Origin of the sequence: Agrobacterium sp. 719_389, from assembly GCF_900188475.1 — a bacterium.
GTDB lineage: Bacteria > Pseudomonadota > Alphaproteobacteria > Rhizobiales > Rhizobiaceae > Agrobacterium > Agrobacterium radiobacter.
Genome location: NZ_FYEM01000004.1, coordinates 115,343 through 230,685 on the forward strand (window position 1 = coordinate 115,343; position 115,343 = coordinate 230,685).

The window sequence follows — 115,343 nt, forward strand, 5'->3', positions numbered from 1 at the left end:
CCGAGAGGCCGCGCACCGTATCCGCCTTGCCGCCCATGGCGACGATGAGACGCGACATTTCAGCAAGCCCGCGCGAAATCAGCGCCGCCCGGGCGGAATCGCCAAGGCCTGCGCCTTCGACAATGCCGGCGGCAATGGCAAGAACGTTCTTCAGCGCCCCGCCAAGCTGCACGCCGATGCGATCGGTGGAGGCATAAAGCCGGAAGGTTCTGCCGGAAATCGTGGTCGCCAGCCGTTCGGCGACGGCAGCATCTTCCGCCGCAATCGCCATGGCCGTCGGCAAGCCGCGAGCAATATCGGCCGCGAAGCCCGGACCGGACAGAACCGCAATCGGATGATGCGGCAGTTCCGCTTCCAGAAGTTCCGTCAGCAAACGGCCGGAACTACGGTCGATGCCCTTGGCGCAGGTGACAATGATAGAGTCATTAGCCAGATAAGGACCATAGTGGCGGGCCGCATCGGCATGGGCCTGAGACGGCATGGCAAAGAGCACAATGCTGGCACCGACAAGCACATCGGGCTCGGCAGAAAATTCAAGTGCATCCAGCAGGTCGACACCCGGCAGGGCCGCCTCGTGCACGCGATCGCTCCTGAGGTCAGCCATCAGGGACGGATCGCGGCCGAGCAGGGTCACATCATGCCGGTTTTCCAGCGCGATGACGACGGCAAGCGCGGTTCCGAAGGCGCCGGCGCCGATGACGACGATTTTTTCCCGCTGCATCAGGCCTTGGCTCCCCTCTTACCGAAACCGATCAATGTCTCCGCGCTGCCATCCAGCGGCCAGCGCGAGCGCGGCGGAATTTCCAGCGGATCGGATGCTCGGCCGTCCGCCATTCGCTCCAGTCCGGCCCAGGCGATCATCGCAGCATTGTCAGTGCAGAGCCGGTGCGGCGGCGCGACAAAGCGAAAGCCATTGATATCGCAAAGCGACTGCAGGGTCTGGCGGATTTCCTTGTTGGCGGCGACACCACCGGCAACTACCAGCGCAGGCTGGGTCTCCAGCTGCGGAAACTCCTGCCGGAAACGCGCAAGGCCACGGCCGATGCGATCCTTGAGAGTGCGCGACACCGCATTCTGGAAGGAGGCGCAAATATCGGCAATATCCTGCTTCGAAAGCGGCGCGATGGCGGTCGCCGCCTGCCGCACCGCTGTCTTCAGGCCGGAAAAGGAAAAATCGAGCCGTGCTTCGCCGACCATCGGGCGCGGCAGCGGAAAGCGGTTGGGATCCCCCTTCGCCGCCGCCTTCTCGACCGCAGGACCGCCGGGATAGGGCAGGCCCAGAAGTTTCGCGGTCTTGTCAAAGGCTTCACCCAGCGCGTCATCGATGGTGGTGCCCCAGCGCTCATATTCGCCAACGCCACGCACCAGCACCAGCTGTGTATGGCCGCCGGAAACCAGCAGCATCAGATAGGGAAAAGACAAACCGTCGGTGAGGCGCGCCGTCAGCGCGTGGCCCTCCAGATGGTTGATGGCGTAAAGCGGCTTGCCGGCCGCCTTGGCGATGGCCTTGCCCGTCATCAGCCCCACCAGCAGACCACCGATCAGGCCGGGACCGGAGGTGGCGGCGATGGCGTCGACATCGGCAAGGGTCACGCCTGCCTGCTCCAGCGCTTCCTCCACCAGCGTATCAAGCGCCTCGACATGGGCGCGCGCGGCAATTTCCGGCACCACGCCGCCATAGGCGCTGTGTTCCTCCAGCTGCGACAAAACGACATCGGACACGATCTCGCCGCGCCCGTCCGCATGCCGAACCACAATGGATGCAGCGGTTTCGTCACAGCTTGTCTCTATGCCGAGGATACGAAGAAAGGGGGTCATCAAATCTGTTCGTTCATTGCGATCATGCGCTGAGTTGGTCTAAGACAACTCCGGTAACAATGGATAGACGCGGATGCAAACAAAACCTTTCCGAATCGGCACGCGCGGCAGCCCGCTGGCGCTCGCGCAGGCTTACGAGACGCGCAACCGGCTGATGGCGGCGCATGGTCTGCCGGAAGACATGTTCGAAATCGTCGTGCTATCCACCAAGGGCGACCGGATAACTGATCGCGCTTTGTCGGAAATCGGCGGTAAGGGCCTGTTTACCGAGGAGCTGGAAAGCCAGCTTCTGTCCGGCGAACTCGATATGGCCGTGCATTCCTCCAAGGACATGCCGACCCTTTTACCCGAAGGCCTCTATCTGTCCGCCTTCCTGCCGCGGGAAGACGTGCGTGATGCCTTCATCGGCCGCACCGCGCCGAAGCTGCTGGAGCTGCCGCAGGGCGCCGTGGTCGGCTCCGCATCCCTGCGCCGCCAGGCGCTGATCCGCCGCCTGCGACCGGATTTGAGCGTCATCATCTTTCGCGGTCAGGTCGATACGCGTCTGCGCAAGCTCGAAGAAGGCCAGGCGGATGCGACGCTGCTTGCCTTTGCCGGCCTGAAGCGGCTCGGCAAGGACAATGTTCCGACGGAGATTCTCGACCCGAAGGAGTTCCCCCCTGCTCCGGCGCAGGGCGCAATCGGTGTGGAGAGCCGCATCGGTGACACCCGCATGGACGAGCTGCTTGCCCCCATAAACGACAGGCCCACTTACGATGCGGTGACCTGCGAGCGCGCCTTCCTGGCCGCACTCGACGGCTCCTGTCGCACGCCGATTGCCGGTTACGCCACCTGCGAGGGCGAGGAACTCTATTTTTCCGGCTTGATCCTCACCCCGGATGGCCAGACGAGCCACAACATAGAAATGTCAGGCAACCGCAAAGATGCGGCAAAGCTTGGCCGACAGGCCGGCGAAGAGGTGCGCGCCAAGGCGGGCAGCAATTTCTTCGAAGGCTGGAACTGAGCCAATGCGGATCGTCGTCACCCGGCCGCAACGTTCGGGCGAAAGGACGGCCGCAAAGCTCAAGGCGCTCGGCCACGAGCCGGTGCTTCTGCCGCTGTTTCATCCAGCCCATCATGGCGAGCGCGCCATCTCGGCGCTGTCCGGCCCGCTGGCGGCGATTGCGGTGACCAGTGCCGAGGCATTGCGGGCACTGGAAACATCAAGGGACCGGCTGGCCCCGCATCTGTCAAAACCGCTTTTCGCCGTCGGCGCAACAACGGCGGAAGCGGCGAAAAAAGCCGGCTTCACGCAAATATTCATCGCCTCCGGAGACGCCCTGGGTCTGATTGCTCTCGTAACGCAGCGCCGCGCACTTCTTTCCGAAGGACAGCCCCTGCTCTATCTCGCCGGCAGGCCCCGTGGATCCGTCTTCGAGGAGGGCCTTGCCATCGCAGGCATTCCCTTCAGGGTGATCGACTGTTACGAGATGCTGCCCTCGGATATCTCCGAAAGCATGCTCCAGACGGCGCTTGTCGAAAACGCTGCCGATGTGGTCCTGCTCTATTCCTCGGAAGCGGCGCGGGCCTTTTTCAGCCATGCATCAACGGACAGATACGCGGCAGCGCTGGCTGGGACACAATTCATCTGCATCAGCCAAAAGGTGCTTTCTCTGGTTCCGGAAATCTTTCGAGCAGACGCCATCGCCGCCAGAGAACCGAGCGAGGCAGCGATGTTCGAACTTCTGCACCCTAACTCTGGAACCTAATTCGAGCTCGCCTCTTTCCTTTGCCGCCGTCACTGACTAGGTTTAGATTACTGCAGGCAGAAATGAGGTTGTCATGGTATCGGGAAAGCCGCCACGCCACTCCAAGTCCAAAGCCGAACCGGTCACCATCGACCTGGACGCCAAAGACGTGAAAGCAATTTCCGCCGACGTGGACGCTGCCAAGACGGACGAAAAACCCGGTGACAAAACCCCTGCTGCCGCCGCAGCGCCGGGTGTTTCGGAAACAAAGCCTGAAGCAGCCGCAACGGGCAACCCCGCCCCCGTCTGGGACCAGCCTAAGAAAACCCCCATAGAGCCAGAACCAAATGTCGGCAAAACGGAATCCGTAGCTACGGCTCCGAAGGCTGAGAGCCCAGAAGACAAGCAGAAAGGCCCAGTCTCGCCGTCCCCTGTTCCGCCCAAGGCCGATGAAACACCAATGATGGGCGCCTCCGGAACGAGCGCCACCGCGGCTGCCGCAGCTGCGGCAAAGCCGGCCTTTGGCTCCTCGACGTCCTCCAGCGCATCTGGCGGGGCCACCGCTGCAAAACCATCGGCCACGACCGCATCTTCAGGGCCATCCAGGCCATCCACACCACAGCAGGCGGAACGCAAACAGGCGGCGACCTCCGGCCTGATCGCGGCGGGTATCGTCGGCGGCCTTGTGGCGCTCGCCGCCGCCGGCAGCATGCAATATGCCGGTATCCTGCCCTCCGTTAATGCAGGCAGGGCCGGAGGCGAGGAGATCGCCGCGCTGAAAACCGACCTAGGCAATCTTCGGCAGCAGCTTGCCAATGCTCCAGCGGCGGACACCTCGGCACTGGAACAGCGCATCGCAACCCTCGAAGGCGCAAAGGGTGAAGCCCCGCAGGTGGATGGGCTTTCTGAAAAAATCACCGCACTGGAATCTGCCGTGCAGGCGGAGCGATCCGCACAGGCCACGGCGACCGCCGAACTGACACGCCGTCTTGCGGATGCGGAAGCCAAGATCAACGAGCCACGCGACGATATCGAAGTCGCCCGCGCCATTGCCTCGGCCGCCCTGAAGGCCGCGATCGATCGCGGCGGGCCGTTCCTCACCGAACTCGATACGCTCTCCAGGGTCACATCAGACGATCCGGCGATCGCATCGCTGCAATCCTTCGCCGCCACCGGCGTACCATCGCGTTCGGAACTGATGCAGAAATTCCCTGATATCGCCAATGCGATGCTGTCAGCCATCAACCAGCCTGACCCCAATCAAGGTATCATGGAGCGCTTGACCGAAAGCGCCTTTTCGCTGGTGAAGGTGCGCCCGGTCGGCAACATCGAGGGCGAGACCCCCGAGGCCATGATCGCGCGCATGGAAAACAAGCTACGCAACGGCGATCTGCAGGGCGCAGCACTGGAGTGGAACGGCCTTCCCGATGCCGCCAGGACGGTATCTGCCGATTATAAAAAATCTCTGGATGCGCGCATTGAGGTCGAAAATCTGGTGGGCGGCACGTTGAACCGCGCCATCACCAGCACAGGCAGGCAGGGGTGAGCGCATGACCAGAATTCTGACTTTCGCCGTTATCGTTCTGGCTCTCGGTTTCGGTTTCTCCTGGCTGGCCGACAGGCCGGGCGTGCTTTCCATCGTCTGGCAGGGCCAGTTGATCGAAATGAGCCTGATGGTCGCTGCATCCATCATTGCAGCGCTGGTTGCCGCCGTCATGCTGGTCTGGTGGGTCGTCAACGCCATCTGGACCTCGCCCAATGCCGCCCGCCGGTATTTCCGCGCCCGCAAGCGCGACCGGGGTTATCAGGCGCTGTCAACCGGCCTCATCGCTGCCGGCGCTGGCAACGCCATCCTCGCCCGCAAGATGACGGCCCGCACGCAGGGGCTGCTCAGCGCCGACCAGGAACCGCTGATCCATCTGCTCGATGCGCAGGCCGATCTCATCGAAGGCAAATATGATGAGGCGCGCCGCAAGTTCGAGGCGATGACCCGTGACCCTGAAACCCGAGAACTCGGCCTTCGCGGCCTCTATATCGAGGCACGCCGGCAGGGCGCCTATGAAGCCGCCCAGCAATATGCCGAGGACGCGGCGGAAAAAGCCCCTTATCTGCCATGGGCGGCACAGGCGACACTGGAAAACCGCTGCCGCAATGGACAATGGGACGATGCCATTCGGCTGCTCGACCAGCAGAAGGCGGCCAGCGTCATCGAACGCGGTGAGGCGGAGCGGCTGAAAGCCGTGCTTCTCACCGCCAAGGCCGGCGAGAAGCTGGAAAGCGACCCGGTCGGCGCGCGCGAGGATGCCAAGCACGCTCTCAAGCTTGCAAAAGGCCTCGTTCCGGCAGCACTGATTGCAGCGAAGTCCTATCTGCGCGAAGACAATCTGCGCAAGGCCGCCACGGTTCTGGAACCCGTCTGGAAGAACGATCCGCATCCGCAGATCGCCGAGCTTTATGTCCGCGCCCGCAGCGGCGATACCGCCATCGACCGGCTGAAACGGGCGGAGCGGCTTGAGAGCCTGAAGCCCAACAACATTGAATCCCTGTTTGCCGTGGCGCAGGCAGCGCTCGACGCCAAGGAGTTCGCCAAGGCACGGGCCAAGGCCGAAGCCGCCGCCCGCATTGAGCCGCGCGAAAGCATCTTCCTGCTGATGGCCGACATCGAAGAAGCGGAAACCGGCGATCAGGGCCGTGTGCGCTACTGGATGGCGCAGGCGCTGCGTGCGCCGCGTGACCCGGCATGGGTGGCGGATGGTATCGTTTCGGAAAAATGGCTTCCGGTCTCCCCTGTCACCGGCCGTCTCGACGCCTTCGAATGGAAAGCGCCCTTCGGCCAGCTCGAAGGCCCTGTTGAAGATCTGGCGATCGAAAATGCGATTGCCGCGGCACCCGCAAGAGCCGAACCGGTTGCGAAGACGATCGTCGTCGAAGCCGCGCCCGAGACCCGTGCGGAGCCAAAACCCGCCCCTGCCGCGCCAATCGAGGTGAATCCGACTGTTTCAGCCCCGAAGGAGAAAAAGCCGGTCACAATCGAAGCGCCGGTGGAAACCGAAGTGGCGGATGACAAGGCGGAAGCCGTGCCCTTTTTTGGCGGCGCCCCGGATGATCCGGGCGTCAAGAAACCAGGCGCGGAAGCCGAACCCAAGACCCGGCTCAAACTCTTCTGACCAGCAGGCTATCGATGTTCCAGCAAATACAGTCGTTTATTCAGAACCTCGTCGGCCCGCAGGCGGGTGATTTCAGCCCTGATGATCTGAGGGTGGCGGTAGCCGCCCTCTGTTTCCAGGTGATGGAAGCGGATGGCACCGTCTCGAAAAGCGAGCGTGATCGCCTGCGCCAGATTCTTCACGAATACTACCATCTCGACGGTGGCAAGCTTGATGCCCTTCTTGCTGCCGGCCAGGAGGCCGGCAAGGAAGCCGTCGATTATTACCGCTTCACCGCCGACATCCGCCGCCACCTTGATGAGGATCAGCGCGTGGAGCTTATTGGCATATTATGGGATATTGTTTACGCTGACGGCGAACGAAGCGAAATGGAAGACCATGTGATCTGGCGAGTCGCCGATCTGCTCGGTGTTTCCGTGCGCGACAGGGTTCTGCAACGTCAGCAGGCCGCCACGAGGTCCGGGCCCGCTGAAGAAAGCGAAAACGAAGACGATGCTGTTTGACCCTTCCAGGCAACAGGAACAACAACCTTCGCTGCTCATCGTCCTGCATCAGGAACGTTCCACGCCCGGCCGCGTCGGCCAGATCCTGGTGGAAAAGGGTTATCGCCTCGATATAAGGCGGCCCGCGCTCGGCGACGACCTGCCGCAAACGCTGGAAAAACATGCGGGCGCCATCATCTTCGGCGGCCCGATGAGCGCCAATGATCCACATGATTATGTTAAAGCCGAAATCGACTGGCTGAAGGTGCCGCTGAAGGAAAACAAGCCCTTTCTCGGCATCTGTCTCGGCGCACAGATGCTGTCCAAACATCTGGGCGGCAAGGTCGAGGCGGACAGGGACGGCAAGGTGGAAATCGGCTGGTATCCGCTTCACGCCACCGAACACGGGCGGCTTCTGATGCCGCATTGGCCCAAGATGGTCTATCATTTTCACCGCGAAGGCTTCGAGCTGCCGCGGGGAGCCGAGCTTCTGGCCTCAGGCGAGACCTATCCCAATCAGGCCTACCGCTATGGAAAAAATGCCTGGGGCCTGCAGTTTCACGCCGAACTGACCCGCGCCATGATGCACAGCTGGGTGGTGCGCGGCGCGCAGCGTTTCGGCATGCCGAATGCGCAGGTCGGCAGCCAGCACCTCGAAGGCCGCATGTTGTTCGACACGCCGCTCAGGGCATGGCTCAGCAATTTCCTCGATCTGGTTTTTGAGGGCAAGGCACAGCGCTGAGGCCCATCTCGGTTAGTGTGGCGCGTCCAGATTGTCGATCTTGCGCAGCTTGGAAAAGCCAATCGCCCAGATGACCGCCACGGCAAGCGTGCCTGCCCCGCCGATGACAACGGCTGGCACGGCACCCACGGCATGGGCCATGGTGCCGGCGCGGAATTCACCCAATTCGTTGGAGGCTCCAACGAAAACCATATTCACCGCATTCACACGCCCGCGCACCTCATCCGGTGTCCAGAGCGCGATCAGGGTCTCGCGCACATAAACCGACACCATGTCCGATGCGCCCATGACGACCAGCGCGGCGATGGACACCCATGCGGTTTGCGAAAGACCGAACACCACGGTGGAAACGCCGAAGAGACCGACGCCGATAAACATCAGAAGACCGGCACGGTGGCGGATGGGTCTGAACGCCAGAATGACCGCAACGGTGATGGCACCGATGCCGGGTGCTGCGCGCAAGAGCCCGAGGCCCCAAGGCCCGAGGGTCAGCACCTCCTTCGCGAAAATCGGCATCAGAGCGACGGCGCCGCCCAGCAGCACCGCGAAAAGATCGAGCGAGATGGCGCCAAGAACGATCTTTTCCTGCGAGATGAATTTGAAGCCGGCCAGCATGGTTTCCAAAGTGACGGCTTTTGCCGGGCCGCGCTGTTCCGGCTTGCGGATCGTCACCGCAAGCGCTGCGGACACGATGAAAAGTACGAGCGCCACGCTATAGGCGACGGAAGCGCCGAGACCATAAAGCAGGCCGCCGGCAACAGGCCCCAGAATGGACGCCATCTGCCAGGAAGAGGAATTCCAGGCGATGGCGTTCGGCAAATCCTCAACGGGCACGAGATTGGGCGCCAGCGACTGAACCGCCGGCCCCATGAAGGCCCGCTCTATGCCGAAGACAACGAGAATGGCAAAGACCGGCCAGGGAGAAAAGCTGTGTGTCAGCGTAAGAGCCAGAAGAGCCACAGCACACAGCGCCGCGACCAGAAGACATATGGCCATGATACGCCGGCGATTATGCCGGTCGGCGACCGTTCCAGTAACAAGGATCAAAAGCAGAGACGGCAGAAACTGGAAGAGACCGATCAGGCCGAGATAAAAGGCGTTGCCGGTAACCTCATACATCTGCCAGCCCACGGAGACGCTGACGATCTGAATGGCGAAGGCCGAGAAAAACCGGGCGCTGAAAAAACGGCGATAGGAACTATGCCGGAAAGCACCGAAACGGTTTTCGGCGGAAGGGAGGGACATCGGCTGAGTGCTCGCGAGACAATATGAGATGACTGCAATAGAGCGATATCACAGGAATCGCCAGCCCTCCTCTTCAGCGGGACGGCGAAAAGTGTGAGCGGTATTCGTCTGAAATCCCGCGATGACCGCAGCCGATCAGACCAAAGATCATTACGATCCGGCGCAACACTTGCCGGTTCACGCGTCAATGTCTAAATGTCTTGCAACCAAGATACGGAGATATTGATGCTTGCCCTGTTTCAGACCATCGATCTGGCCTTGAACCTCTATACGTGGGTGCTGATCGCCAGCGCCATTTTTTCCTGGCTTTACGCCTTCAACGTCATCAATTCCCGCAACCAGTTCGTGAACGCCATCGGGAGTTTCCTGGTCAATGTCACGGAACCGGCCCTGCGCCCCATCCGCCGCATTTTGCCCAATCTCGGCGGGATCGACATTTCGCCGATCATCCTGCTGCTGATCATCTTCTTCATCCGCTCCTTCATGTGGAACACGCTTTATCCGATGACCGTTTGAGCAGTCTCTGGAAAAAGCACGATGATCATGTCCGCCTGTCCGTTCGCCTCACACCGAATGGCGGGCGGGATGCGATTGACGGCGTTGAGCAGGATGCGGACGGAAACGCGCATCTGAAGGCCCGCGTCAGCGCCGTGCCGGAAGGCGGCAAGGCGAACAAGGCCCTGATTGTTTTGCTGGCGAAAAAACTCGGCCTGCCCAAATCCTCCATCACCTTCATTTCAGGCGAAACAGCGCGCAAAAAAATCCTCCGGATCGATACCGACCCGGAGGATTTCGAAAAGCTCTTTAAAAAGCTGGCGGGTTAGGCCTATCAGCCCTGCGCCTTGTAGCGCTCGATGGCTTCGACGATCAGCTTCTTGGCGACATCGACATCCTGCCAGCCGCCCATCTTCACCCACTTGCCGGGCTCCAGATCCTTGTAGTGCTCGAAGAAGTGCTCGATCTGCTTCAGCGTGATTTCCGGCAAGTCGGTGTAGTTGTGGACCTTGTCGTAACGGCGCGTCAGTTTCGGAACCGGCACGGCGAGGATCTTCTCGTCCTTGCCGCCATCATCTTCCATGATCATCACGCCGATGGGGCGCACGTTGATCACGCAGCCGGGAACCAGCGGGCGGGTGTTGCAGATGAGAACGTCGATCGGATCGCCATCGTCGGACAGGGTGTGCGGCACGAAGCCATAGTTACCCGGATAGGTCATTGGCGTGTAGAGGAAGCGATCGACGATCAGCGCACCGGCGTCCTTGTCCATCTCGTACTTGATCGGCTGGCCGCCAACCGGCACTTCAACGATAACATTTACGTCTTCCGGCGGATTCTTGCCTATGGAAATTGCATCAATACGCATTCGCTTCCCTCATTCGGCGGGTTGGATTTGGTTTTCGATACTGGGAAAGTCGCCGCATTGCAACATGGCTTTGGGCGGATAAGGCAGAATGAGCGATTTGAGGTCGTCGCGACGAAGCATCGCCGCCGCAAAATGAAAACGGCGCGAAATTCCTCTATCAGTTCCAGACGAAACCGACCTTGCGAAGCGACTTGCCGTCGAAATCTTCCACGCCTTCGGCAATATCCCGGCCGCCATGCGAGCGGAAAAACCGATTGGCGACGTCGCTATCCTCCAGGCACCAGACAACGATGCCGTTACAGCCAAGCGAGGTCAGCAATCTGCGCGCTTCCGTGAACAGCAGCGAGCCGAGGCCGATACCCTGATATTCCGGCCGCAGATAAAGTTCGTAAATCTCGCCGTCCTGCGGCAGCCCACGCGCCCGGCTTAAGCCCAGCGTCGCATATCCGGCAACCACACCGGCCACTTCCACCACCAGCATGGTTGCGGAGCCCTTGGTCGCCTTTTTCCACCAGACTTCGCCACGGCGCTCCAGCATCTGCGTCAACGGCCTGTGCGGGATAAGCCCCGCATAGGCCTGTTGCCACGACAGACGGTGCGCCTCTGAGATGGCGCGCGCATCATGCGGTTCAGCACGGCGAACATCGATGGATAACGTTTTCATAACGCGATTCTGGCCCCGGCCACGGAAACTTACCAGTCATAAAGGTTAACGCCGGCAAGCTTACCCACAGCCTATTCATGTGGACGACCAGAAAAAATTAACGCATCCTTAACCTTTGGCAAAGCGCCTTTCGACGCATGCACACATAAAAACGAATGCATAAAAAAAACCCGGCGCGAGGCCGGGTTCTTTAAAATTCGCGGCGTAGAGCCAATCAGACAGCGAGCTTTGCCTTTTCGAAACGCTTGCGGTCGTTGGCGTCCAGGAACATCTTGCGCAGGCGGATGGACTTCGGCGTCACTTCCATCAGCTCGTCTTCCTGGATCCAGGAAAGAGCGCGGTCGAGCGTCATGCGGATCGGCGGCGTCAGCTTCACGGCTTCATCCTTGCCGGCGGCGCGGATGTTGGTCAGCTGCTTGCCCTTCAGCACGTTCACTTCGAGATCGTTATCGCGCGTGTGAATGCCGATGATCATGCCCGCATAGACCTTTTCACCCGGCTCGATGATCATCGGGCCGCGATCTTCCAGGTTGAACATGGCGTAGGCGACGGCCTCGCCCGAACCGTTCGACAGCAGAACGCCGTTGACGCGACCGGCGATCTGGCCCTTGAAGGGCTGATAGTCGTGGAACAGACGGTTCATGATCGCCGTGCCGCGCGTGTCGGTCAAAAGTTCCGACTGGTAGCCGATCAGGCCGCGGGTCGGGGCATAGAACTTCAGACGAACGCGATTGCCGCCGGAAGGACGAAGCTCGGCCATTTCAGCCTTGCGCTCGGACATCTTCTGAACGACGACGCCGGAATGCTCTTCATCGACGTCGATCACGACTTCTTCGATCGGCTCCAGCAGGGTGCCGTTCTCATCCTTGTGCATGACGACGCGCGGACGCGAAACGGCAAGCTCGAAGCCTTCGCGACGCATGGTCTCGATCAGAACCGCCAGCTGCAATTCGCCACGGCCGGAAACGAAGAACGAATCCTTGCCTTCGGCCTCTTCGATCTTCAGCGCGACGTTGCCTTCGGCTTCCTTGAACAAACGGTCGCGGATGACGCGCGACGTTACCTTGTCGCCTTCGGTGCCGGCGAGCGGGCTGTCGTTGACGATGAAGGACATGGTGACGGTCGGCGGATCGATCGGCTGTGCGGTCATCGCCTCAGTGACCGAGGGGTCACAGAAGGTATCGGCGACAGTGCCCTTGGACAGACCGGCGATGGCGACGATGTCGCCCGCATGGGCTTCGTCAATCGCAGTGCGCTCGATGCCGCGGAAGGCGAGAATCTTGGAAATACGACCGGTCTCGATCGTCTTGCCATCCTGGCCAAGCACCTTCACGGCCTGGTTCGGCTTGATCGAACCGGAGGCGATGCGGCCGGTGATGATACGGCCGAGGAAGGGGTTGGCTTCAAGGATCGTGCCGATCAGACGGAACGGACCTTCTTCAACCGTGGGCTCCGGAACATGTTCGAGAACCAGATCGAGCAGCGGCGCAAGACCCTGATCCTTCGGACCTTCCGGGTTGACGTTCATCCAGCCGTCACGGCCAGAACCGTAGAGGATGGGGAAGTCGAGCTGCTCATCGGTAGCGTCGAGGTTCGCGAAGAGGTCAAAAACTTCGTTGATGACTTCTTCATGGCGGCCATCCGGACGGTCGATCTTGTTGATCGCGACGATCGGACGAAGACCAACCTTCAGCGCCTTGCTGACGACGAACTTCGTCTGCGGCATCGGGCCTTCGGAACTATCGACCAGAACGATCGCGCCATCCACCATCGACAGGATACGCTCGACTTCACCGCCGAAGTCGGCGTGGCCGGGAGTGTCGACGATGTTGATGCGAACACCCTTCCACTCCACCGAGGTCGCCTTGGCGAGAATGGTGATGCCACGTTCCTTTTCGAGGTCGTTGCTGTCCATGACGCGCTCGGCGACACGCTGGTTGTCGCGGAACGAGCCGGACTGCTTCAGAAGCTCGTCCACGAGCGTCGTTTTTCCATGGTCAACGTGCGCGATGATCGCGATGTTGCGAAGTGCCATTGTTCAAAATCTCTGAGGTTGGGCGCCACTATCGTGAGATGCGCCAATTTAGTTTGGCGCGCTCATAACCTTTTTTTTGCAAATGCGAAAGGGGGGGCCTTGTCATAAGCCCCCTGCGCTCCGGTTCTAGCTCAGAAATATGACAGTCTTTTATAACGTGCTCTTACACCAGGCCGCGCTTCAGCAGCATGGCGTCCGGGCTCGGCATCTTGCCGCGAAATGCGAGATAGGTCTCCTCCGGATCGATGGAACCGCCGACAGAATAGATATTGTCCTTCAGCCTGCGCGCCATCTCGCCATCGAAGGGATTGCCGGTTTCCTCAAACGCCGAAAACGCATCGGCATCCAGCACTTCCGACCACATGTAGGAATAATAGCCGGCGGAATAGCCATCGCCCGAGAAGACGTGCTGGAAATGCGGCGTCGCATGCCGCATGACGATGGACTTCGGCATCTTGAGGGCAGAGAGCACCTCGCCTTGTACGACCATGGGATCGCTCACGCTGTCCCGGGTGTGGAACGCCATGTCGACGATAGCCGAAGACGTGAACTCCACCGTGCTGAAACCGGCATTGAAAGTCTGAGCGGCCAGAACCTTGTCCAGCAACGCTTTCGGCATCGGCGCGCCGGTCTCGTAGTGGAGCGCGTATTTTTCCAGAATTTCCGGCACCGTCAGCCAGTGTTCGTAAAGCTGCGACGGCAATTCGACAAAATCGCGCGAGACCCCCGTCCCGGAAACGGAAGGATAGGTCACATCAGATAACATGCCATGCAGCGCGTGGCCAAATTCATGGAACAGCGTGCGCGCATCATCAAGCGAAAGCAGCGCGGGCTTACCCTCAGCCGGTTTCGCGAAATTGCAGACATTGTAGATGATCGGAATTTCACCGACCGTTCCGCTCTTCAGCGGCAGCTTGTGCTGCGACTGGAACGAACTCATCCATGCGCCGGATCGTTTGGAGGGGCGAGCGAAATAATCACCGAGGAACATGGCCTTCAGATCGCCCCTGTCGTCGCGAATCTCGAAAACCCGCACATCCGGATGATAGGCGGCAACGCCCTTCACCTCGACGGCACGAATCCCAAACAGCCGCTCCGCTACATCGAAGCAGGCCTCAATAATCTTTTCGAGCTGCAGATAGGGCTTCAATTCCGTCTCGGAGAAGCTGAATTTCCGTGCGCGCAACTTTTCTGCATAGTGCCGCCAGTCCCAGGGCAGCACCTCGTGATTTCTGCCCTCTTCGGCGATGATGGCGGCAAGTTCGGCCTCTTCCTCGCCGGCGCGGCGCACGGCCTTTTCCCAGACCTGACCCAGAAGGCCGTTCACGGCATCCGGCGTCTTCGCCATCGTGTCATCAAGCTTGTAAGCGGCAAAATTCCCGTAACCGAGAAGCTTGGCCTTCTCCTCCCGCAGTTCTAGCGTGCGGTGAACGGTCTCGCGATTGTCGGTCTCGCCACCGTTTTCACCGCGCGCCACCCAGGCCTTGAAGGCCTGCTCGCGCAGATCGCGGCGTTCGGAAAAGGTGAGGAAAGGCTCGATGATGGAACGGGAAAGGGTAACGGCAAATTTGCCGTCCTCGCCATGCTCGCGGGCCGCACCCGCCATGGCGTCGCGCAGAAAGCCGGGAATGCCGGCAAGTTCCTCTTCGGTGGAAAGCAGGAGCTTCCAGTTCTTTTCATCCGCCAGCACATTCTGCCCGAATTTGGCACCGAGACCGGCAAGCTCCTCATTGATCGCCGCCAGCCGTTCCTGCCGGTCTTTCGGCAACTTCGCGCCGGAGCGTACGAAACCCTTCCAGTGTCGCTCGAGAACACGGCTTTCTTCGCCCGTCAGCCCAAGCGTCTCGCGCTTTTCCCACAATGTGTCGATGCGCTTGAACAGCGCTTCGTTCATGCCGATCTTCGAATAGTGCCGCGACATTTTCGGCGCAATCTCCCGCTCCAGCGCCTGGATCACGCCATTGGTATTGGCGCCTGCCCTGTTCCAGAACAGCGCCGAAATGCGCGAAAGCTCATCGCCGGCGATTTCAAGCGCGGTTACGGTGTTTTCGAAACTCGGCGCCTGCGAATTGCCGGCAATTGCATCGATTTCCTGTTCATGGGAGAGAAGCGCTGCCTCGAAAGCCGGAGCGAAATCCTCATCCTTGACCGCATCAAATTTGGGCAAACCGTTGTGACCGTCCCAGGTCACGAGGGCGGGATAAAGCGTCGTCTTGGATGGCATTTCGTCTTCCTTGTGTACAATTCCGGTTTAAGCCCATATGGGCACGCCTCCACCGCCAATTCAATATGCCCGGCGGAGATGACAGGCCGCGTGAAAAAAACGGGGAAGTCCGATCTTTTTTGCTTCAGCGTAACAATCGGCGACTATATTGCGGGCCGTCCGACAACCGAACTGACGCATACTTTACTCGATTTTCGACAATATGATTTGTGTACCATTGATTATCGCCCGGAATTTAGTAAGGCTGACTTACGAAAAGGCGAGACATGGGCACGAAACGCGAAAAAGATTCATTGGCATTCTTGCTGAACAGCAGCGCACGCCTGCTGAACAGTGCGTTTGAGCGCCGAATTTCTGAAGCTGGACTGGGTCTTACCCCCGGCGAAGCCCGCGCATTGCTGACGGTTGCCGTCGTTGATGGCAGCAAGCAGTCGGATATCGCCGCCCGGCTAGGCATCGAGCCGATGACGATCTGCGCCTATCTCGACAAGCTGCAGTCCCTCGATCTCATTGAGCGCCAGCAGGACCCGCAGGACAGGCGTTCCAAGCGCATCGTACTGACGAAGAACTCCACCGAGATGCTGGAAGCCGTGCGACAGGAAATCGATGAACTCGTCCGTCACGCCACGCAGGGCCTGAACGAGGAAGAGGTCGCGCTTTTCCGCAGCTTCCTGCAGACGCTTCGCAACAATCTCCAACCGGAACAGCCCGGCCCGAGCTGCTGACCGCAATGTCACCAGAAACGATCATGTCCAGAAAGCGCACGGCCATGCTCGGTGCGCTGCTGACGGCGCTGGCGCCAATTTCCATGGCCATCTATACACCGGCCATGCCGGAGCTGACGCGGGTTTTCGCCACGACAGAGTCCGCCATAAAACTCAGCCTCTCGCTTTATTTTGCGGGTTTCGCGATCGCGCAACTGCTCGCCGGCCCAGCCTCCGACGCCTTCGGGCGGCGCAAGGCAAGCCTCGTTTTCCTGTCCATCTTTCTGGGCGGCGGATTGCTTGCCATTTTCGCACCGACAATCGAAGTGCTGCTCTTTGCCCGGCTTATCCAGGGCATCGGGGCCTCCGTCGGGATGACAGTGGCGCGCGCCGTGGTGCGCGACCAGTTCACCGGCGCCGATGCTTCCAGCATCATGAACCTCATCGGTATCATGCTGGCTGTTGGCCCCGCCATGGGCCCGACAATCGGCGGGCTTTCACTTGCGGCTTTTGGCTGGCAATCGGTATTTTTCCTCATGGCCGGCCTCGGGGCTCTGGCCATCTTCTCCGTCGTGGTTTTTCTGCGCGAGACGACGATCCCGGACAAGAGCCTGATCCGCCCACGTCGCCTTTTGTCGGCCTATCAGACCTTGCTGAGCGCGCCGCGTTTTCTTCTGGCCGCACTGGTGCTTGGCGGGTCCATCGGCGCGCTTTATGCGCAGGCCACCATGCTGACCTTCATCCTCATCAACGAGGTCGGCATGACACCCACCGCTTTCGGTGTTGGCATGCTGATGCAGACTGGTGCTTATTTCTTCGGCTCCATTGCCCTGCGTTACATCGCACCGCGGCTGGGTGACCGTCGTTCGGTCGTCCTCGGCCTCTGTTTTTCGGCGACAGGCGGCCTTCTCATTCTGCTGTCAGTGTTCCTGATACCGCCATCCTTTCTCTCGATCATGGGACCCGTGGCGGTCGCGACGGTCGGCATCGCTTTGCTGACGCCTTCAATGGTAACGGCAGCCCTTGCCCCTTTTCCGCATATTGCCGGCTCGGCATCGGCAATGATGGGCTTCATTCAGATGGGATCTGGTTTTGCGGGCGGTACTGCAGCCTCGCTTATCGGTTCACCACTCACCGGCTTCGGCATCATCATTCCGGTGATGGAGTTCACGGCCGTTGCCAGCTATATCGGCTTCCGCATCGTTTCCAGAAGAGAGACATAAAAAAACCCGCCGGCGTCACCGCCCGCGGGTTTCATTATTTCCATTCCAGCAGAATTATTTGCTGAGGTTACGCTTGGCCAGTGTGCGCAGGCGCAGCGCATTGAGCTTGATGAAGCCCGCTGCATCCTTCTGATCGTAAGCGCCGTGGTCGTCCTCGAAGGTCACCAGCGCGTCGGAATAAAGCGACTTGGCGCTCTCGCGGCCGGTTACCATGACATTGCCCTTGTAGAGCTTCAGCGTCACTTCGCCTTCCACATGTTCCTGGCTCTTGTCGATCAGGGCCTGCAGCATTTCGCGCTCCGGCGAGAACCAGAAGCCGTAATAGATCAGCTCGGCGTAACGCGGCATCAGCTCGTCCTTGAGGTGGGCCGCGCCCCGGTCGAGCGTGATGGATTCGATGGCGCGGTGTGCAGCCAGCAGGATGGTGCCGCCGGGCGTCTCATAAACGCCGCGCGACTTCATGCCGACGAAACGGTTCTCAACCAGATCGAGGCGGCCGATTCCGTTTTCACGGCCGTAATTGTTAAGCGTTGCGAGAAGCGTCGCCGGCGACATTTCAACGCCGTTGATGGAGCAGGCATCGCCCTTGCGGAAACCGACCTTGATGACGGTTGCCTTGTCAGGAGCCGCTTCCGGAGAAATGGTGCGCATATGCACATATTCAGGTGCTTCCTGCGCCGGGTCTTCCAGAACCTTGCCCTCGGAAGAGGAATGCAGGAGGTTGGCGTCGACGGAGAAAGGCGCTTCGCCCTTCTTGTCCTTGGCGACCGGGATCTGGTGCTGTTCGGCGAAGTTCAGGAGGTCGGTACGGCTCTTGAACGTCCAGTCACGCCAGGGCGCGATGATCTTGATGTCAGGGTTCAGCGCATAGGCCGAAAGCTCGAAACGAACCTGGTCGTTGCCCTTGCCGGTGGCGCCATGGGCAATGGCGTCGGCGCCGGTCTTCTTGGCAATTTCGATCAGATGCTTGGAAATCAGCGGACGGGCAATCGAAGTGCCGAGCAGATAGACGCCTTCGTAGACGGCGTTGGCGCGGAACATCGGGAACACGAAATCACGCACGAACTCTTCGCGGACGTCCTCAACGAAGATTTCCTTGATGCCCAGCATCTCGGCCTTCTTGCGCGCCGGCTCGAGCTCTTCGCCCTGGCCGAGATCGGCAGTGAAGGTCACGACTTCAGCGCCGAGTTCCGTCTGAAGCCATTTCAGGATGATCGAGGTGTCGAGGCCGCCGGAATAGGCGAGAACGACTTTCTTAACGTCTTTCGGGAGTGCCATAGTGATGTCCATCTGCATGATGACGGCATCAGGACACCGCCATTTCCTCGGGATTTCGGCACTTTTACAGTGCAACCCGAAATGTGTGAAGCGCTTTTCCGTGAGATAAGCGACAAAACAATTGATGAGCGCAGATGACGGCCAGTGATGACCGGCGCGCCGATGGGAACGAAGCAATTGTCACATGCATTTAGAAAATTCGCGCTTTATCATAAAGCGGCGCGATCAACTTGAAGACCGTGAATGAAGCCACTCAGGTTCAGGCAACGTTGCAAACCGCTGGGAACAGCAGAAACGACGCGAAGGAGAAACCTATGACGACCATCCACCCCGCATTCAAGGAAGATAATGTCGCTGTCATCACGGGTGCGGCATCCGGCATCGGACTTGCCGCCGCCCGCAAATTCGCCGGTTTCGGCATGAGCGTCGTGCTCGTCGATCTCGATGGCGAAAAGCTCGCCGCAGCCCATGCGGATATTCTGACCGTCGCCAAGGACGGTGAAGCGCAGATCGTCGCCATCCCGACCGACATCTCGAAACTCGATGAGCTGGAGGCGCTCGAACGCGCCGTTATCCAGCGTTTCGGGCGTGTCCACGTTCTCATGAACAATGCCGGCATCCAGCCAGGAAGCGCCATCTTCGGACCGCAGTCCAACTGGGAAAAGATTATCGGTGTCAATCTGATGGGCGTCGTGAACGGCAGCCGCGTCTTCGGCCAGGGCATGATCGCCCATGGCGAGCCGGCGCTCATCATCAATACCGGCTCGAAACAGGGTATCACCACGCCTCCCGGTGATCCGGCCTACAATGTCTCGAAGTCGGGCGTCAAAACCTTCACGGAAGCGCTTCAGCACGAGTTGCGCAATGTGCCAGACGGCGCGGTTTCCGCCCATCTCCTCATCCCCGGTTTCGTCTTCACCGGCCTTACGGCCCATGGCAGGACGGAAAAGCCTGAAGGCGCATGGACCGGTGAAAAGACCGTCGATTTCATGATCGAAAGCATTGGCCGAGGCGATTTCTACATTCTCTGCCCGGACGGCGAGGTGGACCGCCCGACGGATGAAAAGCGCATTCTCTGGGCGGCCTATGATATCGTCCAGAACCGCCCGCCGCTGTCGCGCTGGCACACGGAATATTCCGCCGCCTTCACCAGCTTTTTGAAAAACTGAACTTTCAGCCGCCGCGCCTGGAAGGGTGCGGCGGCTCCTCTCTCCCGCAGGCGCGTCATCGCTCAAAAACTTGGCAGAAACACGAAACCGCGTTAAGCAACGGCAATCTCCAGAATTTACGGGTGCCGTGATGGATTTCGTTCCAAGCCTGCCAACACTGATCGCCTTCACCATTGCCATTCTGCTTCTGGCGGTGACGCCGGGTCCTGATATGACGCTCTGGATCAGCCGCTCCCTGCGCGAAGGCCGGGCGGCGGGCTTCATGACGCTGGTGGGAACCAATATCGGCATCACCGTGCACACGATGCTGGTCGCCTTCGGCGTTGCCGCCCTCATCGTCGCCTCGCCAACCGCCTTCATGATCCTGAAAACAGGCGGCGCCGCCTATCTGGTCTGGCTCGCCATCCAGGCGATCCGCAAGGGCTCGGATTTCGTGATGGTGAAAAGTGGCGGCGAAAAAGCGCAGGCCTCCCTGAAATCGGCCTTGCTGAACGGCATCTGGGTTAATCTGCTCAACCCCAAGGTCATCATCTTTTTCATGACCTTCCTGCCGCAATTCGTCAGCGCCTCCGATCCGCATGTGACCGGCAAGCTGATCTTCCTCGGCATCTGGTCGATCATCGTTGCGCTGCCGATCGGCATCGCCATCGTTGTCGCCGCCGATGTTCTCTCCGCCTGGCTGCAACGCAACCGGAAGGTTCTGCGCGGGCTGGATTACACGATCGCCGGCGTCTTCTCGCTTTTCGCGGTCAAGATTTTCTTCACGCAAACGCGCTGAGGGTAAATAAAAAGGCGCCGGAAGGCGCCTTTTTTTGCAATCAGCCGATGAGTAACTCGTCATCATCAAGCTTCTGGCCGCGTATCTTGCGGAACATGTCGATCAGGTCTTCGACCTCGAGATCCTTACGGCTGTCGCCGGAGACGTCGAGCACGATTTCACCGGCATGCAGCATGATCGTGCGGGTGCCATAATCCAGCGCCTGACGCATCGAGTGGGTGACCATTAGCGTCGTCAGCTTGCGCTCCGACACCACTTTGCGGGTCAGCTCCATCACGAATTCGGCCATGCCGGGATCAAGTGCGGCGGTGTGTTCATCGAGCAGCAACACGTCCGAACCGGATAGCGTCGCCATGACAAGCGAGACGGCCTGCCTCTGGCCGCCCGACAGAAGATCCATGCGGTCCTTAAGGCGGTTTTCCAAGCCAAGATTGAGCGAGGCGATACGCTCCTTGAAAAAATCCCGCCGGCCGCGCCCGAGCGCCGGCAGAAGGCCGCGGCGTTCACCACGCGATGCCGCGAGCGCCAGATTTTCCTCGATAGTAAGCGCACCACAGCTGCCCGCCAGCGGGTCCTGAAATACGCGCGCCACCCGTCCCGCCCGGCTGGCGGTCGACTTGCGGGTAACATCGGCGCCGCCGATCACAACCTTGCCCGCCGTCGGCAGGACATCGCCGGCCAATACACCGAGCAAGGTTGATTTACCTGCGCCGTTGGAGCCAATGACGGTGACGAAGGAACCATCCTCGATGGTGAGGTCGATCTTGGACAACGCCTGCTTCTGCAGCGGCGTGCCGCGCCCGAAAACGACCTGGATATCGGAAAGGGAAATCACGATGTTGCTCCCCCACGGCGCAGTCGGGGCAAGATCAACGCGATGGCCACCAATACCGCCGTTACGAAATTGAGATCGGACGCCTTGAGACCCAGCACATCGCTCGACAAAGCGAGCTGGATGGCGAGACGATAGGCGATGGAGCCGAAGACGCAGCCGATAAGGGCAATCAGAATGCCGCGCGCACCGAACAGCGTCTCGCCGATGATGACGGCGGCAAGCCCGACAACGATGGTGCCGACACCCGAGGTCACATCGGCAAAACCGTTGGTCTGCGCAAAGAGTGCGCCGCCAAGGGCGACCAGCGCATTCGAAAGAGCCATGCCGAGATAGATCTGGTTACCGGTCTTCACACCCTGAGCCCGCGCCATCCGGGCATTTGCACCGGTGGCCCGCATGGCAAGCCCGGCATCGCTCTCAAGAAAACGCCAGACGAGAATGACCGCGATCAGCACCAGCGCGCCGACGAAGAGCGGCCGCACCAGATATTCCGACAGGCCGAGGCCGTAAAACGGTGAGATCATCGTGTCCTGATTGAGCAGCGCCACATTCGGCTTTCCCATCACCCGCAGATTGACGGAAAACAGGGCGATCATCGTCAGGATCGAGGCAAGCAGGTTGAGAATCTTGAAACGGACGTTAAGCGTTGCGGTCACGATCCCGGCGGCAGCACCGGCAACCATTGCAATCGCCGTCGCGACCCAGGCATTCAGACCGGCGATAATCAGCACGGCAGCCACAGCGGCGCCAAGCGGAAAAGAACCGTCTACGGTCAGGTCAGGAAAATCAAGCACGCGGAAAGCGAGGTAGACGCCGATCGCCACGAAAGCGAAGACCAGTCCCAGCTCCACGGCACCCCAGAAGGCGATTTGGCTCACGGTAATGTCCTTGTTATTGCCGCCATCAGGCGGATACGGGCACCGTCTCGTGCCACGTAAAACGGGCGGCGAAATGCCGCCGCCCGCAATTCAGTCTGGTTTCGGTTCAGTCGATGACCTTGGTGGCGCGCTTCGTAACGCTTTCGGGGAAGGTGACGCCGGCTTTTTCAGCGGCCTTCTTGTTGATCACCAGATCTGTGCCGACAGCAACGGTTGCCGGAATGTCGCCCGGCTTTTCACCCTTGAGGATGCGGACGACGACTGCGCCTGTCTGCTTGCCGACATCGAAATAGTTGAAGCCGAGGGCAGCAACCGCACCGCGGGCGACGGAATCCGTATCGGCGGCGTAGAGCGGGATCTTGGCTTCGGAAGCAACGCCGGCTGCCGCCTCGAAAGCGGAAACGATGGTGTTGTCGGTCGGAACATAGATCACGTCGGCCTTGCCGACCAGCGCGCGCGTTGCGCCCTGCACTTCGGCGGACTTGGTGGCGACGGATTCGACGATCTTGAGGCCGGCCTTTTCAGCTTCGGCCTTCAGCAAAGCGAGCGTTGAGGCGGAGTTGGCTTCGGCCGAGTTGTAGATGAAACCGATGGACTTGGCGTTCGGCGAGATTTCCTTGATGAGCGCCAGATGTTCGCCAACCGGCAGCATGTCGGAAAGGCCGGTCACGTTGCGGCCGGGCTTTTCCATGCTCTTGATGAGCTGCGCGCCGACCGGATCGGAAACCGCGGTGAAGACGACCGGAATGTCGCGCGTGGCGGCAACGACGGCCTGGGCGGACGGCGTGGAGATCGGCACGATGACATTGGGGGCGTCGCCCACGAACTGGCGCGCGATCTGCGCTGCGGTACCGGGGTTGCCCTGCGCGGACTCGTACAGGAACTTGAGGTTCTCGCCTTCCTTGTAACCGGCTTCGGCAAGGGCGGCCTTCACACCATCGCGGGCGGCATCAAGCGCCGGATGTTCGACGATGGCGGTGACGGCGACGGTGACGTTTTCAGCCTTGGCCGGCAGAACGATGGCGCTCGCAGCAGCGAGAGCCAGAATGAATGCGCGCATGGATATCCTCCTGTTGGTTCCCTGTTTTCGTCTTCTTAGGAACAAGACAGTCTGAAATCAATCAGAGAACCGCAGCAAATCAAGCTTTATGGCGCAATTGCGGCTGATTCAGTCATCCGCGCCGTGGTTTGCGATCATCATCGCCTCGAAAGCCAGCCTTTCGGTCTTGCGCATGCGTTCGGATTCCGACTTCAGCTGACCGCAGGCGGCAAGGATATCGCGGCCGCGCGGCGTGCGGATGGGCGAGGCATAACCCGCCTGATTGATGAAATCGGCAAACTTCTCGATCTGCGCCCATTCTGAGCACTGGTAATTCGTACCTGGCCATGGATTGAACGGAATGAGGTTGATCTTGGCCGGAACGCCCTTCAGAAGCTGCACCAGCATCTTGGCGTCTTCCAGGCTGTCGTTCACATCCTTCAGCATCACATATTCGAAGGTGATGCGGCGGGCGTTGGAGAGACCCGGATAATTGCGGCAGGCCTCGATCAGCTCCTTCAGCGGATATTTCTTGTTGATCGGCACCAGCATGTCGCGCAGGTCATCGCGCACAGCATGCAGCGAAATCGCCAGCATGACGCCGATCTCATCGCCGGTGCGGAAAATTTCCGGCACGACGCCGGAGGTGGAGAGCGTGACGCGGCGCTTGGAGAGCGACAGGCCATCGCCATCGGTCGCAATCAGGAGCGCGGTCTTCACATGCTCGAAATTATAGAGCGGCTCGCCCATGCCCATCATCACGATGTTGGACACCTTGCGTCCCTCGCTCGGCACATAGGCGCCGACCGGCGTCGAACCATCGGGAAAATCGCCAAGCCGATCACGAGCCAGCAGCAGCTGGGCGAGAATTTCCTCAGCCGTCAGGTTGCGCACCAGGCGCTGCGTACCGGTGTGACAGAAGGAACAGGTCAGCGAACAGCCGACCTGGCTCGAGATGCACAGCGTGCCGCGCCCTTCTTCGGGAATATAGACCGTCTCGATCTCGACAGGACGTCCCGCACCACGCGGCGGAAAGCGCATCAGCCATTTGCGGGTGCCGTCATTGGAGATCTGCTCCTCGACGATTTCCGGGCGGGCAATGGTGAAGGCAGCCTTCAGCTTCTCGCGAAGCTCCTTGGCGACATTGGTCATATTGTCGAAATCGGAGACGCCGCGCACATAAAGCCAGTTCCACAACTGGCTGACGCGCATCTTCACCTGCTTCTGCGGCACGCCGATCTCGGCCAGCGCCTCGCCCATTTCCTCACGCGTCAGGCCGATCAGCGACGGCTTGCCGGACATGAGATCGCTATTGGCGATCAGCGGGGTTTTGACTGCCAGGCCGGCAGGGGCTTGCATTACGGACATCACGCTATCCCATCATTCCATGCATCGCACGACCGACCTGTCGGATAGGCGGAAAATCGTCTGCATGTCGAGAAAATCAAAGGCGGAGCACTTTTCGCGCATCCGCCTGTCAATGTTGCCGCGCCTTTAGCATCAAACTGGCAAAAACGCAAATGGCCGGTCAATGACCGGCCATTTTCAGATGCGATGAAGCGCCAGGATTACTTGCAGCTCTCGATTTGCTTGAGAGCTGCCGAAATACCCGAAAGCGAATAGGAATAGGATGTCGCGGTGCCGCGGCCTGAGACTGCCTTGACGGTCATCGACTTGCCGCCCTTCATGGCAGCAACGAGAGCCGGTTCTTCAGCGGCGTTCTCAACCCAGGCAGCCTTGTCCTTGGTGAACATGACGAAGTTCTTGTTGTCGATCGTCACATTGACCTTCGAGCCCTGCTTCAGCGGATAACCCACCATGGCCTGCGGCTCGTAGGAGATGTTCTGGCCGGGGCGCTGCGACACGATGAAGAAAATATCGCCGTGATCGACGCTCGCCGGTTCCTTGGCGGTCGGAATGGAAAGAACGTAGCAGACGGTGCTGTTGCCCGATTTGTACGAATAGGCACCCCATGCATTGAACTGCTGGATGCGCGTGGGCGACTGTGCAGATGCTACGCCGACGCTGGTCAGCAAAATGGCCGCTGCGGTTGCTACACTTCTTACAAACATAGAATTTCCTGCCGGGTTATTGTCTTCCATTGGCCCGAAGCAGCGGCGAGCCCAGTTTCTGGATCGGCCACGTTCAGGTGCGGATCGTCTTTTCTCATTGTGGTCGGAAAGCGGTTACCAAACCGTCAACAACACGCATAAAATGCCGGAAACGTCTTGCGGTGTTACAGATTGGCGACTTCCCGACGCCCTGAGGAGAACGGCGTGGCACGCCCTTCCCTCGTGTGTAAGACACATAAATTCAGGCAAGAATTTGTCACCCGCCGGGCTCTGCCGGACGGACACATCACAGAGACGTTACCCGGCTTCCTGCTGTCGCTTCAGCATGGCGTCAGCCGCCTCGTAGTGCTCCATCTTGATATGAGCACGGATCATGGCAAGCGCTGCCGTGATGACGGCAATATCATCGGTAAAACCGATGACGGCCAGCACGTCAGGCACGGCATCCATCGGCATGATGAAATAGGCGAGCGCCGCCAGGATGATACCCTTTGCGCGCAGCGGCGTGTCACGGTCGATCGCGCAATAATAGGCGGCCGCCGCATCGCGTGCGAAGGGCACTTTTGACATCACACGCTTCAGCTTGGGCCAGAATTTCGCCCGCACCGCATTCTCACGCTCCTGCTGCCTGTCGGTTTCACCCGGCAGAAGAATTTCACCGATTTTCACATCATCCATGATCGACGGTCCTCCGGTCACGGCTATTATATGGGATTTAAGGTCCGCGGTTCAATTGCTTCGGCCCGCGGCCGCCTTCTGCATGCCTTCGGCCAGAAGAAAATCCCGCTCCGTCACACCCTGAGAATCATGGGTGGTGAGGCAAACCTTGACGCGCGAATAGACATTGGACCATTCGGGGTGATGATTGAGCCTTTCCGCAACAAGTGCGGATTCGGCCATGAAACCAAAAGCCTCTGCAAAACTCGAAAACTTGAAGGAACGGACGATAGCCGCCCCGTCTTCTCGCAGGGACCAGCCCTCGAGTTTCGACAGGGCCTGCCGGATGGCGTCCGGCTCGAGTCTGGGATATTTCATGAACTTGCCTCCGCTTGAGACCCTTTAACGCTTCAACGACGGGATCGACGCATATTCCATGAAACATACAGCTATTCTTTTTGTCTGCATGGGCAATATCTGCCGTTCACCACTTGCCGAAGGCGTTTTGAGAAATCTTGCCGAGGACGCGGCCATGTCCAATCATCTCAGCATCGGTTCTGCCGGCACCGGCGGCTGGCACGCGGGTGATGCGCCCGATCCCCGGTCCATCGCCATTGCGCAGCGGCACGGCATCGATATTTCCCGGCAACGGGCAAGGCAGGTCACCCGGACGGATTTCAAAACCTTCGACCTGATATTCGCCATGGACGAAAACAATCTGGCGAACCTGCTGCAATCGAGCCCGGAAGAACACCGGCACAAAATCCATCTCTTCATGGACTATGCCGTTGGCCGTCGTGAGAACGTCCCCGATCCCTATTACGGAGCCGAGGACGGGTTCCTTGGCGTCTACAACATGCTCTTGGCAGGATGCAGATCGTTGCTCGAAAAGATGGAGCTCGACCGGGCCTCGTGAAGCGGGAACGCCTCTTCAACGATATAGGGCCCGCCGCCCACCGATTCCTTCGACGACATCAGCACAAAACGGCCGACCGTGAAGGGCGAGGTGCGGAAGTTGCCGCGTCCGGAAAGATAATGAACGACATCGTCCAGCCGCGAGGAGCGCAGCCGCGCCAGCGTGACATGCGGCATGAACTTGCGCGGATCGGGCGGGAGACCGATCCTCTGGCAGATTCTTTCGACCTCCGCCTGCAGCGCATGCATTTCCGGAGAGGGAGAAACCCCGGCCCAGATGGAATGCGGTTTCTTGGAACCGAAGGACCCCATACCGGTGAGATTGAGCTGGAATTCCGGCCTTTCGATCCGGTCCAGCCTGTCCACGACCTCATCGGCGGTCCGCCCGTCGATGTCACCGATAAAACGCAGGGTTATGTGATAATTCTCCACATCGATCCACCGGGCTCCCGGCAGACCACCGCGCAACAATGAGAGGCTCATAGCCGCATTGCGCGGAATTTCGAGGGCGGTAAACAGTCTCGGCATGGCGAGCTCCCCGAATCTCTTGGCAGAACAAGCATAGCGAATCACGCAATGCAGATGGGCGCAAGTGCTTATTTTTTTTGCGCACCGATTGTCTTGATGAAGCTTTCAACAGCCGGCAAAGATTTTTCAACCATCATCGCCACACCCCTGGTATTAGGGTGCATCTTGTCATCCAGCTTCAGCGCATCATCCGTCACGACGCCATCCAGAAAGAAGGGATAAAGCGGCAGGTTGTATTTTTCGGCAAGCTTCGGAAAGATCGGATTGAAGCGCCTTGCATAGTCATCGCCCATATTCGGCGGCGCCATAATGCCGACCAGCAACACGGCTATGTTGCGCTTCTGAAAACCGGAAATGATGGCGTCGAGGTTCTTTTCGGTCTGTTCCGGGGGGATTCCGCGCAGGGCGTCATTGGCGCCAAGTTCCAGAATGACCCCATCAGTACCATCGGGAACCGACCATTCCGCCCGTGCCAGACCACCGGAGGAGGTATCGCCGGACACACCGGCATTGGCGATGGCGACATTGACGCCCTTGCTCTTTAATGCAGCCTCAAGCTGTGCAGTGTAGCTGTCGGTGGGGGGCAGCTGATAGCCAGCCATCAGGCTGTCGCCGAGGCCGACCAGTTGCAATGTCCGCTCCTGAGCCGTGACAACAGTGGCGGAAAAGGCGGTGGCGAAAATGACGATGAAGTGAAACAGGGCAGCTTTAAATCTCATCACGGCTTTCCTAACTTGGTTTCCATTGTCTGAAATACTGACCGCATCGACCGCCAGACCGTTTTCATCACTCTATATAGGAACGAGAATTGTGACGAAAAGCATCATAGAGCTGAAGAAAGCCGACCTCACGCTCGGCAATGCCGCCGCCTCCGTTCACGTTCTCAAGAACATCGATCTTTCAATTGGACAGAGCGAGGCGGTTGGTATCGTCGGCCCTTCCGGATCGGGAAAGTCGACGCTTCTGATGGTGCTTGCCGGTCTTGAGAGGCTCGATAGCGGTGAAATCATCATCGCCGATACGAAACTGCACAAGCTCGGCGAGGATGCACTCGCGGATTTCCGCGGCCGGAATATCGGCATTGTTTTCCAGTCCTTCCACCTCATCGCCAACATGACAGCGCTGGAAAATGTCGCCGTTCCACTCGAACTGGCAAACACCCCGAACCCCTTCGAGATCGCCAGACGCGAGCTCGTCGCCGTCGGCCTCGGGGAACGTCTCAACCACTATCCCGGCCAGTTATCGGGCGGCGAACAGCAGCGTGTCGCCATCGCCCGTGCACTTGCCCCTTCACCGGCCGTACTGATTGCTGACGAACCGACGGGCAATCTGGATACCGATACCGGCAGGCAGATTGCCGATCTTCTTTTTGCCAAACAGGCCGAGCGCGGCATGACGATGATCCTCGTCACCCATGATCCGTCGCTTGCCGCCCGTTGCTCACGGCAGATCAAGGTGCGCTCCGGCGAGATAGAAGGTGACAGCGCCACCTCCCAGATGGCGCGGGCGGTATCCGCATGACCGGACCCATTCTCCCGTCTTTTGCCAATATCAGAAACGCAGCGAGGCTCGCACGGCGCGAAATTCGCGGCGGCCTTCGAGGTTTTTACATTTTCCTTGCCTGTATCGCGCTTGGAACCGGCGCAATCGCCGCCGTCAATTCCGTCTCGCGGGCGGTCACCAGCGCCATTGCCACGGAAGGTCAGTCCATACTGGCAGGTGACGTACGTTTTGAACTGCGCAACAGGGAAGCAACGCAGGAAGAACGGTCCTATCTCGATGAGCTAGGCACCGTCGCGGTTTCCACCGGGCTGCGCTCCATGGCGCGCCTTGCCGACGGCTCCGAACAGACGTTGACTGAGGTGAAAGCCGTAGACGGCTCTTATCCGCTCTTTGGCGCCTTTGTCGCCGAACCCGACCGGCCGTTAAGCGAGCTTCTGGCTGGCGCCGGCGATACCTACGGCGCCATCGCCGCACCGCTTCTGCTGGAACGGCTCGGCATTAAGATCGGCGATGAAATCCTGCTCGGCAATGTGAAGCTGAAACTGACAGGCACCGTGGTCGACGAACCGGATGCGCTGTCTGACGGCTTCGGCTTTGCGCCAAGGCTGATGGTCAGTCGCGATGCCCTTTTTGCCTCCGGCCTCATTCAGACCGGAAGTCTGGTCGAACACGCCTACAAGATCAGGCTGAACGATCCTTCGACGCGGGCGACGATGAACGACGCGGCCAACAAGGCCTTTCCCGATGCCGGCTGGTCCATCCGCACCAGCGACCGGGCGGCACCTTCGCTCACCGAAAACGTCAACCGCTTCTCGCAATTCCTGACGCTGGTAGGCCTCACCGCCCTCATCGTCGGCGGTGTCGGCGTCGCCAATGCCGTCCGCGCGTTTCTGGATTCCAAACGCACCACGATCGCCTCGCTGAAATGCCTGGGCGCACCGGCCTCCGTGGTCACCATGACCTATCTCTTCCAGATCGCCTTCATTGCCGCCGTCGGCATCGTCATCGGCCTTGTGGTCGGCGCCGTCGCGCCACTCATCGCCATGCGGTTTCTGGAAGGCGTATTGCCTGTACCGGAAGAGCTCGCCTTTTACCCCGGCGCTCTCGGTCTCGCCGCCCTGTTCGGCCTCCTGACCACGTTCGCCTTCGCCATCGTTCCCCTTGGTCAGGCGCGTGAGGTTCCGGCAACCGCGCTTTTCCGCGAACAGGGCTTCGAAGAAGGAAGCTGGCCATCCTGGCCCTATCTTGCAGCAACCGGCCTGCTGCTGGCGGCGCTTGCCGCCCTCGCCATCTTTTCGGCGGAAGACCGCTTCATCGCCTCGATCTTCCTTGCGGCCATCGCTTTTGCCTTCGTGGTGCTGCGACTGGTGGCTGCGGGCGTAAAGGCCATCGCCAAGCGCAGCCCGCGCGTTCATTCGGCGGCGCTGAGGCTGGCGATCGGCAATATTCACCGGCCTGGCGCACTCACCCCCTCGGTCGTTCTTTCCCTTGGCCTCGGGCTGACGCTCCTCGTAACGCTCACGCTGATCGACGGCAATCTGCGTCGCGAACTGACGGACAGCCTGCCGGAAAAGGCACCGAATTTCTTCTTCGTGGATATTCAGGGCAGCGAAGTTCAGGGCTTCCGCGATCTTGTGAAGCGGGAAGCACCGGACGGAGCCCTGACCGAAGTACCGATGCTGCGCGGCCGCATTCTGGCGCTTAACGGCGAGGACGTGACAAAAATGGACGTGCCATCTTCCGGACGCTGGGTGCTGCGCGGTGACCGGGGCATCACCTATTCCCAGGAAATGCCTGAAAACGCGACACTGACGGAGGGAACATGGTGGGGGCCGGATTATAGCGGCGAGCCGCTGGTCTCCTTCGCAGCGAAAGAGGCGGGGGATCTGGGCCTCAAGATCGGCGACACGGTCACCGTCAACGTACTCGGACGCAGCATAACGGCCAGGATTGCCAATCTGCGCAATGTCGAATGGGAATCGCTTTCGATCAATTTCGTCATGGTGTTTTCACCAAACACCTTCCGCGGCGCACCGCATGCGTGGCTGGCAACACTTGCCGACCCTTCCGCTTCCGCCGCCGATGAAGGCCGCATATTGCGCGCTGTCACCAACGCCTATCCGACGATCACCAGTGTGCGCGTGAAGGATGCGCTCGACGTCGTCAACCGCCTTGTCGGTCAGCTTGCCACCGCCATTCGCGCCGCTGCCGCGGTCGCCCTGATAGCCTCCGTCCTCGTTCTCGCCGGCGCTCTTGCGGCCGGCAACCGCGCGCGAACCCACGATGCGGTCATCCTGAAAACGCTGGGCGGTACACGAAACCTGCTCATCCGCGCCTTCTCCTACGAATATATGATGCTCGGTCTCGCCACCGCCGTCTTCGCGCTTTTCGCCGGCGGCGTCTCCGCATGGTTCGTGATCGCCCGCATCATGAAGCTGCCCTCCAGCTTCCTGCCGGATGTGGCGATCGGAACCCTCGTCGTCGCCCTCGTCATGACTGTCGGCATCGGGCTCATCGGCACATGGCGGATTCTCGGGCAGAAGGCAGCTCCGGTTCTCAGGCAGGCGGGTGAATGATCGTCGGTTGTGTACGGCTTAACTTTAACGATTAATTCTTTGTAATGATCGCCAAAACGTGAGTGCTTTTCGCGCATATGGTGTCTTTTCGACTGGAAAAGGCCTTGTATCGAACACGTTCTGCCATCATATTCTTGGGCAGGCTTGCTGAAGCTCCGCAGCGGCGCCCGGGAGGTATCCCGACACCGTAGCAATTACGGAGCTCAAAAGAGGAAACAATGGCTGACTTCAATAACTACCAGAACCGCATGGCGCAGAACCGTGCACAGACTGGTGCGATGATCGATGAAGGTCTTCGCGCCTACATGCTCAAGGTTTACAACCTTATGGCGCTGGCTCTGGTCATCACCGGTGTTGCAGCGTTCGGCTTCGCAATGCTTGCCACGACGACTGATCCCGCAGCAGCGGTTGCAACGCTGCCGAATGGCAAGATGCTGACCTCGCTGGGCGCGCTTGTTTATGCGTCGCCGCTGCGCTGGGTCGTCATGCTGGCTCCGCTGGGACTGGTTTTCTTCCTTAGCTTCCGTATTCAGAACATGAGCGTTTCCGCCGCTCAGACGACCTTCTGGGTTTACGCTGCTCTGATGGGCGTGTCGCTGTCGTCGATCTTCCTGCGATATACTGAAGGAAGCATCGTGCAGACGTTCTTCGTGACCGCCGCCTCGTTCGGCGCGCTCTCGCTTTACGGTTATACGACGAAGAAGGATCTTTCCGGTTTCGGTTCGTTCCTGATCATGGGTCTGTTCGGCCTGATCATTGCCTCCATTGTCAATATCTTCCTTGGTTCCGGCGCCCTGCAGTTCGCGATCTCCGCGATCGGCGTGCTGATCTTCGCAGGCCTCACCGCCTACGACACCCAGAAGATCAAGGAAATGTATTTCGATGCTGACGATGTCGCCGTCGCAGGCCGCAAGGCCATCATGGGCGCACTGACGCTCTACCTCGACTTCATCAACCTCTTCACCTTCCTCCTGCAGTTCCTCGGAAATCGCAACGACTAAGGTTAAGGGTTCGATTGCCCGACATGCGAAAGGCGGCCCTTCGGTCGCCTTTTTATTTGCAAAGATTCGTCACCCTTATCCGCCAGAGACATGCAGTCCGCTTTTGCGAAAGATCATTCGATGAGTTTCAGAACCTTGTCGAAAACCTTCAGAACCTGCGGCAATTCATGACCACGTTTCAGAATCCGGCCATCCGTATTCACCACGCAATAGGCCCCCTGCTTGGCCGCCAGCTTGGGGTTTTTCTCGATCCTGAAAAGCGGCATTTCACCTGACCGCTTGAAGACGGAAAACACCGCCTTTTCTTTCAGGTGATCGATGGCGTAGTCACGCCACTCGCCCTCTCCCACCATGCGGCCATAGATGCGCAGGATCGCATCCAGCTCGCGCCGGTGAAAGGTGACAGGCAAAGGGTCCTTGTTCTTTTTATATTCCCGGAGGTCGATAACGGTGGAATTGTCACGTGAAGCGGTCTGCACCTGCTGCACATCCGGTTGATCGGTCATCCAATACCTCCGATTCCACCCAAATCATCCATGTAGTGTGAGCCTGAGGGGGCGAAATTGCAAGTCTTTGCACTATCGTGACGCACAGGACCGGCAATTCCGGGAAAGGTTTCACAGGCTTCGAACTGCAGCCGGTCCAGAAGGCGCCAGCACGGAATGGCGCCCTATCCATCCCTCTGGAGTGACTGCCGACGGCAAAAGCAGAGGTTAAAAATGGTAACCATTTAGGCAGCCATTTTCACATGGCCTGCCGTATTTCGGTCAAACCATGGCCCGAATTGGATGGAATAGTCCTATTGTCAATTGATGCCTAGGCACCAAGATGACCCGGTCCGGTGCATTGACCCTTTACCCCCAGCCCCCAATGCCCGGACCGGATCTTCCATCGCCCGACAGGCGATCAGGGGGTTTCATTTCCAAGCAGAATACTTGCACCCACGATTGCCGCAGGATCACCGCCGGCATTGGCCGTCTGCAAAAGCACAGCGCAGCCGCCCTTTTTCACCTTTGCCACCACACTCGCCGGAAGCTTCACCGTCATCGGTGAACCATCCCACATGCCGACGGTCTGCACATCATAGACGCTGTGCCAGTAGGACATTTTTTTCCCCTGGTTTTCGCCCTTCTGCACATCGACGGTCTGCTCGCGGGTGAAATAGGCCACGACGACGTCGGCCTTGCCGCTGCCGGCGCCAATATCGATTTCCACCTCGTCACCGGCAAATTTCGACGAGACCGGCACATTCAGGCCTTTGCCCTCGCGCTTGAATGCATCAAGCCTGTCATAGATACCGCGCACATCCGCTCCCTTGACGTGGTCGCGGCCGTTCAGAATGGCCTGCGGCGTATAGACCCCGTTGCGACCGAGTGCGCGCATATAGCCATATTGCCGATCGGTATTTTCCTTCGATGCCAGCGAATCCGTCCAGCCCAGATAGTTCCAGTAATCGACATGGTAGGAAAGACCGACGACATCGCCCTTCTGGATCATCTTGCGCAAAGCTTCATCCGCCGGCGGGCACGAGGCACATCCCTGCGATGTGAACAATTCGACGACGCCCTTCACGGCCTCCTGCGCCTGCGCGGAGGTGACGAGAAACGTGCCGAGAAGACATATCGACAGGGGGAATTTAAGCGGCATTACAAAAACCTTTGTCCGGAAGAGATCCAGACGAATTGATGCGATCAATCCTGCCGGGATGCAAACCGGAAAATAACGTCTATTGCCCTTCAATAGAAAGTCACGAAGGGGTGAGCGACAATCACAAAAAAAGAGAGTTGAAACGGAAAGACGCCGGGATTCCTCCCGGCGCCTTCGATTGTCAAAGCTTTACGCGGCCAGATCGCGAAGTACGGTCTGCAGAATGCCGCCATTATTCATGTAGATCACTTCATCAAGCGTATCGATGCGGCAGAGAAGCGGAACATCCTTCACTGTACCGTCGCTGTAGGTAATCTTGGCGATCTTCTTTTCACGCGGCTTGATTTCACCTTCGAGACCATCGATCTCAACGATTTCGTCACCCTTGAGATCGAGGCTCGCCCAGGTCGTGCCTTCCTCGAAGACGAAGGGCACGACGCCCATACCCACGAGGTTCGAACGGTGGATACGTTCGAAGGATTGCGCGATGACAGCCTTGACGCCGAGCAGGTTGGTGCCCTTCGCCGCCCAGTCGCGAGACGAGCCGTTACCATATTCGACACCGGCGAAGATAACGAGCGGAACGCCTTCCGCCTTGTATTTCATCGCGGCGTCATAGATCGACATCTCTTCCTTGGACGGATAGTGGATGGTGTAACCACCTTCCTTGCCGTTCGGGCCGAGCATGTGGTTGCGGATGCGGATATTGGCGAAGGTGCCACGCATCATCACTTCATGGTTGCCGCGGCGCGTACCATACTGGTTGAAGTCGGCAACGGCGACGCCATGCTCCGTCAGATAGGCGCCGGCCGGCGAAGCAGCCTTGATCGAACCGGCCGGAGAAATATGGTCGGTGGTGATCTTGTCGCCGAAGAGACCGAGGACGCGCGCACCTTTGATGTTCTTGAGGCCGGTTCCCTTTTTGCCCATGCCGACAAAATAGGGCGGGTTCTGAACATAGGTGGACTGGTCGTCCCAGGCATAGGTCTGGCCCGGGGGAACCTGAACGGCCTGCCAGTTGGCGTCACCCTTGAACACGTCGGCATATTTCGTTTCGTAGAGCTCGCGGGTGACGTATTTCAGGATGAATTCCTGGATTTCCTTGGAGGTCGGCCAGATATCCTTGAGATAGACCGGGTTGCCGTTCTGGTCGTCGCCAATCGGCTCCTTGGTCAGGTCCTTCTGGACCGTGCCGGCAAGCGCATAGGCTACAACGAGCGGCGGCGAGGCCAGGTAGTTCGCCTGTACGTCAGGCGAGATACGGCCTTCGAAGTTGCGGTTACCAGAGAGAACACCTGATGTGATCAGGCCCTTGTCGTTGATCGTCTTGGAGATCGCAGGCGGCAGCGGGCCGGAGTTGCCGATGCAGGTCGTGCAGCCGAAGCCGACGAGGTTGAAGCCGATCGCATCGAGATCCTTCTGCAGGCCGGATTTGTCGAGATATTCGGCAACGACCTGCGATCCCGGCGCCAGCGAAGTCTTCACCCACGGCTTGGACTTCAGCCCCTTGGCGACAGCGTTGCGGGCGAGAAGGCCGGCCGCGATGAGAACCGAGGGATTGGAAGTGTTGGTGCAGGAGGTGATGGCGGCAATCGCCACATCGCCGTGTCCGAGATCGAACTCCTCGCCCTCGACCGCATAGCGGCTGTGGAGCTGGCCGGGCTTCTTGTAGTCGTTCTCGAGAGCCGTTGCGAAATTCGGCGCAATGGTTTCGAGCGGCAGGCGGCCTTCCGGACGCTTCGGGCCGGCCATAGAGGGCACGACGTCACCGAGATCGAGTTCCAGCGTGTCGGTGAAGACGAGGTCGGAACCGTCGCCCGTACGCCACATGTCCTGCGCCTTGGAATAGGCTTCGACGAGAGCGATACGGTCCTTGGCACGGCCGGACATGGTCAGGTAATTGATGGTCTCACCGTCAACCGGGAAGAAGCCGCAGGTCGCGCCATATTCCGGGCCCATATTGCCGATGGTCGCACGGTCGGCCAGAGACATCGAATCAAGGCCGGGGCCGAAGAATTCGACGAACTTCGAAACCACGCCCTTCTTGCGCAGCATCTGCACAACGGTCAGAACGAGGTCGGTCGCGGTGACGCCTTCCTTCACCTTGCCGGTCAGCTTGAAGCCGATGACCTCAGGCAGAAGCATGGAAACCGGCTGGCCGAGCATGGCAGCTTCAGCCTCGATACCACCGACACCCCAGCCGAGAACACCGAGACCATTGATCATCGTTGTATGCGAATCCGTACCGACGCAGGTATCCGGATAAGCGATCGTCTCGCCATCCTCTTCCTTCGTCCAGACGGTCTGGCCAAGATATTCGAGGTTGACCTGGTGACAGATGCCGGTGCCGGGCGGAACCACGCGGAAGTTCTTGAACGCCTGCTGGCCCCACTTCAGGAAGCGGTAACGCTCGCCGTTGCGTTCATATTCCAGTTCAACGTTGCGGGCGAAGGCGCTCGGAGTGCCGAATTCATCGACGATAACAGAGTGGTCAATGACGAGATCGACGGGAACCAGCGGGTTGATCTTTTCCGGATCGCCGCCAAGAGCCTTGATACCGTCGCGCATGGCGGCAAGGTCAACCACGGCGGGAACACCGGTGAAGTCCTGCATGAGAACGCGGGCGGGGCGGTAGGCGATTTCGGTTTCGGTCAGGCCCTTGTTACCAAGCCATTCGGAAACCGCAAGGATATGTTCCTTGGTGACGGACTGGCCGTCCTCGAAACGCAGCAGGTTTTCGAGTAGAACCTTCATGGAATAGGGCAGCTTGGAAACGCCCCTCAGGCCATTGGCTTCAGCCTTGGGAAGGCTGAAATAGACGTAATCCTTACCGTCAACGGTAAGGACGGAACGACATTTGAAACTGTCGAGTGATTTGGGCATGGATAAAAACCCCGCTTACACTGATAGCCAACACGTTCGTGCGGACACCTATGCACTCATGCACATCAGGATGCGGGTACGACCATTTCCGCTGTCCGCACGTGAAAATTGCTCCTCGCAATCGTCAAGTCCGGCGCAAGATGATGTTCACGCCGGCCGCTGGCGTGTTGACACCCATATAGATAATTTCAGACAAACGTGCCAGACCATTCAACCAAGCTAATCGATTTTTTTATCGAGACGACGAAATCTGAAACGGAACCGCAGCATGGATTTGACGGCGGAAAATCTTGGCGTGCGACGCGGCGAAGATTTCATATTCATGAATATTTTCTTCAAGTTAAGCGACGGAGAGGCGCTGGTGCTGACCGGGCGCAACGGCTCGGGAAAATCCACGCTGCTGCGCACGGCGGCCGGTCTTCTGCGGCCCGAGCAGGGACGGATGAAGATAGCCGGCGAAGGAATTGAGCCGGATATGCGTCCTTCGGAGGCCTGCCATTATCTCGGCCATCGCAATGCCATGAAAACCGAACTGACCGTTTCGGAAAACCTGCGCTTCTGGAAGGATTTCCTCGGCGACTTTGCTGGCGGTACGAGCATGGCGATTGATGAGGCAGCGGAGATCGTCGGCCTTGCAGGCATTACCCACCTGCCCTTCGGTTATCTCTCCGCCGGCCAGCAGCGGCGGTTCGCCATGGCGAAGCTTTTGATTGCATGGCGACCGGTGTGGATTCTCGATGAGCCGACCGCGGCGCTTGATAAGGCTGCGGACGGGATGTTTACCGCTCTCGTGAAAAACCATCTGGGGAAAGGCGGGATCGTCCTGGCGGCGACTCATCAATCCCTTGGGTTGGAAAATGCGCGGGAATTGCAGATGACGGGGTTTGCTGGGGTGGAGGCTTGGGCATGAGGGTGATGTACGCGTGGCATACCCCCCTCTGCCCTGCCGGGCATCTCCCCCTCAAGGGGGGAGATCGATCTGCGGCCAGGTTTCGCCCATCTCGAAGTTTGCGGATGGAGCGGCGAAAGTGCCTCCTGCCGATCTCCCCCCTTGAGGGGGAGATGACCGGCAGGGCAGAGGGGGGTAACCCCGCGAACACGAGGCCCTACCAATGACCGCCCTCTTCCTCCGCGATATAAAACTCTCCATCCGCGCCGGCGGCGGCGCGCTGATCGGCGTGCTGTTCTTCATGACGGTGGTTGCCGTTATCCCCTTCGGCGTCGGCCCAGATCTCAACCTGCTTGCCCGCATCGGCCCCGCCATCGTCTGGATCGGCGCGCTGCTATCAGCCCTTCTCGGCCTCGACCGGCTGTTTCAGGCCGAACGGGATGACGGCTCCCTCGATCTGATCCTGATGCAGGAAAACCCGCTTGTCCTGACCGTCTTCGTGAAATGCCTGGCGCACTGGGTCACGACCGGCCTGCCGCTGGTGCTTGCCTCGCCGCTGCTCGGCCTGTTCATGAACATGGACGAGGTGGCGATCGGCGCCGTCATGCTGACCCTTCTCGTTGGCTCACCCGCCATCACCTTCATCGGCGCGGTGGGCGCGGCGGTTGCCGTTGCCCTGCCACGCGGTGGCCTTCTGGTCTCCATCCTCGTCCTGCCGCTCGCCATTCCCGTCCTGATCTTCGGCGTCAGCGCTTCCTATGCAGCCGTGCAGGACCCGGCGCCCTTTATGCCGCCATTCCTTATTCTTGGCGCGATCACGTTATTTTCAGCCGTGACCGGCCCTTTCTTTGCCGCTTTGGCATTGCGCAATGTTATGGATTGATGAAGCACCGATTGACAGAGATCAATTGCGGGACGGCCATTCTCGGGTTACACAAACGGCATGAACGAGCAGACCTTCACCATCACCAAATTCAGTGATCTCGCCAACCCCACGCGGTTCCTGGCGCTGGCGGCACGCATTCTGCCCTGGCTCGCTGTTCTGACAGCGCTGGTGCTGGCCATAGGCCTCTATCTGTCCTTTACGACCGAGGGCGATTATCAGCAGGGTTACACCGTGCGCATCATGTATGTGCACGTCCCCTCGGCGTGGCTGGCCATGATGTGTTATACGGTCATGGCGATCTCCGCGATCGGCACCCTCGTCTGGCGTCACCCGCTCGCGGATGTCAGCCATAAGGCCGCCGCCCCCATCGGCGCCGCCTTCACGCTCATCGCACTCATCACCGGCTCGCTCTGGGGCAAACCCATGTGGGGAACCTGGTGGGTATGGGACGCTCGGCTGACCTCCGTCTTCGTGCTTTTCCTGATGTATCTCGGGCTCATCGCACTCAATCGGGCCATGGACGACCCCTCCAGAGCCGCCCGTGTCAGCGCCGTGCTGATCCTCGTCGGTTTCGTGAATATCCCCATCATCAAATTTTCGGTCGAGTGGTGGAATACGCTTCACCAGCCGGCAAGCGTCATCCGCATGGGCGGTTCCGCCATCGATGCGGAATTTCTCTGGCCGCTTCTGACGATGGCCATCGGGTTCACGCTGCTGTTCTTCACCCTGCATATCGCCGCCATGCGTAATGAAATCTGGCGCCGGCGTGTCGCCGCGCAACGGCGGCTTGCCGCCCGCATGGCGAACCGGGAGGGCTGAGGGAATGACACACGCCTTTTATATCGGAATGTCCTATGCGGCGACGGGCCTTGTCGTTCTCTGTCTCATCGCCTGGGTCGTCGTGGACGGTCAGGCGCGCAAACGGGAACTGAAGGAACTGGAGGCCTCCGGTGTGCGCCGCAGGGTAAGAGCCGGTTCCGCAGGTGACGCGCAATGACGCAGGCCAACCACGACGACACCAAAGCCAAAACGACGGGCCGCGCACGTTATGCGCTGGCGCTTCTCCCGTTGCTGCTGTTTGGCGGTTTCGCCCTCATCGCTGGCAAGATGCTTTACGATCAGGATGTGAACGGACTTGACATCAGCGCCATTCCCTCGGCGCTTATCGGCACTAAGGCACCCGCCCTGTCGCTGCCGCCGCTGGAGGGCTCGAACCTTCCGGCGCTGACCGATACCGCCATCAAAGGCAAGCTGACGCTGGTCAACGTCTTCGCTTCCTGGTGCATTCCCTGCCGGCAGGAGCATCCGCTGCTTCAGGAATTGGCGAAGGACGACCGCATCACCGTCGTCGGCATCAATTACAAGGACAAGCAGGATAATGCGCTGCGCTTCCTCGGCGAGCTCGGTAATCCCTTTGCTGCGATAGGCGTCGATCCGAACGGCAAGGCTGCGATTGACTGGGGTGTCTATGGCATTCCCGAAAGTTATCTGGTCGGCGCGGACGGCACGATCCTCTATAAAAAGGTCGGCCCCTTCGATGCCCGCAGCGTCGAACGGGACCTGCTGCCAGCCATCGCGGCCGCTGCCGGGAAATAACCCGCTCGGTAAGGCATCACCCCTTGGTAACGACCCTCAGCGAAGGGCCTTCAGCCGGCAGACGTATGCCTTCCAGCACCACCTGATCGCGACCGCCGCGTTTTGCGGCATAGAGACTGTCATCGGCCCGCTTGATGGCGTCATGAATTGAATGATCTCCCCTCGCGACGGCCGAGACACCGAAACTCGCGGTGATCTGGCTGGTTACACCCCGGTTGCGCCAATCGAGCGACGAAAGACCTGTCCGCATGCCATTGGCCAACTGGCCGGCTGCGGCGGCTGTCTGGCCGGGCAGGAAGACAACGAATTCCTCACCGCCAAAGCGCGCCACCAGCGCATCCCCGGGCGCGTTTCGTCTGAGAAGATCGGAAAGGCCGATGAGCACGATATCACCGGCCGCATGGCCGTAGACGTCGTTGATGCGCTTGAAATGATCTATGTCGCAGGCAATGACCGCACCCTCAGGCGTATCGTTGCGAAAATCGGGAACACGCCGGTCGAAGCCGCGGCGGTTCAGCACGTCAGTCAAAGGGTCATGTTCCGCCGCATGCAGATGACGGTCGACGGTGACGGAAATCTGGCTCGCGAGCACGGAAAGCGCAAGCAGGAAGCCGAAAATGCTCGCGGCGAGCTGCATGTAGAAGGCATAATCCGACTCGAAGAATTCGCTGAGCTCTATCATTGAGCCCCCCGGCGTCATCACCAGCAGCATGCCGATGCGCACCAGCGTTTCCACCACCACAAGACAGGCAATTCCCACCATCAGCCTGTCGGCGAGCGCGACGGGGCGCTTTCGCACGAGCCAGACCGGGATCGCAAGCAAAAGGGCGCAGACGAGATCACCGATGACGAGCTCGCGCTTCAGATCCGGCGTGATGAAAACATGGAAAGAGACCAGCAACACCGCAACCACGACGATCGACAGTCGGGCCGCGGTATGAAGCGGCCGGTCAAAATGGGTAAGCAGCGCATGGCCATAGAGGAAGAAGGCGGAGAAGAACAACAGGTTCGAAAGGATCGCCTGGACTTCGAAAGGCAGGCCACCGAGCACCAGAGGCGTCGCAAAACCAAAGGCCGCCGAAAGATATCCGATACCCCAATAGCGGGCAGAAGCGTGACCGATCCTCTGCAGGAACAGGAACACCACGCCGAATGTCAGCATGATGAAGGGGAGAAGATAGGCGAAATTATCTTGCAACGGGTTCTGCCAGGAAGAGACGGGTCTTTGAACCCGGACGATACCGCAATGCCCTTAAAAAAGCCTGCATGTCTCGCGTGGTTTCAGTCCATCCCGGCCAAAATCCTGGCGGCTGCGTTCACATTTGCGGGAGCGCGTTCTGCCATTCCTTGATTGCCTCCAGGGGCCAGACCAGCATGACGACGTTCAGCGTCAGATTATCGCGGATCAGCCAGCCGGTGAAGATTTCGAAGAAGATGGCGATCACAACCGTCAGCCACACCGGCACGCGGGCGGCGAAGAGGAAACCCAGCACCATAAAAACCGTATCCATCGCCGAGTTCAGGATGCTGTCGCCGGTGTAACCCAGCGCCATGGTCGCCGTGCGGTAACGATCGATGATGAGAGGCGAGTTTTCAAGGATCTCCCATGCCGCTTCCACCAGAACCGCAAGTGACAGCCGCATGGAAAGCGGTTTGTTGCGGAAGAGCAGCCAGGCGAACCAGTAGAACAGGAAGCCGTGAATGATATGCGAGGGCGTATACCAGTCGGCCAGATGCTGGGAATTGCCCGGTGTGTTCACGCCCGGCTCGAACAGCTTCACATAACCGCATTCGCAGATCGGAATGCGGCCCATGGCATAGAGAATGACGATCTGCAGGAGAAGCAGCCCGGCGGCCACGCCGAACCATTTGAGCGAGCGCGAACGGGAAGCCGACATCTCTGCAATTGTCATTTTTCGTCCTTGTTGAGCGGTTCCAGCGAGTGACGCATGACGAGCGGCATTTGCGCCATGGTGAAGATGATGGTGATCGGCATCGTGCCCCACACCTTGAAGGCGACCCAGGTGTCGGTGGTGAACATGCGCCACACAACCTCGTTCATCACCGCAAGGAAGAGAAAAAATACGCCCCAGCGCAGCGTCAGCTTGCGCCAGCCCTCATCCGTCAGCCTGAAGGCCGAATTGAAGACGTAACCCAGCAGCGATTGCCCGAAGAACAGGCCGCCCAGCAGAATGACGCCGAACAGCGTGTTGACGATGGTCGGCTTCATCTTGATGAAGGTGTCGTTCTGCAGCCACAATGTCAGCGCGCCGAAAACGAACACCACGATGCCTGATATCAGCGGCATGATCGGCAGTTTCCGCGTCAGCACCCATGAAACCGAAAGCGCGAGCGCCGTTGCGATCATGAACAGGCCGGTAGCGATGAAGATCGGCCCACCGAATTCCGTCAGCACGGGGAAAGTGGAAGCCAGCCATTCCCCACGGGAATTGGCGAAAAAGAACACCATGAGCGGGCCAAGCTCGAGCACGAATTTCAGGAGCGGGCTGATTTCCGCCACCATCTTTTCGCTTTCCTTGGAATTGCTTTCAATATCCATACTCACACTCCCGCAATGGCCTTGGCGAAATCTTCCGCCTCGAAGGGCTCCAGATCATCAACACCTTCACCCACGCCGATGAAATAAACCGGCAGCTTGTGTTTGGCAGCGATGGCGACGAGGATACCGCCCCGCGCCGTGCCATCCAATTTTGTCATAATCAGGCCCGAAACGCCCGCGACATTGCGGAATATTTCCACCTGGTTCATGGCGTTCTGGCCGGTCGTCGCATCCAGCGTCTGCAGCACGGTGTGAGGCGCATCCGGATCGAGCTTACCGAGCACGCGCACGATCTTTTCCAGCTCCGCCATCAGTTCCGTCTTGTTTTGCAGACGGCCGGCCGTATCGATGATGAGCACATCGCTTTTCTGCGCCCGCGCCTGCTCATAGGCATCATAGGCAAGCCCCGCCGCATCCGCGCCGAGCTTGGTGCCGATGAATTGCGAGCAGGTGCGATCGGCCCAGATCTTGAGCTGTTCGATAGCCGCCGCGCGGAAGGTATCGCCTGCCGCAAGCATGACCTTAAGGCCTGATCCAGAGAGCTTGGCGGCAAGCTTGCCGATGGTCGTCGTCTTGCCCGTACCGTTCACGCCGACGACAAGAATGACATGCGGCTTGTGCGAAAGATCGAGTTCAAGCGGTTTGGCGACAGGCTTCAGGACCTTGGTGATCTCACCCGCCATGATGCGCGCCACATCTTCACCGCTGACATCCTTGCCGTAACGCTCTGAAGACAGGGCGCCGGTGATGCGCATGGCGGTCTCCACACCCAGATCCGACTGGATGAGAAGGTCTTCCAGCTCATCGAGCGTGTCCTCATCCAGCTTGCGCTTGGTAAAGAGCGCCGAAATCTGCGTCGTCAGCTGCGACGACGTGCGGGCAAGCCCGGCCCGCAGGCGCTGAAACCATGTCAGTTTTACCTGCGGTGCGATAGGGGCGTGCTCCTGCCGTTCGCTTGCCGACGAAAAACCCTTGGGCAGTGCCGTCGGAACCGCAGGTTCGACGGCACTCGCAGCCTCCGCCTCGTCGAGCAGCGCATCCATCGCATCCGCATCCAACACGACATCCACAGCTTCCGGCAAAGGTTCGTCCTGCTCTTCCGCGGCGGCTTCCGCCTGTAGCAACGACAATGGAACCACGCCCATATCACCGGAAAGCTCGGCACCGGGAAGAAGCGGCGCGTCCTCTTCCTCATCTTCTTCGGAGAGAACGACATCCGTCGCCTCGTCCGGGGCCGGGCCACCGGCCGTCTCCATCTCCAGTTCGGAAACCGGGTCCCTGTCGACAGGGTCATGCACTTGCGCGTCGCTCAGCGCCGCTTCGAAGGAGGCGTTTTCATTGCCGCGCTCAGACGCGGCATCCTCTTGCGGCCGCTCTTCCGTTTCGGCCTTGTCCTTGCCGAACGAAAAGACTTTTTTGATGAAGCCGAGGGCCATGGTCGTTCCCGTGTCTTTTCTCTTTAGCCGCCTCAGGCCGCATTTGCCGCCAGAAGCTTCATATTCAGATGTTTGCCGTTGTGGCCGGTAATCGCAACCTGCGCAAGAGTACGCGCAAGAAGATCAGGCGCCGCGACCAGCGTGAAATTGTCGGTATGGGCAAAACCGTTGTTTTCAACAAGGATCGTCTGCACCGAACCGACCATACCTTGCAGATGCGTGAGCCGCAGCGCTTCTCCGCGTTCACGAAGCCTCGCCGCCCGCTCCTTCACCAGCGCGCGGTCGAGCTGCGGCATGCGAGCCGCCGGCGTGCCGGCACGCGGGCTGTAGGGAAATACATGCAGGCTGGAAATGCCGCATTCTTCCGCCAGCGTCGCGGCATTTTCAAACATCTCTTCCGTCTCGGTCGGAAAACCGGCGATCATATCCGCGCCGAAGGCGATCTCCGGCCGCAGCGCCCGCACTTCGTGACAGAAACGAACGGCATCGGCCCTTGAATGGCGGCGTTTCATGCGTTTCAGGATCATGTCGTCGCCATGCTGGAGGGACAGGTGCAGATGCGGCATGAAACGCGGCTCATCGGCAATCAGATCCATGAGATGATGATCGGCCTCGATACTATCGATGGAGGAAAGGCGCAGGCGCAGAATATCCGGCACCTGCTTCAGCAATGTCTTGGCAAGATAACCGAGCGACGGCTCGCCGGGCAGGTCAGCGCCATAGCTGGTCGCATCCACCCCGGTCAGCACGATTTCGCAATAGCCGCTTTCCGTCAGCCTGCGCGCCTGATCCACCACCGCACCCATGGGCACCGAGCGCGAATTGCCGCGCCCATAAGGAATGATGCAGAAGGTGCAGCGATGATCGCAGCCATTTTGTACCTGAATGAAGGCACGCACATGCCCGTCTATGTGCTTGACCATCTGCGGCGCTGTCGCCTTGATGCTCATGATGTCGTTGACGCGAAGCTTTTCTTCCGCCGAGACGCCGAAATCCGGCAGCGCGCGATAGGAGGCGCTTTTCAGCTTTTCCTCATTGCCCAGCACCGCATCTACCTCGGGCATTTCTGCAAAGGTCTGTTTTTCCGTCTGTGCGGCACAGCCGGTGACAATGATGCGTGCATGCGGATTGTCGCGCCGTGCGCGGCGGATGGCTTGGCGCGCCTGACGCACCGCTTCGCCCGTCACCGCACAGGTATTGACCAGCACGGCATTGTTGAGCCCGGCTTTTTCGGCCTCCGCCCGCATCACTTCCGATTCATAGGTGTTGAGACGACAGCCGAAGGTTATGACCTCGACGCCGCTCATACAGCCCCTCGCTCCACCGCATCGCGCGCCCAGGCGCCGGTGGTAGGATCGACGGAACCGGACCATTCCCATTCGGCCGGACCGGTCATGATGACGTGATTGTCCTCACGCCATTCGATGGTCAGCGGCACGCGGATGGGGCTGGAGGCGACATCGATGGTGACCTTCCGGCCGGTACGGCCGGTGCGGGCGGCGGAAACGGCTGATGCGCAGGCGGCCGAACCGCAGGCGAGTGTCAGCCCTGCGCCGCGTTCCCAGGTGCGGGTACGAAGCGCGCTGTCGGAAATCACCTGCGCCAGCGTGATATTGGCCTTTTCCGGAAACATCGGGTGGTTTTCAAGCAGCGGCCCGAAACGTTCGAGATCGAATTCCATCGGATCACGATCGACCCAGAAGATCGCGTGCGGATTGCCCATGGACATCACAGCAGGCGAATGCAGGATCGGCGCATCGATCGGGCCAATCTGCAATTCGATGCGGCTGGTATCGTGGAATTCCTCTGAAAGCGGAATGTCGCTCCAGCGGAACCGCGGCAGGCCCATATCGACTGATATCATGCCATCTTCATGCTCGACGGCGTTCAGGATGCCCGCCACCGTCTGGAAGGTGAAGCTGCTCTTGCCCGTTTCGGAAGACAGCGCCTGCACCACGCAGCGCGTGCCATTGCCGCAGGCCTGCGCCTTCGTGCCGTCGCAATTGAGAATGTCGATGAAGGCATCCGTGCCGCCAACACGCGGATCGTGGATCGCCATGATCTGGTCGAACTGTGTGGCAGCATCGGCGTTCAGCGCAATCGCCGCCTCCGGCGTGACCATATCTTTACGGCCGCGCATGTCGATAACGAGGATCTTGTTGCCAAGCCCGTTCATCTTCGCAAATTCGACCGTATCCGCCATCGCCTTAAACCTGAAAACTGTCTGAAAACCGGTTTGCATTCGGGATTTGCCCCGCGCTTTCGCCCTATATGGCGGAAAGACCGGCAAATTACCAGACTGTTGCGGCGCAAACGGGGCCGCGGTCAGACGGAAGGCACGTCGAAAACTTCACCGGGACGCATTGGCCGGAAACGGCTTTCGTCGACCCCCTGCTCCGTCAACGCAACCTTGAGGGCCGCAAGCGGCGCATCCACGGCCTCGTCCGTCAACTGTACCGTCCCCCAATGGTGCCCGCAAACATGCGCCGCGCCGCAAAGCTTCATTCCTTCCACGGCTTCCGCCGGGTTCTGGTGCTGGCCCTTCATGAACCAGCGGGGCTCATAAGCGCCGAAAGGCAGGTTGGCGAGACGGAACTCACCGTGCTTCTTGCGCGCGGCGTGATAATTGAGGCCCTCGTGGAAGCCGGTATCGCCGATATGGTAGATTTTACCGCCGGGCGTTTCGATGACGAAGGCGGCCCAGAGCGCCATGCGTCGGTCGTTAAGACCGCGGGCCGACCAGTGGTGGCACGGTTCGAAATGAATTTTCACCGAACCTGTCTCCACCACATCGCCCCAATCACCCACCTTGATACGCGCCGCCTCGACACTGGTGCGAATAATCGCGTCATTACCAAGCGGCGTGATGAAAAGCGGCTTGTGCGCCACATGCAGGCGCTTCAACGTTTCCATATCCAGATGGTCGTAGTGATTATGCGTCACCAGCACCAGATCGATGGGCGGCAAATCCTCAAAACGGATGCCTGGCGGATTAACCCGTTTGGGACCGGCAAAACTGAAAGGGCTGGTGCGCTGCGACCACACCGGATCGACGAGAATATTCAAACCCGCCGTCTGGATGAGAAACGAAGCATGGCCGATGAAGGTGACGCGCATGTCCCTGCCGTCGATCCGGGCTTCTGGTTTTGCGAAGGGAAATGGGCTCGGATAGCTTTCCGGCCATCTGGCGCGCTCGCCATTGAAGCGCCATTTCAGCAGACCCATAAAATTGCCGGGCGGCGAACCGCCGGGGTTAAAGAAGCGCACCCCGTCGAAATGATCGGAGATCGGGCCGCTATAATAGGCGCTGGCGCTCGAACGGCGGGCGTAAAGGCCGCCGCCCGCCAGAGCGAGCAGGCCAAGAGCGGAAAAACGAAAAAATTTTCGACGTTTCATGACAAATGTATAGGGAGCGAAAGAGGGTCGTTCAAGCACCGTCAATGGCGGCCAACGGCCAATCACGCAAAGATGAAATACAGGCTTTCGCGCCTGAAAACCGGCGCCGCCTTGACTTTTGCAGCGCTTTCCTGTTTATCGCCGCCAATCAGCTGGCAGTTTCACGACTCCAAGCCGCCGACCGGGACCCGCAAAGGTATAAAGAGATCCCGGAGGTCAACACCCGACAGCGCGATGCGCCCTCGGGTGCTTTTTGGCTTTGCGTCTTGTTTTTGGCAGCGAAAGCACCGACGTTTCGGAGACCCCGGAACGAAGAAGGAAGAAACGATGTTTGAAAACCTCCAGGACCGCCTTGGTTCCATTCTGAATGGACTGACCGGCCGTGGCGCGCTGACGGAAGCAGATGTTGCCGCCGCCCTGCGCGAGGTTCGCCGTGCGCTGCTGGAAGCGGACGTGGCGCTGGAAGTCGTGCGCTCCTTCACCGACAGGGTGCGTGAAAAGGCTGTTGGTGCCGCCGTCCTGAAGTCCATCAAGCCCGGCCAAATGGTCGTCAAGATCGTGCATGACGAACTTGTCGAGATGCTCGGCACCGAAGGCGTCTCTATCGACCTGCATGCGGCCGCCCCGGTCGTCATCATGATGGTCGGTCTGCAGGGTTCTGGTAAAACAACCACGACAGGCAAGATCGCCAAGCGCCTGACGGACCGCGAGAAGAAGAAGGTGCTGATGGCATCTCTCGACACGCGCCGTCCGGCCGCGCAGGAACAGCTTCGCCAGCTCGGCGTCCAGACCGGCGTCGATACGCTGCCGATCATCGCCGGCCAGTCGCCGACCGATATCGCCGCGCGCGCCGTGCAGGCCGCCAAGCTCGGCGGCCATGACGTCGTCATTCTCGACACCGCCGGCCGCACCCATATCGACGAACCCTTGATGCTGGAAATGGCCGACATCAAGAAGAAGTCCAACCCGCATGAAATCCTGCTGGTCGCGGATTCGCTGACCGGTCAGGACGCCGTCAACCTTGCGCGCAACTTCGATGAGCGCGTCGGCATCACCGGCCTCGTACTGACCCGTATGGACGGCGACGGACGCGGCGGTGCGGCCCTTTCCATGCGCGCCGTCACCGGAAAGCCGATCAAGCTGATCGGTATCGGCGAGCGCATGAACGAACTCGACGAGTTCCATCCGCGCCGTATCGCCGACCGTATTCTCGGCATGGGCGACATCGTCTCGCTGGTCGAGAAGGCCGCCGAAAACATCGATGCGGAAAAAGCCCGCGCCATGGCCGAGAAGATGGCCAAGGGCAAGTTCGACCTCAACGATCTCTCCGACCAGCTTGCCCAGATGAAGAAGATGGGCGGCATGGGCGGCATCATGGGGCTGATGCCCGGCATGGCCGGCATGAAGGACAAGATGGCTTCCGCTGGCCTCAACGACAAGATGTTCGATCGCCAGATCGCCATCATCTCCTCGATGACCAAGGCGGAACGCGCCAATCCCGATATTCTGAAGCACAGCCGAAAGAAGCGCATCGCCGCCGGTTCCGGCACCGATGCCGCCGAAATCAACAAGCTTTTGAAGATGCATCGCGGCATGGCCGACATGATGAAAGCCATGGGCGGCAAGGGCAAAGGCGGCATCATGAAGCAGATGATGGGCGGCCTTGCCGGCAAGATGGGTCTCGGTGGCCTTGGCGGCGGCATGCCTGATCTGTCGAACATCGATCCGAAGCAGCTTGAAGCGCTCCAGAAGCAGGCTGAAGCTGCCGGTCTCGGTAAACCGGGCGCGATGCCCGGACTTGGCGGCATGCCGGGCGGACTGCCGGGTCTCGGCGGGGCCAAGCTACCGGGTCTTGGCGGCATGCCGGGCCTGCCCGGCTTTCCGAAAAAGAAGTGAGGGGGACACCAGTGAACAATACAGAGGTGAAAGCCCAGCTTTCCGAATACCGCCAGTCGATCGACAATATCGATGCCGCACTGGTTCACATTCTTGCCGAACGTTTCCGCTGTACCAAGGCGGTGGGCGTGCTGAAGGCAAAGTACAATTTGCCGCCGGCAGACCCGGCGCGCGAGGAATACCAGATTGAACGCCTTCGCCATCTGGCGAAGGATGCCAATCTGGATCCGGATTTCGCCGAGAAGTTCCTGAACTTCATCATCAAGGAAGTCATCCGGCATCATGAAGCAATCGCCGCCGAACATGGCGGCACCGAAAAGACCGCCTGAAAGGCGGACAAGCCATCCTAAGGAGTAAATGACATGGCACTTAAAATTCGTCTCGCACGCGGTGGTTCCAAGAAGCGCCCGTACTACCAGATCGTCGTTGCTGACGCCCGTTCGCCCCGCGACGGCCGTTTCCTCGAGAAGGTCGGTTCCTGGAACCCGATGCTTGCCAAGGACAACCCGCAGCGCATCGAGCTGAAGGCTGACCTCATCAAGGAATGGATCGCCAAGGGCGCACAGCCGACCGACCGCGTTCTGCGCTTCCTCGCAGAAGCCGGCCTTGCCGAGCGCGCCGCTCGCAGCAACCCGGAAAAGGCAAAGCCGGGCAAGCGCGCTCTGGAACGCGTTGCTGAAAAGAAGCAGAAGGCTGAAGATGCAGCCGCTGCTGCTGCGGAAGCCTCTGCCGCAGAATAATCTGCGCAGAATCTTTTGAAGAACGGGTGGCGTGGTTTTCCATGCCGCCCGTTTTTTGTTTATTTTGGCGTCAACAAACCTTAAAGCTGACGCAACTACCACCAGAAGACGGACGGCCCGATGGCAAAGCTGGAAAACCCGGTACTCATGGCAAAGATCGGCGGCGCGCAGGGCCTGCGCGGCGAGGTCCGTGTCAGCACCTATACGGCCGATCCGATGGCGCTCGGCGATTATGGCAATCTTGTCACCGCCGATGGCCGCGTCTTCGAAATTCTCGAGGTGCGCGAGGGCAAGAACGTTGTCGTCGTTCGTTTCAGGGGCATCAACGACCGTAATGCGGCCGAAAGCCTGAACGGGCTGGAACTGTTCATCGACCGGGACAACCTTCCTGACGACGAACTTGATGACGACGAGTTTTATTATGCCGATCTCGAAGGGCTGGAAGCCGTTGATGCCGAAGGCAAAAGCTATGGCGCCGTCAGCGCCGTCTATGATTTCGGCGCGGGCGATCTGCTGGAGCTGAAAGGTGCGGGCCGTCGCCCTGCCCTCATACCCTTTTCGGAAGCAGCCGTGCTTGAAATCGATCTCGAAGGCGGCCGCATTCTCATCGACCCGATGGCCGCCGGACTGATCGACAATCCCGACGATAAAGACGAAACCGGCGCATCGCCTTTCGGCAAGAAATAAAGCAATGACTTTCAAGGCCACCGTTCTGACGCTCTACCCGGAAATGTTTCCGGGACATTTGGGATATTCGCTGGCGGGCAAGGCGCTGGAACGCGAACAATGGTCGCTTGAGGCCGTGCAGATTCGCGAATTCGCCACCGACAAGCACAGAAGCGTCGATGATACGCCCGCAGGCGGTGGAGCAGGCATGGTGCTGAAACCCGACATTCTTGCTGCAGCCATCGACCATGTTTCGGATGGCGATACGCGACCGCGCCTGCTGATGAGCCCACGCGGCAAACCACTATCGCAGGACCGTGTGCGCGAACTGGCGGCGGGCGACGGTGCGATCATCGTATGCGGCCGTTTCGAAGGCGTCGATCAGCGGGTCATCGAAGCGCGCGGGCTGGAGGAAGTGTCGATCGGCGACTACATCCTCTCCGGCGGTGAACCTGCGGCGTTGACGCTTCTGGACGCCATCGTCCGCATCCTGCCGGGCGTCATGGGCAACGATCTTTCCGGTGTGCATGAAAGCTTTGAGGGCGGTCTGCTGGAACATCCGCATTATACCCGCCCGCAGAACTGGGAGGGCCGCGATATTCCCGCCATCCTCACGTCAGGCAACCACGCTGCCATCGACAAATGGCGGCACGAACAGGCGCTGGCCCTGACGAAGGAAAGGCGGCCAGACCTTCTTAAAAAGGTTCAGGCCGAGACGAAATAATAGGCCGTCAGTATCAAGCCGACCGCAATGACCAGCCAGCGAATGATCCATTGCGGCACACGCCTTGCCGTGTGCACGCCAGCATAGCCGCCAAGTGCGGCTGCCGGGAACATGATGAGCGCCGCCCACCAGGATACGACGCCGCCGCTGACGAAGATCGTAATCGCGATGATGGCGATCACCACCGACAGCAGGTTCTTCAAAGCATTCAGATGATGATAGCTGCCGCCTGAGGTTATCCCGAGGATGGCGAGCATCATGATACCCATACCGGCACCGAAAAAACCGCCATAGATGGAAGCGAGCCCCTGAAAGACGAGGCTCGGCACGTTTCCGGGTGACCGCTCGGCACTCGCCTTCGGCCTGAGCCAAGGGCCGGCTGCGAAGACAGCGGTGGCAGACAGAAGCAACCATGGAACAAGCTGGCGAAAGGAAGGATTGTCAAGCGACAGCAGAAGCAGCGAGCCGGCCAGCCCGCCGACGACGGAAACGATCGACAGCAGGATCGCCTCACGCCAATGCGCACGGATTTCCGGCCCATAGGCGATGACGGAGGCGATGTAGCCCGGAAACTGCACGATAGCCGAGGTGGCATTGGCAACAATGGGCGGCAGGCCGGCGAGCGTCATCGCTCCGAAGGTCAGGAAGGTGCCACCGCCAGCAATGGCATTGACGACACCAGACAGAAAACCGGTCGCAAACAGCATGAGAACGATAAATATGGACATGGCCCCTCCCAAGGTTTTCATGCCATATCCGGCAGAAAGCCGCTTCGCAACTGCCGGAATGCGGAGCGCAATTGATAAAATATTGTCATGAAAGGGATGACAAACGGCGCTACCTCGTGTATGTGCCCGCGTGGAATTGGGGTTTTCCCCTTTAACCGCAAGCAAAGAATGGCGAACCCGCTCCTGCCGCAAGGCATGATCCCAAGGCTCTGACCGAAGGACGAACCGTTGAGCGCTCTGGCTGTTTCAGAAGAAATCAGAGGTTAACATGACCAATATCATTCAGCAGCTGGAAGCCGAACAGGCCGCCAAGATCGAAGCAAAGCGCACCCTGCCTGAGTTTTCTCCGGGCGACACCCTGCGCGTCAACGTGCGCGTTACCGAAGGTAACCGTACCCGCGTTCAGGCTTACGAAGGCGTTTGCATCGCCCGTTCCGGCGGTGGCCTTTCCGAAAGCTTCACCGTTCGCAAGATCTCCTACGGCGAAGGCGTCGAGCGCGTATTCCCGATCTACTCCCCGCTGGTCGAAGGCGTTGAAATCGTTCGCCGCGGTAAGGTTCGCCGCGCGAAGCTCTACTACCTGCGCGACCGTCGCGGCAAGGCTGCCCGTATCGTTGAAAACACCGGTACGCGCGCCCGCAAGCTGAACGAATCCGAGCGCCAGGCAGCAGCCGAAGAAAAGGCACGTCTGGAAGCCGAAAAGGTAGCAGCAGCACAGGCCCTCGCCGCCGAGAAGGCAGCAGCCGAAGCCGCAGAAGCCAAGGCAGCAGAAGAAGCAGCAAAGGCTGCTGAAACCGCAGCCGAATAAGATTTCCATTTCGATGGATTAAAGAAAAGGCGGCCTCTGGCCGCCTTTTTTGTGGTGTCCCGCTGTAAACCCAAAGCCGCAGACTGAGAATTCGCAAGCGACCTGGAACTATGCCGCACGAGCGCTTTTAGGCAGCTTGGAAAATCGAAAGAAAACTCACCTTACTGCTCATCTGCCGCGCGCCCTTTCAGTCATTTTTCATGAAAGGGTGCAGAAAGATTCCAATCAACTACAGATACTTACTTCATTTTTTCGTGTGGGTGTTTTAGCCCATCCTCGAATAGCATTGCCTAATTCCCTTTATTGTGCAATTTTCTTGCTGTTTTAGGTGTTATTATGTTTTTCTTTAATTCTTTTTTAACAAGAAATAAGTCCGCTTTCCTGGCAGTTGGCCTCGCCAGCGCGTTGATGAACATCCTTAATCTTTCCGGCTCACTTTTCATGCTGGAAGTTTACGACCGCATTTTACCCAGCAAGAGCATTCCCTCTCTTGTGGCGCTGGTCGTTCTGCTGATCGTTCTCTACGCGTTTCTCATGGGGTTCGACGCGCTGCGAGGCCGTATATTGGCGCGCATCGCGGACAATATGGACGACGCGCTCAATCAGAAGCTTTTCAGGGCGTCGATCAGCGCCCCGCTCCTTGCTTCCGGTAAGATCGATGGGCTGCAGATCGTCGGTGATCTCGATCAGATCCGCCAGTTTCTCTCCGGGCCGGGCCCGGCGGCCTTTTTCGATATTCCCTGGTTGCCCATCTATCTCCTGATCTGTTTTGCCCTGCATCCGTGGATCGGGTTCGCCGTACTCGGCGGAGCCGTGGTTCTCATCGTGCTGACGCTTCTGACCAATTGGCTGACTGAAAGGGCGACAAAGCAGGCTTATACCGCACGAGGGCAGAGAAACGTCCTCGTCGGCAGCAGTCAGCGCAACATTGAATCCATCAAGACCATGGGCATGATGGATGCAGTGACGTCCATGTGGGACGAGTTGCACTCCAGATATCGCTCTGTCACCCTGTCGACTTCAGATACGGCCGGCATGCTCGGCGCCATGTCGCGAACCTTCCGCCTGTTGCTGCAGTCCGGCGTCATGGCGATCGGCGCCGTGCTCGTCATTGACGGCCATGCATCGGCGGGCAGCATCATCGCAGGCTCGATCCTCTCTGCAAAGGCGCTCGGTCCTGTCGAGCATGCGATCGCAAACTGGCGCAGCTTCATGACCGCAAGACAGGGCTGGAAACGCGTCAACGAATTCCTGGAGCTGGTGCCGGAACCCACACCGCCGCTCTCCCTGCCGCGCCCGCAATTTACCGTCGCGGTCGATCGTGTAACGGGTGGGCCGCCCAATGGCGCGCGCGACACGGTCGCCGATATTTCCTTCACGCTGAACGCAGGCGACGGGCTCGGCATCATTGGCCCAAGCGCGTCCGGCAAGTCGACGCTGGCACGCCTGATGACCGGCATCTGGCCCTATGAGCGTGGTTCCGTCCGCTTCGATGGGGCCGCGCTCAACCAGTGGGATTTCGAATTTCTCGGCAAGTCCATCGGCTACATGCCCCAGCAGGTGGAACTGATGCCGGGGACGGTGGCGCAGAACATTGCGCGCTTCGACCGCAATGCGACTGCAGAAGCAATCGTCGCCGCAGCAAAGGCCGCGCAGGTGCATGAACTGATCCTGAACCTGCCCAACGGTTACGATACCTATATTGGCGACCGCGGTGAGGCTTTGTCGGGTGGGCAAAAACAGCGCATCGGCCTCGCCCGCGCGCTGTTTGGCGAACCCTTCTTCGTCCTTCTCGATGAGCCGAACTCCAATCTGGACAGTGAAGGCGAAGGGGCCCTGCGTAATGCGATTGGCGACATCAGGGCGCGTGGCGGCATCGTCGTCGTCATTGCCCATCGCCCCAGCGCCATCGAAAGCGTCAATCTGGTGATGGTGATGAGCAACGGACGGATGCTCCGCTTTGGCACGAAGGAAGAAGTGCTCGCGCAAATCCTGCGACAGAATATCCGCCAGGTGCCTGAGGAGGAAGAAACGCGCAGACTAGAAAACCGGGTGAGCGAAAATGGTTGAGGCAGAAAAACCCGGCATGACGAATGCGTCCATTCTCCGACACTCGACCGCAGTGGTCGTTCTAGCCCTTGGTTTGCTGGTCGGATTGGGCGGCTGGGCGGCTTTCGCAAAGCTTGCCGGTGCGGTGGTCGCCACCGGCCGGGTGGTCGTTGAAGGCAATTCCAAAAAAATCCAGCATCTTTCCGGTGGCATCGTCAGCGAGATCAATGTCGCCGAAGGTGACAGGGTGGAGGCCGGCCAGGTCCTGCTGCGGCTGAGCGCCACCGTCGTTCAGGCGAACCTCTCCATCATCGAGAATACGCTTGCACAGCTTTACTCGCGTCGGGCCCGTCTCCGCGCAGAGATTGCCGAAGCACCCTCTTTCACCGTGACGGAAGACCTGGCGGCACTGACGAGTTCAAAGGCGGCCAAGACCTTCATCGACAGCGAACAGAACCTTTTCAACAGCCGCCGCAGCGCACTGATCGGCATGAAAAAGCAGTTGGGAACACGCAAGGACCAGCTCGGTGACGAGGCACGCGGCCTCGAGGTGCAGGTGGAGGCGACGGACAGTGAGCTTGCCATCGTGAAGGAAGATGTTGCCAAGACGGACGAGCTTTTCAAAAAAGGGCTCGTGACGCTCCAGCGCCTCAACCTCCTCAAGCGTCAGCTGTCCAATCTCGAAGGCCAGCAGGGCCAATATATCGCCGCGCGTGCGCAAACGGTGGGCAAGCTGAGCGAACTGGATCTGCAACTGCTCCAGCTCGACGAAGACCGCAAATCGGAAGTCACGAAAGATCTGACATCGATCGAAGCGACCGTTGCGGAATATGAGGAGCGGCTGGCGGCAACGCGCGACCAGCTGGATCGCCTCGACATCCGCTCGCCGATTGCCGGTCGCATCTACCAGCTTTCAGTGCACAATATAAATGGCGTCATTCAACCCGGCGAAGTGCTGATGCTGGTGGTGCCGGAGCGGGATGAGCTTGCCATCGAGGCCAATATAACCCCGCGTGATATCGATCAGATTTACGTCGGGCAGCCGGTCACCGTTCGCTTCACGGCGTTCAACCAAAGTACGACGCCGGATTTAAGCGCGCAGGTTGCCGTCGTTGCCCCCGATCTGCAGACGGATTCCCGAACTGGCGCATCTTATTACGCGCTGCGCATCAAACCCGACAAGGCCGGCATGGCGCACCTACCTGGCGGGAAGTTGTATCCTGGCATGCCGGCCGAAGTGTTTATCCAGACCAGCGAGAGGAGCGTTCTTTCATATTTCGTAAAACCATTCCAAGACAGGCTCAGAAAAACCTTCGTTCAGGAATGATTTATTTCCACAAAAGTGACTTTGAGAGAAAATTTCTCAATACACCAAATACGCGATTTTTCGGAAAAACCGATTTCTTATATTGTATTATCGTTTTTTATGTATTAAATATCACCCGCAATAATTACTATTAATTTAATTTCAATTCATCAATTTCTCAAAGATTTATAGGAGTTTAAAATGGCGTTAAAAGTAACTTTCGGTAATGGCGGCGCCGCTTCGGTTTCCTCGCTTACCAGCCTGATCGACCAGGAAGCTTATAAGCTCCTTACGGAATCGACCGCTCAGGTCAAAAACGGTTCCTCGATGGATGCCGGCAGCGTCAATGTCGGCGCCGTATCTGTTGCCGGCACCGGCGCGGGTGGCACAGTCGATGTTGGTTATGACCCCAGCTCGAACGGCTTCAAATTTGACGTCTCGTCTGCATGGAATTCGGTAAAGAACGCTCTCGCCCAGTCCGACACCTCTGAAAACCTTATCTTCAAGGATTTCGTTCAGGTCGACGTTCATCTTGGCGGCACCGGTTCGTCCACCGTGGAAGTTCTCAATGCCAAGCGTGGCAACATCTCGACCGGCGCTGGCAATGACACGGTCACCGTTTCCGTCGTTTCGAATGAAAAGACCTGGGTAAACAATTTCAACATCGATACCGGCGCAGGTAACGACACGATCAAAGTCAAGGCCGGCGCCGCATTTAACGACGCCTCTTCAGCTGGGACGGGCGGTCTTGCCGCCAATACCGGTGCTGTGAACGGCGGCGCTGGAATCACGGACGGCAGCTTCACCTCTGTGAAGATCGATGCGGGTGCCGGCAACGATTCCATCGACCTGAGCGAGGTAAAGCTTGCTTCGTCGCTGGTAACCGGCGGAAAGGGTATCGATCACATCATCGCAAGCGGTGGCGCCGATACCTTCGTCTTTAATCTCGGCGACATGGCCAAGAGCTTGGCAACTGATACCATCGAAGGCTTCAACGCCGCCATGGACAAGCTCAAGCTGGTCGGCACGGTAATCGATAACTGGGCGGTATCGACGAGCGATAGCGACACCATCCTCACCTACAACGTCACTGGCGAGCACAAGGGCGAAAAGATCATTGTCGCCGGTGTTCACCTGACCGGTAGCGATTGGTTCACCGCATAATTCTCTCGAAGAGAATTTTCATTATCTGCCGCTTAAAATGATCGTGGCCCGGAAACATCCGGGCCACGATTTTTACATGTGCGACGGCATGCAATCGTGCCAGCTGTCGCAATCTTCCAAACTCAGGCCGCCTTGATCTGATTGCCCATTCTGCGGGTTGCGATGATGACCAGCACCCCGGCAAGCGCCAGGCAAAAGGCAAGGAAGAACATCGGCGCAATGGTGCTGCCGGTCTGATCCTTGATCCATGGCACCACATTCTGCGCCACGAAGCCCCCCAGATTGCCGACGGAATTGATCGCGGCGATGCCCGCAGCCGCACCTGCTCCCTTGAGGAAGCGGCCGGGCAGGCTCCAGAACACCGGCTGGCCTGCAAAGATGCCGGCGGCGGCAATGCAGAGGAAAGCGAACTGCAGGACCGGATCACTGAGCAATGCCGACATCAACAGGCAAAATGCACCGATGAAGGCAGGGCCGACGATATAGGGCGTCTTGTTCTTTGCCTTGTCGGCTGCCAAAGGCACGACGAACAGGGCAACGGCGACGATCACCCAGGGGATGATGTTGATGAAGCCGTTAGCGGTGTTGGAAACGCCGAAGCTCTTCACGATGGTCGGAAGCCAGTAGCTGAGACCATACGCGGCCAGCGGGAATCCGACATAGCAAAGCGCCATGAACAGAACGCGCGGATTGACCAGCGCCTTGAAGCCATCCTCCGCATGCTCTTCCATGCCCTTGTTTTCTTCGGCCAAGCGGTTCTTCAGCCAGGTTTTCTCATCCTGCGACAGAAACTTCGCCTTTTCCGGCGTATCATCAAGATAAAAGAAGGTGGCGATACCGGCGATGACAGCGGGAATACCCGTCGCAAGGAACACCCATTCCCAACCGGCATAACCGAGGAAACCATCCAGATCGAGCAGCATGCCGCCAAGCGGCGCGCCGATGGCATTGGCAAGCGCACTGAAGATCATGAACAGGCCGATCATGCGGCCGCGATAATCGCGCGGGAACCAGAGCGTCATCAGGAACAAGACGCCGGGGAAGAAACCCGCCTCGCAGAGCCCGAGCAGGAAGCGCAGGATGTAGAACATCGTAGCGCTCTGCGTATAGGCAAGCGCGATGGTGACGGCGCCCCAGGAAACCAGAATGCGGGCGAACCATTTGCTGGCGCCGAAACGGTTGAGGAACAGGTTGCTCGGCACCTCGAAGAGGAAATAGCCTATAAAGAACAGCGAAGCGCCAAGGCCGTAGGCATACTCGCTGAGGCTCAGCGCATCGACCATCTGCAGCTTGGCATAGCTGACATTCTGGCGGTCGATATAGGCAATGAGATAAAGAAGGCCAAGAAACGGCATCAGCCGCCAGGTGATCTTCGAGATAAGGGCTTTTTCGGATACCATATGCTTTTCCCTCCCTTCGATTGCTCGTCGAAATGCAAATGATAAGGGAACCCATCTATATGTGCATTGCAAAATACGCAAGTTGCACTGCATCATAACCAGCGGCGACCACTATAAGGCAGACCCGTCAGGGGCTTCGGCCATGATGCAGCGCATATAAAAATGCCGAGCCGTCGCGTTCAGGGCTGTACGCATTCATATTGCCGTAAAACCGGCGATCTGCTATGAACGCTGCCATGGGATCTAAATTCGGATGTCTCGCGCAGAATGTTTATGTGCTGCAGGACCACAAGCGTCTGCCGGCACGGTTCTTTGCGCGTGTTTCCGGGGCGCTCACCAGCCGACTTAGGCTCGCCTGACAGCAGCACGCTGTCCAACGCCTTACTGAACCCTCATTACCCTTTTATATGACAAGGCACAGAGCCATGAGCGCACCCCGCACCCTGTATGACAAGATCTGGGACGACCACGTCGTCAATCGTGATCCGGACGGAACCTGTCTTCTCTACATCGACCGTCACCTCGTCCATGAGGTGACGAGCCCGCAGGCCTTCGAAGGCCTGCGCATGGCCGGTCGCCCCGTGCATTCACCGTCCCGCACGCTGGCCGTCGTCGACCATAACGTTCCGACCACGGCCGACCGGCTGGAAGGTATCAAGAACGAGGAAAGCCGCATCCAGGTGGAAGCGCTCGCGCAGAACGCCAGGGATTTCGGCGTCGAATATTATTCCGAGCGCGACAAGCGCCAGGGCATCGTTCACATCGTCGGCCCCGAACAGGGTTTCACCCTGCCCGGCATGACGATCGTCTGCGGCGACAGCCATACCTCGACCCACGGCGCCTTTGGCGCACTGGCGCATGGCATCGGCACCTCGGAAGTGGAGCACGTTCTGGCGACCCAGACGCTGATCCAGAAAAAAGCCAAGAACATGTTGGTGCGTGTCGACGGCAAAATTCCTGATGGTGTTACCGCCAAGGACATCATCCTCGCCATTATCGGCGAGATCGGCACAGCTGGCGGCACCGGTCACGTGATCGAATTTGCCGGCGAGGCGATCCGCTCACTCTCCATGGAAGGCCGCATGACGGTCTGCAACATGACCATTGAGGGCGGCGCCCGCGCAGGTCTTATCGCACCTGACGAAACCACCTTTGATTACATCAAGGACAAGCCGCGCTCGCCGAAGGGCGAAACGCTGGAACAGGCCATTGCCTATTGGAAAACGCTGAAGTCCGACGAAGGCGCCCATTACGACAAGGTCGTGGTGCTGGATGCGGCCAACCTGCCGCCCATCGTCTCCTGGGGCTCGTCTCCCGAAGACGTGACCTCCGTTGAAGGGATCGTTCCCAATCCGGATGATATCGAGGAAGAAAACAAGCGTACCTCCAAATGGCGTGCGCTGGAATACATGGGCCTGAAGCCCGGAACGCGCATCACCGATATCGCCATCGACCGTGTCTTCATCGGCTCGTGCACCAATGGCCGCATCGAGGATTTGCGTGCGGCGGCGAAAATCGTCGATGGCCGCAAGGTGGCCCCCACCGTTTCTGCCATGATCGTGCCCGGCTCCGGTCTTGTGAAGGAACAGGCGGAAAAGGAAGGTCTGGACAAGATTTTCCTCGAAGCCGGTTTCGAATGGCGCGAACCGGGATGTTCCATGTGCCTTGCCATGAATGACGACCGCCTGAAGCCCGGCGAACGCTGCGCCTCCACCTCGAACCGCAATTTCGAGGGCCGTCAGGGCTATAAGAGCCGCACCCACCTCGTCTCCCCTGCCATGGCAGCGGCGGCGGCGATCGCCGGTCATTTCGTCGACGTGCGCGAGTGGCAATAGGTTCCTGAGACCATCGTTTCAGGAAAGCCACCCGACCCACACAGGGGCGGGTGGCTTTTTATTATGCCCCCTGCAAACGCCGTTGCGGCTGCGTGCCGTGCAGAAACACGGCAAAAGTATCCCAGGGCGGCGTGATGGAAAGCTGGCTCAAGATACGCGCGACCTCTCCTCTGTGAATACCGGCGTGAAGGACCATGTGCGAGATCATCTCCGCGCGGGACATGTAACCCCTGTCACCATCCGTAAAGGTGAAGGCGATAAATTCGCTAAGCGATGCCGGTGATGTTTTCCCGATATAATCGAGATACCAGCGATCGAGAGCAGCAACATCCTTCGCAAGATCGTCCAGTTGCGGCGTTGCCTCGGTATTATCAGAGAGAAAACCATGCGCCGTACCGGTGAGATGGCCCGAAAAAATCCTCGCGACGACGTAATAATGATTGATCAGCCGGATTGCCGTGTGCCGTTCGGAGGCATTCTGCACGGGGTCGAGATATCTGAGCTTCTCGAATAAATCCCTGTTCGCCCATTGGTGATAGCCAAGCAGGCTCCTGAGCAAATCCCTCATGACAATATCCTTTACATCTGAAAAATGTGAGCACTATGTTTATATTTTCGCCATGGAGGATGCCTTGTCTACTCGCATTGCAAAGCGGAAGACCGAGATGCGCAAGGAGCCGCGTCAGCAGCGTTCCCGAGCCACGGTCGATGCCGTTATCCATGCGGCGGCTCGCATTTTAAGCGATCAGGGCTGGGCGGGCTTTACCACAAACAGGGTCGCCGAAACGGCCGGCGTCAGCATCGGCTCGCTCTATCAATATTTCCCGGACAAGGTTTCGATCGTGGAAGCGGTGCGCCACCGTCACCTGGAGGACTGTCTCTCCATCATGAAGAGCGTCGCGCAAAAGCGGCAATCGCTCGCTAGATTCGTGGAAGAACTCGTGACCGGCATGATCGCGGTCCACAGCATGCACCCCGGCCTTCATAAGGTCCTTCTGGATGACGCGCCCAGCCACAAAGGGACGAACGATCCCAACAGCGCTTTCGAACAGGAATATCTCGGTCTCTACGCGGCAGCGATCGCAGCACATATGGCAGTCGGTTCAAAGGTCGAAAGCGGAACCGCGGCGCTGATCGTATCGGATGCCATTGACGGCATCATTCATAATGCCGCCCGTCGCGGAGAGCTGCAATCGCCCAAAGTCAGGCGGGAAATGATCGCACTCGTTCACGCCTACCTGTCGCAGGCAACCGGTGAATGAGAGGCCATCAACTCATTCCGAAATGATCTTCACCCGCTGGCCCGGCTGAATGGTGGCCGTGGCGCTCATGGCGTTGATCATGCGGAACATGTCGAGCTTACGGTCGGTTCCCATCATCCGCGCCGCCATCGTCGCCACGGTTTCACCAGGCTTCACCGTCACCACCCGCACCCTCAGCGGCTTCAGCGAGGCGATTTCCTGTGGCGTCATCTTGCGGAAGCTGGTGCGCAATGTATTGGCGATGGAATCGAGCTGGGTATTGCCCTTCGGTACAGCCGTCAGGAAACGGAATATCTGCTGGCCGACACGAATGACGGTCACGTCGAAATCCCATTTATCCGCGCTTGCCCGCGCCGTCGCAGCCTCCAGACCGTTGATCTGGGTTTCCTTGACGGTTTCCGGCAACAGGCCCGCAACCCAGCCGCTGGTCAGATAATTGGCAAGGCTCGTCTGTTTCGGATCGGCCACGCCGTCGAAACGGATGGCCATATCGCCCGGCCCCGTCGCCAGAACGGCCTCGACCTTGTTGTCGATGACAAAACCTTCCGGCACGTCGAAGCGGATGCCGAGCGTTCCGTGCAGGAATGTCTGGCCGCGAACATACCCTTCCTGCGGGCTGTCGCCATAAAGCAGGCCGTCTATGCCATCCAGAAACCAATCGCGACCACGATCCCCGACCTGGCCATCCTGGCCGAAGGCACGGGCATGACGGCGCGCAAGCTCGATACGCTGCGGCGTGTTGGGGTGGCTTGAAAGGAAGTCGAGGCTCTGGTCGTTTTCAGGATCGGCCGAGGAAAACCGCGCATAGGCCGCCATGGAATCCAGAAAACGCGGCGAGGCAAAGGGGTCGTAGCCAGCCTCGCCCAGCATCCGCACGCCGATCACATCCGCCTGCAATTCCTGCTGACGCGAAAAGGCCGCGAGCCGCAGCTTGCCGCGCGCAAGCGCCTGCTTGCCGGCGAGATCGCTCGACAGCACTTCGGCAACCACGCGGCTGGCAATCACCTCCGCCTCTTCCCGGCGCTGGCGTTCTATGCCGTGGTTGGCGGTGACATGGCCCATCTCATGCGAAAGTACTGCAGCCACTTCCGAAGCATCGTTGGCAAGCGCCAGAAGCCCGCGCGTCACGTAAAGATATCCGCCCGGCAGCGCAAAGGCGTTGATGGCCGGCGAGTTGAGGATGGTGATGCGGTAGGACTGTTGCGGATTTTCCGAAACGGCCGTCAGCGCCCCGGCGATGCGGGCGACAAGCCTTTCCGTCTTGGCGTCACGATATTCGCCGCCATAACTCGCCACGATGCGCGGATGCTCGCGCGCACCCATCTGCGCGCGGGGATCATTCTTCTGCACCTCTTCCACGGTCTGCGGATTATCCGAGGGGCGCAGGGTGGACTGGTAGGCCGGGCTGAAGAGGGACTGGCATGACGACAGGAACACGGCAGACGCTGTCAGCACGGAACAGGCGGCAGCCATCCTGCCCGAACGGCGAAGGCCTGAACGGGAGAAGAGCCTCCACTGTGCAGTCATGCTATTTCTCATTCTCTATGCCTGCCCCTAACGTTCCTGATCATCCGTTAATTGCAGACCAGAATAACAGATTCGCCCCAACGGGCGATGAATGCCAAAACGGTAAAAACGATCCATCAAGTCCGGAATATTCCTGAAGAACGCAATAATTCCCATCTTTTCTCGGGCAACAACTTGAAACTGGCAAGTGCAAATTAGCGCCATTGAAGTCATCTAAAGCGATTGCCAGCGGCACGCGTCGAAAATAAGGCGATCACCCGTTCAGAAAACTGTCGACCGCCTTCACATTTTGTGTGGCGAAGAAATCTGCGGTCGAACCGGTATAGACAACACGGCCGCGTTCAAGAAACACCACCCGCTGCGCCAGCTTCTTTATGTCTTCGGGATGGTGGGTGACAATAATCACCGTGTTTTTTGTTTCGGCGTGCAAGTCGAGAAGCAGGGAGGTCATGCCCGCCCGCAATCCCGGATCGAGTGCTGCAAAAGGTTCGTCGAGCAACATGACAGGTTTTTTTCTGACCAGCGCGCGCGCCAGCGCCGCCCTCTGTCTTTCTCCACCGGAAAGCGTGCCCGGCAAGCGTTTGTCGAAACCCGCAAGACCGACACGGACGAGGGCCATCTCAATCTCTTGTCGGTCTTCCACCCGCAATTTCAGCCCGGGGCTCACACCGAGAGCGATATTGGTGAAGATATCGAGATGAGCGAAAAGATTATTATCCTGGAAGATTGATGAGACCGGTCTTTCCGAAGGATCGAGCGCCGTCATGTCCTGCCCGTGGATCATCACGCGGCCGGAATCCGGCGCCTCGAAACCCGCGACGAGATTGAGAAGTGTCGACTTCCCCGAACCCGAGGCTCCGACGACAGCGGTTATGCGGCCTTGCGGGAATGTGCAATCAAGCTCGAAATCCTGTGTTCCCAGCCGCAGCCCGACCTTGTCCAGTTCAACGGCAAAATCATCGCCTGTCATATGCTCGCCCTTGCTGATTGGGATTGCCGTGAAACGCCGCCTGCGGCAAGCAGCAGGCAGACGATGCCGAGAAGAAAGGCATAACCAGCGGCATCATTGGTGCGATAGCTGCCCATATTGCTATAAACCAGCCATGGCAGGGTGACGAAATTCTCCGAGCCGAACAGGGCAACCGCGCCTAAATCGCCGAGCGACAGGGCCATGGCGAAGGAAAACGCCATAGCCAGAGGCCGCCACAGAACCGGAAGATCGGCAAACCACAACCGCGTCAAGCCCTGAAGCCCGAGACTGGCGGAAAGCCGGCCGGTGCGCAAAAAATGACTGGTGAAGGCCGGCTCCAGTACCCGCATGGCAAGCGGCAGAGCCATCAGCATGTTGATAAGCGCCACGAGAACGGGCGCATAGAAGCTGACATTGCCGAAAACCCGCAATAACAGGAACCACCCGCTTCCCAACACGACAGGCGGCACCAAAAGCACCAGCGAAGACCCCGCCCCAAGCATGGCGGAGAGGAAGCGCAGGGGCTGCCCCGCCTGCCGTCTGGAGCCCACCGCCTGCCTTGCACCGATGATCGCCATGCAGCAGAACACGACAAGGGCTGCGGAGAGCGCGGCGATTGCAAGGCTGGTCGCCGCCGCACGCAGGAAAATCGGCGCGGACAGAAGGCGCGGCAGATCGGCACTCAAACCCGAGACAGCTATGGCGACAAGCGGCAGGCCGATCAGCAGAATCGCGAAAACAATTGCCGCCCCATCCCACAGACGCGCGCCTATCCCCTTGCCATCGAAACGGCGAAGGGAACGACCAAGCGAAGGGATTTCCGCTTCGGGCGACGGCAAAAAGGCGAGAAGACCAAGCAGAATTGCGGTGAGGGCAATCTGCAAAACCGAAAGCGCAATCGCCCGCTGCGGATCGAAATCGAACCGCAGCGCCTGATAAATCGCCACCTCCAGTGTCGTGGCTGCCGGCCCGCCGCCTAAAAGAAGCACGAGCGTGAAGCTGCTGGCGCACAGCATGAAGACAAGCCCGGCAATGCCGGGAACGAGCCGCGCAACCGCCGGCCACTCGATAAAACGGAAAATCGAGACTGGCCCCATCCCGAGGCTTGCCGCCATGCGCCAATATTCGCCCGGAATACGTTCAAGCCCGGCCAGCATCAGCCGGACCGAAAGCGGCAGATTGAAAAACACATGGGCGATGAGAATGCCGGAAAGGCCGTAAATGCTGAAAGGTTCATCCGCACCGGCAAAAACAAGGGCCGTATTCAAAACACCCTGCCTGCCCCAAATGGTGATGATGCCGAAAGCGCCAACGATGACGGGCAAGCCCATCGGCACCGCCATCAGCCTGACGATCCAGATCCTTCCCGGAAACTCGCGTCGCCGGCAAAGCGCCAGCGCCACCGGCAGGCCGAGAACAATGGAAAGAAGGGTGGAAAGCGTTGCCTGATAAAGCGTGAAACGCAGGATGCGTAGCGTATAGGCATCCATGATACCGGCAGCGGACGCGCCCGCATCAAAAGAAAGGAGAGCTGCAACGGCGAGCGCCATGAACAGGGAAACGGCGGCAAAAGCCACCGTTCCGAAAATGATCGACCGCCGATAATCGCGACGCAGCATCATGCGCGGGCGTGCCTCTTCCTCAATTCATGCTCATGGCCGCAAGCCATTCGTCAATCCACGCCTTGCGGTTCTTCGCCACCTCTTCCGGATCCATCAGGAAAGTCTTCTGCGGTACCACGAGTTTGGAAAACGCCTCCGGCAGGGGATTGGAGGTTGCCGCAACCGGCATCATCCAGTTGTTTTCCGGAATGGCGTCCTGAAAACCTGATGTCAGCGTGAAAGCGAGGAACTGCTTTGCCAGCTCCTTGTGCGGCGCGTTTTTGAGAAGGCCGGACACTTCGATCTGGATATAGTGCCCTTCAGAAAAAGCTGCGGCCTGATAACGGTCTGTCTTTTCCGAGACCATGTGATAAGCGGGCGAGGTGGTGTAGGAGAGCACCATCGGCACCTCCCCCTTGGTGAAAAGGCCATAGGATTCCGACCAGCCCGGCGTGACGGTGAGGATGCGCTTTCTGAGCTTTTCCCAGGCTTCCGGGGCCTTATCGCCATAAACCGACTTTACCCAGAGCAGCAGGCCAAGTCCCGGCGTGGACGTGCGCGGGTCCTGAATGGCGATCTTCTGCGAGGGATCGCCTTCCACGAGGTCCTTCAGGCTGGTCGGCGGGTTTTTCACCGTCTGCGTGTCATAGATGACGGCGAAATGCCCGTAGTCGTAAGGCACGAAAACATCGTCCCCGTAACCTCCCGGCACCTTGGCCGCCGAGGCATCGATGCCGCTGACATCAAAAAGACCGGTCTGTTTCGCCTCTGCGACAAGATTGGTGTCGAGACCAACGACCACATCCGCCTTGGACCCCGCGCCTTCGAGCTTCAGACGGTTGAGAAGTGCGACACCATCGGCCACGCCAACGAAATTCAGCGTGCATCCACAAACCTTCTCGAAGGCTTCTTTTACCTTGGGACCGGGACCCCATTCGGAAACGAAACTCTCATAGGTGTAGACGGTCAGTTCCTGTTTGTCCTGCGCGGCGGCAAGACCGGGCAGGAACAGCGAAGCGACAACAAGGGAATTCAGGAAAAGACGACGGCGCACGGGTATCTCCTCAAAACAAAAAGGGAAATAGCCGCCTGCCTTGAAGCCGTCTAATCCCTCCGCCGGTATGAACCGGATCAGGTTCTTCGGGTTGGCAAGCCTCTCAGCCTTTTGCACGCAAGCACAAAAGACACCCCGTTAGATCAAGATGATGGTGTAGTCCCGTCGTCCCTGCTTGGCAAGATGGCCGGGGTCAACCCTGCGCCGTCATATGCACCAGTTCCCAGACGTGCCCGTCGGGATCCTGAAAGCTGCCGGCATACATGAAGCCGTGGTCCTGAACCGGTTTCCAGCCACTGCCACCTGACGCGAGTGCGGTTGCAATCATCCGGTCGATTTCGTCGCGGCTTCCCGCCGTGAGACAGGTCAGAACCTCGGTGGTGCGCGTCGCATCGGCGATGTCGCCATTGATGAAATCGCGGAAACGCCCTTCCTGAAGAAGCATCACGAAGATGTTTTCTTCCACGATCATGCAGAGCGTGCGGTCATCGGAATATTCCGGATTGAAGCTGAAACCGAGAGCCGTGAAGAAGCTTCTTGATGTCTCGATATTCTTGACCGGCAGATTGACGAAAATCATACGCATTTTCACAACTCCTCCAAACGAACCGGCATAGAACGGCAATTCCGCTTTTCTGTCAAAGACCGAAGGAAGGTCGATCAAACGAGGGGCCTACCGCCTTCAGCCCTCCAGTTCCTCGCGCAACATCTCCAGCTCCAGCCATTCCTCTTCCATGGTCTCCAGCTTTTCGCGCAGCTTCGTCATTTCCTGCGCCAGCGTATTGAAGGCGGCCGGATCCTTGGTGAAGAGTTGAGGGTCAGCCATGCGCTGCTCGCGTTTTGCGATTTCGCTTTGCGCCTTTTCCATCTCCTTGGGAAGATTTTCAAGCGCGAATTTCTGCTTGAAGGAAAGCTTGCCCTTGGCCTTTGAAGGATCCTGCGACGTGGAGGCCGAAGGTGCGGCCTTCGCTTTTTCCTGCTTCTCAGCCTTGCGTTTTTCTTCCGCAGCACCCTTGCGCTGCGCCATCATGTCCGAATAGCCACCGGCATATTCGATCCATCGTCCATCCGGCTGGTCCGGATTGACGGGGGCGATGGTGGAGGTGACGGTGCGATCGAGAAAATCACGGTCGTGGCTGACGAGAATGACCGTGCCGGAAAAGCCAGCGACGATTTCCTGCAAAAGATCAAGCGTTTCGATATCGAGATCGTTGGTCGGCTCGTCGAGGATCAGAAGATTGGTCGGCCGCGCCAGAATGCGCGCCAGAATAAGGCGCGCGCGCTCGCCGCCGGAAAGATTGCGGATCGGCGTGCGGGCCTGTTCCGGCTGGAACAGGAAATCTTTCATGTAGCCCGTCACATGCTTCAATTCGCCGTTGACCAGCAGGTTTTCGCCGCGGCCATCGGTCAGATAATGCGCGAGCGTATCGTTGGGATTGAGATCCTCGCGTTTCTGGTCGAGCGTCGCGATCTCCAGATTGGTGCCGAGCTTCACCGTACCGCTATCAGGCTCAAGCTGGCCGGTAAGCATCTTCAGAAGTGTGGTTTTACCGGCGCCATTTGGACCGACGAAACCGATGCAATCCCCGCGATGGACACGCAGCGAAAACGGCGCGACGATCACGCGCTCGCCGTAGGCCTTGGTGATGGCCTCGGCCTCGATGACCAGCTTGCCGGATTCACGCCCTTCGGTCACGGTCGCCTGCACCGTGCCCTGCGGCCCCTTGTGGCCGCGATATTCCGCACGCATGGCCTGAAGCTCACCAACGCGGCGCATGTTGCGCTTGCGCCTCGCGGTCACGCCATAGCGCATCCAGTGTTCTTCGCGTTCGATGGCCTTGCCGAGCTTGTGCTGCTCCAGCTCTTCCTCTTCCAGCACCTTGTCGCGCCATTCCTCGAAATGGGCAAAGCCGCGATTGAGACGGCGGGACTGGCCACGATCGAGCCAGACGGTCGAAGTCGAGACTTTTTCGAGAAAACGGCGGTCGTGCGAAATCAACACCAGCGCGCTGCGCGTCTGCTGCAACTCGCTCTCAAGCCATTCGATGGTCGGCAGATCCAGATGGTTGGTGGGTTCGTCCAGCATCAGGATATCAGGTTCCGGCGCCATCACGCGGGCAAGGGCCGCACGTCGCGCCTCACCGCCGGAAAGGCTTGCCGGATGTTCCTGCCCCGTGAGGCCGAGATGCTCAAGAAGATAGGTGACGCGATAGGGATCGTCGCCGGGTCCAAGCCCAGCCTCGGCATAGGCCTGCACGGTGTCGTAACCGTTGAAGTCCGGCGCCTGTTCCAGATAACGGATGGTCGCGGACGGATGCCGGAAAACCTCACCCGACTGCGCTTCAACGAGACCCGCAGCGATCTTCATCAGCGTCGACTTGCCCGAACCGTTGCGCCCGACAAGGCAGATGCGATCGCCCGGCTCTACCTGGAGATTGGCGCCATCGAGCAGCGGGGTCACACCGAAGGTCAGCTTGATGTCATCGAGTTTCAAAATTGGGGGTGCCAAGGCGTCAGGCTCCGGTCAGATCATAAGGGCGGGCGAGCACGATGGCTTTTCCGCTTTTCAGCGAGAAATGCACGGGGCCGCCATTCGCGACATTGGAAATAGTGCGGGAGGAGCCGAAAGCAAGCGCGAAATCCTTCAGCGGATAACGCACATTGCCGATATCAAGCCCCGCAAGGGCGGTAAATCCGGCAACAGAAAACAGCGAAGCGGGCGGCAGATCGACATCCAGCAAACCGGGAAGCAGCGGCCGGGCCTCTTCTTCACCTGACGTCAGCGTAACGTCGATACCACGTTCGGCCAGCGCCACCGCGTAAAGAAGGTGCTGCAGTGCATGGTCGCTTCTCTCGCCTCCAAGCGCACCGACAAGCACCAGCGAATGCGCTCCACGGGAGAGAGCTTCCGATACCGCGATCTCGCCATCCGTCACCGCCTTTGCGGCAGGGTAAGGCTGCCGCACCACATCAGGCCAGGCATCCAGCAACTCTTTGCTGGCGGAATCGAAATCCCCGACCCACAGCTCCGGCTTGAGGCCAAGCGGCACGGCATGGCGCATGCCGCCATCGGCCGCAATCACACGGCTATCCGCGACCGCTGACTTCAGACGATCGGTCACCGTGACATCGCCGCCAAGCAGAATGGTGAAACGCTCTTTATCCATGCCCTGCCTTACCGCACCTCGGTCGAAAATGGAAAGCCGAAACCCCGATGAAATCAGCCTATATTGATTTTCGCCGGCTTCGGGATTATGAAACGCCTCAGTGGTGATTTGCCGACCGGCTTGCAGCCACTTTAAAGAAGTCGCTAAAGGGTCGAGGAAAAAGGCAATTTCCTGGGACCGGTCGCGATTTCGCTGCCGGTTTTTTTGTTTTCGCAACGTTCTTTACGTGATCCGGAAAAGAGAGTTCGACATGCCGATCAAGATTCCCGATACGCTTCCCGCCTTTGAGACCCTCGTTCATGAGGGCGTGCGGGTCATGACCGAAACGGCGGCCATCCGGCAGGATATCCGCCCGCTCCAGATCGGGCTTCTCAACCTCATGCCGAACAAGATCAAGACGGAAATCCAGATGGCGCGCCTTGTCGGCGCCTCGCCGCTGCAGGTGGAGCTGTCGCTGGTGCGGATCGGCGGCCATAGAGCCAAGAACACGCCGGAAGAACATCTCCTGTCCTTCTACGAGACGTGGGAGGAAGTGCGCCACCGCAAGTTTGATGGTTTCATCATTACCGGCGCCCCCGTGGAGACGCTGGCCTATGAAGACGTGACCTACTGGAACGAAATGCAGAAGATTTTCGAATGGACGCAGACCAATGTCCATTCGACGCTGAATGTCTGCTGGGGGGCGATGGCCGCCATCTATCATTTCCATGGCGTGCCGAAGCACGAACTGAAGGAAAAGGCTTTCGGGGTCTATCGTCACCGCAATCTTTGCCCCTCGTCGATCTACCTGAACGGCTTTTCGGATGATTTCCAGGTTCCTGTCTCGCGCTGGACTGAAGTACGCCGCGCCGATATCGAAAAACATCCGAGACTCGAAATCCTGATGGAGTCAGAGGAAATGGGCGTTTGTCTGGTGCATGAGAAGGAGGGCAACCGGCTCTATATGTTCAACCATGTCGAATATGATTCGACGTCGCTTTCGGATGAGTATTTCCGGGACGCGAATGCCGGCGTGCCAATCAAGCTGCCGCATGATTATTTTCCGCACAATGACCCGGAACTTGCCCCGCTCAACCGCTGGCGCAGCCATGCCCATCTGTTTTTCGGCAACTGGATCAACGAGATATACCAGACGACACCCTATGATCTCGAAGCCATCGGGCAACTGGCCGCGTAAATTGCGGGATTGCGAATTGCCGGAAAATGACGCAACGTCCGCCCGGCAATTCGCGACACCAGGGAGAATGACGAGATGAGCGACACGGCGGCACGGGAGAATTTCGGTTTCACGGCGACCGGCGAAAAAGTCGAACGCGTCACCATCTCGAAAGGCTGGCTGACGGCCAAGGTCATCACCTGGGGCGCCGTCATCCAGGATCTGCGCCTTGAGGGCCACCAGCCGGCACTCGTGCTCGGCTTCGACAAGTTCGAGGATTACAAATATTCCTCCTATTTCGGCGCCACCCCCGGCCGCAACGCCAACCGTATCGGTGACGGCCGGTTCTCGATCGACGGGCACGAATACCAGCTGGAGCTGAACGAAAAGGGCGTAACCCATCTGCATGGCGGCAGCGACGGCATGGGCAAACGCAACTGGATGCTGATGGAACATGGCGAAAGCCATGCGGTTCTGCAGATCATCGATCCCGATGGCCGCGCCGGTTATCCCGGCAATTGCACGGTCACGGCCACCTATACGATCTTCGACGGCGGTGTGCTTTCGGTGGTCTATGAAACGGTGACCGACAAGCCGACCATCGCCAATGTCTGCCAGCATTCCTATTTCAATCTCGATGGGGCAGATACAGCATTGGGGCATGAGATCAGCATCGCAGCTGACTTCTACCTGCCCACCAACGACAAGCAGATACCGACGGGCGAAATCCGCTCCGTCGAGGGCACCGTCTTCGATCTGCGCCAGCCGACACCGATGCGGCGCAAGGAGAATGGCGAGCAGGTCCTTTACGACCATAATTTCTGCCTCTCGCCCGAGCGTCGCGCCAAGCGCAAGGTCGCCCGCGCCTATTCGCCAGCCTCCGATATCGCTCTTGAGGTTCACACCACCGAACCCGGTGTACAGCTTTATTCGGCCTTTAAACTGGACGTCCCGGTTCCCGGCCTCGATGGCCGTCACTACGGCCCCTTTGCGGGTTTCTGCCTGGAAACGCAGATTTGGCCAGACGCCGTCAATCACCCGGATTTTCCGCATGCAATCCTGCGGCCGGGCGAAACGCTGCGTCAGGAAACCGACTATATTTTCAAGAAAGGCTGAACCAGCGCGCTAGGGTCAGTCCAGCACGCAGCCGACATAGCCGCCGGAGGCGCGAGCGCGACGCTCGATAAGGCCGGCAAGCCGTTGCAATCCGCGTCCCGGCTTGCTGGCGACGCGGTCGATGGGATTAGGTAGTGAAACAGCCAGCAGCGCCGCCTGGCGGGAACTGAGCTTTGCGGCCGGCACCTTGAAATGGTGCTGTGCTGCGGCCTCAATGCCGTAGATGCCAGGTCCCCATTCGGCAACGTTGAGATAAATCTCCATCATCCGTTTTTTGGACCAGACGAAATCGGCGGCGATCGCCAGCGGCAATTCCAGCCCCTTGCGCAGGAAAGAGCGGCCGTTCCAGAGGAACAGGTTCTTGGCCGTCTGCATCGGAATGGTGCTCGCGCCACGGGTGGAGGCCCCGTCGAGCGCATTGCTGACCACGGACTGCATCTGGTTCCAGTCCACGCCGCCATGGAAACAGAATTGCCCGTCCTCGGACATCATCACCGATTGAACAAGGCGCGGGGAAATATCCTCGAGCGGCACCCAGCGTCTGTCATAACCCTGAAAGGTCACCAGATCGGCGAGCATCAGCGTCGAGACCGGACGGAAAAACGGCAGTGCATAGACCGGGATCAGCAGATAGGGCAGGATCAGCAAAGCCAGCAAGGTCATGATGATGCGCTTTGCCAACGTGCGAAAATCCACCTTCGGACTGCTCCGGTCTTCCGCCAGCACGGCGTAATCTGCGTCGCTTTCAGGCGTACTGCTCAATATTCGTCAAAGCCCCGCACCAGTTGAAGCCTTTCATAGTCCATTGCCGCCTTCAAGGCGAGTCCGGTCAAATAGTTGCGCCTCTGGAATCACGAAAAGGTTTGCCTGCATTCGCGCGGCATGCCAAAGAGCGCGGCATGGACGCTGCGATGACAAATTTCGAAACGAAGCTGCGCGAAAACGCGGCTAAAACCGAAGCCCTGCTTGGCCGCCTGCTTTCCGGCGAAGCACGCGCAGACGAGATCACGCGCCCGCAAAACCTGCTCGACGCCATGCGCCATGGCGTGCTGAACGGCGGCAAACGCCTGCGGCCCTTCCTCGTCATCGAAAGTGCCGCCCTTACGGGCGGAAATGCCGAAGCCGCCCTTTATGTCGGCGCCGCGCTGGAATGCCTCCATTGTTATTCGCTTGTTCATGACGATCTGCCCGCCATGGATGACGATGACCTGCGCCGCGGCCAGCCGACGGTGCATCGCAAATTTGATGAGGCGACCGCCATTCTCGCCGGCGACAGCCTGCTGACGCTTGCCTTTGATATCATCGCCTCGGACGAAAATCCGCTCGCGGCCGAACGCAAGGCCGCGCTCGTGCTTTCGCTTGCCCGCGCAGCGGGCATCGGCGGCATGGCCGGCGGCCAGGCCCTCGATCTCGCTGCTGAAAAGACAGCGCCGGATGAGGCCGGCGTCATTACATTGCAAGCTATGAAAACTGGCGCACTGCTGCGTTTTGCCTGCGAAGCGGGCGCAATCATCGCCGGAAGCGATGTTTCCGAAAGGCAAAGGTTGCGTCACTTCGGCGAAAAGATCGGCCTCGCCTTCCAGCTTGCCGACGATCTTCTGGATTTGACGGCCGACGCCGCCACCATGGGCAAGGCGACCGGCAAGGATGCCGCGCGCGGCAAGGGAACGCTCGTGGCATTGCGCGGCGAAGACTGGGCGCGCCGCAAGCTGCAGGAGCAGGTGGCGGAAGCTGCGGAACTGCTGGCTCCCTATGGCGAAAAGGCCGCGATTCTCATCGCGGCCGCAAGATTCATCGCTGAACGGAAAAGCTGAGCCGGTTCTCCTCTCAGCTTCCCATCATCCAATCAGCCCTTGAGCGGCGAAATCAGCACTTCGACGCGACGGTTCTGGGCGCGACCGTCAGACGTTGCATTCGAGGCGATCGGCTGCGACGGGCCGAAGCCGAGCGTCGAAATACGGCGCTGGTCGACGCCGCGCGCGCCGATATAATTCGCAACCGATGCGGCGCGACGCTCGGAAAGCGCCTGGTTATGCTGCAGGCTGCCGGTGGAATCGGTGTGGCCGTTGATGTCGATGAGCGTGCGGTTGAACTTGTTCAGCACAATGGCGACAGAATCGAGCGTCGGGTAGAATGGCGGAATGACCTGATCCTGGTCCGTCGCGAAGGTGATGTTCGACGGCATGTTGAGAACGATGCTGTCGCCGCGGCGAGTAACCGAAACACCCGTTCCCTGAAGCTGGGCGCGAAGCTCGGCTTCCTGACCATCCATGTAATTGCCGATAGCGCCGCCGGCGAGCGCGCCGATGCCCGCGCCGATAAGCGCGGCATTGCGGCGACCGGTCGGCGAACCGCCGACAGCCAGACCACCCAGAGCACCGACCACGGCGCCGATGCCGGCACCGCCGGCGGTGTTCGACATCTTCTGCTCACCCGTATAGGGATCGGTGGTGGTGCAGGCGGAAAGATAGGTCCCGCAAAGGGCGACGATCGCGATTTTTTTGATCATGTGTTTTGATGCTCCGAGAGGTTCAGGAGGTATGACAGTGGAATTCCGGCCTTTTCACGGTACTCTTTACTCCGCCGCATCTTTCCGGCCAAAACGCTTTTCGATGTAATCGATCACAAGCGCTTCAAAATCGGCGGCGATATTGGGGCCACGAAGGGTCAGCGCCTTCTCTCCGTCGATGAAGACGGGCGCTGCGGGGCTTTCGCCGGTTCCGGGTAACGAAATGCCGATATCGGCATGTTTGCTTTCACCGGGGCCATTAACGATGCAACCCATGACGGCGACATTGAGCGCCTCGACACCAGGATATTTCTCACGCCAGATCGGCATGTTCTTGCGAATATCGTTCTGGATATTCTGGGCAAGTTCCTGGAAGACGGTGGACGTGGTGCGCCCGCAGCCGGGACATGCCGCAACGACCGGAATGAACTGACGGAAACCCATGACCTGCAGCAATTCCTGCGCCACCTGCACCTCGCGGGTGCGGTCGCCATTCGGCTCCGGCGTCAGCGAAACGCGGATCGTATCGCCAATACCATGCTGCAACACGTAACCCATGGCGGCGGATGAAGCGACGATGCCCTTCGAGCCCATGCCCGCTTCGGTGAGACCGAGATGCAGGGCGTGGTCGGAGCGTTCCGACAGCATCGAATAAACGGCGATGAGGTCCTGCACCTGGCTGACCTTGGCCGACAGGATGATGCGGTTTCGTGGCAGGCCGATCTCTTCGGCAAGCTCGGCGGAAATCAACGCCGACTGCACGATCGCCTCGCGCGTGACCTGACGAGCGGAGAGAGGGAAGCCCTGCTCCTTGTTCTTGTCCATCAGGGTCGTCAGCAATTCCTGATCGAGCGATCCCCAGTTGACGCCGATTCGCACCGGCTTGTCGTAACGGATCGCCATTTCCACGATCTCGCCGAACTGCTTGTCCTTCTTGTCCTTGAAGCCGACATTGCCTGGATTGATGCGGTATTTGGCCAGCGCCTCGGCACAGGCAGGGTGATCGGCGAGAAGCTTGTGACCGATATAGTGGAAATCGCCCACAAGCGGCACATCAAGCCCAAGACGCAGCAATCGTTCGCGAATTTTCGGTACGGCGGCCGCACTCTCGTCACGGTCGACGGTGATGCGCACGATTTCCGAACCGGCACGGAAAAGCGCCGCCACCTGCTGCACGGTGGCGTCGATGTCAGCCGTATCGGTGTTGGTCATCGACTGTACGACGACGGGCGCACCGCCACCGACGATGACGCCGCCCACGTCTACGGCGACGGATGCGCGGCGGGGCTTCGGATCGTAATCGGCATGTGACGTCATGGCGGTCTCTGGAGCTTGCGGCAAGGTCTGGCAATTGAGGTGAAACAAGGGGGCCTGCTTGTCAACACCCAACGCGTTGGAGCTTCTACTTTACCGCAATCATGGCAAAATTCGAGACGCCTATTCCTTGCCCGCACCATCCGCGTGCCGGGCTAGCCGTGAAAGTAGCAAAACCACCACATGCAGCAACGGCAGGAAAAGGAAGACGCTGGCAAGACCGGTATGTTCCGCGATAAAGCCGATGGCCGACGGCGCCACCAGAATGCCGGAATAACCCATGGTGGTGACCACGGAAAGACCAATGCCCGGCGCCAGTCCCGGCATGTTGCCGGCGGCGGAAAAGGCAATCGGCACCATGTTGGAGATACCGATACCGGCAATCGCAAAACCGATAATCGCAATAGTGGAATTTTCCGCCAGACCGGCAATGAGAAGACCGATAATCGACATGGCTGAGCAAAAGCGCAGGGTCGTCACGGCGCCGAAGCGGTCACGCACCAGATCGCCGGCAAAACGCATGACGGCCATGGTCATGGAGAAGGCCGCAAAGGCGAAACCGGATTGGGACACGGAGGCTCCGAGCTCATTGCGCAGATAAAGTGCGCCCCAATCGAGGATCGCGCCTTCCGGAATCATCGAGAACAGCGCCATCAGGCCGATGATCCACGGCAGCGGCGTCAGCGGTAGACCGCCTTTCGGGCGTTCCTCCTCAGGATGCGGACGATCAGCAAGGACGCGCGGCCATGCAATGACCAGCAATACGAACGCGATGACCGTCAGCGCGATGGCATGCCCCTGCACGCCGATTGCGGTGATGAGGTAACCGCCAAGTCCGGCTCCGATCAGGCCTCCGAGGCTCCAGAAGGCATGGCACGACGACATGATGGCGCGGCGCATATCCCGTTCCACCGCCACGGCATTGGCGTTCATGGCGACATCCATCGCCCCCGTCAGCCCGCCGAACAGAAATACCGCGATCACCCCCGCCCACACCGTGCCGGCCCAGGAAATGAAAAGCAGCGTCGGCAAAAATATAGCGGCGGTGACGAGGCTGACCGTACGCGAGCCGAAACGGGCGATCTGCGAACCGGCAATGGGCATGAAAACCAGCGAGCCGATGCCGAAGACCAGAATGATGAGGCCAAGCGCGCTCTCACTGAGGGACAGGCGCGCTGCAAACTCCGGAATCTTGGGCGCCCATGATCCCATCATGAAGCCGTTCATCAAGAACAGCAGGGAAACGCCCAACCTGTGCCGGGTCAGATAGGACGAGCGTACAGCCGTCGGCGAAAATGACGTTGGGCCATTCATCGGCAATATCCTTCAGACTTGACCATGAGAAAATTGAGCGGCGTCATCGTCGCCGCAATGAACCTGTACGCCCTTTGCCGACAGCGCCTCGACCAATGCGCGGTCGGCATCCTGTTCCAGCACGAGGGAAAGAGGCGGGGAAAAATCATGCACGTGAAAAGCAGCCCTATGGCCGAGCTTTTCCGTGGTAATCGCTGCGACGATCCGTTGGCTGGCGCTGCAGGCGAGCCGTTTGAACACCGCATCTTCGAAGACATCCGCTGACAGACCCGCCTCGGCCGCAACGCCGCAGACACCGAGAACGCAAAGATCGGGCCGCATCAGTTCGAGCTGCCGAAGCGCCATGGCGTCGATCGCAGCACCAACGGCCGGATCGACCTTGCCACCGATCAGCACCAGATCGATATCGGCCCGCCCCGTCAGTTCGGCGGCAATGGCCGGCGTATTCGTCACCACTGTCAGGTTGAGACCGGCAGGGATAGCGCGCGCGATAGCGAGATTGGTGGAGCCGGCATCGATGAAGACGACCATGCCCGGTTCAAGCAGCGGGACAGCGGCGCGCGCCAGCATGGCCTTGCGGTCCGCATCCTCGGCAATGCGCGTCTTCAGCGGCACCGTCTTGCTGTCGGAAAGCAGAGCCCCGCCATAAACCCGCAGGCATTCCCCGCGGGCCGCCATCTCACGCAGGTCGCGACGCACCGTGTCTTCGGAAACGCCGAAATTCTGCGCAAGATCCTGCGCCAGCACACGGCCGCTTTGCCGTAGCTGCGCGAGGATAAGCGCCTGCCGCTCGCTGACGAAATGATCACTCATGGAGACTCATGCATAAACAGGAATAAACGTGCACGAACATGCATATTCGAGTTTCAATCGAAGCGCAATAAAAAACGCCCGTCAAAAAGGCGGGCGTTTGGCTGTGTAATCAGAGATTCGAACGGCTTTTATTCGGCGTAGGCGATCAGCAGATCCTTCGCGTCGATCTGGTCGCCAGGGCGCACCAGAACTTCCGCGATCTTGCCGTCGCGTTCGGCGTGAAGCGCGGTTTCCATCTTCATGGCTTCGATGGAGAGCAGCACGTCACCGGCCTTGACCTCCTGACCCTGATTGACGAAGACCCGGCTGATCACGCCCGGCATCGGCGCGCCGATATGGACAGCATTGCCCGGTTCGGCCTTGCGGCGCACGGCGGAGCCTGAAGCACCATGGGCGCGATCCGGCACCTTGATGCGGCGCGGCTGGCCGTTGATCTCGAAGAACACCGTCACCATGCCCTTGTCATCAATGCCGGACGAGGCCTGATTGACGATGACAAGCGTCTTGCCGCGCTCGATATCGGCAAACAGCTCCTCGCCATCCTCCATGCCGTAGAAATAGGCATGGGTGGGCAGCACGGAAACGGGGCCGTATGTCTCGGCGGTGAGCGCAAAATCGGTGAACACCTTCGGATACATCAGATAGGATGCAAATTCGAAGTCGTCGACCTTGCGCTCCAGCTTGGTCTCGATCACCTTCCGCTCCGCATCGAGATCGGCATCCGCCAACAGCGAACCCGGACGAACCGTATAGGGTGCTTCACCCTTCAGCGCCTTTTTCTGCAGGGCTGCGGGCCAGCCGCCTGGCGACTGTCCGAGATCGCCCTTCAGCATCGAAACAACCGATTCCGGGAAAGACACTTCACGATCGGGGTTTTCGACGTCAGCCACCGTCAGATCCTGACTGACCATCATCAGCGCCATGTCACCGACGACCTTGGAGGACGGCGTCACCTTGACGATATCACCAAACATGCGGTTGGCGTCGGCATAGGCCTGCGCCACCTCGTGCCAGCGGCTCTCCAGACCCAGCGACCGCGCCTGTTCCTTGAGATTGGTGAACTGGCCGCCCGGCATCTCGTGCAGATATACTTCCGAAGCCGGCCCCTTGAGATCACTTTCGAAAGCCGCATACTGGTTACGGACGGCCTCCCAATAGAAGGAAATGCGGCGGATCCATTCGGTATCGAGACCCGTATCGCGTTCAGACCCGGCCAGCGCCTCCACGATCGAGCCGAGGCAAGGCTGCGACGTATTGCCGGAAAAGGCGTCCATCGCAGCATCCACGGCGTCGACGCCGGCATCAACGGCTGCAAGAACCGTCGCGGCGGAAATGCCCGAGGTATCGTGGGTGTGAAAATGGATGGGCAGACCCGTTTCTTCGCGCAGCGCCTTGAAGAGAACCTTGGCGGCAGCCGGCTTCAGGAGGCCCGCCATGTCCTTGACGGCAATGATATGCGCGCCGGCCTGCTCCAGTTCCTTTGCAAGATTGGTGTAATATTTCAGGTCGTATTTCGGACGCGCTGAATTCAGAATATCGCCCGTATAGCAGATGGTCGCCTCGCAGAGCTTGTTCTCCTCGGCAATCGCATCCATCGAGACGCGCATATTCTCCACCCAGTTCAGGCAGTCGAAGACGCGGAAAAGATCAACCCCGCCCTTTGCTGCCTGACGGACGAAATATTTCACGACATTATCAGGGTAATTCTTGTATCCGACGCCGTTTGCGCCACGCAGCAGCATCTGCAGCAGCAAATTCGGCGCGCCTTCGCGGATAAGCGCCAGACGCTCCCACGGATCTTCGGTGAGGAAGCGCATGGAAACGTCGAACGTCGCACCACCCCAGCATTCCAGCGATAGAAGCTGCGGCAGCGCCTTGGCGTAAACACTTGCGACATGGGCGATGTCATGGGTGCGAACGCGAGTAGCCAGAAGCGACTGGTGTCCGTCACGCATGGTCGTATCGGTGACCAGCACGCGCTTTTCATTGCGCATCCAGTCCGCAAAGCCCTTGGGGCCAAGCTTGTCCAGCAGCTGCTTTGTGCCATCAGGCGTCGGCGCATCGATGTAAGGTACGATGGGCTTTGCCGCCTTTTCGGAAGGCTTGGCACGACCCTTGGTTTCCGGGTGGCCGTTAACGGTCACGTCGGCGAGATAGGTCAGGAGCTTGGTGGCGCGGTCCTGACGCTTGACCTGTGCGAAGAGCTCCGGCGTCGAATCAATGAAGCGGGTCGTATAGGTATTGTTGCGGAAACTGTCGTGACCGATGATGGCTTCGAGGAAAGTGAGGTTGGTGGCAACGCCGCGGATACGGAATTCGCGCAGCGCGCGGTCCATGCGGTTGATCGCCTCATCCGGTCGCGGCGCCCAGGCCGTCACCTTCACAAGCAGTGGATCGTAATAGCGGGTGATGACGGCGCCAGTATAGGAAGTGCCGCCGTCCAGACGAATGCCGAAGCCCGAAGCGGAACGGTAGGCGGTGATACGGCCATAGTCCGGAATGAAATTATGTTCCGGGTCTTCGGTCGTGATGCGGCACTGTAGCGCGTGGCCATTGAGGCGGATGTCCTCCTGGCGCGGAACGCCGGATTCCGCCGTCCCGATGGCAGCGCCTTCGAGAATATGAATCTGCGCCTTGACGATATCGATACCGGTCACGACTTCGGTGACGGTATGCTCCACCTGAATACGCGGATTGACCTCGATGAAATAAAATTTGCCGGTATCGGCATCCATCAGATATTCAACCGTGCCGGCGCCGATATAATTGGTCGCGGCGGCGATCTTCAGGGAATAGGCGGCCAGTTCCTGGCGCTGCGCTTCAGACAGATAGGGCGCAGGCGCACGCTCGACGACTTTTTGATTGCGCCGCTGGATCGAACAATCACGCTCGAACAGATGCACGACATTGCCATGCGTATCACCGAGAATCTGGCTTTCGACGTGACGCGCACGCTCGACAAGCTTTTCGAGATAGACTTCGTCCTTGCCGAAGGCGGCTTTCGCCTCGCGCTTGGCTTCCGTCACCTCGCGGGCGAGGTCCTCCTTCTTGCGGATGGCGCGCATGCCGCGACCCCCGCCTCCCCAGGAGGCCTTGAGCATCACGGGATAGCCGATTTCTTCGGCCATGCGCTCCACTTCCGCTATATCGTCAGGCAGTGGATTGGTGGCGGGAACAACGGGGACATCAACAGAGATCGCCAGATTGCGGGCGGCGACCTTGTTGCCAAGCTGGCGCATCGTATCCGCCGTCGGTCCGATGAAGGTGATGCCGGCCTTGTTGCAGGCCTCCACGAATTCGGGACTTTCAGACAGGAGACCGTAACCGGGATGGATCGCGTCTGCTCCGGAGAGCTTGGCCACGCGGATAACCTCCTCGATCGAAAGATAGCTCTCGATCGGCCCCATGTCCTTGGCGAGATGCGGCCCTCGGCCAACCTGATAGGATTCGTCCGCCTTGAAGCGGTGCAAAGACAGCTTGTCCTCTTCCGCCCAAATCGCAACGGTTTTAATCCCAAGCTCATTCGCTGCCCGGAAAACGCGGATCGCAATTTCGGAACGGTTGGCAACAAGTATTTTCGATATCTTCAAGACGGTCTCCCCACACGCCAAAACAAAATTTCTGCTGCACTGCGGAATTAAGCAGCAAAACCCGGTCTTGGAAAGGGCAATTCCGGCGAGAACTGTCCTGTTTGCGCTAGCTCAGCAATCCATGACGAAAAGCAAGCGCTACGGTGTGCTGCCGGTTCTTGGCGCTGAAACGGCGCTGGATCCCGTTGATATACCAGTCAACCGTGTGGTTGGAGATCGATAGCTGACGTCCGATTTCCGTTGACGTCATGCCGTCTGCCATCAGCGTCAGCACCTCCATTTCGCGCCTCGTAAGCTCGAGAGCGGAAACGTCAGGGGCATTGCTGAAGCCCTGAGCCTGCCCGGAAAGATCGAGCAGGCGCCAGAACACGGCGCGCGTGGCGGCATCAAGCAGCTCCACCTGCAGGGAGGGCAATTGCCGATCCTGGCCACCAATGAAGACCGCACCGATGAATCCGGCGCGACCGTGCACGGGAAAGGCATAACCGCCCTTGAGACCGTAACGTCCGGCATCGTGGAAAAAGACGCTCGCCCTTTTGCGATGCATCGCACGCGGCAGGCCCTCAAGCGCTTCCTTCCATTGAAACGGCTTGTGCACCATGCCGATCACCTTGCGGACGGGATCAACGAGATTGTATTTCTTGGCCCTGTAGACCTCCAGCCAGCCTTCGGGCAGATGCTGCGCGAGAATGTGTCCACTGGAGGCGATCTCCCCGGTCATTCGCCTGCTGACGAGAAAATATTCGAAACCGTATTCGCGAATGAGCGTTGCAAATTCGGAACGAACGCGGTCGGCGCTTCCCGCCTGGTAACACGCTGAGATGAAGTGAAGAATATCATGCATAAAGACACGGGGTCCGGAGCTTGGCTTGAAGGGAATGACACGAAGGACATGGTCCCGCGATGACGTCATGTTACTCGGGCGCCGGTCGGTAGAGATTGAACATATCGTCGTTAGCAATCCCTGAAACGAAGATGCGAAATCTTGTGACGGCAGGCCCCGGGAAACATCGGGTTTGTTTTTTCGGTTCGCACGGGCGGGCAATCTGTTAAGCCGCCATTCAGACAGAAAGAGCGATAATTACACAAAATTCGCCGTCTCATGCAACCTTGCTAAAGTAGCATGGCGTTGAGGCCGAACAATAAACCGCTTGAAAAGACGCCCGGACTGGATTGAAAATTTGACCTTGTTTCAGGTTTACACACGCGCTCTGCGCTATCTGACCGTTCATAAATGGCGTGTGACGGTTGTCGTCATTGCCAACGTCATTCTTGCAGCGATCACCATCGCCGAACCCGTACTGTTCGGCCGGATCATTGACGCCATCTCTTCCGGTACCAATGTCACGCCCATTCTCATTCTGTGGGCGGGTTTTGGCGTCTTCAACACCGTCGCTTATGTCGCGGTCGCCCGCGAGGCCGACCGGCTGGCCCATGGCCGGCGCGCTTCGCTGCTGACGGAAGCCTTTGGGCGCATCATCTCCATGCCGCTCTCCTGGCACCATCAGCGCGGCACGTCGAACGCCCTGCACACACTCCTGCGCGCCAGCGAAACGCTGTTTGGCCTCTGGCTCGAATTCATGCGCACGCATCTGGCCACTTTCGTCGCGCTGGTGCTGCTTGTGCCGACCGCCATGTCCATGGACATGCGCCTCAGTTTCGTTCTGATTGGCCTCGGTATCGTCTACTGGTTCATCGGCAAGTGGGTGATGGGCCGCACCAAGGATGGCCAGGCTTCGGTAGAGGAGCACTATCACAGCGTTTTTGCCCATGTCAGCGATTCCATCAGCAACGTGTCGGTGCTGCACAGCTACAACCGCATCGAGGCTGAAACGAAGGCGCTGAAATCCTTCACTGAAAAACTCTTGAGCGCACAATATCCGGTGCTTGACTGGTGGGCTTTCGCGAGTGCTCTGAACCGCACGGCCTCCACTGTTTCGATGATGATCATCCTCGTCATCGGTACCGTTCTGGTCAAGAACGGCGAATTGCGCGTCGGCGACGTCATCGCCTTCATCGGTTTTGCCAATCTCCTGATTGGCCGGCTGGATCAGATGCGGCAATTTGTGACGCAAATTTTCGAAGCCCGCGCCAAGCTCGAGGATTTCTTCGTTCTGGAGGATTCCGTCAAGGAACGGGAAGAGCCGGGCGACGCCCGCGAATTGTCGAATGTCTCCGGCACCGTGGAATTCCGCCACATCAATTTCGGTTTCGCCAACACCAAGCAGGGCGTTCATGACGTCTCGTTCACGGCGAAGGCCGGCGAGACCGTTGCGATCGTCGGTCCGACGGGCGCCGGCAAGACAACGCTCATCAACCTTCTGCAGCGCGTCTACGATCCCGATTCAGGCCAGATCCTGATCGATGGCACCGATATTTCGACGGTGACGAAAAATTCGCTCCGCAATTCCATCGCCACAGTATTTCAGGACGCCGGGCTGCTGAACCGCTCCATCCGCGAAAACATCCGCCTCGGCCGTGAATCGGCAACCGATGCGGAAGTGATGGAAGCAGCGGCGGCAGCGGCGGCAACGGATTTCATCGACAGCCGCATCAATGGCTATCTGACCCAGGTCGGTGAACGCGGCAACCGCCTGTCCGGCGGCGAGCGCCAGCGCATCGCCATTGCGCGCGCCATCCTGAAGAACGCTCCCATTCTGGTTCTGGACGAAGCGACCAGTGCGCTGGACGTGGAAACGGAAGCCCGCGTGAAGGCCGCGGTCGACGCGCTGAGAAAGAACCGTACGACCTTCATCATCGCCCACCGCCTTTCCACGGTCCGCGATGCCGATCTCGTCCTCTTCCTCGATCAGGGCCGGATCATCGAAAAGGGTACTTTCGATGAACTGAGCCAGCGCGGCGGACGCTTCACCTCGCTGCTGCGCACCAGCGGCCTGCTGACGGAAGATGAAGGCCAGCAACCCCGGCCAAAGGCCATAGCTTCCTGAGTGTTTGGCTGACAGAATGAAGACAGGGCGGACAGCATGTTGTCCGCCCTTTTTCTTTGCCCGCTTCCCGACGGCGGCGCCAGATCACGGGTCTCCTATCGGAGAATTTCGGTCAAGGAACCTGCCAGCCAAAAATCGATCTGCCCGAATGGGATGACATTTCCCAGAAAGGCAACCATAGCTGCGGCGAGATTAGTCAGGAAAACTCCGAGCACCACGCCAAGCGTTATTCCGACACTCGTCTTCCGTGGGTAGCGCGCCAACCAACACGACAACGCCAGGGAAAGAATGGCGAGCAACACCAACAGCGCAGGTTCTGTGAAAGAGGTGGTGAATTGCAAGGTAACTCCCTTTCCGAGCGACCGGGAATATCGCGAAACACGCGGAGACCAATCAAGATTCCTGCGTGCTATTCCTGAAACCGACCATACACGACGGATTCCTGCCGTTACCTGTTTTTAGTAATTGATCACTCACAACTGCTGCCTGAAAAGATTGACAACCGGTCGGACCGGACAACCAGGCACTGCGCCGTGAAGGCCTTCGCCTGCACGACCTATCTTGGTGCCGCAGGACCTTTCGGCCGATGTCTGCGAAGGAAACCGGGCTTCCAGGCCATGATCCGGCGGATATGCAAAGTCGCAAGCCAAGCTAGCCCACAAAAAATTCAGGCCCCTGCGTCACCACAGGAGCCTGAATTTAAAAGCGAACAGAGACCTGATCGTCTCAGTCGAAGGGGATCACCCTGTCGCCTGCCGACAAAGCCTTGCCATCGACGGATACGGAGACTTCCGCCGCACCAGCCTTGCGGCTGACGACGATGTCCTTTGCCTTCCCGTCGAGCGTGATCTTGACCGAGAAACCGCTCCAGTCCTCTGGCAGCGACGGCGAAATATGCAGCTTGCCGTCGGTGCGCGTGATGCCGAGAATGCCCTCGACAGCGGCACGGTAGAGCCAGCTGGCCGAACCCGTATACCAGCTCCAGCCGCCACGGCCCGCATAAGCACCTTCACCGTAAACATCCGCGGTCACCACATAGGGTTCGACCCGATAGGTTTCTGACGATGCCGCATCGAGCGCGTGATTGACCGGGTTGAGCAGCTTGAAGCATTTCCAGGCCTCCTGCGCCCTACCCTGCTTGGCGAGGGCAAGAACCACCCAGGTTGCGGCATGGGTATATTGCCCGCCGTTTTCACGCACGCCCGGCGGATATCCCTTGATGTAGCCCGGATCATGCGGCGCACGCGAGAAGGGCGGCGTAAACAGCCTGATAATGCCGGTCTGCTCATCGACCAGATGCTCCATGACGGCGTCCATGGCCTGCCGCGACCTGCCCTCTTCGCCTTCGCCGGAGAGAACACTCCAGCTCTGGCCAAGAGAATCGATCCGGCATTCCTCGCTTTCGGCCGAACCGAGCGGCGTGCCGTCATCGAAATAACCGCGCCGGTAATAGCTGCCATCCCAACCGGCCGTTTCCAGCGCATTGCGCAGCCTTTCCCGGTGCGCCGCCCATTTGCCGACGCGGTCGGTATCGCCACGCTTTTCCGCAATCTCGATGAAATCGCGCAACGCCCCGGAAAGGAACCAGCCGAGCCAGACGCTGGTGCCCTTGCCGCCGACACCGACGCGGTTCATGCCGTCGTTCCAATCGCCGCCGAGGATCAGCGGCAGGCCATTTTCGCCGGTGCGATGAATGGCGAGATCAAGCGCCAGCGCCGCATGTTCGTAAAGCGTGGCGGATCTGTCGCTGGTCTCCGGCTGGAAGAAAGCATCATGCTGGCCGGGCATCAATGCCGCCCCCTTCAGGAAGGGGATGCTTTCATCGAGGATCGCGACATCACCCGTGGCCGAGACATATTGGTTGATCGCATATGCGAGCCAGACCACGTCATCCGAGATGGTCGTGCGAACACCGGCGCCCGTCAGAGGCAACCACCAGTGCTGCACATCGCCTTCCGGGAACTGGCGACCGGCTGCTCGCAGGATCTGCTTGCGGGCGAGATCCGGCTGATAGAGCAGGAAGGCCAGCGTATCCTGAAGCTGGTCGCGGAAGCCGAAGGCGCCGCTCGACTGGTAAAAGGCCGTGCGCGCCAGAATACGGCACGCCAGCGCCTGATAGGGCAGCCAGTTGTTGACCATGTGGTTAAAGCCGGCATCGGGCGTGGAAACCTGCAATTGGCCGGTAAAGCCGGTCCAGAATGCCTTGCTCTCGTCCAGCACCGTCTGGAAGTCCGCTTTTCGAACGTCCTTCGCCAGCGTTTCGGCTTCTTCCGCATTGTCGGCATCGCCGAGAATGAAGGTCATGTGCCGTTCTTCGCCGGGCTTCAGATGGATTTCCTGCATCAGCGCAGCGCAGGGATCACCGTCGACCTCGGTGCTGCCGCTGAGTGCGGCACCGGATACTATACCCTGCGGGGCCTGTGCCGAACCGAAGCGGCCGATGAATTCCCGGCGGCTGGTGGTGAAGCCGCTCGCCTCGCTGTCAAGCGTCAGGAACGCCGTGCGGGCGCTATAGTCGATGCTGTAGGGGTTCGACGCGAAGATCGCATTACTGCCGGCATCGTGCCTGCTCAGAATAAACGGCGCGGATTTCTGGGCGTTGTTGCCCAGCACCCATTCTACATAGGCGTAGACCTTCAGGCGGCGGCTTTTCGAACCCTTGTTGCGAACGATGACCTGCGAGAACTTGACCGGTTTTTCGCGATCGACGGTCTGCGTCACTTCGACTTCAAGTGTATCTGCCACGCCTGTCAGCACGGAGTAACCCAGGCCATGGCGCGTTTCGAACATGGCTTCGGGATCGCGCGACAGCGCGGCGCAGGGCGTATAGAGCTTTCCTGTCTCCACATCGGCGACATAGAAGGCCTCACCCGGCCGGTTGACGACCGGATCGTTGCTCCAGGGCGTCAGCTGATAGTCGCGCGAATTGCGGCTCCAGCTGAAACCGGCGCCTTCGGCCGAAATATGGAAGCCGAAACTCTCGTTCGAGATAACGTTTATCCAAGGATGCGGCGTCGACTGGCCGCCATTGAGGCGCACGACATATTCCTGGCCGCTCCTGGCGAAGCCGCCGAAACCGTTCCAGAAATCGAGATCACCCGCATCCTCCACCGGTTCTGCAACAGGGAAGACAGGCACCGGCAGACGGGCCTGCGCAGCATCGCTCGTGCCATCGGGGCCTCGATGGGCCGCAAACAGCGATACCGCACGGTTGATCTGGTCGACGATCTTGCCGTTCCGCACGTGGAGAACGACGCGGGAAGCGGCGAGAAGCGCGCTCCACGTCTCTTCGTCCATCAGGTCGCGGCGCACGGAGAAGACGTGCGGACGACCGCCATCGGCGGGGTTGATGCGGCGCTGCGCCTCAGAAATATGATCCAGCGCATGCTGCATGTCCTGCGCATAGGATGCAGCCCGTTCGTTGACAATGACGAGATCGAAAATCACGCCGCGTGAGCGCAGATATTCATGGGCGCTCAGCGCTTCGCGGGCGATATCCATATCCATATCGTCATTGATGCGCAGACTGAAGATCGGGAAATCGCCCGAAATCGCAAGCGGCCACAGTGCGCGCTGCGAGGCGAGGCCCGTTTTCAGCGTTTCCGAATCCGCACGCAGATGCATGTCCGGGTAGGTCAGATAACGGCCAAGATGCTGGAAGGCCGCCGCCTGCTGCGAGGTGACGCCCACATGGCGCATCTGTACCTGCGTGCGTGTCCAGGCATGCACGAGTTCATGGGCAAACGCGTCCGGATGACGATAACGGTCAATCGCCTTGTCGACTTCCTCACGGCTCGGTGCGGCAATCGTCCAGAAAATCACGCTCACCTTCTTGCCCGCCGGCACGCGCACGGTGCGGCGCAGCGACAGGATCGGATCGAGCGTGAAGCCGTCGGTGCTGGAAAGCGTCGCACCGGCATCGAAAGCCGCCGCTTCACGCAGCGAGCGGCCACGGCCGATGAACTTGGCGCGATCGGTCTCGAATTCTGTCGGGCGCGACGGGCCGGCATTGTCGGCAGCCAGATGCGCGATGACGGTGCCAGGCTCGTTTGGGCTGCGGCGGTTGCGCCAGGCGCGGATGACATCGCCGCGGCGGCCGATCTCGGTCTGCACGAACATGCGCGAGAACAGCGGATGGGCGTTGTCGTCATCTTCAGACGCAATGACCGGCTCCATATAGGAGGTCACTTCGATATAGCGATCCTCGGAACCGACATTGAGCAGGGTGACACGGCGGCCTTCAGCATCGTGCTCGGTGGCGACAATGCATTCGACAACGCTCTGCAAATCCCCGGTGGTCTTGTGGAACTCGGCCTTGTCGTCGGTGAAGACCGTCTTGGTCTTTTCGCCTTCGATGACGCGCGGCTCGGCTGTCGCACTCCACCATTGTCCATTGGTGGTGTCGCGCAGGAAGATGAAGGTGCCCCACCGGTCCTCGGTCGGATCGGCCTTCCAGCGGGAAATCGCCTGGCCGTTCCACTTGGAATAACCTGCACCCGTGGAGGTGAGCATCGTCGAATAATGACCGTTCGACAGGAACACCACTTCGCGGTCGCGCACGGCGGGATCGGCAATGGAGCGCACTTCCGCGCGCAACAGGTCCGCCTGTTCCTTGCCGGGCGTTTCCGGCTCGTATTTCGCACTCATGACCGGCACTTCGCGCGGTGCCTTTTCCTGCAGCAGCAGTTCGGCCGCTTCAATCACCGGATCGGAATGGAAGAGTTCGCGCAGCACGCCATCGAAAGCGACGTTTGCGACGGCCGCAATCGACATGCCGTGGTGGTGGGCATAATAGTTGTAGACCACCGCGCAGACCTTGCCATCAGGCACACGCGTCGGTGTGAAGTCCACCGCATCATGGAAACCGTACTGGCCAAGCGCACCAAGCTTGCGCAGCTTGTCGAGGTTTTCGAGCGCACCATCCGGATCGTACTGGCTGGCGAGGATCGACGCATAAGGCGCGATCACCGCATTCTGGCCAAGGCCGCGCTTGAGGCCAAGCGTCGGCACGCCGAAGTTGGTGTACTGGTAGTTCATGTTGTGATCGCGGGCGTTGAACGCCGCTTCGGAAATGCCCCATGGCGTGCCAAGGCGGCGGCCATGGTTCATCTGCTCCTTGACGATCAGATTATTGGTCTGGTTGAGGATGCCACCCTGACGCTCCTGCATGACGAGCGGCGGCATCAGATATTCGAACATCGAACCCGACCAGGAGACCAGCGCACCCTGCGCGCCGATCGGCACGACCTGACGGCCGAGACGGTACCAGTGCTCGGTCGGCAGATCGCCCTTGGCGATGGCAAACAGGCTGGTCAGGCGGCATTCGGAAGCCAGAAGGTCGTAGCAGGCCTCGTCCAGCTCCTTGCTTTCGACGCGGTAGCCGATCGACAGAAGACGGCGATCCTTGCGGTAAAGGAACGTGAAATCCATCGAGAAGGCGAGGTTACGGCTGCGGTCGCGCAGCGATGCGAGACGCTGGCGCAACGGCTCCATATTGGTGAGGTCGATGGCGCTGTCGGAAATATGCGCTTCACAGCAATCCACCAGCAATTGCGCCCAACGGGTCACTTCCGCGCTCTGCGCAGACTTCACTTCATGATCGACATTGGTCGCGAGTTTCTGGATGTCACGCGCAAGCACCGCGAGATTGATGACGCGGATCGATGCGAATTCATGCTCGCGCTTGACGGACGCCAGAGCGTTCGAGAAGCCGATGATACGCTCTTCGAGGCGGCGATGCAGCGGACGCAGGTTCTTGCGGTCGTCGGGCAGCGCTTTCAGCGTTTCGCGCAGGATGCCGGCGAGATCACCGATACCATCCAGATTGCCCTGAAGATGAGCGGAAGGCGCTTCCGCCCACTGGCGGCAGGCCGACGAAACTGCAATCAGGTGACCGGCAAGATTGCCGCTGTCCACCGCCGAAACATAGCGGGGGCCGAGCGTCTGCAACGTGTCCGTATGGTACCAGTTGTAGAGATGGCCGCGATGCTTCTCCATCTTCTCGACGGTCTGGATCGTGTTTTCGATCCGCTCCAGAGTATCGGCAAAGCTGATCCAGCCGAACTGACGCGCCGAAATGATGGAAAGCAGGTAGACGCCGATATTGGTGGGCGACGTGCGCGAAGCGACGATCGGCTCCGGCGTTTCCTGGAAGTTATCAGGCGGCAGGTGGTTTTCCTGCGGCGTCACGAAGGCTTCGTAATAACGCCATGTGCGGCGCGCGATCTTGCGGAGCTCGAAGGAGACGTGTTCCGAAACGAAAAGCCGGTCTTCGGTTTCAGCCGACTGGCTGACATACCAGGCAACGGCGGGAGACAGAACCCAGAGAAGCGTGAAGGGAATGCCGATCAGGAAGGCGTTGTCGCCCGGCAGCGCCGCAAACAGCAGGCCGAGCATCGCCACCACGGGCGCATGCCACATCTGTCGATAATAATCGACGATGCTGCCCTGCGCGCTCGACTGCATGCTGGCGGCGGTACGCCATTCCAGCATCAGCTTGTGGCTGACAAGCAGACGGTAAAGCGAGCGGGCAATCGCATCCGTCATCATGCAGGCGGCATCGGCGATGAAGACGATGCGCAGCGCCACCTGTGCGTTGGTCGCGCGGATTTCCGACCAGATGGTGTGGAAATGCGCCTGCGGCACGATATCGGTGGAGCGCGGCACGAGGCCGGAGAGCAGGGAAAGCGTGGGGGCTACGAACAGCGAGAAGATCAGCAGGATCTGCCAGATCAGCGCACCGAGGGGGTCCATGAAATACCAGCCGAGGATCGAGGCGAAGAACCAGGCGATCGGCGTCAGCGAGCGACGCAGATTGTCTACCATCTTCCAGCGGCCGATGGCGGTAACGCCACGGGCACGATCAAGGATGAAGGGCAGAAGCTGCCAGTCGCCACGCGCCCAGCGATGCTGGCGCGAGACTTCCACCTCATAGCGGGTCGGGAAATCCTCGACCAGCTCCACGTCGGTCACCAGCGCGCAGCGCGCGAAGGAGCCTTCAAGCAGATCATGACTGAGAATGGAGTTTTCCTCGATCCGGCCCTTCAGCGCCGCCTCGAAGGCATCCACATCGTAAAGCCCCTTGCCGGTGAAGGTGCCTTCGGAGGTCAAGTCCTGATAAACGTCGGAAACGGTGAAGACGTAAGGGTCGATACCGCGGTTGATCGAGAAGACGCGCTGGAAAACGGATGCGTCCTTGCCGGTGGTGAGCGAGGGCGTTACGCGCGGCTGTAGCAGACCGTAGCCTTCGACAACCCGTCCGGACACCGGGTCGATCACCGGACGATTGATCGGGTGGTGCATCTTGCCGACAAGCTTGGTCACCGCATCGCGCATCAGGCGCGTATCGGCATCCAGCGTCATGACGTATTTCACGCCCTCCGGCACGACGTTGGCGCCGCCGAGGAACGTCGTATCCTTGTCGCCGCGCAGCAGCATGTTCAACTCATGCAGCTTGCCGCGCTTACGCTCCCAGCCCATCCAGCAGCCTTCAGCCGAATTGTAGATGCGGCGGCGGTGCAACAGGTAAAAACGCGTCTTGCCGTCAAAGGCATAACGGCTGTTCAGCGCCGCAAGCTCACGCTTGGCATAGTCGAGAATTTCGAGGTCATCGTCGGACTGTTCATACTGCGCATCGCGCCAGTCGCTCACCAGCGAGAAATAGATCTCGCCATGCGGATTGGCGAGATAATGCACCTCGATATTGCGCATCATCTCATCGACACTGTCACGGCTGGTCAGCATGCAGGGCACGGCAACCAGCGTGCGGGCGTCCTGCGGAATGCCGTTCTTGAACTCGTATCCGACCAGCCGGAACGGCTTCACAAAGAAGGTGACGAGCGTGTTGAAGAGGCCGGTCGCGCCCTCGGATGCCGGCAATGCGAACATCAGCAGGAAGGCGGTCACCACATACCAGGGCATGCCCGCCTGCGCCAGGAACCAGCCAACGGCGAGCATGGCGAGCGCGGTGATTAGAAACACCGGCGCCGCAATCGCAAGCCAGTTGAACTTGCGCATCGCCCGGACGATACGCTGCGACACCAAAGGCCGGTAACCCAGCGCCTTCTCAAGTTCGAAACGACGCTGGCCCACGAGCACGGAGCCGACATTGACGGGATGTGTCTCGTCCGCCTCCACAGGCGTATCAGCGCGCGCCATTTCGACAGCGGCACGCGCAACCTCAACTTCAGTCTTGGGAGAACGGCGCGCCAGAAGTTCGATAGTATTGCGGTAGGTGTTTCGCGAACCGAAATCGAGCGTTTCGTAATCGGTCTCTTCGCGCAGAACCTTGTCGATGTGGCTGACTTCCTCGAACCACACCGACCATTCGGTATCGTCGATTTCGCGCAGGCTCTTGACGATGTTGCCCATCGTCACGTTGCCGGATGCAAGACGGTTATGTTCCGACATCATGACGTTTTCGGCGTCCGTGCCGGCAGCATGCAGGCGCTCTTCGAGCCATGCTACCGCAAAACCCGATGTCTGGGAGCCGTTGCGGAGACGATAAAGGAATTGCGTTGCGAAAGTTGGGTCGTCGACCAGCGTATCGACCTGCTTCAAAAGGGCCGCGGAGGCTTCCGCATCGTTGAGACGAATGATCTCGTCAACGACCTCGTTCGCCTTCTGGCGCATGCGGCGCGAACGTTCCACGCGGATGGAGATCCGGCGAAGATTTTCGATGAGGACAAAACGGATGATCGACGGCAGCGCCCACAATTCGCCGATCTGCAGCGTCTTCGAGGTCTGGTAGCCATCCACCAGCGCCGTCATGTTCTCGCGCGAAACCGTGCTGTGGGTGTGGGCGACATACAGCCAGCCGAGCGCCATGACCCGCGGGATAGTCACCCCGCCCACCGTCATCGTCGGCAGCTGGCGATAGAACTTGCGCGGAAAATCGCGACGGACTTCCTGGATCGCCTCTTCGATGACGTAGTGATTGTCGAGCAACCATTCCGCCGCCGGCGTTATCGTCGCACCATTTTCCGCGTCGACCGCCGTTGTGCGGTAGACCCGCAGAATTTCTTTCTCGTTCTCGCGATGACGCTCGAAGAAATCGAACTCCATGAAGCCGGGAAGGCTGTCGGCGCCGTCGCGCGAAAGCGCGGCGCCCGCATCATGCAGTTCCTCGACCGTCATATAGGACGCGCGGATCGAATCGTTGTGATCGATCTGCTTCGTCTCGGAATCACGGGCGGCGGCGGTCGGGGTAATATGAAATGACATCGGGCTCGTATTCTGAACTTTAGGGAAACTTGTTCGACTTGACCGGCATTTCGTCCATGGCGGGAACACACACGAAAATCAGGCCACGCTATATTTATGACTTATCCTGAACCTTCGGTGAACCGGACCGGACGCTGTGCGGAACGGCTCATCAAGCGTAGGATATCCGCAGACATGGCATCCTGCAGCGTCGTGATTCCAGGATGTTTGCGAGGCTGGCGATCGGTGCGGAAAGGGTATTTTCGATTGGGGGAAGAAAATCGCGTCCTGCGGCCCGGCAATGCCGTTCCGACCGGATTTCGCATCCTCCCCGACGGCGAAAATTGTTCGCGCAACGTCCGATGATCCCCCGCTGACAACCTGAAGGGCAACACGGACCAAGAGGGCCCGCGCTACATCCGAAAGGAGCTAATGCCCCAGGACGTCAATAGTTCCATGCCACCTGTCGCGGCACGATGCAAGCGCTGAATTTCAGGGCATTTGCGGGCAGGCCACGCCCCTTACGCCTGTCTGCATATGCTGCTATGTCATTTGCAAAAGGCGCCGGAAGAAACGGCCGAACCCGGGACTTTAAAAATGACCAGACAGACAGCAAATCTCGCATCCTTTGCCAACCACATGCCGGATGTGGTGGCCATTCGCCGCCACCTGCACCGCAATCCCGAAATAGGCCTTTCGGAGTTCAAGACGTCGGATTTTATTGCCGAACAGCTGGTAGCAATGGGTTACAAGGTCACGCGGGGGCTGGCCGGAACCGGCATCGTCGCCACGCTCAGCAACGGCGACGGCACGCGCACGCTCGGCATCCGCGCCGATATCGACGCCCTGCCGATCCATGAGGAGACGGGGGCGGATTATGCAAGCGCCAATCAGGGCGTGATGCATGCCTGCGGCCATGACGGCCACACCGCCATGCTGCTCGGCGCGGCAAAGATCATCGCTGAGCGCAGGAATTTCGACGGAACCCTGCATCTGATCTTCCAGCCGGCCGAAGAAAATTTCGGCGGCGCCCGAATCATGATCGAGGACGGGCTGTTCGAACGCTTCCCCTGCGACGCGGTTTTTGCCCTGCATAACGACCCCGGCCTGCCATTCGGGCAATTCGTGCTGCGCGATGGGCCGATCCTTGCCGCTGTCGACGAGTGCACGATCACCGTCAACGGTTACGGCGGCCACGGCGCCGAACCGCAGGATGCCGCCGACCCCATCGTTGCCGGCGCGAGCATCATCATGGCCTTGCAGACGGTGGTATCCCGTAATATCCATCCGCAATTGTCGGCGGTCGTCACCGTTGGCGCGTTCCATGCGGGTGCTGCCAGCAACGTCATTCCCGAAACGGCGGAAATGCTGCTGACCATCCGCTCCTTCGATCCGGGCGTGCGCGACGAGCTGGAAAAGCGCATCCGGGCGATAGCGCAAGGCCAGGCGGCCAGCTACGGCATGAGCGTCACCATCGACTACGAGCGCGGGTATAACGCCACCGTCAACCACAAGGTGGAAACCGACTATATCGCCGATCTCGCCCGCCGTTTTACCGGACCTGACAAGGTGGCCGAGATGCAGCGCCCGTCGATGGGTGCGGAAGACTTCGCCTATATGCTGGAGAAGCGGCCCGGCTGCTATTTCTTCCTCGGCACCGCCCGCACCGACAACGACCCGCCGCTGCACCACCCGAAATTCGACTTCAACGACGACATCCTGCCGATCGGAACCGCTTTCTGGGTTGATCTGGCCGAGGACTACCTGAAGGCATGAAGGACATGAAAAAGGCCGGTCGGAGGAGCGACCGGCCTTTTGTTCTCAAATACCCTGATGAGAAAATCGGGAGGATCAGGGAACGAGACCGAATATGACGGCAGCGACAAACGCCACGCAGACGCCGACAAGAGCCGCATGAACCGAATCTTTCCAGTTACGCGGCGACTGGGGCTGCGAGACAAAGTCTTTTACTTTTCCTGCCTTGGAATAAGACATTGTGCACTCCCTTCCTGCTCGGCCCTTCAAAGCGGGCATTGCTTACTTCACGTAGAGAATAGCTTTATTCCCCACTGTTTCAGTAGAGATAAAATTCCATAAGATTGGCGCATCGGGAAAAATACGGATTGCGACTTGCCCACAGGCAAGCATCAATCTACCCATTGCCCGGGATCAACGCGCTGGAGGGCATTTCCGTTCAAAACCAGTGGCGGGCACGGAAAAGACCATGACGGATATCGACGCCATCATCATCGGAGCCGGGGTGATCGGACTGGCGACAGCGCGCGAGCTGGCGATGCGCGGCCTCTCCGTCATCATCCTCGAAAGCGAAAAGGAATTCGGCTCAGCCACTTCCTCCCGCAACAGCGAAGTCATTCACGCTGGGCTCTATTATCCGGCCGGAAGCCTCAAGGCCCGGCTTTGCGTGGAAGGTAAGGTGCGGCTCTATGCTTTCTGTCAAAGCCACGGCGTCTCATATCGCCGCTGCGGCAAACTCATCGTCGCCGCGAGCGATGAAGAGACGGCCATGCTCGCCTCCCTCCGCGAAAAAGGCAAAGCCAACGGTTGCGACGACCTTGAACTGATCGATGAGCGACAGGCACTTTCGCTCGAACCCGCGCTCACCTGCGTCGCAGCCCTGATATCGCCCTCGACCGGTATCATCGACAGCCATGGTTATATGCTGGCGCTTCTTGGAGACGCGCAGGATCACGGCGCTGCCCTTGCCCTGAACGCACCCTTCGAAAAGGCGGAAGTGATCCGCGATGGTTTCCGGATTCACGTCGGCGGCGCGGAGCCCACCAGCCTGACATGCCGGCTGCTCGTCAATTCCGCCGGACTTGTTGCACCGATGGTGGCGAAAAAGATCGAAGGATTGTCGGAAGATTTGGTCCCGCAGGCGCGTTTTGCCAAAGGCAGCTATTTTTCGCTGGCCGGCAAGTCGCCTTTTTCAAGGCTGATCTATCCCGCGCCTCACGCCCATGGCCTTGGCGTGCATCTCACTCTCGACCTTGCCGGCCAGGCCCGTTTCGGGCCGGATGTGGAATGGGTGGACACCATCGATTACGCCGTTGATCCCCGCCGTATGGAAGGTTTTGGCGATGCGATACGGCGTTATTGGCCGGGCCTTCCCGACCATGCGCTCATTCCGGCCTATTCCGGAATTCGGCCGAAGATTTCCGGTCCGGACGAACCGGCCATGGATTTCCGCATTGACGGGCCGGAAAGCCACGGCGTTGCCGGCCTCGTCAATCTCTTCGGCATAGAAAGCCCCGGCTTGACCGCCTCGCTGGCGATCGCCAACGAGGTCGCGGCACGGCTCGAGGTCTGATATCAACCTTACTCAACCGAAACGGGACAGCGCGCCCGCCATGATGTCAGGATCGACATTGCCGCCGGAAGCCACCGCAATCACTGTTTCGCTCTCCAGCTCATCGCCGTGGAAGAGGGCCGCCGCCAGCGCCACCGCACCACCGGGTTCGACAACGATCTTCAGCCGGTTGAGGGCGAGAACCATGGCCCGCAGCGCTTCCTCCTCGGTGACGGCGACGCCTTTCCCGCAAAGCCCGGCCATGATGGGGAAAGTAATGTTTCCGGGCTGCGGCGTGACGATCGCGTCGCAGATCGAACCCGAGGCCGTGGCGTTACGCTCGATCTTGCCCGAGGCAAGGGAGCGCGCCACATCGTCGAACCGCTCCGGTTCCGACGTCCTGACCTTGTAGTTCGGTGCTTTCGCTGCGAGTGCTAGGGAGATGCCGGAGGTGAGGCCACCGCCACCGCAGGGCACCAGAACCTCGGCTGCATCGATACCCAGTTCCGCGCCCTGTTCAGCAATCTCCAGCCCCACCGTCCCCTGCCCGGCAATGACCAGCGGTTCGTCATAGGGCCTGATCAGCGTCAGCCCACGCTCGCCCGAAATGCGATCTCCGATGGCGTCGCGATCTTCGTTCGCCCGGTCATAAAGCACCACCTCCGCGCCATAGGCGCGGGTATTGTCGATTTTGATCTTCGGCGCATCCGACGGCATGATGATGATGGCGGGAACGCCGTGCAGGCGGGCGGCAAGGGCCACGCCCTGCGCATGGTTGCCGGAGGAAAAGGCGATCACGCCCTTGGCGCGCACCTGCGCCGGCAGGCCAGAGACGGCCGACCAGCCGCCGCGAAACTTGAAGGAACCCGTCCTCTGCAGGCATTCGGCCTTTACGAACAGCTTTCGTCCGGCGATGTCGTCCAGAAAAGGGGACGACAGCAAAGGCGTCCGCACCGCATGGTTGCCGATACGCTTGCGCGCGGCCTCTATCATCGAAATATCTGTCATGCCCTGCCCCCGATAATGCGGATGTAACGCGGATTCGCGGGTACATTAGGAGGTCGCGATGAATTGGGAAACCGCCCGGAAAAGAAAAATCCCCGGACATGGCCGGGGATTTTTATCAGGTGCGATCAATGATTGTGCCGGGGCATCTTCTCTGCGATCCGGCGGAAATCCGCGGCTCCTTCCAGAACCGCGCCGTCCGAAAGCTGGGTTACCGACTGACGATAAATGCGCTGCCAAGGCGTCGCGTCCGCGGGAACAGCGGGTATACCGTCAGCCTTGCGGGCCGCAAGCTCCTCATCCGGCACCAGCGCATTGCACTCACCTTTGTTGAAGTCGATGCGGATCACATCGCCGGTGCGAAGCCATGCCAGCCCGCCGCCTGCGGCACTTTCCGGCGAGGCGTTGAGGATAGACGGACTGTCAGCCGTTCCCGACTGCCGGCCATCGCCGATCGTCGGCAGGCTGGTGATGCCCTTTTTCAACAGCGCGTCCGGCGGCTGCATGTTCACGACCTCGGCCGAACCCGGCCAGCCGAGCGGCCCCGCCCCGCGAATGACGAGAATGGTGCGCTCATCGATATCAAGAGAGGGATCGTTGATGCGGGCGTGATAGTCTTCCGAACCATCGAACACCACGCATTTACCCTCGAAAATGCCCTCGCGGCCCGGCTCGCTCAGATAACGCTGCCGGAATTCCGCCGAAATCACACTGGTCTTCATGATGGCGAAATCGAACAGATTGCCCTTGAGGACAAGGAAACCGGCCCGTTCCTTGAGCGGCTTGTCATAGGGCAGGATCACGTCGCGGTCGGTCGATTCCCGCCCGTCCAGATTTTCCGCCATGGTCTTGCCGGTCACGGTCGGACAGTTTCCATCAAGCTTGCCCGCCTGCAGAAGCTCCCACATGATGGCGGGCGTGCCGCCGGCGCGGTGATATTTCTCACCCAGCCATTTGCCGGCCGGCTGGATGTTGGCCAGCAGCGGAATGTCGTAACCATGGACCTGCCAGTCCTCTTCGCGAAGCTCGACGCCTGCGTGTTTGGCCATGGCCGCCAGATGCGGCTGGGCATTGGTCGATCCGCCGATTGCCGAATTGACGCGGATCGCGTTCAAAAACGCCTCGCGCGTCATGATGTCGGAGGGCTTGATATTCTCGACAACCAGTTCGACGGCGCGGCGGCCGGTGCGATAGGCCATCTGACCGCGTTCGCGGTAAGCGGCAGGGATCGCGCCGCAACCGGTCAGCGACATGCCGAGCGCTTCCGCCATGGCATTCATGGTGGAGGCCGTACCCATCGTGTTGCAGTGACCAACCGACGGGGCCGATTCCAGCGCCGCCTGCAGGAACTCCTCCCGGGTGATTTCGCCCGCACCATATTTGCGGCGCATGCGCCAGATGACGGTGCCGGAACCGACCAGATCACCGTCATGATATCCGTCGAGCATCGGCCCGCCGGAAAGCACGATGGCCGGAATATCGACCGTGCTTGCTGCCATCAGCGCCGAAGGTGTGGTCTTGTCGCAACCGGTTGTCAGAACGACGCCGTCGAGCGGATAACCGTAAAGCACTTCCACGAGGCTGAGATAAGCGAGATTGCGGTCAAGCGCCGCTGTCGGACGCTTGCAGTTTTCGAACATCGGATGCGTCGGGAACTCGATGGGAACGCCGCCCGCATCGCGAATACCGTCGCGCACCCGCTTGACCAGTTCCACATGGACGCGGTTGCAGGGCGTCAGGTCACTGCCGCTTTGAGCGATGCCGATGACCGGCTTGCCGGAGCGCAGTTCTTCCGGCGTCACGCCGTAATTCATGAAGCGCTCCAGATAGAGCGCCGTCATGTCGAGATGGTCAGGGTTATCGAACCAGTCCTGGGATCGCAGGCGGCGCATGGATGTCTTGTCGTCGCTCATGAGATCGCTTCAGCCCTTGTCGCGGTTGTTGAGTTTTTCGAGGTAAAGCAGGATGCCGCTATGGTCGATATCGGCCCCGCCATCGCTAACGAAATCATCGAATTCCCGCGTCACCTGCTGGGTGAGCGGCAGCGTCAGGGACAAATCCTTCGCCGTTGCCAGCACGCCATTCAGATCCTTGAGCTGGAATTTGGACGGACCGCCCGGCACGAAGTTTCGCTTCACCATACGTTCGCCATGCAGTTCCAGAATTCGGCTTTCGGCAAAACCGCCGCGTATGGCATTTCGGAAACCTTCACGGGAGGCTCCGCCCGCTTCCACCAGCATCATCGCCTCGGCAACCGCGCCGATCGTGATGGCGACGATCTGCTGGTTGGCGAGCTTGCAAAGCTGGCCGGCGCCCGAGGGACCGACATAGGTAAGCCGGCCCATCGGCGCAAAGACATCCGCAAGACCCGAGATCAGGGCCTCGTCCCCGCCGGCCATGATGGCGAGCGTACCGGCCGTCGCGCCCGGCACACCGCCGGAAACCGGCGCATCAACGTGATGAATGCCGAGCGCCTCAAGCCGGGAGGAATGCTCGCGCGCGATCGGCGGCGCAATCGAGCTGCTGTCGATGACAACAGCGCCCTTTTTCAGCGCTTCGGCCACCCCGGCCTCGAACAGTACTTCGCCAACGGCCTTGCCATCGCTCAGCATGGTGATGACGATATCGGCGCCCTTGGCGGCTTCCGCCGGAGATGCCGCGAGAACGGCACCATCGGCAACCAAAGCCTCGGCCTTATCAACGCTGCGGTTCCAGACCGTGACCGAAAAGCCGGCGCCCAGCAGGCGCCGGGCCATCGGCCCGCCCATCAGGCCTGTGCCGATAAAGGCGACCGACCGCTTTTTCTCCTCCCCACTGATATTCATTTCAGTGAACCTCCGAGCTCATCCTCGATATGAACCTGAATGATTTCTTCAAAGGAGCCTTCAGCCGTGAAGCCCAGTTCCCGGGCGCGCTTGGCCTCGAAACCGGGGGCCCAGCCCTCGCACATGCGCATGATCATCTCGTTCGGCTCGCGGCGGATGAGGGCGACAGCCTTTTCGCCTGCGACCTTGCGCAGAGCTTCGATCTGTTCGCCAACTGTGGCGCTGAGGCCGGGCATGGACAGGTTGCGGCGCGGACCGACCTTTTCGACGTCGATCGTTGCGCCATTGATCAAGAAACCGACGGCGGAACGCGGCGAGGCGTGCCAGTGGCGAATGCTTTCCGGCACCGGCAGAACCGCTTCCTGGCCGACCAGCGGCTCGCGCAGGATATTGGAGAAGAAGCCGGAGGCAGCTGCGTTCGGCTTGCCGGGACGAATGCAGATGGTCGGCAGGCGAATGCCGATACCGTCGAAGAAACCGCGACGGCTGTAATCGGAAAGCAGCAGTTCGCAGATCGCCTTCTGCGTACCGTAGCTGGTCAGCGGCGTGGTGTGGAATTCATCCGGGATCGGATAGGGAAGCGGCGCACCGAAGACGGCGATCGACGAGGTGAAGACCACGCGCGGCTTGTAACCATCCTTGCCGTTGGCAATGCGGATGGCGTCGAAGAGATAACGCGTGCCATCGAGATTGATGCGGTAGCCCTTGTCGAAATCAAGCTCGGCTTCGCCGGACACGATGGCAGCAAGGTGAAAAATGGCGTCTGGACGGGCTTCGACCAGCTTTTCGGCTTCGCCCGGCGCAGACAGATCCGCCGCGCGCGCATCGACCACACCCGAAAAACCGGCGGGCGCTTCAGGCTGGAAAACGTCGATAAGCGTGAACTTGTCGATCGGCTTGCCGCCGAGCGACCCGTCCTTGACGAGACGCTGCGTCAGCTTGCGGCCAACCATACCTGCGGCACCGATGATTGCGATATGCATGTCTTCCTCCTCTTTGTCCCGGTCATTCTCCCGAGACCGAAAAAACATCATCGGCCAGTCGACCGATAAATTAGCTTGTAAGGTTGTCTGATAACCTTATATGATCGAGTTGAAAATAGTATTTTTTCACAAACCGGCAAAAGCAAGGGCGAAAGACCCTTGTCCGGGTATTTTAGGGCGGATTGGACGGAGAGGGTGGAATGACGATCGTGAGCGAACACGATATCGAGGAATTGCGGGTCTCGTTGAAAAACAGGCTCGGCGAGGCTCTGCTGCTGACATCGCAGGAAGACATGCTGCGCTATTGCCGCGACTGGCACGGCGACGTCACAAGTTCAGCCGTGGCCGTGATCCGCCCCCGGTCAACCAAGGAAGTCTCCGACACGGTTCGCGCTTGCGCCGAGCTCGGTCTCTCGATCATTCCTCAGGGCGGCAATACCGGGCTGGTGCTCGGCGGCATTCCCGATGCGCCGAAGCGGCAGGTCGTGCTGAGCCTCGAGCGCATGAACGCCATCCGCACCATTGACAGCGACGATTTTTCAGCCGTCGTCGAAGCCGGCTGCATTCTGTCGGAATTCAAGGATGCTGTTCAGGACAAGGGAATGTTCTTCCCGTTGTCGCTTGGCGCACAGGGCAGCTGCCGCATTGGCGGCAACGTCTCCACCAATGCCGGCGGCATCAATGTCCTGCGCTACGGCATGACCCGCGAACTGGTGCTAGGTCTCGAAGTCGTATTGCCTGATGGCACCATCTGGAATGGCCTGTCGACGCTGCGCAAGGACAATCGCGGCATCGATCTCAAGCAGCTTTTCATCGGCGCGGAAGGAACGCTCGGCATCATCACGGCGGTTGCCGTCAAGCTTTACCCTAATCCCGAATATGTCGAAACCGCACTGCTCGGCCTCAACTCGCTGGATGACGCCATCAAGCTTTACCGTCGCGCCCGCCGCGAATGCTGTGACCTGATGTCCGCCTTCGAATTCATGCCGCCCATCGCCTTCACGCTGGCGATCGAGGCGATACCCGACCTCAAAATGCCGATCGCCGGCGATTACCCGGCCTATGTGCTGATGGAAATTTCCGGCTCCGGCCTGGTGGATACCGCCGACCTGATGGGGCGTTTCCTCGAAGGCGTCATGGAAGACGGCCTGGTGCTGGACGGCGTTATCGCCTCCTCACGCGCACAGGCACAATCGCTTTGGCTGTTTCGCGAGGGCATGAACGAAGGCCAGGCGCTGCGCGGCAGCCATATGCGTACCGATATTTCCGTGCCGCTGTCGAAACTCGCGGCCTTCGTGGCTGAAGCCGAGGCGGAACTGGCGGAAAAACTGCCGGAGTGCCTCGCGGTTTCCTACGGCCATGTCGGAGACGGCAACGTCCACCTCAACGTCCTGCCGCCCAATGGTTCGACGCCGGAAGAGCGCGACGCCTTCATCTATAAGTCCAAGACACTCGTCAACGAGGTCCTCGACCGCTACGTCGGCAGCATCAGCGCCGAGCACGGCATCGGCCGTCTGAAGCGCTCCGATTTCGAAAGCCGGCTATCTGATGTGCAGCGCCGGATGATCACGGGTTTGAAAAACACCTTCGACCCCGATTTGCGGATGAATCCCGGTTGCCAGATAACCCTGCAACCGGATAGCTAATCGAGGAACGGCAAAGGCGGCTGAAAACGCCGCCTTTGAAAAACCCGCTGAAGGCGAAGGAGGAAGTCGCCTGCCGCAGGGAAAAGAACCAATCGTTTCTGTGGAACGGGAGCAACCATGACGCTGGAGTTCAATCAGATACATCGCAACGACCATCTGCCCGGCCGGATCGCCGCGGAGATTGCGCGCGAAATCAATGATTCGAAGCTCGGCCCGGGCGACAGGCTGCCGACGGAACATGTTCTGGCGAAAACTTTCGGGGTCAGCCGCTCGGTCATCCGCGAAGCGATCGCGCAATTGCGCAACGAGGGTTTTGTTGAAACGCGCCAAGGCGTGGGCGCATTTGTCACCGATCCCCGGCAGAGACTATCCATCCGCATCGAACGTTCCCGGCTGAACGACCCGGAGAATTTCCGCGATCTCTTCCAGCTTCGCATGCCGCTGGAAATAGAGGCGGCGGGTCTGGCCGCACTGCATCGCAGCCCACAGCAACTGACACGGCTGGCGGCGGCTTTGGAAAAGATGAAAACCGCCGATGACTGGTCAACGGAAGGCGTTGCGGCGGATCTCGATTTTCACCGCATTCTGGCGGAAGCGACGCAGAACGAATATTTCCTGATGTTCCTTGGCTTCATCGCGGAGCGCATCAGTTCCGCGATCAACATCGCATTCTCCCGCGCGGTTTTTGGCGAAATTCTCGAGGTGACGATCGCCGAACATGTGGCAATCTATGCGGCGGTCGAGAAAGCGGATGCCGCTGCCGCCAAGAACGCCATGCGCAAGCATCTGATCGGCGCAGCAAGCCGGGTCAATCTCGAACTGGATATCTTCTGAGCAGCGAAAGAGCACGCCGGCAAAGCTATAGGACAGGTTTACGGCTTTCCGGGAATTGAGAGGCGAAAGACGACAAATTTGTCGGCAAGGCCGCTAGACTCGTAGCAAAAGTCATACTAAGAAGAATGGGATTAGGTTGTCAGACATCCAGACAATAAGACCGCAGGAGGCGGCCTGTCGGATGCTGAAGGGGAGGACTACATGACCGGCACAAGGTCTATCGACGCTACTGCAATTTTGCCTGAAGATTTCGAAAACGCGCTGCTCGTCGGCCGCGTCTGGTCGAAAAGCGAAGGCGGTCCCTGCCCGGTCCTGCTCAAGGGCGGCGTGCTTTATGACCTCACTTCGCTTTCCCCGACCATGTCCGAACTTCTGGAAAAGAAGGATCTGGTGGAGCGGCTCGCCGACACAGGCACATTCGTCGCACTCGGCGCGCTGGAGGCGTTTCTGGACGGTTCCGCCGGCGAACTTCTTGCCCCCAATGACATTCAGGCCGTCAAGGCTGCAGGCGTCACCTTTGCCGACAGCATGCTGGAACGCGTGATAGAAGAGCAGGCAAAGGGCGATCCGCTGCGCGCGCAGGAAATTCGTGGGCGGCTGGCCCCGGTTCTCGGCGACAATCTCAAGGGACTTGAGGCCGGCTCGGAAAAAGCCGCCGAAGTCAAGAAACTGCTCCAGGAAATGGGACTATGGTCGCAATATCTGGAAGTGGGTATCGGCCCGGATGCGGAGATCTTCTCCAAGGCGCAGGCCATGGCCTCGGTAGGCTGCGGCGCCCTGATCGGCGTTCACCCGAAATCGCAGTGGAACAACCCGGAACCGGAAGTGGTGCTGGCCATCGCTTCCGATGGCCGCATCGTCGGCGCGACACTTGGCAACGACGTCAATCTGCGCGATTTCGAAGGCCGCTCTGCACTCCTGCTCAGCAAGGCGAAGGACAACAACGCCTCCTGCGCCATCGGTCCTTTCATCCGCCTGTTCGATGGCAACTTCACCATTGAAGATGTGAAGAAGTCGCAGATATCGCTTCTGGTCGAAGGCGAAGACGGTTTCACCATGACGGGCGTCAGCCCCATGGAAGCGATCAGCCGCACGCCGGAAAACCTCGCTTCGCAGCTCTTGAACCGTAACCATCAATATCCAGACGGCGCCGTCTTTTTCCTTGGCACGATGTTCGCGCCGGTGAAGGATCGCCACGGCCCAGGCCTCGGTTTCACCCATTCCAAGGGTGACCGTGTCGAAATCTCCACGCCCAAGCTCGGTAAGCTGATCAACTGGGTCGCCACGACCGACGAATGCCCGGAATGGACATTCGGCACCGCGGCCCTGATGCGCAACCTGGCGAAACGAGGGCTGCTCTAGATATTTCTTCGGGAGGGGAAAATGCAAAAGACCATCAATCTCTTTTACCGGATTCTCGAAATCATTCTCGTCCTGCTGCTCGCCGGCATGTCGATCATGGTCTTCGTCAACGTCGTCATGCGTTATACGATGAATTCCGGCATCAACATCTCTGAAGAACTGTCGCGTTATTTCTTCGTGTGGCTGACCTTCATCGGCGCCGTGCTGACCTTCCGCGAAAACAGCCATATGGGCATCGAAACGCTCGTGATGTTCCTGTCGCGCCGCGCCCGCATCGTCTGCATGATCGTGTCGAACATCATCATTCTGGCCTGTTCCGCCATCTTCTTCTGGGGCACCTGGAAACAGTCCGGCATCAATGCCAGCATGCACGCTCCCGTCACCAAGCTTTCGATGATCTGGGTCTATGGCATTGGCATGTTCACCGGCGGCCTGATGTTCATCATCGCACTGGAACGCCTGTACCGTTATGTGACCGGTCGCGTGACAGAGGACGAAATCGCCCAGTTCGCGGGCGAGAACCTCACGATCGAACAGCTTTCGGAGCGCTGATACCATGACACTTCTCGTTTTTGTCGGCTCTCTGCTGGGAGCCATGGCTATTGGCGTTCCCGTCGCTTTCTCGCTGATGTTCTGCGGCGTCGTGCTCATGTGGTACATGGGCATGTTCAACACCGCGATCATCGCCCAGAACATGATCTCGGGCGCAGACACGTTCACGCTGCTTGCCATCCCCTTCTTCATTCTGGCCGGCGAACTGATGAATTCCGGTGGTCTTTCCCGCCGCATCATCGACTTCGCGATCGCGCTCGTCGGTCACATCCGTGGCGGCCTCGGCATCGTGGCAATCGTGGCGGCCATCATCATGGCCAGCATCTCCGGCTCGGCCGCAGCCGATACCGCAGCCCTTGCCGCAATCCTGATCCCCATGATGGCGAAGGCCGGTTACAACATTCCGCGCTCCGGTGGCCTCATCGCCGCAGGCGGCATCATCGCTCCGGTCATTCCGCCGTCCATGGCCTTCATCGTCTTCGGTGTTGCCGCCAACGTCTCAATCACCCAGCTTTTCCTCGCCGGCATCGTTCCTGGTATTCTGATGGGCACATCGCTCATCATCGCCTGGCTGATCGTGGTGCGTAAGGACAACGTAAAGCCCCTGCCCAAGACTTCGGGCAAGGAACGTCTGCTCGTGACTGCTCGTGCCGGCTGGGCGCTCGGCATGCCTGTCATCATTCTCGGCGGCATCAAGGCCGGCATCATGACACCGACGGAAGCCGCCGTCGTTGCCGCCGCCTATGCGCTGTTTGTCGGCATGGTGATCTATCGCGAATTGAAGCCGGCGGACCTGTTTCACGTGCTCCTGCGTGCCGCCAAGAGCACCTCGATCATCATGTTCCTCGTCTGCGCAGCACTCGTCTCCGCATGGCTCATCACGGCTGCGAATATTCCGAACGAAGTGGCAGGCTATATCGAGCCGCTGATCGATCGCCCGATGCTGCTGATGGCCGCCATGATGGTGCTGGTTTTCATCGTCGGCACCGCACTCGACCTGACGCCGACCATCCTGATCCTGACGCCTGTTCTGATGCCAATCGTCAAGCAGGCGGGCATCGACCCGGTCTATTTCGGTGTCCTCTTCATCATCAACAACGCCATCGGCCTGATTACCCCTCCGGTTGGCGTCGTTCTGAACGTTGTCAGCGGCGTCGGCCGCATCCCGCTCGGAAAGGTTACGGTCGGCGTCTGGCCGTTCCTCGTTGCCGAAACCATCGTCCTGGCGCTGCTCGTGATTTTCCCGGACATCGTCCTCGTACCGCTGCAATATCTCCGTTAATCCACAACCTGTTTCTCGAACACAATCCAAGGGAGGATATTATGAGAAAGCTTCTTCTGACCACCACCGCCATCGCTTTCGCCGTTGGCGCCGCAGCGCCGGCAATGGCCGAATTCAACAGCCGCAACATCCGCGTTTCGAACGGCATCAACCAGGACCACCCGGTCGGCAACGGCATCAAGGCCATGCAGGCCTGCCTCGACGACAAGTCGGGCGGCAAGCTGAAGCTGACGGCATTCTGGGGCGGCGCTCTCGGCGGTGACCTTCAGGCAACGCAGGCCCTGCGTTCCGGCGTTCAGGAAGCCGTCGTGACGTCCTCTTCGCCCCTCGTCGGCCTCATCCCGTCGCTTGGTGTTTTCGACCTGCCGTTCCTGTTCGCCAATGACAAGGAAGCCGATGCCGTTATGGACGGCGCCTTCGGCGACATGATGAACAAGAAGCTGGAAGAGCAGGGTCTCGTAAACCTTGCTTACTGGGAAAACGGTTTCCGCAACCTCTCGAACTCCAAGCATGCCGTTACGAAGTGGGAAGACTTCTCCGGTCTCAAGGTTCGCGTGATGCAGAACAACATCTTCCTCGACACCTTCCAGAACCTCGGCGCCAATGCGACGCCGATGGCTTTCGGCGAAGTCTTCTCGGCGCTTGAAACCAACGCGATCGACGCGCAGGAAAATCCCTATGTGACGATCGACACCTCCAAGTTCTACGAGGTGCAGAAGTACATCACCGAGACGAACCACGCCTACACGCCGTTCCTCTTCCTCTTCTCCAAGCCGATCTTCGACAGCTACACGCCCGAAGAACAGACGGCCCTGCGTGAATGCGCAGTCGTCGGCCGCGACGAAGAGCGTAAGGTTATCCGCGAACTGAACCAGAAGTCGCTGGAAAAGATCAAGGCTGCCGGTCTCGAAGTGAACACGCTGTCTCCGGAAGAGCAGACCCGTATTCGCGAAAAGTCGATGGTCGTGTACGAAAAGCACAAGGCTGAAATCGGCGCTGATGTAGTCGACGCCGTTCTGGCGGACCTGAAGAAGATCCGCGGCCAATAATCCTGTCTGCATAAAATTGAAAACACCCGGAGGTTCCGCCTCCGGGTGTTTTTGTTTGTGAAAATGGCCGACAGAAAAAAGGCTGCCGAAGCAGCCTTTTCAAAAGATCACGCCGTGCGGTTCTGTCGGTTGGCGATGAGGTCTTCGACCACCGCCGGATCGGCGAGCGTCGATGTATCCCCCAGCGCACCAAAATCGTCCTCGGCGATCTTGCGCAGGATACGACGCATGATCTTGCCGGAGCGGGTCTTGGGCAAGCCCGGCGCGAACTGGATCTTGTCGGGTGTCGCAACCGGTCCGATCTCGTTGCGCACGTGTTTTACCAGCTCCTCGCGCAGCGCATAATCGCCATTCTGCCCCGCCATCAACGTGACATAACAATAAATGCCCTGTCCCTTGATGGGATGCGGATAACCGACCACGGCCGCTTCCGAAACCTGGTGATGCGACACCAGCGCCGATTCCACTTCGGCCGTGCCAAGACGGTGGCCGGAAACGTTCAGCACGTCATCGACGCGGCCGGTGATCCAGTAATAACCGTCCTCATCACGACGGCAGCCGTCACCGGTGAAGTATTTGCCCTTGTAGGTCGAGAAATACGTATCGATGAAGCGCTGATGATCGCCGTAGACGGAGCGCGACTGGCCCGGCCAGCTGTCGATGATGCAGAGATTACCGTCAGCGGGTCCTTCCAGCACATTGCCTTCGGCATCGACAAGCTGTGGCTGCACGCCGAAGAACGGCCTCGTCGCCGAGCCGGGTTTCAGATCGGTCGCACCGGGCAGCGGCGAGATCAAAATGCCGCCGGTCTCCGTCTGCCACCAGGTGTCGACGATCGGGCTCTTGTCTTCGCCGACCACATGGTAATACCACTCCCATGCTTCCGGGTTGATCGGCTCACCCACCGTGCCGAGTAGACGGATGCTGGAGCGCGACGAGCGCTGAACGAACTGGTCACCCGCCCCCATCAGCGATCGGAGCGCCGTCGGGGCGGTGTAGAAGATATTGACCTTGTGCTTGTCGATGACTTCCCAGAAGCGACCCTGATCCGGGAAGTTGGGCACGCCCTCGAACATCAGCGTCGTCGCGCAGTTCGCAAGCGGCCCATAGACGATGTAGGAATGGCCGGTGACCCAGCCGACATCGGCGGTACACCAATAAACCTCACCATCCTTGTAATCGAACACATATTCATGCGTCATCGACGTATAGACGAGGTAACCACCCGTGGTGTGCAGCACGCCCTTCGGCTTGCCGGTGGAGCCCGACGTATAAAGGATGAACAGCGGATCTTCCGCGCGCATCTTCACGGGCGGGCAATCCGGTTTCACGGTGGCGATTTCCTGATGGTACCAGATGTCGCGGCCGGGGGCCCAGCCGGTCTTGCCGCCGGTGCGACGCACCACCAGAACCTTGTTGACGATGACATATTGCTTGGCGGCAATATCGATCGCCTTGTCGGTGTTTTCCTTGAGCGGGATCGGCTTGCCGCCGCGCACGCCTTCATCGCAGGTGATGACGAAGGTCGACTGGCAATCGACGATGCGGCCGGCCAGCGCTTCCGGCGAGAAGCCGCCGAACACGACCGAATGGATCGCCCCGATGCGAGCGCAGGCGAGCATCGCATAGGCCGCTTCGGGTATCATCGGCATATAGATGGTGACGCGGTCGCCCTTCTTGACGCCATGCTTCTTCAGGACATTCGCCAGACGGCAGACGTAATCATAGAGCTGGTTATAGGTGATCTTCTTGTCGATATAGGGATTGTCGCCTTCCCATATGATCGCCGTGCGCTCGCCATGCGTCTTCAGGTGACGGTCGATACAGTTATAGGAGACGTTGGTGAGGCCATCCTCGAACCACTTGATCGGCACCCTGCCCTTGAAGGATGTGTTCTTGACCTTGGTATAGGGCTTGAACCAGTCGATCCGGCGGCCGTGCTTGTCCCAGAACTTTTCCGGATCCTCGACGCTCTCCTGATACCATTTCTGGTAACGCTCATTGTCGATGAGCGTGCGGGCCTTCGCCGATTTGAGAACCGGGTAGATTTTGGCAGACATGAACTCCTCCTGGAACCGATATGGCTTCTGACGTGGCCCGAGACTCCCACCTCAGGCATGTGTTGAATTCATAGCAGTTCAAATGCACACGGCAATTAGACAAAGGTCATTTGTTTCGCAAAGAATTGCAATTATGATGCAATCCGGTTATAGAGCGCCAATATCCCGGAAATCAGTGGTTGATACCACGCCCGCGACACCGGCGCGGACGGACAGAAGGACTGTATCTATGGCTCAACAATTGCTCATGCCAAAAGCTACGGCTGTATGGCTGGTTGACAACACCGCGCTGTCGTTCGATCAGATCGCCACGTTCTGCAAACTGCATCCGCTTGAAGTCAAGGCAATTGCCGACGGTGAAGCCGCGCAGGGCATCAAGGGCCTCGATCCGATCGCAACCGGACAGCTTTCCCGCGACGAAATCGCCCGCGCCGAAGCCAATCCGAACCATAAGCTGAAGCTTTCCGAGCCGAAGGTCCGCGTGCCGGAATCCAAGCGTCGCGGCCCGCGCTACACGCCGGTTTCCAAGCGTCAGGACCGTCCGAACGCCATTCTCTGGCTCGTTCGCAACCATCCGGAGCTGAAGGATGCGCAGATTTCGCGTCTCGTCGGCACCACGAAATCGACGATTGAGCAGATTCGCGACCGCACCCACTGGAACTCGGCCAACCTGACGCCGATGGACCCGGTAACGCTCGGCCTCTGCAGCCAGATCGATCTCGACCTTGAAGTCGAACGCGCCTCGCGCGGCCGCCCGCTGCCGACAGCCGAAGAGCTGGACAACACGCTGCAGCCGGCAACCGTGACGGAAGGTCTGGATTACAACTTCCAGCGCGAAGAAGACGAGCAGATCGACGCCGATGCGGTCTTCAAGAAGCTCTCCTCGCTGAAATCCACGCAGAAGGACGAAGACGAGGACGATCAGTACTGATCGTCGTTTTCGAATGCTTGAAACCCGGCCTCAGCGCCGGGTTTTTTGTTTATGGCCTTATCGCGTACCGAAGATGGCCGACCCCACACGCACACTGGTCGCGCCGAATTCGACGGCCGTTTCGAAATCCCCGGACATGCCCATGGAAAGCTTCTCAAGGCCGCACTCCCTGGCAAGCTTCGCCAGCAGCGCAAAATGCGGGCCGGGATTTTCATCGGCCGGCGGAATGCACATCAATCCCTCGACCTGCAATTTCAGCTCATCCCGGCAAAAGGCCACGAAAGCAACTGTCTCACGCGGATCGATGCCCGCCTTTTGCGGCTCAAGCCCGGTATTGACCTGAACATAAAACCGAAGGCCGCGGCCCTGTTTGGCGCATTCCTCGGCAAGCGCGCGGGCGATCTTTTCGCGGTCGACGCTCTCGACGACATCAAACAGCGCCACGGCATCCGCCGCCTTGTTGGATTGCAACGGGCCGATCAGACGCAACTCTATGCCGTCAGTCTTCTCTTTGAGTTTCGGCCACTTGCCCTGCGCTTCCTGCACGCGGTTCTCGCCGAATACGCGCTGGCCGGCATCGATGACCGGCTGGATCGCCTCCGCATCGAAGGTCTTCGAGACCGCGACAAGGGCAACATCCGCAGGCTTGCGGCCGGATTTTTCCGCGACATCACCAATGCGCTGCCTGACATCCTCAAGACGTGCTTCGATTTCCATCACAAGACCTTCATTTGAACCATTCGCAACGCTAACTAGACGCCGATTGCCTTGATGCCAAGCGGGTTTAGCACCATTTGAGGCGCGCTGGCCAAGATTGAACGCCCGAATGCCCCGCCAAACTTGACGCCCCGGTCGTTTCATGGTGAAGGTCAGCGCAAATTTTTCCCCTCGATACCCGGAATTCTAAACAATGGCCATCGAACGTTACAATCCTCGCGACGCCGAGCCGCGCTGGCAGCAGAAATGGAACGAAGACAAGGTTTTCGTCACCGACAACAGCGATCCGCGTGAGAAGTATTACGTTCTAGAGATGTTTCCCTATCCGTCGGGACGCATCCATATGGGCCATGTCCGCAACTACGCCATGGGCGACGTCGTCGCCCGCTACAAGCGTGCGCGCGGCTTCAACGTCCTGCATCCGATGGGCTGGGACGCCTTCGGCATGCCTGCGGAAAACGCGGCCATGCAGAACAAGGTTCACCCGAAGGACTGGACCTACCAGAACATCGCCACCATGCGCGGCCAGCTGAAATCCATGGGCCTGTCGCTGGACTGGACCCGTGAGTTCGCGACCTGCGACGTGGAATATTACCACCGCCAGCAGGCTCTGTTCGTCGACTTCATGGAAAAGGGGCTGGTTTACCGCAAGCAGTCCAAGGTCAACTGGGACCCGGTCGACCATACCGTTCTGGCCAATGAGCAGGTTATCGACGGCCGCGGCTGGCGCTCCGGCGCGCTGGTCGAGCAGCGCGAACTGACGCAATGGTTCTTCCGCATCACCAATTTCAGCCAGGACCTGCTGGACGAGCTGGACACGCTGGACCAATGGCCTGAAAAAGTGCGCCTGATGCAGAAGAACTGGATCGGCCGCTCCGAAGGCCTGTCGCTGCGCTGGCAGACCGTCGCTGAAACGGCGCCGGAAGGTTTCTCCGATATCACCGTCTATACGACGCGCCCGGACACGCTGTTCGGCGCTTCCTTCCTGGCGATCGCCGCCGACCACCCGCTGGCCAGGGAACTGTCCGCGAACAACCCTGATATCGCCGAGTTCTGCGACGAATGCCGCCGCCACGGCACCTCTTTGGCCGCGCTGGAAACCGCTGAAAAGAAGGGTATCGACACCGGCGTCAAGGTTGTGCATCCGCTGGACCCCAGCTGGGAATTGCCGGTCTATGTCGCCAATTTCGTGTTGATGGATTATGGCACGGGCGCGATTTTCGGCTGCCCGTCAGGTGACCAGCGCGATCTGGATTTCGCCCGCAAATACGATCTGCCGGTCGTGGCCGTCGTTGCCCCCGAAGGTCCCGATGCCGCGAACTTCGCCATCGGCGACACCGCCTTCACCGATGACGGCGTGATGATCAATTCCGGCTTCCTGAACGGCATGAATACGGCAGACGCCTTCGAGGCCGTCGTGCAGAAGCTTTCCGCGCAGACGCTGGGCAATACGCCGCAGGCCGAGCGCAAGGTCAATTTCCGCCTGCGCGACTGGGGCATTTCCCGCCAGCGTTACTGGGGCTGCCCGATCCCGGTCATCCATTGCGAAGTCTGCGGTGTGGTGCCGGTTCCGAAAAAGGACCTGCCGGTCAAGCTGCCCGACGACGTGACTTTCGATGTGCCCGGCAACCCGTTGGACCGGCACCCCACATGGCGCCATGTCTCCTGCCCGCAATGCGGCCATGACGCACGCCGCGAAACGGATACGATGGATACATTCGTCGATTCCAGCTGGTATTACACGCGCTTCACCGCGCCGTGGGAAGACGCACCGACCGACCCGAAGGTCGCCAATCACTGGCTACCGGTGGATCAATATATCGGCGGCATCGAGCATGCCATCCTGCACCTGCTCTATTCGCGCTTCTTCACCCGTGCGATGCGCGAAACAGGCCATGTGGACGTCAAGGAACCCTTCAAGGGCCTGTTCACCCAGGGCATGGTGGTCCACGAGACCTACAGCCGCGGTGAAGGCACAACGCGTGAATGGGTGCCGCCTGCCGAACTGAGGATCGA

General features: G+C 59.4%; 99 protein-coding genes and 2 riboswitches (2 of these 101 running past the window's edge). Of the genes, 46 read left to right on the plus strand and 53 right to left on the minus strand.

Going from position 1 to position 115,343, the window contains the following annotated elements:
* Both CFB10_RS09415 and tsaD read right to left on the minus strand, forming a co-directional pair.
* Positions 1-721, minus strand: the 5' portion of a protein-coding gene (locus tag CFB10_RS09415; RefSeq protein WP_020010865.1) for an NAD(P)H-dependent glycerol-3-phosphate dehydrogenase. It extends 263 nt beyond the left edge of the window; only the first 721 of its 984 coding nucleotides appear in the window; it begins with the start codon at positions 719-721; its stop codon lies off the left edge, out of view.
* A complete protein-coding gene (tsaD, locus tag CFB10_RS09420; RefSeq protein ID WP_020010864.1) occupies positions 721-1,818 on the minus strand; it encodes a tRNA (adenosine(37)-N6)-threonylcarbamoyltransferase complex transferase subunit TsaD in 1,098 nt (365 codons plus the stop codon). The genes CFB10_RS09415 and tsaD overlap by 1 nt, the downstream gene beginning before the upstream one ends.
* Positions 1,819-1,891: 73 nt before the next feature.
* Here tsaD and hemC point away from each other — a divergent pair, with 73 nt between their 5' ends.
* The 6 genes from hemC to CFB10_RS09450 all read left to right on the plus strand — a co-directional run bounded on the left by hemC (position 1,892) and on the right by CFB10_RS09450 (position 7,936).
* On the plus strand, positions 1,892-2,821 hold the full coding sequence (hemC, locus tag CFB10_RS09425) for a hydroxymethylbilane synthase (protein WP_020010863.1): 930 nt from the start codon (positions 1,892-1,894) through the stop codon (positions 2,819-2,821).
* Between the two features lie 4 nt (positions 2,822-2,825).
* Positions 2,826-3,566, plus strand: a complete 741-nt coding sequence (locus tag CFB10_RS09430; RefSeq protein ID WP_020010862.1) for a uroporphyrinogen-III synthase — start codon at positions 2,826-2,828, stop codon at positions 3,564-3,566.
* Between the two features lie 73 nt (positions 3,567-3,639).
* The gene (locus tag CFB10_RS09435) at positions 3,640-5,091 is read left to right on the plus strand and encodes a COG4223 family protein (protein WP_020010861.1); all 1,452 of its coding nucleotides are present in this window, start codon (positions 3,640-3,642) and stop codon (positions 5,089-5,091) included.
* A gap of 4 nt (positions 5,092-5,095) precedes the next feature.
* Positions 5,096-6,712, plus strand: a complete 1,617-nt coding sequence (locus CFB10_RS09440; RefSeq protein ID WP_020010860.1) for a heme biosynthesis protein HemY — start codon at positions 5,096-5,098, stop codon at positions 6,710-6,712.
* 14 nt (positions 6,713-6,726) lie between these two features.
* Entirely contained in the window at positions 6,727-7,215 is a 489-nt protein-coding gene (locus tag CFB10_RS09445) for a TerB family tellurite resistance protein (protein WP_003505013.1), read from the plus strand.
* The gene (locus tag CFB10_RS09450; RefSeq protein WP_003505016.1) at positions 7,205-7,936 is read left to right on the plus strand and encodes a glutamine amidotransferase; all 732 of its coding nucleotides are present in this window, start codon (positions 7,205-7,207) and stop codon (positions 7,934-7,936) included. Before CFB10_RS09445 ends, CFB10_RS09450 begins: the two co-directional genes overlap by 11 nt.
* Positions 7,937-7,948: 12 nt before the next feature.
* Here the strand turns inward: CFB10_RS09450 and CFB10_RS09455 are convergent, their stop codons facing one another.
* Positions 7,949-9,181: an MFS transporter gene (locus tag CFB10_RS09455; protein ID WP_020010859.1), complete on the minus strand. Its 1,233-nt coding sequence runs from the start codon at positions 9,179-9,181 to the stop codon at positions 7,949-7,951.
* Positions 9,182-9,406: 225 nt separating this feature from the next.
* On the opposite strand from CFB10_RS09455, the gene CFB10_RS24010 reads away from it, so the two are divergent.
* Positions 9,407-9,697 carry a YggT family protein gene (locus CFB10_RS24010; protein WP_003492418.1) on the plus strand — a complete coding sequence of 97 codons (291 nt, stop codon included), beginning with the start codon at positions 9,407-9,409 and terminating at the stop codon, positions 9,695-9,697.
* Positions 9,694-10,005 carry a DUF167 domain-containing protein gene (locus tag CFB10_RS24015; protein WP_020010858.1) on the plus strand — a complete coding sequence of 104 codons (312 nt, stop codon included), beginning with the start codon at positions 9,694-9,696 and terminating at the stop codon, positions 10,003-10,005. The genes CFB10_RS24010 and CFB10_RS24015 overlap by 4 nt, the downstream gene beginning before the upstream one ends.
* 5 nt (positions 10,006-10,010) lie before the next feature.
* Here the strand turns inward: CFB10_RS24015 and ppa are convergent, their stop codons facing one another.
* The 4 genes from ppa to CFB10_RS09480 all read right to left on the minus strand — a co-directional run bounded on the left by ppa (position 10,011) and on the right by CFB10_RS09480 (position 15,467).
* A complete protein-coding gene (gene ppa, locus CFB10_RS09465) occupies positions 10,011-10,544 on the minus strand; it encodes an inorganic diphosphatase (protein WP_003505020.1) in 534 nt (177 codons plus the stop codon).
* 157 nt (positions 10,545-10,701) lie between these two features.
* Positions 10,702-11,208, minus strand: coding sequence for a GNAT family N-acetyltransferase (locus CFB10_RS09470; RefSeq protein WP_020010856.1), 507 nt, complete (start codon positions 11,206-11,208; stop codon positions 10,702-10,704).
* A gap of 214 nt (positions 11,209-11,422) precedes the next feature.
* Entirely contained in the window at positions 11,423-13,243 is a 1,821-nt protein-coding gene (gene typA, locus CFB10_RS09475) for a translational GTPase TypA (RefSeq protein WP_003492424.1), read from the minus strand.
* A 163-nt stretch (positions 13,244-13,406) separates the two neighbouring features.
* On the minus strand, positions 13,407-15,467 hold the full coding sequence (locus CFB10_RS09480; RefSeq protein WP_020010855.1) for a M3 family metallopeptidase: 2,061 nt from the start codon (positions 15,465-15,467) through the stop codon (positions 13,407-13,409).
* A gap of 266 nt (positions 15,468-15,733) precedes the next feature.
* Between CFB10_RS09480 and CFB10_RS09485 the strand changes: the two genes are divergently transcribed.
* A complete protein-coding gene (locus CFB10_RS09485) occupies positions 15,734-16,192 on the plus strand; it encodes a MarR family winged helix-turn-helix transcriptional regulator (RefSeq protein ID WP_020010854.1) in 459 nt (152 codons plus the stop codon).
* A 5-nt stretch (positions 16,193-16,197) separates the two neighbouring features.
* A complete protein-coding gene (locus CFB10_RS09490) occupies positions 16,198-17,394 on the plus strand; it encodes a multidrug effflux MFS transporter (RefSeq protein ID WP_026372519.1) in 1,197 nt (398 codons plus the stop codon).
* A gap of 54 nt (positions 17,395-17,448) precedes the next feature.
* Here the strand turns inward: CFB10_RS09490 and CFB10_RS09495 are convergent, their stop codons facing one another.
* Positions 17,449-18,672, minus strand: coding sequence for an argininosuccinate synthase (locus CFB10_RS09495; protein ID WP_026363761.1), 1,224 nt, complete (start codon positions 18,670-18,672; stop codon positions 17,449-17,451).
* A gap of 314 nt (positions 18,673-18,986) precedes the next feature.
* On the opposite strand from CFB10_RS09495, the gene CFB10_RS09500 reads away from it, so the two are divergent.
* Together CFB10_RS09500 and CFB10_RS09505 are read left to right on the plus strand one after the other, a co-directional pair.
* Complete coding sequence (locus CFB10_RS09500; protein ID WP_026363760.1) at positions 18,987-19,841, plus strand: SDR family NAD(P)-dependent oxidoreductase; 855 nt, start codon at positions 18,987-18,989, stop codon at positions 19,839-19,841.
* Between the two features lie 130 nt (positions 19,842-19,971).
* On the plus strand, positions 19,972-20,619 hold the full coding sequence (locus tag CFB10_RS09505) for a LysE family translocator (RefSeq protein WP_020010850.1): 648 nt from the start codon (positions 19,972-19,974) through the stop codon (positions 20,617-20,619).
* 40 nt (positions 20,620-20,659) lie between these two features.
* Here CFB10_RS09505 and CFB10_RS09510 read toward each other — a convergent pair whose 3' ends face one another.
* The 7 genes from CFB10_RS09510 to CFB10_RS09540 all read right to left on the minus strand — a co-directional run bounded on the left by CFB10_RS09510 (position 20,660) and on the right by CFB10_RS09540 (position 26,478).
* Positions 20,660-21,454, minus strand: coding sequence for an ABC transporter ATP-binding protein (locus tag CFB10_RS09510; RefSeq protein ID WP_020010849.1), 795 nt, complete (start codon positions 21,452-21,454; stop codon positions 20,660-20,662).
* Entirely contained in the window at positions 21,451-22,332 is an 882-nt protein-coding gene (locus CFB10_RS09515; protein WP_003505036.1) for an ABC transporter permease, read from the minus strand. The genes CFB10_RS09510 and CFB10_RS09515 overlap by 4 nt, the downstream gene beginning before the upstream one ends.
* Before the next feature lie 106 nt (positions 22,333-22,438).
* The gene (locus CFB10_RS09520; protein ID WP_020010848.1) at positions 22,439-23,392 is read right to left on the minus strand and encodes an ABC transporter substrate-binding protein; all 954 of its coding nucleotides are present in this window, start codon (positions 23,390-23,392) and stop codon (positions 22,439-22,441) included.
* A gap of 108 nt (positions 23,393-23,500) precedes the next feature.
* Positions 23,501-24,673 (minus strand): 23S rRNA (adenine(2503)-C(2))-methyltransferase RlmN, encoded by a 1,173-nt coding sequence (gene rlmN / locus CFB10_RS09525; protein ID WP_077998729.1) that lies wholly within the window; start codon positions 24,671-24,673, stop codon positions 23,501-23,503.
* A gap of 266 nt (positions 24,674-24,939) precedes the next feature.
* Positions 24,940-25,443 carry an invasion associated locus B family protein gene (locus tag CFB10_RS09530; RefSeq protein ID WP_003523183.1) on the minus strand — a complete coding sequence of 168 codons (504 nt, stop codon included), beginning with the start codon at positions 25,441-25,443 and terminating at the stop codon, positions 24,940-24,942.
* Positions 25,444-25,740: 297 nt separating this feature from the next.
* Entirely contained in the window at positions 25,741-26,121 is a 381-nt protein-coding gene (locus CFB10_RS09535; RefSeq protein ID WP_003505043.1) for a YkvA family protein, read from the minus strand.
* A 51-nt stretch (positions 26,122-26,172) separates the two neighbouring features.
* Complete coding sequence (locus CFB10_RS09540) at positions 26,173-26,478, minus strand: 4a-hydroxytetrahydrobiopterin dehydratase (RefSeq protein ID WP_020010847.1); 306 nt, start codon at positions 26,476-26,478, stop codon at positions 26,173-26,175.
* A gap of 58 nt (positions 26,479-26,536) precedes the next feature.
* Here CFB10_RS09540 and CFB10_RS09545 point away from each other — a divergent pair, with 58 nt between their 5' ends.
* Positions 26,537-27,016 carry a low molecular weight protein-tyrosine-phosphatase gene (locus CFB10_RS09545; protein WP_081629556.1) on the plus strand — a complete coding sequence of 160 codons (480 nt, stop codon included), beginning with the start codon at positions 26,537-26,539 and terminating at the stop codon, positions 27,014-27,016.
* Here the strand turns inward: CFB10_RS09545 and thpR are convergent.
* Together thpR and CFB10_RS09555 are read right to left on the minus strand one after the other, a co-directional pair.
* On the minus strand, positions 26,950-27,543 hold the full coding sequence (gene thpR / locus CFB10_RS09550; protein ID WP_003505049.1) for an RNA 2',3'-cyclic phosphodiesterase: 594 nt from the start codon (positions 27,541-27,543) through the stop codon (positions 26,950-26,952). The two genes, CFB10_RS09545 and thpR, sit on opposite strands and share 67 nt — an antisense overlap.
* A 68-nt stretch (positions 27,544-27,611) precedes the next feature.
* Positions 27,612-28,262 (minus strand): arylesterase, encoded by a 651-nt coding sequence (locus CFB10_RS09555; RefSeq protein ID WP_020010845.1) that lies wholly within the window; start codon positions 28,260-28,262, stop codon positions 27,612-27,614.
* 91 nt (positions 28,263-28,353) lie between these two features.
* On the opposite strand from CFB10_RS09555, the gene CFB10_RS09560 reads away from it, so the two are divergent.
* From CFB10_RS09560 to CFB10_RS09570, 3 genes are all read left to right on the plus strand, one after another.
* Positions 28,354-29,064 (plus strand): ABC transporter ATP-binding protein, encoded by a 711-nt coding sequence (locus CFB10_RS09560; protein ID WP_020010844.1) that lies wholly within the window; start codon positions 28,354-28,356, stop codon positions 29,062-29,064.
* Complete coding sequence (locus CFB10_RS09565) at positions 29,061-31,622, plus strand: ABC transporter permease (RefSeq protein WP_020010843.1); 2,562 nt, start codon at positions 29,061-29,063, stop codon at positions 31,620-31,622. The genes CFB10_RS09560 and CFB10_RS09565 overlap by 4 nt, the downstream gene beginning before the upstream one ends.
* A 218-nt stretch (positions 31,623-31,840) precedes the next feature.
* Positions 31,841-32,623, plus strand: coding sequence for a Bax inhibitor-1/YccA family protein (locus CFB10_RS09570; protein ID WP_020010842.1), 783 nt, complete (start codon positions 31,841-31,843; stop codon positions 32,621-32,623).
* A 113-nt stretch (positions 32,624-32,736) separates the two neighbouring features.
* On the opposite strand, the gene CFB10_RS09575 is transcribed toward CFB10_RS09570, so the two are convergent.
* The 3 genes from CFB10_RS09575 to acnA form a co-directional block, all read right to left on the minus strand.
* On the minus strand, positions 32,737-33,129 hold the full coding sequence (locus CFB10_RS09575; RefSeq protein WP_003523170.1) for a DUF2794 domain-containing protein: 393 nt from the start codon (positions 33,127-33,129) through the stop codon (positions 32,737-32,739).
* 400 nt (positions 33,130-33,529) lie between these two features.
* Positions 33,530-34,270, minus strand: coding sequence for a thioredoxin family protein (locus CFB10_RS09580; RefSeq protein WP_020010841.1), 741 nt, complete (start codon positions 34,268-34,270; stop codon positions 33,530-33,532).
* A gap of 189 nt (positions 34,271-34,459) precedes the next feature.
* Positions 34,460-37,153, minus strand: coding sequence for an aconitate hydratase AcnA (gene acnA / locus CFB10_RS09585; protein WP_020010840.1), 2,694 nt, complete (start codon positions 37,151-37,153; stop codon positions 34,460-34,462).
* A gap of 268 nt (positions 37,154-37,421) precedes the next feature.
* Between acnA and ccmA the strand changes: the two genes are divergently transcribed.
* From ccmA to CFB10_RS09615, 5 genes are all read left to right on the plus strand, one after another.
* A complete protein-coding gene (gene ccmA, locus CFB10_RS09590; protein ID WP_020010839.1) occupies positions 37,422-38,063 on the plus strand; it encodes a heme ABC exporter ATP-binding protein CcmA in 642 nt (213 codons plus the stop codon).
* 202 nt (positions 38,064-38,265) lie between these two features.
* Positions 38,266-38,925 carry a heme exporter protein CcmB gene (gene ccmB / locus CFB10_RS09600; RefSeq protein WP_020010837.1) on the plus strand — a complete coding sequence of 220 codons (660 nt, stop codon included), beginning with the start codon at positions 38,266-38,268 and terminating at the stop codon, positions 38,923-38,925.
* 60 nt (positions 38,926-38,985) lie between these two features.
* Positions 38,986-39,747 (plus strand): heme ABC transporter permease, encoded by a 762-nt coding sequence (locus tag CFB10_RS09605; protein ID WP_020010836.1) that lies wholly within the window; start codon positions 38,986-38,988, stop codon positions 39,745-39,747.
* A gap of 4 nt (positions 39,748-39,751) precedes the next feature.
* Positions 39,752-39,925 carry a heme exporter protein CcmD gene (gene ccmD, locus CFB10_RS09610; RefSeq protein ID WP_020010835.1) on the plus strand — a complete coding sequence of 58 codons (174 nt, stop codon included), beginning with the start codon at positions 39,752-39,754 and terminating at the stop codon, positions 39,923-39,925.
* Positions 39,922-40,524 carry a DsbE family thiol:disulfide interchange protein gene (locus CFB10_RS09615; protein ID WP_020010834.1) on the plus strand — a complete coding sequence of 201 codons (603 nt, stop codon included), beginning with the start codon at positions 39,922-39,924 and terminating at the stop codon, positions 40,522-40,524. Before ccmD ends, CFB10_RS09615 begins: the two co-directional genes overlap by 4 nt.
* A 16-nt stretch (positions 40,525-40,540) precedes the next feature.
* Here CFB10_RS09615 and CFB10_RS09620 read toward each other — a convergent pair whose 3' ends face one another.
* The 7 genes from CFB10_RS09620 to CFB10_RS09650 form a co-directional block, all read right to left on the minus strand.
* The gene (locus CFB10_RS09620) at positions 40,541-41,722 is read right to left on the minus strand and encodes a diguanylate cyclase (RefSeq protein ID WP_020010833.1); all 1,182 of its coding nucleotides are present in this window, start codon (positions 41,720-41,722) and stop codon (positions 40,541-40,543) included.
* A gap of 118 nt (positions 41,723-41,840) precedes the next feature.
* Positions 41,841-42,437 carry a DUF2585 domain-containing protein gene (locus CFB10_RS09625; protein ID WP_026363758.1) on the minus strand — a complete coding sequence of 199 codons (597 nt, stop codon included), beginning with the start codon at positions 42,435-42,437 and terminating at the stop codon, positions 41,841-41,843.
* On the minus strand, positions 42,434-43,084 hold the full coding sequence (locus CFB10_RS09630) for a septation protein A (protein ID WP_003505077.1): 651 nt from the start codon (positions 43,082-43,084) through the stop codon (positions 42,434-42,436). The genes CFB10_RS09625 and CFB10_RS09630 overlap by 4 nt, the downstream gene beginning before the upstream one ends.
* Before the next feature lie 2 nt (positions 43,085-43,086).
* Positions 43,087-44,520, minus strand: coding sequence for a signal recognition particle-docking protein FtsY (gene ftsY, locus CFB10_RS09635; protein ID WP_020010831.1), 1,434 nt, complete (start codon positions 44,518-44,520; stop codon positions 43,087-43,089).
* 32 nt (positions 44,521-44,552) lie between these two features.
* Complete coding sequence (gene mtaB, locus CFB10_RS09640; protein WP_020010830.1) at positions 44,553-45,827, minus strand: tRNA (N(6)-L-threonylcarbamoyladenosine(37)-C(2))-methylthiotransferase MtaB; 1,275 nt, start codon at positions 45,825-45,827, stop codon at positions 44,553-44,555.
* Positions 45,824-46,723: a diaminopimelate epimerase gene (gene dapF, locus CFB10_RS09645; protein ID WP_020010829.1), complete on the minus strand. Its 900-nt coding sequence runs from the start codon at positions 46,721-46,723 to the stop codon at positions 45,824-45,826. The genes mtaB and dapF overlap by 4 nt, the downstream gene beginning before the upstream one ends.
* A gap of 122 nt (positions 46,724-46,845) precedes the next feature.
* A complete protein-coding gene (locus tag CFB10_RS09650) occupies positions 46,846-47,916 on the minus strand; it encodes an MBL fold metallo-hydrolase (protein ID WP_020010828.1) in 1,071 nt (356 codons plus the stop codon).
* Positions 47,917-48,243: 327 nt separating this feature from the next.
* Here CFB10_RS09650 and ffh point away from each other — a divergent pair, with 327 nt between their 5' ends.
* The 5 genes from ffh to trmD all read left to right on the plus strand — a co-directional run bounded on the left by ffh (position 48,244) and on the right by trmD (position 51,942).
* A complete protein-coding gene (gene ffh, locus CFB10_RS09660; protein WP_020010826.1) occupies positions 48,244-49,812 on the plus strand; it encodes a signal recognition particle protein in 1,569 nt (522 codons plus the stop codon).
* Between the two features lie 11 nt (positions 49,813-49,823).
* The gene (locus CFB10_RS09665) at positions 49,824-50,141 is read left to right on the plus strand and encodes a chorismate mutase (RefSeq protein ID WP_003505091.1); all 318 of its coding nucleotides are present in this window, start codon (positions 49,824-49,826) and stop codon (positions 50,139-50,141) included.
* 33 nt (positions 50,142-50,174) lie between these two features.
* Positions 50,175-50,552 (plus strand): 30S ribosomal protein S16, encoded by a 378-nt coding sequence (gene rpsP / locus CFB10_RS09670; RefSeq protein ID WP_003505093.1) that lies wholly within the window; start codon positions 50,175-50,177, stop codon positions 50,550-50,552.
* A 120-nt stretch (positions 50,553-50,672) separates the two neighbouring features.
* Positions 50,673-51,239: a ribosome maturation factor RimM gene (rimM, locus tag CFB10_RS09675; protein WP_020010825.1), complete on the plus strand. Its 567-nt coding sequence runs from the start codon at positions 50,673-50,675 to the stop codon at positions 51,237-51,239.
* A 4-nt stretch (positions 51,240-51,243) separates the two neighbouring features.
* Positions 51,244-51,942, plus strand: coding sequence for a tRNA (guanosine(37)-N1)-methyltransferase TrmD (gene trmD, locus CFB10_RS09680; protein WP_020010824.1), 699 nt, complete (start codon positions 51,244-51,246; stop codon positions 51,940-51,942).
* On the opposite strand, the gene CFB10_RS09685 is transcribed toward trmD, so the two are convergent.
* Complete coding sequence (locus tag CFB10_RS09685) at positions 51,924-52,670, minus strand: sulfite exporter TauE/SafE family protein (protein WP_020010823.1); 747 nt, start codon at positions 52,668-52,670, stop codon at positions 51,924-51,926. The genes trmD and CFB10_RS09685 overlap by 19 nt on opposite strands.
* A gap of 268 nt (positions 52,671-52,938) precedes the next feature.
* Between CFB10_RS09685 and rplS the strand changes: the two genes are divergently transcribed.
* The 4 genes from rplS (at position 52,939) to CFB10_RS09705 (ending at position 57,997) form a co-directional block, all read left to right on the plus strand.
* Positions 52,939-53,478: a 50S ribosomal protein L19 gene (rplS, locus tag CFB10_RS09690; RefSeq protein ID WP_003505101.1), complete on the plus strand. Its 540-nt coding sequence runs from the start codon at positions 52,939-52,941 to the stop codon at positions 53,476-53,478.
* Positions 53,479-53,814: 336 nt separating this feature from the next.
* Positions 53,815-55,548: a type I secretion system permease/ATPase gene (locus CFB10_RS09695; RefSeq protein WP_026363756.1), complete on the plus strand. Its 1,734-nt coding sequence runs from the start codon at positions 53,815-53,817 to the stop codon at positions 55,546-55,548.
* Positions 55,541-56,854 (plus strand): HlyD family type I secretion periplasmic adaptor subunit, encoded by a 1,314-nt coding sequence (locus tag CFB10_RS09700; protein ID WP_026363755.1) that lies wholly within the window; start codon positions 55,541-55,543, stop codon positions 56,852-56,854. Before CFB10_RS09695 ends, CFB10_RS09700 begins: the two co-directional genes overlap by 8 nt.
* Positions 56,855-57,034: 180 nt before the next feature.
* On the plus strand, positions 57,035-57,997 hold the full coding sequence (locus CFB10_RS09705) for a hypothetical protein (protein ID WP_020010820.1): 963 nt from the start codon (positions 57,035-57,037) through the stop codon (positions 57,995-57,997).
* Positions 57,998-58,119: 122 nt separating this feature from the next.
* On the opposite strand, the gene CFB10_RS09710 is transcribed toward CFB10_RS09705, so the two are convergent.
* On the minus strand, positions 58,120-59,397 hold the full coding sequence (locus CFB10_RS09710) for an MFS transporter (RefSeq protein ID WP_020010819.1): 1,278 nt from the start codon (positions 59,395-59,397) through the stop codon (positions 58,120-58,122).
* A 425-nt stretch (positions 59,398-59,822) separates the two neighbouring features.
* On the opposite strand from CFB10_RS09710, the gene leuC reads away from it, so the two are divergent.
* A complete protein-coding gene (gene leuC, locus CFB10_RS09720; protein WP_020010818.1) occupies positions 59,823-61,232 on the plus strand; it encodes a 3-isopropylmalate dehydratase large subunit in 1,410 nt (469 codons plus the stop codon).
* 61 nt (positions 61,233-61,293) lie between these two features.
* On the opposite strand, the gene CFB10_RS09725 is transcribed toward leuC, so the two are convergent.
* Entirely contained in the window at positions 61,294-61,800 is a 507-nt protein-coding gene (locus tag CFB10_RS09725) for a DinB family protein (protein WP_020010817.1), read from the minus strand.
* A 97-nt stretch (positions 61,801-61,897) separates the two neighbouring features.
* Here CFB10_RS09725 and CFB10_RS09730 point away from each other — a divergent pair, with 97 nt between their 5' ends.
* Positions 61,898-62,494, plus strand: a complete 597-nt coding sequence (locus tag CFB10_RS09730) for a TetR/AcrR family transcriptional regulator (RefSeq protein ID WP_034501193.1) — start codon at positions 61,898-61,900, stop codon at positions 62,492-62,494.
* Between the two features lie 12 nt (positions 62,495-62,506).
* Here CFB10_RS09730 and CFB10_RS09735 read toward each other — a convergent pair whose 3' ends face one another.
* The 7 genes from CFB10_RS09735 to CFB10_RS09770 all read right to left on the minus strand — a co-directional run bounded on the left by CFB10_RS09735 (position 62,507) and on the right by CFB10_RS09770 (position 70,813).
* On the minus strand, positions 62,507-63,967 hold the full coding sequence (locus CFB10_RS09735) for a M48 family metalloprotease (protein ID WP_020010815.1): 1,461 nt from the start codon (positions 63,965-63,967) through the stop codon (positions 62,507-62,509).
* Between the two features lie 307 nt (positions 63,968-64,274).
* Entirely contained in the window at positions 64,275-64,991 is a 717-nt protein-coding gene (locus CFB10_RS09745; protein ID WP_020010814.1) for an ATP-binding cassette domain-containing protein, read from the minus strand.
* Positions 64,988-66,613: a thiamine/thiamine pyrophosphate ABC transporter permease ThiP gene (thiP, locus tag CFB10_RS09750; RefSeq protein ID WP_020010813.1), complete on the minus strand. Its 1,626-nt coding sequence runs from the start codon at positions 66,611-66,613 to the stop codon at positions 64,988-64,990. Before thiP ends, CFB10_RS09745 begins: the two co-directional genes overlap by 4 nt.
* 19 nt (positions 66,614-66,632) lie before the next feature.
* On the minus strand, positions 66,633-67,646 hold the full coding sequence (gene thiB, locus CFB10_RS09755; RefSeq protein WP_026363753.1) for a thiamine ABC transporter substrate binding subunit: 1,014 nt from the start codon (positions 67,644-67,646) through the stop codon (positions 66,633-66,635).
* Positions 67,647-67,683: 37 nt separating this feature from the next.
* A riboswitch (TPP riboswitch) is annotated at positions 67,684-67,794 on the minus strand.
* A 45-nt stretch (positions 67,795-67,839) separates the two neighbouring features.
* Entirely contained in the window at positions 67,840-68,232 is a 393-nt protein-coding gene (locus CFB10_RS09760) for a VOC family protein (RefSeq protein WP_026363752.1), read from the minus strand.
* A 96-nt stretch (positions 68,233-68,328) separates the two neighbouring features.
* Positions 68,329-70,155, minus strand: coding sequence for an ABC-F family ATP-binding cassette domain-containing protein (locus CFB10_RS09765; protein ID WP_026363751.1), 1,827 nt, complete (start codon positions 70,153-70,155; stop codon positions 68,329-68,331).
* 4 nt (positions 70,156-70,159) lie between these two features.
* On the minus strand, positions 70,160-70,813 hold the full coding sequence (locus CFB10_RS09770) for a thiamine diphosphokinase (protein ID WP_020010809.1): 654 nt from the start codon (positions 70,811-70,813) through the stop codon (positions 70,160-70,162).
* A gap of 90 nt (positions 70,814-70,903) precedes the next feature.
* Positions 70,904-70,980, plus strand: a riboswitch (SAM riboswitch).
* Positions 70,981-71,063: 83 nt separating this feature from the next.
* On the opposite strand from CFB10_RS09770, the gene metA reads away from it, so the two are divergent.
* The gene (metA, locus tag CFB10_RS09775; protein ID WP_003505125.1) at positions 71,064-71,990 is read left to right on the plus strand and encodes a homoserine O-succinyltransferase; all 927 of its coding nucleotides are present in this window, start codon (positions 71,064-71,066) and stop codon (positions 71,988-71,990) included.
* A 75-nt stretch (positions 71,991-72,065) separates the two neighbouring features.
* Entirely contained in the window at positions 72,066-73,085 is a 1,020-nt protein-coding gene (locus CFB10_RS09780) for an aldose epimerase family protein (protein WP_020010808.1), read from the plus strand.
* A gap of 15 nt (positions 73,086-73,100) precedes the next feature.
* Here CFB10_RS09780 and mtgA read toward each other — a convergent pair whose 3' ends face one another.
* Complete coding sequence (gene mtgA / locus CFB10_RS09785; protein WP_020010807.1) at positions 73,101-73,847, minus strand: monofunctional biosynthetic peptidoglycan transglycosylase; 747 nt, start codon at positions 73,845-73,847, stop codon at positions 73,101-73,103.
* 137 nt (positions 73,848-73,984) lie between these two features.
* Between mtgA and CFB10_RS09790 the strand changes: the two genes are divergently transcribed.
* Entirely contained in the window at positions 73,985-74,899 is a 915-nt protein-coding gene (locus CFB10_RS09790) for a polyprenyl synthetase family protein (RefSeq protein ID WP_026363750.1), read from the plus strand.
* Between the two features lie 32 nt (positions 74,900-74,931).
* Here the strand turns inward: CFB10_RS09790 and CFB10_RS09795 are convergent, their stop codons facing one another.
* From CFB10_RS09795 to CFB10_RS09820, 6 genes are all read right to left on the minus strand, one after another.
* Positions 74,932-75,594, minus strand: a complete 663-nt coding sequence (locus CFB10_RS09795) for an OmpA family protein (protein WP_003505133.1) — start codon at positions 75,592-75,594, stop codon at positions 74,932-74,934.
* A 66-nt stretch (positions 75,595-75,660) separates the two neighbouring features.
* Positions 75,661-76,911, minus strand: coding sequence for a flavodoxin-dependent (E)-4-hydroxy-3-methylbut-2-enyl-diphosphate synthase (gene ispG, locus CFB10_RS09800; RefSeq protein WP_020010805.1), 1,251 nt, complete (start codon positions 76,909-76,911; stop codon positions 75,661-75,663).
* Between the two features lie 120 nt (positions 76,912-77,031).
* Positions 77,032-78,222: an MFS transporter gene (locus CFB10_RS09805; protein WP_026363749.1), complete on the minus strand. Its 1,191-nt coding sequence runs from the start codon at positions 78,220-78,222 to the stop codon at positions 77,032-77,034.
* Positions 78,223-78,234: 12 nt separating this feature from the next.
* On the minus strand, positions 78,235-79,035 hold the full coding sequence (locus CFB10_RS09810) for a DeoR/GlpR family DNA-binding transcription regulator (RefSeq protein WP_020010803.1): 801 nt from the start codon (positions 79,033-79,035) through the stop codon (positions 78,235-78,237).
* Positions 79,036-79,163: 128 nt separating this feature from the next.
* The gene (pyc, locus tag CFB10_RS09815; protein WP_020010802.1) at positions 79,164-82,625 is read right to left on the minus strand and encodes a pyruvate carboxylase; all 3,462 of its coding nucleotides are present in this window, start codon (positions 82,623-82,625) and stop codon (positions 79,164-79,166) included.
* Positions 82,626-82,731: 106 nt separating this feature from the next.
* On the minus strand, positions 82,732-83,469 hold the full coding sequence (locus tag CFB10_RS09820) for a LuxR family transcriptional regulator (protein WP_020010801.1): 738 nt from the start codon (positions 83,467-83,469) through the stop codon (positions 82,732-82,734).
* Positions 83,470-83,806: 337 nt separating this feature from the next.
* On the opposite strand from CFB10_RS09820, the gene CFB10_RS09825 reads away from it, so the two are divergent.
* Positions 83,807-85,573: a glucan ABC transporter ATP-binding protein/ permease gene (locus CFB10_RS09825; protein ID WP_026363748.1), complete on the plus strand. Its 1,767-nt coding sequence runs from the start codon at positions 83,807-83,809 to the stop codon at positions 85,571-85,573.
* A gap of 95 nt (positions 85,574-85,668) precedes the next feature.
* On the opposite strand, the gene CFB10_RS09830 is transcribed toward CFB10_RS09825, so the two are convergent.
* Positions 85,669-85,914 (minus strand): hypothetical protein, encoded by a 246-nt coding sequence (locus CFB10_RS09830; protein ID WP_020010799.1) that lies wholly within the window; start codon positions 85,912-85,914, stop codon positions 85,669-85,671.
* A gap of 385 nt (positions 85,915-86,299) precedes the next feature.
* Positions 86,300-94,795, minus strand: coding sequence for a GH36-type glycosyl hydrolase domain-containing protein (locus CFB10_RS09835; protein WP_020010798.1), 8,496 nt, complete (start codon positions 94,793-94,795; stop codon positions 86,300-86,302).
* Between the two features lie 576 nt (positions 94,796-95,371).
* Here CFB10_RS09835 and CFB10_RS09840 point away from each other — a divergent pair.
* Positions 95,372-96,550, plus strand: a complete 1,179-nt coding sequence (locus tag CFB10_RS09840) for a M20 aminoacylase family protein (protein WP_020010797.1) — start codon at positions 95,372-95,374, stop codon at positions 96,548-96,550.
* Between the two features lie 75 nt (positions 96,551-96,625).
* Here the strand turns inward: CFB10_RS09840 and CFB10_RS09845 are convergent, their stop codons facing one another.
* Positions 96,626-96,769, minus strand: a complete 144-nt coding sequence (locus tag CFB10_RS09845) for a hypothetical protein (RefSeq protein WP_003505150.1) — start codon at positions 96,767-96,769, stop codon at positions 96,626-96,628.
* A 229-nt stretch (positions 96,770-96,998) separates the two neighbouring features.
* Here CFB10_RS09845 and CFB10_RS09850 point away from each other — a divergent pair, with 229 nt between their 5' ends.
* Entirely contained in the window at positions 96,999-98,102 is a 1,104-nt protein-coding gene (locus CFB10_RS09850; RefSeq protein WP_026363747.1) for an NAD(P)/FAD-dependent oxidoreductase, read from the plus strand.
* A 12-nt stretch (positions 98,103-98,114) separates the two neighbouring features.
* Here CFB10_RS09850 and CFB10_RS09855 read toward each other — a convergent pair whose 3' ends face one another.
* From CFB10_RS09855 to denD, 4 genes are all read right to left on the minus strand, one after another.
* On the minus strand, positions 98,115-99,089 hold the full coding sequence (locus CFB10_RS09855) for a threonine/serine dehydratase (protein ID WP_020010794.1): 975 nt from the start codon (positions 99,087-99,089) through the stop codon (positions 98,115-98,117).
* Positions 99,090-99,214: 125 nt separating this feature from the next.
* Positions 99,215-100,999, minus strand: a complete 1,785-nt coding sequence (locus CFB10_RS09860) for an IlvD/Edd family dehydratase (protein ID WP_020010793.1) — start codon at positions 100,997-100,999, stop codon at positions 99,215-99,217.
* 9 nt (positions 101,000-101,008) lie between these two features.
* Positions 101,009-101,911, minus strand: coding sequence for an NAD(P)-dependent oxidoreductase (locus CFB10_RS09865; protein WP_020010792.1), 903 nt, complete (start codon positions 101,909-101,911; stop codon positions 101,009-101,011).
* Entirely contained in the window at positions 101,908-102,894 is a 987-nt protein-coding gene (gene denD / locus CFB10_RS09870) for a D-erythronate dehydrogenase (RefSeq protein WP_026363746.1), read from the minus strand. Before denD ends, CFB10_RS09865 begins: the two co-directional genes overlap by 4 nt.
* 200 nt (positions 102,895-103,094) lie before the next feature.
* Here denD and CFB10_RS09875 point away from each other — a divergent pair, with 200 nt between their 5' ends.
* The 6 genes from CFB10_RS09875 (at position 103,095) to CFB10_RS09900 (ending at position 109,619) form a co-directional block, all read left to right on the plus strand.
* Positions 103,095-104,540 (plus strand): FAD-binding oxidoreductase, encoded by a 1,446-nt coding sequence (locus tag CFB10_RS09875; protein WP_020010790.1) that lies wholly within the window; start codon positions 103,095-103,097, stop codon positions 104,538-104,540.
* A gap of 117 nt (positions 104,541-104,657) precedes the next feature.
* Positions 104,658-105,374 (plus strand): FadR/GntR family transcriptional regulator, encoded by a 717-nt coding sequence (locus tag CFB10_RS09880; protein WP_020010789.1) that lies wholly within the window; start codon positions 104,658-104,660, stop codon positions 105,372-105,374.
* 201 nt (positions 105,375-105,575) lie between these two features.
* Positions 105,576-106,736, plus strand: coding sequence for a fumarylacetoacetate hydrolase family protein (locus tag CFB10_RS09885; RefSeq protein ID WP_026363745.1), 1,161 nt, complete (start codon positions 105,576-105,578; stop codon positions 106,734-106,736).
* 21 nt (positions 106,737-106,757) lie between these two features.
* A complete protein-coding gene (locus CFB10_RS09890) occupies positions 106,758-107,288 on the plus strand; it encodes a TRAP transporter small permease (RefSeq protein WP_020010787.1) in 531 nt (176 codons plus the stop codon).
* Positions 107,289-107,292: 4 nt separating this feature from the next.
* Positions 107,293-108,570 carry a TRAP transporter large permease gene (locus CFB10_RS09895; RefSeq protein ID WP_020010786.1) on the plus strand — a complete coding sequence of 426 codons (1,278 nt, stop codon included), beginning with the start codon at positions 107,293-107,295 and terminating at the stop codon, positions 108,568-108,570.
* A gap of 41 nt (positions 108,571-108,611) precedes the next feature.
* A complete protein-coding gene (locus CFB10_RS09900; RefSeq protein ID WP_020010785.1) occupies positions 108,612-109,619 on the plus strand; it encodes a TRAP transporter substrate-binding protein in 1,008 nt (335 codons plus the stop codon).
* Positions 109,620-109,726: 107 nt separating this feature from the next.
* Here the strand turns inward: CFB10_RS09900 and acs are convergent, their stop codons facing one another.
* Positions 109,727-111,679: an acetate--CoA ligase gene (gene acs / locus CFB10_RS09905; protein ID WP_004444026.1), complete on the minus strand. Its 1,953-nt coding sequence runs from the start codon at positions 111,677-111,679 to the stop codon at positions 109,727-109,729.
* 229 nt (positions 111,680-111,908) lie between these two features.
* On the opposite strand from acs, the gene CFB10_RS09910 reads away from it, so the two are divergent.
* Positions 111,909-112,610, plus strand: coding sequence for a DUF1013 domain-containing protein (locus CFB10_RS09910; protein ID WP_026363744.1), 702 nt, complete (start codon positions 111,909-111,911; stop codon positions 112,608-112,610).
* A gap of 57 nt (positions 112,611-112,667) precedes the next feature.
* On the opposite strand, the gene CFB10_RS09915 is transcribed toward CFB10_RS09910, so the two are convergent.
* Positions 112,668-113,327 carry a YggS family pyridoxal phosphate-dependent enzyme gene (locus tag CFB10_RS09915; RefSeq protein ID WP_020010783.1) on the minus strand — a complete coding sequence of 220 codons (660 nt, stop codon included), beginning with the start codon at positions 113,325-113,327 and terminating at the stop codon, positions 112,668-112,670.
* A 193-nt stretch (positions 113,328-113,520) separates the two neighbouring features.
* On the opposite strand from CFB10_RS09915, the gene leuS reads away from it, so the two are divergent.
* Positions 113,521-115,343, plus strand: partial view of a leucine--tRNA ligase gene (leuS, locus tag CFB10_RS09920; protein ID WP_020010782.1) — the 5' portion only. Its footprint extends 808 nt past the window's final position; 1,823 of the gene's 2,631 nt are visible here — the first part of the coding sequence; the start codon lies at positions 113,521-113,523; the stop codon falls past the right edge of the window.

Bases quoted from the DNA above. Each gene is read 5' to 3' on its own strand.
- CFB10_RS09480 (WP_020010855.1), bottom strand. From the start codon at position 15,467: ATGCCATCCAAGACGACGCTTTATCCCGCCCTCGTGACCTGGGACGGT.
- CFB10_RS09910 (WP_026363744.1), top strand. From the start codon at position 111,909: ATGGCTCAACAATTGCTCATGCCAAAAGCTACGGCTGTATGGCTGGTT.
- CFB10_RS09570 (WP_020010842.1), top strand. From the start codon at position 31,841: ATGGCTGACTTCAATAACTACCAGAACCGCATGGCGCAGAACCGTGCA.
- denD (WP_026363746.1), bottom strand. From the start codon at position 102,894: ATGCATATCGCAATCATCGGTGCCGCAGGTATGGTTGGCCGCAAGCTG.
- CFB10_RS09760 (WP_026363752.1), bottom strand. From the start codon at position 68,232: ATGCGTATGATTTTCGTCAATCTGCCGGTCAAGAATATCGAGACATCA.
- CFB10_RS09840 (WP_020010797.1), top strand. From the start codon at position 95,372: ATGACCAGACAGACAGCAAATCTCGCATCCTTTGCCAACCACATGCCG.
- ccmD (WP_020010835.1), top strand. From the start codon at position 39,752: ATGACACACGCCTTTTATATCGGAATGTCCTATGCGGCGACGGGCCTT.
- ispG (WP_020010805.1), bottom strand. From the start codon at position 76,911: ATGACGTCACATGCCGATTACGATCCGAAGCCCCGCCGCGCATCCGTC.
- CFB10_RS09900 (WP_020010785.1), top strand. From the start codon at position 108,612: ATGAGAAAGCTTCTTCTGACCACCACCGCCATCGCTTTCGCCGTTGGC.
- CFB10_RS09805 (WP_026363749.1), bottom strand. From the start codon at position 78,222: ATGAATGGCCCAACGTCATTTTCGCCGACGGCTGTACGCTCGTCCTAT.
- CFB10_RS09695 (WP_026363756.1), top strand. From the start codon at position 53,815: ATGTTTTTCTTTAATTCTTTTTTAACAAGAAATAAGTCCGCTTTCCTG.
- dapF (WP_020010829.1), bottom strand. From the start codon at position 46,723: ATGGCGGATACGGTCGAATTTGCGAAGATGAACGGGCTTGGCAACAAG.
- CFB10_RS09770 (WP_020010809.1), bottom strand. From the start codon at position 70,813: ATGGATAAAGAGCGTTTCACCATTCTGCTTGGCGGCGATGTCACGGTG.
- CFB10_RS09745 (WP_020010814.1), bottom strand. From the start codon at position 64,991: ATGACAGGCGATGATTTTGCCGTTGAACTGGACAAGGTCGGGCTGCGG.
- CFB10_RS09725 (WP_020010817.1), bottom strand. From the start codon at position 61,800: ATGAGGGATTTGCTCAGGAGCCTGCTTGGCTATCACCAATGGGCGAAC.
- ftsY (WP_020010831.1), bottom strand. From the start codon at position 44,520: ATGGCCCTCGGCTTCATCAAAAAAGTCTTTTCGTTCGGCAAGGACAAG.
- CFB10_RS09735 (WP_020010815.1), bottom strand. From the start codon at position 63,967: ATGGCTGCCGCCTGTTCCGTGCTGACAGCGTCTGCCGTGTTCCTGTCG.
- CFB10_RS09490 (WP_026372519.1), top strand. From the start codon at position 16,198: ATGTCACCAGAAACGATCATGTCCAGAAAGCGCACGGCCATGCTCGGT.
- CFB10_RS09710 (WP_020010819.1), bottom strand. From the start codon at position 59,397: ATGGTATCCGAAAAAGCCCTTATCTCGAAGATCACCTGGCGGCTGATG.
- CFB10_RS24010 (WP_003492418.1), top strand. From the start codon at position 9,407: ATGCTTGCCCTGTTTCAGACCATCGATCTGGCCTTGAACCTCTATACG.
- CFB10_RS09545 (WP_081629556.1), top strand. From the start codon at position 26,537: ATGAAACATACAGCTATTCTTTTTGTCTGCATGGGCAATATCTGCCGT.
- CFB10_RS09855 (WP_020010794.1), bottom strand. From the start codon at position 99,089: ATGACAGATATTTCGATGATAGAGGCCGCGCGCAAGCGTATCGGCAAC.
- ppa (WP_003505020.1), bottom strand. From the start codon at position 10,544: ATGCGTATTGATGCAATTTCCATAGGCAAGAATCCGCCGGAAGACGTA.
- CFB10_RS09605 (WP_020010836.1), top strand. From the start codon at position 38,986: ATGAACGAGCAGACCTTCACCATCACCAAATTCAGTGATCTCGCCAAC.
- CFB10_RS09580 (WP_020010841.1), bottom strand. From the start codon at position 34,270: ATGCCGCTTAAATTCCCCCTGTCGATATGTCTTCTCGGCACGTTTCTC.
- CFB10_RS09500 (WP_026363760.1), top strand. From the start codon at position 18,987: ATGACGACCATCCACCCCGCATTCAAGGAAGATAATGTCGCTGTCATC.
- thpR (WP_003505049.1), bottom strand. From the start codon at position 27,543: ATGCCGAGACTGTTTACCGCCCTCGAAATTCCGCGCAATGCGGCTATG.
- CFB10_RS09850 (WP_026363747.1), top strand. From the start codon at position 96,999: ATGACGGATATCGACGCCATCATCATCGGAGCCGGGGTGATCGGACTG.
- CFB10_RS09470 (WP_020010856.1), bottom strand. From the start codon at position 11,208: ATGAAAACGTTATCCATCGATGTTCGCCGTGCTGAACCGCATGATGCG.
- CFB10_RS09875 (WP_020010790.1), top strand. From the start codon at position 103,095: ATGACGATCGTGAGCGAACACGATATCGAGGAATTGCGGGTCTCGTTG.
- CFB10_RS09700 (WP_026363755.1), top strand. From the start codon at position 55,541: ATGGTTGAGGCAGAAAAACCCGGCATGACGAATGCGTCCATTCTCCGA.
- CFB10_RS09520 (WP_020010848.1), bottom strand. From the start codon at position 23,392: ATGCGCGCATTCATTCTGGCTCTCGCTGCTGCGAGCGCCATCGTTCTG.
- CFB10_RS09565 (WP_020010843.1), top strand. From the start codon at position 29,061: ATGACCGGACCCATTCTCCCGTCTTTTGCCAATATCAGAAACGCAGCG.
- leuC (WP_020010818.1), top strand. From the start codon at position 59,823: ATGAGCGCACCCCGCACCCTGTATGACAAGATCTGGGACGACCACGTC.
- CFB10_RS09790 (WP_026363750.1), top strand. From the start codon at position 73,985: ATGGACGCTGCGATGACAAATTTCGAAACGAAGCTGCGCGAAAACGCG.
- CFB10_RS09820 (WP_020010801.1), bottom strand. From the start codon at position 83,469: ATGCATGATATTCTTCACTTCATCTCAGCGTGTTACCAGGCGGGAAGC.
- CFB10_RS09430 (WP_020010862.1), top strand. From the start codon at position 2,826: ATGCGGATCGTCGTCACCCGGCCGCAACGTTCGGGCGAAAGGACGGCC.
- mtaB (WP_020010830.1), bottom strand. From the start codon at position 45,827: ATGAGCGGCGTCGAGGTCATAACCTTCGGCTGTCGTCTCAACACCTAT.
- CFB10_RS09630 (WP_003505077.1), bottom strand. From the start codon at position 43,084: ATGGATATTGAAAGCAATTCCAAGGAAAGCGAAAAGATGGTGGCGGAA.
- CFB10_RS09845 (WP_003505150.1), bottom strand. From the start codon at position 96,769: ATGTCTTATTCCAAGGCAGGAAAAGTAAAAGACTTTGTCTCGCAGCCC.
- CFB10_RS09860 (WP_020010793.1), bottom strand. From the start codon at position 100,999: ATGAGCGACGACAAGACATCCATGCGCCGCCTGCGATCCCAGGACTGG.
- metA (WP_003505125.1), top strand. From the start codon at position 71,064: ATGCCGATCAAGATTCCCGATACGCTTCCCGCCTTTGAGACCCTCGTT.
- CFB10_RS09555 (WP_020010845.1), bottom strand. From the start codon at position 28,262: ATGAGATTTAAAGCTGCCCTGTTTCACTTCATCGTCATTTTCGCCACC.
- CFB10_RS09485 (WP_020010854.1), top strand. From the start codon at position 15,734: ATGGGCACGAAACGCGAAAAAGATTCATTGGCATTCTTGCTGAACAGC.
- CFB10_RS09835 (WP_020010798.1), bottom strand. From the start codon at position 94,795: ATGTCATTTCATATTACCCCGACCGCCGCCGCCCGTGATTCCGAGACG.
- CFB10_RS09885 (WP_026363745.1), top strand. From the start codon at position 105,576: ATGACCGGCACAAGGTCTATCGACGCTACTGCAATTTTGCCTGAAGAT.
- CFB10_RS09915 (WP_020010783.1), bottom strand. From the start codon at position 113,327: ATGGAAATCGAAGCACGTCTTGAGGATGTCAGGCAGCGCATTGGTGAT.
- acnA (WP_020010840.1), bottom strand. From the start codon at position 37,153: ATGCCCAAATCACTCGACAGTTTCAAATGTCGTTCCGTCCTTACCGTT.
- ccmB (WP_020010837.1), top strand. From the start codon at position 38,266: ATGACCGCCCTCTTCCTCCGCGATATAAAACTCTCCATCCGCGCCGGC.
- CFB10_RS09795 (WP_003505133.1), bottom strand. From the start codon at position 75,594: ATGATCAAAAAAATCGCGATCGTCGCCCTTTGCGGGACCTATCTTTCC.
- CFB10_RS09455 (WP_020010859.1), bottom strand. From the start codon at position 9,181: ATGTCCCTCCCTTCCGCCGAAAACCGTTTCGGTGCTTTCCGGCATAGT.
- trmD (WP_020010824.1), top strand. From the start codon at position 51,244: ATGACTTTCAAGGCCACCGTTCTGACGCTCTACCCGGAAATGTTTCCG.
- CFB10_RS09575 (WP_003523170.1), bottom strand. From the start codon at position 33,129: ATGACCGATCAACCGGATGTGCAGCAGGTGCAGACCGCTTCACGTGAC.
- CFB10_RS09535 (WP_003505043.1), bottom strand. From the start codon at position 26,121: ATGGATGATGTGAAAATCGGTGAAATTCTTCTGCCGGGTGAAACCGAC.
- rimM (WP_020010825.1), top strand. From the start codon at position 50,673: ATGGCAAAGCTGGAAAACCCGGTACTCATGGCAAAGATCGGCGGCGCG.
- CFB10_RS09780 (WP_020010808.1), top strand. From the start codon at position 72,066: ATGAGCGACACGGCGGCACGGGAGAATTTCGGTTTCACGGCGACCGGC.
- CFB10_RS09865 (WP_020010792.1), bottom strand. From the start codon at position 101,911: ATGAATATCAGTGGGGAGGAGAAAAAGCGGTCGGTCGCCTTTATCGGC.
- ffh (WP_020010826.1), top strand. From the start codon at position 48,244: ATGTTTGAAAACCTCCAGGACCGCCTTGGTTCCATTCTGAATGGACTG.
- acs (WP_004444026.1), bottom strand. From the start codon at position 111,679: ATGTCTGCCAAAATCTACCCGGTTCTCAAATCGGCGAAGGCCCGCACG.
- CFB10_RS09435 (WP_020010861.1), top strand. From the start codon at position 3,640: ATGGTATCGGGAAAGCCGCCACGCCACTCCAAGTCCAAAGCCGAACCG.
- tsaD (WP_020010864.1), bottom strand. From the start codon at position 1,818: ATGACCCCCTTTCTTCGTATCCTCGGCATAGAGACAAGCTGTGACGAA.
- CFB10_RS09440 (WP_020010860.1), top strand. From the start codon at position 5,096: ATGACCAGAATTCTGACTTTCGCCGTTATCGTTCTGGCTCTCGGTTTC.
- CFB10_RS09890 (WP_020010787.1), top strand. From the start codon at position 106,758: ATGCAAAAGACCATCAATCTCTTTTACCGGATTCTCGAAATCATTCTC.
- thiP (WP_020010813.1), bottom strand. From the start codon at position 66,613: ATGATGCTGCGTCGCGATTATCGGCGGTCGATCATTTTCGGAACGGTG.
- CFB10_RS09495 (WP_026363761.1), bottom strand. From the start codon at position 18,672: ATGGCACTCCCGAAAGACGTTAAGAAAGTCGTTCTCGCCTATTCCGGC.
- CFB10_RS09540 (WP_020010847.1), bottom strand. From the start codon at position 26,478: ATGAAATATCCCAGACTCGAGCCGGACGCCATCCGGCAGGCCCTGTCG.
- CFB10_RS09705 (WP_020010820.1), top strand. From the start codon at position 57,035: ATGGCGTTAAAAGTAACTTTCGGTAATGGCGGCGCCGCTTCGGTTTCC.
- CFB10_RS09895 (WP_020010786.1), top strand. From the start codon at position 107,293: ATGACACTTCTCGTTTTTGTCGGCTCTCTGCTGGGAGCCATGGCTATT.
- CFB10_RS09810 (WP_020010803.1), bottom strand. From the start codon at position 79,035: ATGAGTGATCATTTCGTCAGCGAGCGGCAGGCGCTTATCCTCGCGCAG.
- CFB10_RS09650 (WP_020010828.1), bottom strand. From the start codon at position 47,916: ATGAAACGTCGAAAATTTTTTCGTTTTTCCGCTCTTGGCCTGCTCGCT.
- typA (WP_003492424.1), bottom strand. From the start codon at position 13,243: ATGGCACTTCGCAACATCGCGATCATCGCGCACGTTGACCATGGAAAA.
- CFB10_RS09685 (WP_020010823.1), bottom strand. From the start codon at position 52,670: ATGTCCATATTTATCGTTCTCATGCTGTTTGCGACCGGTTTTCTGTCT.
- ccmA (WP_020010839.1), top strand. From the start codon at position 37,422: ATGGATTTGACGGCGGAAAATCTTGGCGTGCGACGCGGCGAAGATTTC.
- rplS (WP_003505101.1), top strand. From the start codon at position 52,939: ATGACCAATATCATTCAGCAGCTGGAAGCCGAACAGGCCGCCAAGATC.
- rpsP (WP_003505093.1), top strand. From the start codon at position 50,175: ATGGCACTTAAAATTCGTCTCGCACGCGGTGGTTCCAAGAAGCGCCCG.
- CFB10_RS09530 (WP_003523183.1), bottom strand. From the start codon at position 25,443: ATGTTTGTAAGAAGTGTAGCAACCGCAGCGGCCATTTTGCTGACCAGC.
- CFB10_RS09625 (WP_026363758.1), bottom strand. From the start codon at position 42,437: ATGACAATTGCAGAGATGTCGGCTTCCCGTTCGCGCTCGCTCAAATGG.
- CFB10_RS09445 (WP_003505013.1), top strand. From the start codon at position 6,727: ATGTTCCAGCAAATACAGTCGTTTATTCAGAACCTCGTCGGCCCGCAG.
- rlmN (WP_077998729.1), bottom strand. From the start codon at position 24,673: ATGTCCGGCAAGCCGTCGCTGATCGGCCTGACGCGTGAGGAAATGGGC.
- CFB10_RS09880 (WP_020010789.1), top strand. From the start codon at position 104,658: ATGACGCTGGAGTTCAATCAGATACATCGCAACGACCATCTGCCCGGC.
- CFB10_RS09615 (WP_020010834.1), top strand. From the start codon at position 39,922: ATGACGCAGGCCAACCACGACGACACCAAAGCCAAAACGACGGGCCGC.
- hemC (WP_020010863.1), top strand. From the start codon at position 1,892: ATGCAAACAAAACCTTTCCGAATCGGCACGCGCGGCAGCCCGCTGGCG.
- CFB10_RS09505 (WP_020010850.1), top strand. From the start codon at position 19,972: ATGGATTTCGTTCCAAGCCTGCCAACACTGATCGCCTTCACCATTGCC.
- CFB10_RS09730 (WP_034501193.1), top strand. From the start codon at position 61,898: ATGCGCAAGGAGCCGCGTCAGCAGCGTTCCCGAGCCACGGTCGATGCC.
- CFB10_RS09450 (WP_003505016.1), top strand. From the start codon at position 7,205: ATGCTGTTTGACCCTTCCAGGCAACAGGAACAACAACCTTCGCTGCTC.